Origin of the sequence: Paenibacillus sp. FSL E2-0178 (genome assembly GCF_038593005.1) — a bacterium.
In the GTDB taxonomy this organism is placed as follows: Bacteria; Bacillota; Bacilli; order Paenibacillales; family Paenibacillaceae; genus Paenibacillus_AQ; species Paenibacillus_AQ phytohabitans.
The window spans coordinates 3631174-3746516 of record NZ_CP151953.1 but is presented as its reverse complement, the minus strand read 5'-3'; the positions used below and the strand labels follow the sequence as shown (position 1 = coordinate 3746516).

General features: G+C 53.2%; 82 protein-coding genes, 14 tRNA genes and 3 rRNA genes (2 of these 99 only partly in view). 75 read left to right on the top strand and 24 right to left on the bottom strand.

The annotated features are described in order from the left end of the window. From MHI42_RS16355 to MHI42_RS16335, 5 genes are all read left to right on the top strand, one after another. On the top strand, positions 1–237 hold the final stretch of the coding sequence (locus MHI42_RS16355; RefSeq protein ID WP_342424465.1) for an MFS transporter. 1017 nt of this gene lie to the left of the window's left edge; only the last 237 of its 1254 coding nucleotides appear in the window; its start codon lies off the left edge, out of view; its stop codon occupies positions 235–237. A 135-nt stretch (positions 238–372) separates the two neighbouring features. Continuing rightward, the gene (locus MHI42_RS16350) at positions 373–813 is read left to right on the top strand and encodes a HEAT repeat domain-containing protein (RefSeq protein WP_042133669.1); all 441 of its coding nucleotides are present in this window, start codon (positions 373–375) and stop codon (positions 811–813) included. 76 nt (positions 814–889) lie between these two features. After that, complete coding sequence (locus MHI42_RS16345; protein WP_342424464.1) at positions 890–1849, top strand: DUF561 domain-containing protein; 960 nt, start codon at positions 890–892, stop codon at positions 1847–1849. A gap of 20 nt (positions 1850–1869) precedes the next feature. Then, positions 1870–2442, top strand: coding sequence for a hypothetical protein (locus MHI42_RS16340; RefSeq protein ID WP_342424463.1), 573 nt, complete (start codon positions 1870–1872; stop codon positions 2440–2442). 108 nt (positions 2443–2550) lie between these two features. Beyond that, the gene (locus MHI42_RS16335; RefSeq protein ID WP_342424462.1) at positions 2551–3441 is read left to right on the top strand and encodes a CPBP family intramembrane glutamic endopeptidase; all 891 of its coding nucleotides are present in this window, start codon (positions 2551–2553) and stop codon (positions 3439–3441) included. Positions 3442–3599: 158 nt separating this feature from the next. Here the strand turns inward: MHI42_RS16335 and MHI42_RS16330 are convergent, their stop codons facing one another. Continuing rightward, positions 3600–5135, bottom strand: a complete 1536-nt coding sequence (locus MHI42_RS16330) for an AMP-binding protein (protein WP_047013997.1) — start codon at positions 5133–5135, stop codon at positions 3600–3602. A gap of 295 nt (positions 5136–5430) precedes the next feature. Here MHI42_RS16330 and MHI42_RS16325 point away from each other — a divergent pair, with 295 nt between their 5' ends. From MHI42_RS16325 to MHI42_RS16315, 3 genes are all read left to right on the top strand, one after another. Beyond that, on the top strand, positions 5431–6258 hold the full coding sequence (locus tag MHI42_RS16325) for a methyl-accepting chemotaxis protein (RefSeq protein ID WP_076248004.1): 828 nt from the start codon (positions 5431–5433) through the stop codon (positions 6256–6258). A 188-nt stretch (positions 6259–6446) separates the two neighbouring features. Then, complete coding sequence (locus tag MHI42_RS16320) at positions 6447–6986, top strand: GNAT family N-acetyltransferase (RefSeq protein WP_342424461.1); 540 nt, start codon at positions 6447–6449, stop codon at positions 6984–6986. Between the two features lie 120 nt (positions 6987–7106). Next, positions 7107–7823, top strand: a complete 717-nt coding sequence (locus MHI42_RS16315) for a hypothetical protein (protein ID WP_342424460.1) — start codon at positions 7107–7109, stop codon at positions 7821–7823. A gap of 156 nt (positions 7824–7979) precedes the next feature. On the opposite strand, the gene MHI42_RS16310 is transcribed toward MHI42_RS16315, so the two are convergent. Beyond that, the gene (locus tag MHI42_RS16310) at positions 7980–8105 is read right to left on the bottom strand and encodes a DUF4023 family protein (RefSeq protein ID WP_076161612.1); all 126 of its coding nucleotides are present in this window, start codon (positions 8103–8105) and stop codon (positions 7980–7982) included. Between the two features lie 414 nt (positions 8106–8519). Here MHI42_RS16310 and MHI42_RS16305 point away from each other — a divergent pair. The 18 genes from MHI42_RS16305 to MHI42_RS16220 all read left to right on the top strand — a co-directional run bounded on the left by MHI42_RS16305 (position 8520) and on the right by MHI42_RS16220 (position 16440). Further along, positions 8520–10077 (top strand): 16S ribosomal RNA (locus tag MHI42_RS16305). 336 nt (positions 10078–10413) lie between these two features. Next, positions 10414–13343 (top strand): 23S ribosomal RNA (locus tag MHI42_RS16300). Between the two features lie 146 nt (positions 13344–13489). After that, positions 13490–13606, top strand: a 5S ribosomal RNA gene (gene rrf, locus MHI42_RS16295). The 16S, 23S and 5S rRNA genes sit together here with 14 tRNA genes alongside, the layout of an rRNA operon. Before the next feature lie 63 nt (positions 13607–13669). Then, positions 13670–13746: transfer RNA gene (locus tag MHI42_RS16290), tRNA-Ile, on the top strand. A 3-nt stretch (positions 13747–13749) separates the two neighbouring features. Beyond that, positions 13750–13825: transfer RNA gene (locus tag MHI42_RS16285), tRNA-Asn, on the top strand. 3 nt (positions 13826–13828) lie between these two features. Further along, a tRNA-Ser gene (locus MHI42_RS16280) sits at positions 13829–13918 on the top strand. Positions 13919–14064: 146 nt separating this feature from the next. After that, positions 14065–14136 (top strand) — tRNA-Glu (locus MHI42_RS16275). A 5-nt stretch (positions 14137–14141) separates the two neighbouring features. Beyond that, positions 14142–14217 (top strand) — tRNA-Val (locus MHI42_RS16270). Between the two features lie 33 nt (positions 14218–14250). Beyond that, positions 14251–14327: transfer RNA gene (locus tag MHI42_RS16265), tRNA-Met, on the top strand. Positions 14328–14331: 4 nt separating this feature from the next. Then, positions 14332–14409 (top strand) — tRNA-Asp (locus MHI42_RS16260). Positions 14410–14512: 103 nt separating this feature from the next. Next, a tRNA-Gln gene (locus MHI42_RS16255) sits at positions 14513–14587 on the top strand. Between the two features lie 27 nt (positions 14588–14614). Beyond that, positions 14615–14690, top strand: a tRNA-Lys gene (locus MHI42_RS16250). Positions 14691–14706: 16 nt separating this feature from the next. Next, positions 14707–14790: transfer RNA gene (locus tag MHI42_RS16245), tRNA-Leu, on the top strand. Positions 14791–14797: 7 nt separating this feature from the next. Then, positions 14798–14872, top strand: a tRNA-Gly gene (locus MHI42_RS16240). 10 nt (positions 14873–14882) lie between these two features. Beyond that, positions 14883–14959 (top strand) — tRNA-Arg (locus MHI42_RS16235). Between the two features lie 152 nt (positions 14960–15111). Beyond that, positions 15112–15185: transfer RNA gene (locus MHI42_RS16230), tRNA-Pro, on the top strand. A 12-nt stretch (positions 15186–15197) separates the two neighbouring features. Beyond that, a tRNA-Gly gene (locus MHI42_RS16225) sits at positions 15198–15268 on the top strand. A gap of 221 nt (positions 15269–15489) precedes the next feature. Continuing rightward, positions 15490–16440, top strand: a complete 951-nt coding sequence (locus tag MHI42_RS16220) for a WYL domain-containing protein (RefSeq protein ID WP_342424459.1) — start codon at positions 15490–15492, stop codon at positions 16438–16440. Between the two features lie 93 nt (positions 16441–16533). On the opposite strand, the gene katA is transcribed toward MHI42_RS16220, so the two are convergent. From katA to glgP, 3 genes are all read right to left on the bottom strand, one after another. Then, positions 16534–17985 carry a catalase KatA gene (gene katA / locus MHI42_RS16215; protein ID WP_342424458.1) on the bottom strand — a complete coding sequence of 484 codons (1452 nt, stop codon included), beginning with the start codon at positions 17983–17985 and terminating at the stop codon, positions 16534–16536. A 336-nt stretch (positions 17986–18321) separates the two neighbouring features. Beyond that, positions 18322–18846, bottom strand: a complete 525-nt coding sequence (locus MHI42_RS16210) for a discoidin domain-containing protein (RefSeq protein WP_342424457.1) — start codon at positions 18844–18846, stop codon at positions 18322–18324. 389 nt (positions 18847–19235) lie between these two features. Further along, complete coding sequence (glgP, locus tag MHI42_RS16205; RefSeq protein WP_342424456.1) at positions 19236–20852, bottom strand: alpha-glucan family phosphorylase; 1617 nt, start codon at positions 20850–20852, stop codon at positions 19236–19238. 320 nt (positions 20853–21172) lie between these two features. On the opposite strand from glgP, the gene rbsK reads away from it, so the two are divergent. From rbsK to MHI42_RS16175, 6 genes are all read left to right on the top strand, one after another. Further along, positions 21173–22114 (top strand): ribokinase, encoded by a 942-nt coding sequence (rbsK, locus tag MHI42_RS16200; RefSeq protein WP_342424455.1) that lies wholly within the window; start codon positions 21173–21175, stop codon positions 22112–22114. A gap of 190 nt (positions 22115–22304) precedes the next feature. After that, complete coding sequence (gene aroD, locus MHI42_RS16195) at positions 22305–23069, top strand: type I 3-dehydroquinate dehydratase (protein ID WP_342424454.1); 765 nt, start codon at positions 22305–22307, stop codon at positions 23067–23069. A 456-nt stretch (positions 23070–23525) separates the two neighbouring features. Continuing rightward, a complete protein-coding gene (locus MHI42_RS16190) occupies positions 23526–24218 on the top strand; it encodes a response regulator transcription factor (RefSeq protein WP_342424453.1) in 693 nt (230 codons plus the stop codon). Next, the gene (locus MHI42_RS16185; protein ID WP_342424452.1) at positions 24215–25579 is read left to right on the top strand and encodes a HAMP domain-containing sensor histidine kinase; all 1365 of its coding nucleotides are present in this window, start codon (positions 24215–24217) and stop codon (positions 25577–25579) included. The genes MHI42_RS16190 and MHI42_RS16185 overlap by 4 nt, the downstream gene beginning before the upstream one ends. Continuing rightward, positions 25576–26208, top strand: a complete 633-nt coding sequence (locus MHI42_RS16180; RefSeq protein WP_342424451.1) for a PepSY domain-containing protein — start codon at positions 25576–25578, stop codon at positions 26206–26208. The genes MHI42_RS16185 and MHI42_RS16180 overlap by 4 nt, the downstream gene beginning before the upstream one ends. A 192-nt stretch (positions 26209–26400) precedes the next feature. After that, positions 26401–26970 (top strand): PepSY domain-containing protein, encoded by a 570-nt coding sequence (locus MHI42_RS16175; protein ID WP_342424450.1) that lies wholly within the window; start codon positions 26401–26403, stop codon positions 26968–26970. Between the two features lie 73 nt (positions 26971–27043). Here MHI42_RS16175 and MHI42_RS16170 read toward each other — a convergent pair whose 3' ends face one another. Beyond that, on the bottom strand, positions 27044–27808 hold the full coding sequence (locus MHI42_RS16170) for a MerR family transcriptional regulator (RefSeq protein WP_340990759.1): 765 nt from the start codon (positions 27806–27808) through the stop codon (positions 27044–27046). 280 nt (positions 27809–28088) lie between these two features. Next, the gene (locus MHI42_RS16165; RefSeq protein ID WP_039310164.1) at positions 28089–28841 is read right to left on the bottom strand and encodes a 3'-5' exonuclease; all 753 of its coding nucleotides are present in this window, start codon (positions 28839–28841) and stop codon (positions 28089–28091) included. Between the two features lie 188 nt (positions 28842–29029). On the opposite strand from MHI42_RS16165, the gene MHI42_RS16160 reads away from it, so the two are divergent. The 3 genes from MHI42_RS16160 (at position 29030) to MHI42_RS16150 (ending at position 35268) form a co-directional block, all read left to right on the top strand. Then, entirely contained in the window at positions 29030–29680 is a 651-nt protein-coding gene (locus tag MHI42_RS16160; protein ID WP_342424449.1) for a hypothetical protein, read from the top strand. A gap of 157 nt (positions 29681–29837) precedes the next feature. Beyond that, positions 29838–30257, top strand: a complete 420-nt coding sequence (locus MHI42_RS16155; RefSeq protein ID WP_342424448.1) for a hypothetical protein — start codon at positions 29838–29840, stop codon at positions 30255–30257. Between the two features lie 28 nt (positions 30258–30285). Continuing rightward, complete coding sequence (locus MHI42_RS16150) at positions 30286–35268, top strand: DUF4132 domain-containing protein (RefSeq protein WP_342424447.1); 4983 nt, start codon at positions 30286–30288, stop codon at positions 35266–35268. 552 nt (positions 35269–35820) lie between these two features. Here MHI42_RS16150 and MHI42_RS16145 read toward each other — a convergent pair. From MHI42_RS16145 to MHI42_RS16130, 4 genes are all read right to left on the bottom strand, one after another. Further along, complete coding sequence (locus MHI42_RS16145; RefSeq protein ID WP_342424446.1) at positions 35821–37389, bottom strand: ABC transporter substrate-binding protein; 1569 nt, start codon at positions 37387–37389, stop codon at positions 35821–35823. A 31-nt stretch (positions 37390–37420) separates the two neighbouring features. Then, entirely contained in the window at positions 37421–38314 is an 894-nt protein-coding gene (locus tag MHI42_RS16140; protein WP_246354609.1) for a carbohydrate ABC transporter permease, read from the bottom strand. A 17-nt stretch (positions 38315–38331) separates the two neighbouring features. Continuing rightward, positions 38332–39321 (bottom strand): ABC transporter permease subunit, encoded by a 990-nt coding sequence (locus tag MHI42_RS16135; RefSeq protein ID WP_340990753.1) that lies wholly within the window; start codon positions 39319–39321, stop codon positions 38332–38334. Between the two features lie 138 nt (positions 39322–39459). Next, positions 39460–41787 (bottom strand): helix-turn-helix domain-containing protein, encoded by a 2328-nt coding sequence (locus tag MHI42_RS16130; RefSeq protein ID WP_342424445.1) that lies wholly within the window; start codon positions 41785–41787, stop codon positions 39460–39462. A gap of 314 nt (positions 41788–42101) precedes the next feature. Here MHI42_RS16130 and MHI42_RS16125 point away from each other — a divergent pair, with 314 nt between their 5' ends. From MHI42_RS16125 to MHI42_RS16100, 6 genes are all read left to right on the top strand, one after another. Then, positions 42102–45224, top strand: a complete 3123-nt coding sequence (locus MHI42_RS16125; protein WP_342424444.1) for a fibronectin type III domain-containing protein — start codon at positions 42102–42104, stop codon at positions 45222–45224. Positions 45225–45510: 286 nt separating this feature from the next. Next, entirely contained in the window at positions 45511–47679 is a 2169-nt protein-coding gene (locus MHI42_RS16120; protein WP_342424443.1) for a right-handed parallel beta-helix repeat-containing protein, read from the top strand. Then, a complete protein-coding gene (locus tag MHI42_RS16115) occupies positions 47657–49981 on the top strand; it encodes a hypothetical protein (protein ID WP_342424442.1) in 2325 nt (774 codons plus the stop codon). Before MHI42_RS16120 ends, MHI42_RS16115 begins: the two co-directional genes overlap by 23 nt. Positions 49982–50103: 122 nt before the next feature. Beyond that, complete coding sequence (locus MHI42_RS16110) at positions 50104–52518, top strand: helix-turn-helix domain-containing protein (protein WP_342424441.1); 2415 nt, start codon at positions 50104–50106, stop codon at positions 52516–52518. Positions 52519–52648: 130 nt separating this feature from the next. Further along, positions 52649–53008, top strand: a complete 360-nt coding sequence (locus tag MHI42_RS16105) for a DUF4440 domain-containing protein (RefSeq protein WP_342424440.1) — start codon at positions 52649–52651, stop codon at positions 53006–53008. 37 nt (positions 53009–53045) lie between these two features. After that, on the top strand, positions 53046–53243 hold the full coding sequence (locus MHI42_RS16100; protein ID WP_171720654.1) for a DUF4177 domain-containing protein: 198 nt from the start codon (positions 53046–53048) through the stop codon (positions 53241–53243). 439 nt (positions 53244–53682) lie between these two features. Here the strand turns inward: MHI42_RS16100 and MHI42_RS16095 are convergent, their stop codons facing one another. The 6 genes from MHI42_RS16095 to MHI42_RS16070 all read right to left on the bottom strand — a co-directional run bounded on the left by MHI42_RS16095 (position 53683) and on the right by MHI42_RS16070 (position 61158). Next, positions 53683–54426, bottom strand: a complete 744-nt coding sequence (locus MHI42_RS16095) for a fused MFS/spermidine synthase (RefSeq protein ID WP_256704001.1) — start codon at positions 54424–54426, stop codon at positions 53683–53685. A gap of 13 nt (positions 54427–54439) precedes the next feature. After that, positions 54440–55936, bottom strand: coding sequence for a response regulator (locus MHI42_RS16090; protein WP_342424439.1), 1497 nt, complete (start codon positions 55934–55936; stop codon positions 54440–54442). A 51-nt stretch (positions 55937–55987) separates the two neighbouring features. Beyond that, on the bottom strand, positions 55988–57799 hold the full coding sequence (locus tag MHI42_RS16085) for a histidine kinase (protein WP_171720651.1): 1812 nt from the start codon (positions 57797–57799) through the stop codon (positions 55988–55990). Positions 57800–57824: 25 nt separating this feature from the next. Next, positions 57825–58658, bottom strand: a complete 834-nt coding sequence (locus MHI42_RS16080; protein WP_042133722.1) for a carbohydrate ABC transporter permease — start codon at positions 58656–58658, stop codon at positions 57825–57827. A 2-nt stretch (positions 58659–58660) separates the two neighbouring features. Continuing rightward, positions 58661–59554, bottom strand: coding sequence for a sugar ABC transporter permease (locus MHI42_RS16075; RefSeq protein WP_042133723.1), 894 nt, complete (start codon positions 59552–59554; stop codon positions 58661–58663). A gap of 251 nt (positions 59555–59805) precedes the next feature. Next, complete coding sequence (locus tag MHI42_RS16070; RefSeq protein WP_039310194.1) at positions 59806–61158, bottom strand: extracellular solute-binding protein; 1353 nt, start codon at positions 61156–61158, stop codon at positions 59806–59808. 292 nt (positions 61159–61450) lie between these two features. On the opposite strand from MHI42_RS16070, the gene MHI42_RS16065 reads away from it, so the two are divergent. Both MHI42_RS16065 and MHI42_RS16060 read left to right on the top strand, forming a co-directional pair. Further along, entirely contained in the window at positions 61451–63988 is a 2538-nt protein-coding gene (locus MHI42_RS16065; RefSeq protein ID WP_342424438.1) for a glycoside hydrolase family 2 protein, read from the top strand. A gap of 677 nt (positions 63989–64665) precedes the next feature. Next, positions 64666–66816 (top strand): alpha-galactosidase, encoded by a 2151-nt coding sequence (locus MHI42_RS16060; protein WP_342424437.1) that lies wholly within the window; start codon positions 64666–64668, stop codon positions 66814–66816. Between the two features lie 547 nt (positions 66817–67363). Here the strand turns inward: MHI42_RS16060 and MHI42_RS16055 are convergent. Further along, entirely contained in the window at positions 67364–67582 is a 219-nt protein-coding gene (locus MHI42_RS16055; RefSeq protein WP_342424436.1) for a hypothetical protein, read from the bottom strand. A 693-nt stretch (positions 67583–68275) separates the two neighbouring features. Here MHI42_RS16055 and MHI42_RS16050 point away from each other — a divergent pair. The 11 genes from MHI42_RS16050 to thrC all read left to right on the top strand — a co-directional run bounded on the left by MHI42_RS16050 (position 68276) and on the right by thrC (position 79524). Continuing rightward, positions 68276–68620 (top strand): hypothetical protein, encoded by a 345-nt coding sequence (locus tag MHI42_RS16050; RefSeq protein ID WP_039310202.1) that lies wholly within the window; start codon positions 68276–68278, stop codon positions 68618–68620. Positions 68621–68935: 315 nt separating this feature from the next. Beyond that, positions 68936–70027, top strand: a complete 1092-nt coding sequence (locus tag MHI42_RS16045) for an ABC transporter substrate-binding protein (protein WP_171720647.1) — start codon at positions 68936–68938, stop codon at positions 70025–70027. A gap of 2 nt (positions 70028–70029) precedes the next feature. Next, entirely contained in the window at positions 70030–71010 is a 981-nt protein-coding gene (locus MHI42_RS16040; protein ID WP_342424435.1) for a nucleoside hydrolase, read from the top strand. Beyond that, on the top strand, positions 71003–71821 hold the full coding sequence (locus tag MHI42_RS16035; protein WP_342424434.1) for an ABC transporter permease: 819 nt from the start codon (positions 71003–71005) through the stop codon (positions 71819–71821). Before MHI42_RS16040 ends, MHI42_RS16035 begins: the two co-directional genes overlap by 8 nt. Before the next feature lie 4 nt (positions 71822–71825). Beyond that, positions 71826–72614, top strand: a complete 789-nt coding sequence (locus MHI42_RS16030; RefSeq protein ID WP_342424433.1) for an ABC transporter permease — start codon at positions 71826–71828, stop codon at positions 72612–72614. A gap of 30 nt (positions 72615–72644) precedes the next feature. Then, on the top strand, positions 72645–73715 hold the full coding sequence (locus tag MHI42_RS16025) for an ABC transporter ATP-binding protein (RefSeq protein WP_342424432.1): 1071 nt from the start codon (positions 72645–72647) through the stop codon (positions 73713–73715). 22 nt (positions 73716–73737) lie between these two features. Continuing rightward, positions 73738–75459 carry an adenine deaminase C-terminal domain-containing protein gene (locus MHI42_RS16020; protein WP_342424431.1) on the top strand — a complete coding sequence of 574 codons (1722 nt, stop codon included), beginning with the start codon at positions 73738–73740 and terminating at the stop codon, positions 75457–75459. 37 nt (positions 75460–75496) lie between these two features. Next, entirely contained in the window at positions 75497–75817 is a 321-nt protein-coding gene (locus tag MHI42_RS16015) for a hypothetical protein (protein WP_342424430.1), read from the top strand. Between the two features lie 954 nt (positions 75818–76771). Beyond that, positions 76772–77326 (top strand): hypothetical protein, encoded by a 555-nt coding sequence (locus MHI42_RS16010; protein ID WP_342424429.1) that lies wholly within the window; start codon positions 76772–76774, stop codon positions 77324–77326. Between the two features lie 94 nt (positions 77327–77420). Further along, the gene (locus MHI42_RS16005; RefSeq protein ID WP_342424428.1) at positions 77421–77915 is read left to right on the top strand and encodes a CYTH domain-containing protein; all 495 of its coding nucleotides are present in this window, start codon (positions 77421–77423) and stop codon (positions 77913–77915) included. A gap of 220 nt (positions 77916–78135) precedes the next feature. Then, positions 78136–79524, top strand: a complete 1389-nt coding sequence (gene thrC / locus MHI42_RS16000; RefSeq protein WP_342424427.1) for a threonine synthase — start codon at positions 78136–78138, stop codon at positions 79522–79524. 836 nt (positions 79525–80360) lie between these two features. On the opposite strand, the gene MHI42_RS15995 is transcribed toward thrC, so the two are convergent. Continuing rightward, positions 80361–81647, bottom strand: a complete 1287-nt coding sequence (locus MHI42_RS15995; RefSeq protein ID WP_342424426.1) for a helix-turn-helix domain-containing protein — start codon at positions 81645–81647, stop codon at positions 80361–80363. Positions 81648–81766: 119 nt separating this feature from the next. On the opposite strand from MHI42_RS15995, the gene MHI42_RS15990 reads away from it, so the two are divergent. The 7 genes from MHI42_RS15990 to MHI42_RS15960 all read left to right on the top strand — a co-directional run bounded on the left by MHI42_RS15990 (position 81767) and on the right by MHI42_RS15960 (position 89777). Continuing rightward, positions 81767–83707 (top strand): FAD-dependent oxidoreductase, encoded by a 1941-nt coding sequence (locus MHI42_RS15990; protein WP_342424425.1) that lies wholly within the window; start codon positions 81767–81769, stop codon positions 83705–83707. Positions 83708–83731: 24 nt separating this feature from the next. Then, the gene (locus MHI42_RS15985) at positions 83732–84553 is read left to right on the top strand and encodes an acetoacetate decarboxylase family protein (protein ID WP_342424424.1); all 822 of its coding nucleotides are present in this window, start codon (positions 83732–83734) and stop codon (positions 84551–84553) included. 76 nt (positions 84554–84629) lie between these two features. Next, on the top strand, positions 84630–85403 hold the full coding sequence (locus MHI42_RS15980) for an SDR family oxidoreductase (RefSeq protein ID WP_342424423.1): 774 nt from the start codon (positions 84630–84632) through the stop codon (positions 85401–85403). 314 nt (positions 85404–85717) lie between these two features. Further along, positions 85718–86704: a Gfo/Idh/MocA family oxidoreductase gene (locus tag MHI42_RS15975; RefSeq protein ID WP_342424422.1), complete on the top strand. Its 987-nt coding sequence runs from the start codon at positions 85718–85720 to the stop codon at positions 86702–86704. A 57-nt stretch (positions 86705–86761) separates the two neighbouring features. Further along, a complete protein-coding gene (locus MHI42_RS15970; RefSeq protein WP_342424421.1) occupies positions 86762–87637 on the top strand; it encodes a radical SAM/SPASM domain-containing protein in 876 nt (291 codons plus the stop codon). Positions 87638–87738: 101 nt separating this feature from the next. Further along, positions 87739–88413 (top strand): response regulator transcription factor, encoded by a 675-nt coding sequence (locus tag MHI42_RS15965; protein WP_171720634.1) that lies wholly within the window; start codon positions 87739–87741, stop codon positions 88411–88413. Continuing rightward, a complete protein-coding gene (locus tag MHI42_RS15960; RefSeq protein ID WP_342424420.1) occupies positions 88410–89777 on the top strand; it encodes a HAMP domain-containing sensor histidine kinase in 1368 nt (455 codons plus the stop codon). The genes MHI42_RS15965 and MHI42_RS15960 overlap by 4 nt, the downstream gene beginning before the upstream one ends. Here the strand turns inward: MHI42_RS15960 and MHI42_RS15955 are convergent. Beyond that, the gene (locus MHI42_RS15955; protein WP_342424419.1) at positions 89758–90762 is read right to left on the bottom strand and encodes a hypothetical protein; all 1005 of its coding nucleotides are present in this window, start codon (positions 90760–90762) and stop codon (positions 89758–89760) included. The two genes, MHI42_RS15960 and MHI42_RS15955, sit on opposite strands and share 20 nt — an antisense overlap. A 213-nt stretch (positions 90763–90975) precedes the next feature. Between MHI42_RS15955 and MHI42_RS15950 the strand changes: the two genes are divergently transcribed. Further along, positions 90976–91914: an alpha/beta hydrolase gene (locus MHI42_RS15950; RefSeq protein WP_342424418.1), complete on the top strand. Its 939-nt coding sequence runs from the start codon at positions 90976–90978 to the stop codon at positions 91912–91914. A 96-nt stretch (positions 91915–92010) separates the two neighbouring features. On the opposite strand, the gene MHI42_RS15945 is transcribed toward MHI42_RS15950, so the two are convergent. Together MHI42_RS15945 and MHI42_RS15940 are read right to left on the bottom strand one after the other, a co-directional pair. Beyond that, positions 92011–92514, bottom strand: coding sequence for a hypothetical protein (locus MHI42_RS15945; RefSeq protein WP_342424417.1), 504 nt, complete (start codon positions 92512–92514; stop codon positions 92011–92013). A gap of 347 nt (positions 92515–92861) precedes the next feature. Continuing rightward, a complete protein-coding gene (locus MHI42_RS15940) occupies positions 92862–93866 on the bottom strand; it encodes a LacI family DNA-binding transcriptional regulator (RefSeq protein WP_342424416.1) in 1005 nt (334 codons plus the stop codon). Between the two features lie 491 nt (positions 93867–94357). Between MHI42_RS15940 and MHI42_RS15935 the strand changes: the two genes are divergently transcribed. The 11 genes from MHI42_RS15935 (at position 94358) to MHI42_RS15885 (ending at position 110264) form a co-directional block, all read left to right on the top strand. After that, entirely contained in the window at positions 94358–95719 is a 1362-nt protein-coding gene (locus tag MHI42_RS15935) for an extracellular solute-binding protein (protein WP_171720630.1), read from the top strand. 138 nt (positions 95720–95857) lie between these two features. Next, complete coding sequence (locus MHI42_RS15930; RefSeq protein WP_342424756.1) at positions 95858–98743, top strand: extracellular solute-binding protein; 2886 nt, start codon at positions 95858–95860, stop codon at positions 98741–98743. A 54-nt stretch (positions 98744–98797) separates the two neighbouring features. Next, positions 98798–99670, top strand: a complete 873-nt coding sequence (locus MHI42_RS15925; RefSeq protein WP_081970408.1) for a sugar ABC transporter permease — start codon at positions 98798–98800, stop codon at positions 99668–99670. Positions 99671–99675: 5 nt separating this feature from the next. Next, on the top strand, positions 99676–100575 hold the full coding sequence (locus MHI42_RS15920) for a carbohydrate ABC transporter permease (protein ID WP_042133769.1): 900 nt from the start codon (positions 99676–99678) through the stop codon (positions 100573–100575). Positions 100576–100588: 13 nt separating this feature from the next. Beyond that, positions 100589–102097 carry an NHL repeat-containing protein gene (locus tag MHI42_RS15915; RefSeq protein ID WP_342424415.1) on the top strand — a complete coding sequence of 503 codons (1509 nt, stop codon included), beginning with the start codon at positions 100589–100591 and terminating at the stop codon, positions 102095–102097. Next, entirely contained in the window at positions 102078–102698 is a 621-nt protein-coding gene (locus MHI42_RS15910; protein ID WP_042133771.1) for a YIP1 family protein, read from the top strand. The genes MHI42_RS15915 and MHI42_RS15910 overlap by 20 nt, the downstream gene beginning before the upstream one ends. Before the next feature lie 14 nt (positions 102699–102712). Then, positions 102713–105292, top strand: a complete 2580-nt coding sequence (locus MHI42_RS15905) for a DUF5696 domain-containing protein (protein WP_342424414.1) — start codon at positions 102713–102715, stop codon at positions 105290–105292. Continuing rightward, positions 105289–106188, top strand: coding sequence for a sugar ABC transporter permease (locus MHI42_RS15900; protein ID WP_171720627.1), 900 nt, complete (start codon positions 105289–105291; stop codon positions 106186–106188). The genes MHI42_RS15905 and MHI42_RS15900 overlap by 4 nt, the downstream gene beginning before the upstream one ends. A gap of 24 nt (positions 106189–106212) precedes the next feature. Next, positions 106213–107223 carry a carbohydrate ABC transporter permease gene (locus tag MHI42_RS15895; protein ID WP_171720626.1) on the top strand — a complete coding sequence of 337 codons (1011 nt, stop codon included), beginning with the start codon at positions 106213–106215 and terminating at the stop codon, positions 107221–107223. Between the two features lie 26 nt (positions 107224–107249). Then, positions 107250–108290 carry a glycosyl hydrolase gene (locus MHI42_RS15890; RefSeq protein WP_342424413.1) on the top strand — a complete coding sequence of 347 codons (1041 nt, stop codon included), beginning with the start codon at positions 107250–107252 and terminating at the stop codon, positions 108288–108290. Between the two features lie 42 nt (positions 108291–108332). Further along, the gene (locus tag MHI42_RS15885) at positions 108333–110264 is read left to right on the top strand and encodes a cellulase family glycosylhydrolase (protein WP_342424412.1); all 1932 of its coding nucleotides are present in this window, start codon (positions 108333–108335) and stop codon (positions 110262–110264) included. Between the two features lie 89 nt (positions 110265–110353). Here MHI42_RS15885 and MHI42_RS15880 read toward each other — a convergent pair whose 3' ends face one another. Further along, positions 110354–111187, bottom strand: coding sequence for a helix-turn-helix transcriptional regulator (locus MHI42_RS15880; RefSeq protein ID WP_342424411.1), 834 nt, complete (start codon positions 111185–111187; stop codon positions 110354–110356). 117 nt (positions 111188–111304) lie between these two features. Here MHI42_RS15880 and MHI42_RS15875 point away from each other — a divergent pair, with 117 nt between their 5' ends. Both MHI42_RS15875 and MHI42_RS15870 read left to right on the top strand, forming a co-directional pair. Then, the gene (locus MHI42_RS15875; protein ID WP_342424410.1) at positions 111305–112147 is read left to right on the top strand and encodes an NAD(P)-dependent oxidoreductase; all 843 of its coding nucleotides are present in this window, start codon (positions 111305–111307) and stop codon (positions 112145–112147) included. Positions 112148–112537: 390 nt separating this feature from the next. Beyond that, positions 112538–114622, top strand: coding sequence for a class I SAM-dependent methyltransferase (locus tag MHI42_RS15870; protein WP_340989132.1), 2085 nt, complete (start codon positions 112538–112540; stop codon positions 114620–114622). An 86-nt stretch (positions 114623–114708) separates the two neighbouring features. Here the strand turns inward: MHI42_RS15870 and rarD are convergent, their stop codons facing one another. Then, positions 114709–115343: the 3' portion of an EamA family transporter RarD gene (rarD, locus tag MHI42_RS15865; RefSeq protein ID WP_340989131.1), read on the bottom strand. 244 nt of this gene lie beyond the right edge of the window; 635 of the gene's 879 nt are visible here — the last part of the coding sequence; its start codon lies beyond the right edge, outside the window; it ends in the stop codon at positions 114709–114711.

The following is a 115343-nucleotide window of genomic DNA, read 5'->3' as shown; positions in this document are numbered from 1 at the left end:
TACCTGGGCCGGGTCTTCGGGGTGCTGGGCATGATTTCGAGTTCGATGATGCCGCTGGGCATGCTGGTCTTCGGGCCGTTGGCCGATCTCATACAGATTGAATGGCTGCTGATCATTACGGGGATGCTGCTGTTTATCCAAGGCTTTTTCCTGCTGGGTAATAAGGTGCTGATCGAAGCAGGTAAGCCTGCTGCTGTGCCTGGTGCTGAAGCGGAGAATGCCGGAGGAAATGAGTAAGATCTGCCGGTTGCTCCGGAATCGCATGAATGTTTGTACAAAAGATTGAAATCAAGGAGTACAGTACTGTAGAATTGCACTATGTAAGATAAACGTTCTATATATCAGATTTAACCAAGAAGGGGATTGTATCGTTTGAATAATGAAGAAGTAATCCAAGAGCTGCCAGAGAATTATGAGGAACTGAAGAAAGCCGCCGGCCGCTCCGCGGATTGGAGAGCGCGTCTTGAAGCAGTGGAAGAGCTGGGCCGCTACAACCACAAACAAATTATTGATATCCTTAATCGTCTGATGATCAGCGATCCTGTATATACCGTTCAAGAAGCCGCGTACAACAAGCTGAGAGCCTTCGGCGAAGAGGTCAAGGTTCCGTCTAAGAACAAGGCCGAGCTGTTCAGAGGGGTGTCGAAGATTATTCTGCGGATTAAGAAGAGTCTTCCGAAAGACCATTCTTACGAAGAGTTCAAAGAGAAGCTGAAGAAGATGCGGGTTGACGTCTACGATGCCTATGAAGGCGAGAAGGGCGAGAATTTCGATGAATGGCTGGAGAAAATGTGGGTTTCGGCCACCAAATAGGTAGAGCGCAGCAAGCGGAGAGATGGGGGAGCCTTCCTTATCGATCCGCTTTTTGATGTGATAAGGGGGAAGGATCATGAGTATTGCAAGAATGCTGGGGATCACCTATCCGATAATCCAGGGGGCCATGGCGCAGATTGCCTACGCCGAACTGGCAGCAGCGGTGTCGAATGCGGGGGGACTGGGAGTCATTGCCTCCGGCGGGATGAGTGCGGACCGGCTGCGGGAAGAAATTCATAAGTGTAAAAGCCTGACGGCTAAGCCCTTCGGCGTCAACCTGATGCTGATGGCTCCCAACCGGGATGAACTGGCGCAACTGGTGATAGACGAAGGCGTTAAGGTCGTGACCACAGGAGCGGGTTCGCCCAAGAATTATGTGGCTATGTGGAAGACAGCGGGCATAGTAGTCATTCCTGTAGTTCCTTCTGTGCAGATTGCGCGGAAAATGGAGGCGCTGGGAGTCGACGCGATTGTGGCCGAAGGCACAGAGGCGGGCGGTCATGTGGGCGAGACTACAACCATGGTGCTTGTTCCACAGGTTGCCGATGCTGTAGCCATTCCCGTCATTGCTGCCGGCGGAATCGCCGATGGCCGGGGAGCGGCGGCGGCTTTTGCACTGGGAGCGCAAGGGGTGCAGGTGGGCACACGCTTCCTGGCGACAATCGAATGTCCGGCCCATGAGCAGTTTAAGCAGGCGGTTGTTGCCGCACAAGACGGCGATACGCTGGTAACCGGCCGTTCGCTTGGTGTTCCTGTGCGCAGCATTAAGAACCGTATGACACTGGAGTACATGAGGCTGGAGAATGGCGGGGCGGGTAAAGAGGAGCTGGAGGCACTGGCAATGGGCTCTCTGGGCCTTGCGGTCCGTGACGGGGATACAGAGAACGGTTCGGTAATGGCCGGCCAGATTGCAGGGCTGGTACGTGAGATTACCACCGTGCAGGAGGTCATCACCTCCATGTTCGCAGAGGCCAAGACCGTTGGCCGCAAAGTATATAAAATGACCGATGATGTTCATACAGGCGCACTATATTAATCCAAGAAAAGGATGATTTCATGCTTACCCATAAATTTCAGGAATTCCTGGAGCTGTCCGCGCAATTGCGGCCCGGCTACACCGCCAGTCTGGGCAAGGCCCCGGCAGGAGGCAGTGCCGCTATTTCAGAGTATGCCCCCGAGGTTCCTCCGCTTTTACAGGCAATCTATGACACGGTTCTGGGAACGGGCAGCAGCGAAGAGGACCCCAGCCTGGTTGAATTCATTCCGGGCTACCGGCTGATTCATATCAGGGAATACGGCCAGGAAGTAGCGCTACTGTCAGGCATCCTGCAGGAGAAGGGCTATGCCGGCGGCGGGGTCGTGCTGCCGCTGCTGACTAACTACGGCAGTGATTTTATCTGCTACTACCGGTCTGAGGATGGGGTCGAGCGGGTATGCGACCTGCTGCATGACTACGGCGATTTGGTGACCATGTATGATTCACCGGAGAAATTCCTGGAGACCCTGTGCGAATTCTATAAGCAGGAGGTATATTTCCTGGATGAAGAGGGCTACCTGGACTGTGATCTGGTAACGGAAGGCGAGGTAGGCGCGGCACTGAATCCGGATGCGAAGTACTGGTCGGAGTAAGCAGCTGCGGCTCTGGATTGTTTTGCATATATTCAATTGTTTTGCAGGGCCCTTCCCTTTCGGTCCGTCTAACGGATGAGAGGATGAGGAAGGGAAGGGTGACTGCACATGCAATTTCTATTCAGGAACCGGAACGGGCAGCTCAGAGCAGGCTGGGAGATTTTATGGGTCGGCGGGGCTATTGCGCTTCTGACGGTAATTGTCTCCTTTGGTCTATCGCTGCGCGTGGGTTCCACAGGACTATTCGATCCGGACGGCTGGGTGCGTGTCTTCAAATCTACAGCCATCTATTCGTTTATTGTCGTGTGTTATACGGTACGAATAATACATAAGCGTCCGCTGTCCAGCATTGGACTGTCCAGGCCTGACGGCAAGCGGTTCGCTGCCGGCTTCGCAGGCGGAGCACTGCTGCTATCCTCCGTTCTGCTGGTGCTATGGGGTCTGGGGAATGCTGTGGTTCAGGGAGAGTGGTCACAGCCCCGGTTCGGACAGCTCGATGCGGCGGATATTGTGATTACGGCACTGCTGGCCGGAATCTGCGAAGAGGTGATCTTCAGAGGATACCTTCAGCATCTGCTGTCCTCAAGGCTCGGTATTCCGGCCGCAGTGGGCCTGACCTCCATCTTATTCTCGCTTGCTCACATGGCGAATCCCGGATATAGCTGGATCAGTGGACTGAATATCGTGATTATCGCTTTAATCTTCTCTTGGGTGACTCTCCGGACAGGTAATTTGTACGCTGCGATGGCGCTGCATATTTCCTGGAATCTGTTCCAGGGCTACATATACGGCGTTGCGGTGAGCGGGAACACGCCCAAAGGTATCTATTCGGTATCCTTACAAGGAAATGATCTGCTGACCGGGGGCAAGTTCGGCCTGGAAGGGAGTCTGGTCACCACACTTATTCTTGTCATTCTGTATACAGCGTTGCTGCTTCTGTCCAGCCGCAAACGCGGTACAAGGATACAGAGACAGGAAGGTTCGATTCGTATTTGTTAGAGCTTAAGGCTGTCTTGAGGTAAAAGCACAAAAATCCCCGTTCCTACGTCACTGTAGGAACGGGGATTTTATTGTTTCTCCAGTTCATTAGGAACTGGCCTTATCGGCGTGCTTCCAGTCAACAGGAGCGAGCCTGCTGCTGCAGGCCAAGCTGCTGCCTACTCTTGCGCAGCCTTCTTCTCCTGCTCACGCAGCTCGATTCTGCGGATTTTGCCGGAGGTCGTCTTCGGCAGATCCGTAATGAATTCGATTTTGCGCGGGTACTTGTAAGGTGCAGTCTGTTCCTTGACATGGGACTGCAGCTCTTTGGCCAGCTCCGGTGTGCCGGCATGGCCGTCCTTGAGCACGACAAAAGCTTTGACGACCGAGCCGCGGATCTCGTCAGGACTGGCTACCACTGCGCATTCCTTGACCAGATTATGCTTCATTAATGCTTCTTCTACTTCAAACGGTCCGATGGTATAACCAGAGCTGATGATGATATCATCCCCGCGGCCCTCGAACCAGAAGTAGCCGTCCTCATCCTTGCGCGCCCGGTCGCCGGTTACGAAATACTCCCCGTGCGAGCAGTTTGCCTTGCGCTCCGGATCTTTGTAGTAATTCTGGAACAGGGCAGGCATGCTCAGGTGCACGGCGATATCACCTACGACCCCGGCAGGCAGCGGATGTCCTTCCTCGTCGATTACTTCAACAATACCGGGAGCAATCGATTTGCCCATGGAGCCGACACGGATCGGCTCATCCTTCAGCGCAGCGATGATCAGGGTGCTCTCTGTTTGTCCATAGCCGTCGCGGATCGTAATATCGAAGTGCTGCTGGAAGGTGTGAATGACTTCCTGATTCAGCGGCTCACCGGCGGATACCGCACAACGCAGATTCGACAGATCGTACTGGGCGAGGCCTTCAGTCTTGGCCATCAGACGGTACTCTGTAGGTGTGCAGCACAATACCCCGATCTTCTCATCCTGCAGCAGCTGAAGATAACGGTCCGGATGGAAAGGGCCATTATAGACGAAGCCGGTAGCCCCGTTGCCGAGTACAGTGAGGAATGGACTCCAGATCCACTTTTGCCAGCCCGGTGCGGCCGTTGCCCAGACGGTATCCGATTCACGGATATCCAGCCAGAGGGAGGAGGTGATCCGCAGATGCGCATATCCCCAGCCGTGGGTATGGACTACGGCCTTCGGGTTGCCGGTTGTACCGGAAGTATAGGCCAGGATGGCGATATCGTCCCGGCGGCTGGCAACCGCAGGGAAGGAGTCGGATTGTCCGTCCATCAGGCCTTCCAGGTCTACCCAGCCGTTGCCAAGCTCAGCTTCGCCGACAGACAGGCGATAGTCCAGTGCAGGCAGATCTTCGGCGATCTTGTTCACTTCGCCGGTAACCTCCGACCAGACAATGACGGCGCGGGCTTCGGAGTGGCGCAGCCGGTAGGACAGATCCTTGGCCCGCAGCATTTCAGAAGATGGAATAACGGCAAGTCCCAGCTTCAGGCAGGCCAGATAGATGACGTAGGCGATAATGCGGCGTGGTACCATAACCAGGACACGGTCCCCTTGCTTCAGACCGAGGCCTGACAGCCCCCCGGCCAGACGGTTAGCCTGAGCCATAAGCCGTCCATAGGTGATTTCTTCGAAATCCCCGTTCTCTTGTAACCATTTAAGGGCAATCTTATCTTCAGGATGCTGCTCCATTTCCGAAGTGAGATTGTAGAATTCAGGTGCGATCCAGCGTTGATTATCCAATTGAACCTCTCCTATGCAAACATGATGATGTATCTGATAAATATAGTATAGCACGTTCTCCTAGTACCAGATGCTAAATCACCGTAACGGTACAGAAGAATGTTCTGTGACAGCTTTTATTTTGAACGTTCTCCTCTTGAAGGGGAGAACCACATGATTTTCAGAGAAATTCAATTCCCCTTTTCATTAAGTGATATAATCAGACCTGAATATTTGAAAATTACGGAACAGGCGGTCGATAGTTATGCTGGAGGATAAACAGGAGGATAAGCTTGGGCAGCTGCAGAATGTGCTCAGTATGATTCAGAAAACGTATCCCGAGGATGCTGCCCTGGTGCTCGCGGATACGGACAAGGTGCTTGCTTATCTTCCCGGTGAGAAGATTGATCTTAAGGTTCCGGTAGGCGCACCTATTGAGAAGTTCAGAGGTACTGTGTCGTATGCAGCTCTGGAGACGGGCAAAGTGCAGCGCGAGGAACGCGGCCCAGAAGCTTTTGGCATATCCTATCTCTCAACGGCAGTCCCGGTCATGCGTGAGGGTGAAGTCATTGGTGTTATTGCAGCGATGGTATCCAACCACAAGGCGGCAAGGCTTCAGGAGGGGGCACAGGAATTGTCCTCCCTGGTGGAAGAAATGACGGCGACCTCCGAAGAAGTGACCCGTTCCTCCATGGGAATTACCCAAAGACTGGACGAGCTAATGAGCAGCTCGAATTCTATGGTTCAAGATATCGAGAGCAGCTTTGAGATTCTGTCCACCGTCAAACGGATCGCTGACCAGTCACATATGCTTGGGCTTAATGCGGCAATTGAAGCAGCGAGAGCCGGTGAACAGGGACGGGGATTCGGCGTGGTGGCGACTGAAATCCGCAAGCTGGCTAATGACAGCCACGCACTGGTGAAGAACATCCACAGCCAGCTGGCAGGGATGAAGCAGTCTATTCTGCAGATGGACCAGTCTATCCAGCACATCATGTCATTCTCACAGCATCAGGGACAATCGATGCAGGAGTTAAGCCGGGCGTTTGAGCATGTGGCCGGGACTGCGAATGATTTATCCAATATGGACTAAGCCCGGACGTATATTATAAACTGCAGCCGCAACAACCCTCAGATGATGCCTCCGGGCATCTTTTTTATATAAGCAGGTCCAGACATGTCTAATGTTGCTTCCCATGAAGTTATTCATACAGGAATTACGGGTAAAATAAAGACAAGACGCTTCACACAACAGAAACAGCAGAAAGCGGGCAGCAGAAAATGAGCAATCAATCGCCAATCAGCGGAACAACCTTTGATGAGATATTCGCAATTATGGAAGCTTCTTTTCCGGTAAGTGAGATCAGAACCTATAGCGGGCAGCGGGCCTTGCTGGCGAATCCGAATTATCACCTGTATACCGAAAAGGATGCAGAGGACCGGACGCTCGCTTTCATGGCCGTCTGGGAATTTCCTGAATTGCGGTTTGTTGAGCATATTGCCGTTAACCCGGATATCCGGGGCGGGGGAATCGGCAAGAAGCTGATGAACCGCTATATTAACCGATCGGACAAGCCGGTGGTGCTGGAGGTGGAGCCGCCTGAGGGGGAAATGGAACAGCGGAGAATCGGATTCTATGAGCGGCTGGGCTTTTATCTGAATCCGTACCCTTATGTGCAGCCGCCGCTGCGCGCGGGTCAAGCCGACCTCCCATTGCGCATCATGACCTATCCCCGGCCAGCTACCCTGAAGGAATTCCAGCGGTTTAGGGATATCCTCTACACCGAGGTGTACCAGATTACGGTCCCGAACAGCCGTTAACGCCTGGTGCAGATTCGGAATTACTTCTTTACAATCCGGATACAAGTTAGAAACAAGTTAATGGTTTAATGAATCTATAGCAAGGAACACTACAAACAACACACAAGGGAGACGATAATAATGAAGAGCAAAAAAATGATCATAGCAACCATGGTATTCGGAATGGCTATTACGGGTTCAGCAGGTGTATACGCAGGAACGAATATGCAGAAGATCAGTGCGTACCTGAACCACAGCATCGGCTTCAAAGTAAACGGAGCGGCTTACACGCCGGTAGACGGCAATGGCAAAACACTATCACCAATTACTTATAATGATACAACGTACCTTCCGGTCCGGGCACTGGCGGATGCACTGAAGGTGCCGGTAACATTCAATGCTTCTACTAACCAGGTCATTCTGGGCGGCGGAAAGGTAACTACAACACCGGATAACGGTTCAGCTATTGCTTTAGCGGCAGTACAATACAGTGCAGCACAAAAAGAAGAGATTACCAAGGCGTTCGCCGCCTACCAGGGCTTTGAAACAGCTTATGCTCCGGCCCAAATGATCAGCGGGGATGCATTCCAGAAGGTTGTGGGCGGAGATGACGGCGTAAGCTTCCTGTTCAATAAAATGCGGGTGAATGTATCACCGCGTGATTATTCCTACGATTATGACGGAACTACCGTGAAGCTATCCAACGGAACTGAAGCGAAATGGTACACACCTTCAGATACGGCTATGCTGACCTTTGCGCTGGCAGACCGTTTTGTGACTATCAGTTCGCCGGATAAATCGCTCAGCAAAGCACAAATGGAGAAAGTAGCCGTAAGCGTTGCGAAGTTGAATAAATAATCACTACTGCTTCTATAGAGATAGAACACACAGAGAAATCTTCAGAAGCATATTTATAGAATGTTCTTATAGTAAAAAGGGATGTCCGCAGAGCCAGCTGAACTGGTTCTTGCAGACATCCTTTTTTGGTATACAGCTCTTGTTGAATGCTGTAGCCTATTTATTGGAGCTGTGCTGCTTGTTCGCCAGGCGGGCTCCAGGTGTTCCTTTGCCCCGGTTTCTGTTCTTCAGCGCTTTCCGCTGATTCTCCTGGAATTTCTCCACGAATTCATGAGTGTCCATTGAGATCCTCCTACAAGTTTGGATAGCATGTGTGTTCTCTGAACTTACTTTATCCATCTCCGCCCATTCTCATGCACGCACATATTGCGCTTGCTGATTGGATGGAGAAGTGCCTAAGAATGAGTTCAGAAATAATGCTTGCAATCAGAATCCATACATGATATATTCTATTTCTGGCCGCGAAACATCAACGCCGAGCTCGAAAAGAAGTTGAAAAAAAGAGCTTGCATTGAACGGCTGGATGTGATATATTATAAGAGTTGCTGGTGACGCGGTAAGCGGCGCTGACAACGAGCTTGATCTTTGAAAACTGAACAACGAGTGAGTATCGGAAATCACGAAAGTGACTTCCAAAACAGAGAATGAAAATTCTCGTCAGATGTTTCAAAATGAGCAATCGCTCTTTCTAAAACCAATTTGGAGAGTTTGATCCTGGCTCAGGACGAACGCTGGCGGCATGCCTAATACATGCAAGTCGAGCGGAGTAAGAATGGAAGCTTGCTTCCATTCTTACTTAGCGGCGGACGGGTGAGTAACACGTAGGCAACCTGCCCTCAAGACTGGGATAACTACCGGAAACGGTAGCTAATACCGGATAATTTCTTTCCTCTCCTGAAGAGAGAATGAAAGGCGGAGCAATCTGCCGCTTGGGGATGGGCCTGCGGCGCATTAGCTAGTTGGTGGGGTAACGGCCCACCAAGGCGACGATGCGTAGCCGACCTGAGAGGGTGAACGGCCACACTGGGACTGAGACACGGCCCAGACTCCTACGGGAGGCAGCAGTAGGGAATCTTCCGCAATGGGCGAAAGCCTGACGGAGCAATGCCGCGTGAGTGATGAAGGTTTTCGGATCGTAAAGCTCTGTTGCCAGGGAAGAACGTCCGGTAGAGTAACTGCTACCGGAGTGACGGTACCTGAGAAGAAAGCCCCGGCTAACTACGTGCCAGCAGCCGCGGTAATACGTAGGGGGCAAGCGTTGTCCGGAATTATTGGGCGTAAAGCGCGCGCAGGCGGTCATTTAAGTCTGGTGTTTAAACCTTGGGCTCAACCTGGGGTCGCACTGGAAACTGGGTGACTTGAGTACAGAAGAGGAAAGTGGAATTCCACGTGTAGCGGTGAAATGCGTAGATATGTGGAGGAACACCAGTGGCGAAGGCGACTTTCTGGGCTGTAACTGACGCTGAGGCGCGAAAGCGTGGGGAGCAAACAGGATTAGATACCCTGGTAGTCCACGCCGTAAACGATGAGTGCTAGGTGTTAGGGGTTTCGATACCCTTGGTGCCGAAGTTAACACAGTAAGCACTCCGCCTGGGGAGTACGGTCGCAAGACTGAAACTCAAAGGAATTGACGGGGACCCGCACAAGCAGTGGAGTATGTGGTTTAATTCGAAGCAACGCGAAGAACCTTACCAGGTCTTGACATCCCGATGAAAGCATTAGAGATAGTGCCCCTCTTCGGAGCATCGGAGACAGGTGGTGCATGGTTGTCGTCAGCTCGTGTCGTGAGATGTTGGGTTAAGTCCCGCAACGAGCGCAACCCTTGACTTTAGTTGCCAGCAGGTTAAGCTGGGCACTCTAGAGTGACTGCCGGTGACAAACCGGAGGAAGGTGGGGATGACGTCAAATCATCATGCCCCTTATGACCTGGGCTACACACGTACTACAATGGCCGGTACAACGGGAAGCGAAACCGCGAGGTGGAGCCAATCCCAGCAAAGCCGGTCTCAGTTCGGATTGCAGGCTGCAACTCGCCTGCATGAAGTCGGAATTGCTAGTAATCGCGGATCAGCATGCCGCGGTGAATACGTTCCCGGGTCTTGTACACACCGCCCGTCACACCACGAGAGTTTACAACACCCGAAGTCGGTGGGGTAACCCGCAAGGGAGCCAGCCGCCGAAGGTGGGGTAGATGATTGGGGTGAAGTCGTAACAAGGTAGCCGTATCGGAAGGTGCGGCTGGATCACCTCCTTTCTATGGAGAATCGTTTCCTGCAACGGAAACATTCAAATCGGAAGCTAAAGCTTCCACAACGAACCTTAGGGTTCAAACACTCACTCGTTGGTCAGTTTTGAGAGTTTAAGCTCTCAAGTAAGACACTTGATCCTTGAAAACTGGATACCGAAACGAATTTGCGTTTTAGAACATCTTTTAGCTGAAACTTGTGTAAGCAAGTTGAAATAGTTATTAGTGCAGAACGAAGGTTTTCGATTGTGCAGCGACCTTTGGCTTTGAATGTGTTGGTGAATGGAGCAATCCATGAGCAGCATTCAAAACAAGAGGAGCAAGCAAGCGAAACACCGGAGTGACGGTTAAGCTAATAAGAGCACACGGAGGATGCCTAGGCGCCAGGAGCCGACGAAGGACGTGGCGAACAACGAAACTGCCTCGGGGAGCTGTAAGCAAGCTTTGATCCGGGGGTGTCCGAATGGGGAAACCCAGCTGTGGTAATTCGCAGTTACTCATTTCTGAATACATAGGAAATGTAGAGGCAGACCAGGGGAACTGAAACATCTAAGTACCCTGAGGAAGAGAAAACAATAGTGATTCCGTCAGTAGCGGCGAGCGAACGCGGAACAGCCTAAACCAAGGGGCTTGCCCCTTGGGGTTGTGGGACGTCTCACATGGAGTTACAAAGGAATATGGTAGGCGAAGAGGTCTGGAAAGGCCCGCGATAGAGGTAAAAGCCCTGTAGCCTAAACTGTGTTCTCTCCGAGACGGATCCCGAGTAGTGCGGGGCACGTGAAACCCCGTATGAATCCAGCAGGACCATCTGCTAAGGCTAAATACTACCTGGCGACCGATAGTGAAACAGTACCGTGAGGGAAAGGTGAAAAGCACCCCGGAAGGGGAGTGAAATAGAACCTGAAACCGTGTGCTTACAAAAAGTCAGAGCCCGATCTATGGGTGATGGCGTGCCTTTTGTAGAATGAACCGGCGAGTTACGTTTAACATGCAAGGTTAAGGTGAGAAGCCGGAGCCGCAGCGAAAGCGAGTCTGAATAGGGCGACTTAAGTATGTGGACGTAGACCCGAAACCGTGTGATCTACCCCTGTCCAGGGTGAAGGTGCGGTAACACGCACTGGAGGCCCGAACCCACGCATGTTGAAAAATGCGGGGATGAGGTGGGGGTAGCGGAGAAATTCCAATCGAACTCGGAGATAGCTGGTTCTCCCCGAAATAGCTTTAGGGCTAGCCTCGGTGAATGGAGTGGTGGAGGTAGAGCACTGATTGGGTGCGGGGCCCGCAAGGGTTACCAAGCTCAGTCAAACTCCGAATGCCATTAACTTCTTGCCGGGAGTCAGACAGTGAGTGCTAAGATCCATTGTCAAAAGGGAAACAGCCCAGACCATCAGCTAAGGTCCCCAAGTGTGTGTTAAGTGGGAAAGGATGTGGAGTTGCACAGACAACCAGGATGTTGGCTTAGAAGCAGCCACCATTGAAAGAGTGCGTAATAGCTCACTGGTCGAGTGACTCTGCGCCGAAAATGTAACGGGGCTAAACACACCACCGAAGCTATGGCTAGATGCTTTGCATCTGGGGTAGGGGAGCGTTGTATGTAGGTTGAAGGTGTACCGTAAGGAGCGCTGGACAGCATACAAGTGAGAATGCCGGTATGAGTAACGAAAAGATCAGTGAGAATCTGATCCGCCGAAAGCCCAAGGTTTCCTGAGGAAGGCTCGTCCGCTCAGGGTAAGTCGGGACCTAAGGCGAGGCCGAAAGGCGTAGTCGAAGGACAACAGTTTGAAATTACTGTACCACCGTAATCCGCTATGAGCGATGGGGTGACGCAGGAGGGTAGTGACGCGGACTGATGGAAGTGTCCGTCTAAGCAGTGAGGCTGATGTGTAGGCAAATCCGCACATCGATAAGGCTGGGCTGTGATGGGGAGCGAAAATTGTAGTAGCGAAGGTCATGATCTCACACTGCCAAGAAAAGCCTCTAGCCAGGAGAAGGTGCCCGTACCGCAAACCGACACAGGTAGGCGAGAAGAGAATTCTAAGGCGCGCGGAAGAACTCTCGTTAAGGAACTCGGCAAAATGACCTCGTAACTTCGGGAGAAGAGGTGCCTCGGTAGGGTGAATAGCCCGAGGGGGCCGCAGTGAAAAGGCCCAAGCGACTGTTTAGCAAAAACACAGGTCTGTGCGAAGCCGCAAGGCGAAGTATACGGGCTGACGCCTGCCCGGTGCTGGAAGGTTAAGGGGAGTGGTTAGGAGCAATCCGAAGCTGTGAACCGAAGCCCCAGTAAACGGCGGCCGTAACTATAACGGTCCTAAGGTAGCGAAATTCCTTGTCAGGTAAATTCTGACCCGCACGAATGGCGTAACGACTTGGGCGCTGTCTCAACGAGAGATCCGGTGAAATTTTAATACCTGTGAAGATGCAGGTTACCCGCGACAAGACGGAAAGACCCCATGGAGCTTTACTGCAGCTTGATATTGAATTTGGGTACGATCTGTACAGGATAGGTGGGAGCCGTAGAGGCAGGAGCGCAAGCTTCTGCGGAGGCGCCGTTGGGATACCACCCTGATCGTATCTAGGTTCTAACCTAGTACCCTAATCGGGTACGGGGACCGTGTCAGGCGGGCAGTTTGACTGGGGCGGTCGCCTCCTAAAGAGTAACGGAGGCGTTCAAAGGTTCCCTCAGAATGGTTGGAAATCATTCGAAGAGTGCAAAGGCATAAGGGAGCTTGACTGCGAGACCAACAAGTCGAGCAGGGACGAAAGTCGGACTTAGTGATCCGGTGGTACCGCATGGAAGGGCCATCGCTCAACGGATAAAAGCTACCCTGGGGATAACAGGCTTATCTCCCCCAAGAGTCCACATCGACGGGGAGGTTTGGCACCTCGATGTCGGCTCATCGCATCCTGGGGCTGAAGTAGGTCCCAAGGGTTGGGCTGTTCGCCCATTAAAGCGGTACGCGAGCTGGGTTCAGAACGTCGTGAGACAGTTCGGTCCCTATCTGTCGTGGGCGCAGGAAATTTGAGAGGAGCTGTCCTTAGTACGAGAGGACCGGGATGGACGTACCGCTGGTGCATCAGTTGTTCCGCCAGGAGCATGGCTGAGTAGCTACGTACGGACGGGATAAGCGCTGAAAGCATCTAAGCGTGAAGCCCCCCTCAAGATGAGATTTCCCAATTAGTAAGACCCCTTGAAGACGACGAGGTAGATAGGTTGGAGGTGGAAGTGCAGCAATGCATGGAGCTGACCAATACTAATCGGTCGAGGGCTTATCCAAAAGCTACCCCAAAAAGTGAAGATGAGGCTGACGAAGCCAATTCCGAATACTTTCCGGGGGCCCCGTAAGAAGGGCAAACGCAAATTTCGTTTCGGATTCAGTTTTCAGGAATCAAATTCCTGAAGCATTTACGCTGTAAATGCCCGTTTGGTGGCGATAGCGGAGGGGTTCCACGCGTACCCATCCCGAACACGACCGTTAAGCCCTCCAGCGCCGATGGTACTTGGACCGAAGGGTCCTGGGAGAGTAGGACGCCGCCAAGCGGACAATCCACACACACTGTGGTATTTTTTTTGCCCTTATTAGTTGCATAGTGGTATGAGAACGGGCCTTTAGCTCAGCTGGTTAGAGCGCACCTCTGATAAGGGTGAGGTCAGTGGTTCGAGTCCACTAAGGCCCACCATATTCCCTGATAGCTCAGTTGGTAGAGCACTCGACTGTTAATCGAGTTGTCACAGGTTCGAGTCCTGTTCGGGGAGCCATCTGGAGAGGTGTCCGAGTTTGGCCGAAGGAGCACGATTGGAAATCGTGTAGGCGCCACAAGCGTCTCGAGGGTTCGAATCCCTCTCTCTCCGTAGCAATACCTTCCCTGTAAAGGGATGAGAACCCTCAGTGGTTCGTTGGAGCATAGGCTTCGTTAGCACAGCTTCGCAATCTCGTAACGAAGTGAAGAGTATCCCTCTCTCTCCGTAGCATTACCTTACAAGTAATTAAACAGCATGGCTCGTTGGTCAAGGGGTTAAGACACCTCCCTTTCACGGAGGTAACATGGGTTCGAATCCCATACGAGTCATATATGGAGGCTTAGCTCAGCTGGGAGAGCATCTGCCTTACAAGCAGAGGGTCGGGGGTTCGAACCCCTCAGCCTCCACCATCTATCTTTAACAGAATAGATCTTTAACATTGACGCGGGGTGGAGCAGCCCGGTAGCTCGTCGGGCTCATAACCCGAAGGCCGCAGGTTCAAATCCTGCCCCCGCAACCAATTTGGAACCGTGGTGTAGTTGGCCTAACATGCCTGCCTGTCACGCAGGAGATCGCGGGTTCGAATCCCGTCGGTTCCGCCATTTTTTAAAGTGTTAAAGTATGAAGGTATCAGGGATTGAGCATCCTATATCTCGAAGTATAGAGTATCCACCCGATTCCGTAGTGTTTGCTAATTATTAATATTGGGGATTAGCCAAGCGGTAAGGCAACGGACTTTGACTCCGTCATTCATAGGTTCGATTCCTATATCCCCAGCCATTTCATTTATGAATGCTTCTCTTATGAGAGCCATTAGCTCAGTTGGTAGAGCACCTGACTTTTAATCAGGGTGTCGAAGGTTCGAGTCCTTCATGGCTCACCATTTTCTTATAAAGTGTGCGCGTGTGGCGGAATGGCAGACGCACCAGACTTAGGATCTGGCGTTTCACGACGTGGGGGTTCAAGTCCCTTCACGCGCACCATGTTTTTGCGGACGTGGCTCAGCGGTAGAGCATCGCCTTGCCAAGGCGAGGGTCGCGGGTTCGATTCCCGTCGTCCGCTCCATATAGATTTTGCGCCCTTAGCTCAGCTGGATAGAGCGTTTGACTACGAATCAAAAGGCCGGGAGTTCGAATCTCTCAGGGCGCGCCATTTATAACTTCATTGAATCATCAAAGTGTCCTCAGGATTCGAACGAGTTCGTTGGAGCATAAGCTTCGATAGCACAACTTCGCAATCGGATGCGTAGCATCTGTATCTCTCAGGGCGCGCATTATTACTTTGCAGTATAGCTTTTATATTAACGGGATGTAGCTCAGCTTGGTAGAGCACCTGGTTTGGGACCAGGGGGTCGCATGTTCAAATCGTGTCATCCCGATATTTCACCTTTGCGGGTGTAGTTCAATGGTAGAACTTCAGCCTTCCAAGCTGATAGCGTGGGTTCGATTCCCATCACCCGCTTAAATAATAGTTATAGAAACCCTTGTTATTCAAGGGTTTTTTTTGTTTTTTTCTACATGGGGCGGAAGTATTGGCTTATTAAAAATGCACAGTGTATGCTGGTGACCGCTCTATGCGCTGATAATGCTATATTATGCAGACAGCCATGTTTATATAGACCTGTTATATTAGAACTATGGAAGTACAGGCACTATTTACTTGGAAGTTGAGGAGCATTTATTATGACAGACAAAGTAATACGGATTTTCAAGATCATTAACGCCATCCAGTCGAATCCCGGGATTACGGCTGCGGATTTGGCATTCCGGTGCGAGGTGAATATTAGAACGATTTACAGGGACCTGGATGTAATCAGTCATTTTGCACCGGTGATGAACGAGGGGAGAGGAACGGGTTATAAGTTTATGGGGAAATTCTTCTTATACCCGCTGGATTTCTCCGAGCAGGAGGCAATGGCCTTCTCTCTGCTGCCCTCCGTGCTGGCACCCGGCAAAATCCCCCCAGGTTTTCTATCTGCCTTTGACAAAGTCATGGGCACACATCTGAAGGAGAAATCCAAACAGAATGGAATGCTTGAGAATATTTCAGATATTATCCAAATGGGCAAGCCTGCTTACCGCAAGGAGAGCCGGAATTTCCTGCAGCCGCTGATCGGGGCGATTATGGAGCAACGGCGGATTCGTACGGTATATCACTCGCAATTGCGCAACGAGACAACGCAGCGGGAGATTGATCCTTATTATTTGATTCCGCGTGACCAGAGATTCTATCTGATTGGCTATTGCCACCTGAAGAGGGCGATCCGGACGTTTCGTATCAGCCGTTTTCTGCAGGTAGAGGTGACGGATACCCCCTTCGACAAAGGGAATTTCAATATTAAACAGTATCTGAAAAATACCTGGTCGATCGACCGGGGCAATAAGAATACCACCTTCAAAGTGCGGTTTCATCCGGAGGTAGCGCGTTACATCAAAGAAGAGGAATTGTTCGTGCACCCGCGAATGACCGACGAGGAAGACGGAAGTCTGCTGTTTGAAGTCACCGTCAATAACGACAAGGAATTTATTAAGTGGATTCTGCAATATGGCCCTAACGCCGAGATTCTTGAGCCGGTATCCGCGAGACAGGGACTGAAGCAGCAGCTGGAGCAGTGGATGAATGTGTATCATTAGGCTAAATACATAGAAAATGCAAATACGATAATCCCAAGAAACCCCTGACTGATGAAGTCAGGGGTTTCTGTGCGCTGAAGGATGCAAGTGGAGTTACTCCGGTACCACCAGTCCCAGTCCGTCCGCGATACGCCGGCCAAATTCCGGATCGGCTTTGTAGAAATGGCCAATCTGGCGAAGCTTGATCTCATCCGACTCTACTGGAGTCATAGCTCCTACAATATTGCGTACGAGCCGGGCACGCTCCTCTTCACTCAGCAGACGATAGAGATCACCAGGCTGGGTGTAATGATCGTTGTGATCATAAGGGACACTGTCTGCTTGACCGGAGACTGCAAAAGCGGCCGGTTTATCCTGCGGAGACTCGGTTGCCCCGCCGAAGCTGTTAGGCTCGTAATACACGGAGCCTCCGCCGTTATTGGTGTGATTCAGCGCGCCGTCCCGCTGATTATTGTTCACCTCAGCGATGGGGCGGTTAATCGGCAGGTGGTTGTGATTCGCTCCTACCCGGTAGCGGTGGGCGTCGCCGTAGGCGAAGAGGCGGCCCTGGAGCATTTTATCAGGAGAGGCTTCTATCCCTGGCACAAATGATCCCGGAGAGAAGGTAGCCTGCTCTACTTCGGCGAAGTAGTTCTCCGGATTGCGGTCCAGCACCATGCGGCCCACCTCAATCAGCGGGTAATCCTTCTGGGACCATACCTTGGTGACATCAAACGGGTCGAAACGGTAGGTGTCAGCATCCTCTACAGGCATGATCTGCACATGCAGTCTCCAGGCGGGGAATTCCCCTTTGTCGATCGCATTGAACAAGTCCTCAGTATGATAATCCGGGTTATCACCGGCAATCTGCGCAGCCAGATTAACATCGAGATTCTTGACGCCCTGCTCTGTTTTGAAATGGTATTTCACCCATACTGCGGCGCCTTCTGCATTCACCCACTTGAACGTATGGCTGCCGAAGCCGTGCATATGACGGAGGGTGGCCGGTATGCCGCGGTCAGACATCAGAATGGTAACCTGGTGCAGGGATTCAGGGGAGAGCGACCAGAAATCCCACACAGCGTTCGGGTTCTTCAGATGTGTCTGCGGGTGGCGTTTCTGGGTATGGATAAAGTCCGGGAATTTGATCGCATCACGGATGAAAAAGACAGGTGTATTGTTGCCAACGAGGTCGTAGTTGCCTTCTTCGGTGTAGAATTTCACGGCAAAGCCACGCGGATCACGCACGGTATCAGCAGAACCCAGCTCCCCGGCTACGGTAGAGAAGCGGATGAACATTGGTGTGCGCTTACCGACTTCAGATAAGAAGGCAGCTTTTGTATATTGGGAGAGATCCTTGGTGACTTCAAAATAACCATGGGCACCGGCACCTTTGGCATGAACGACACGCTCAGGAACACGTTCCCGGTTAAAATGGGCTAATTTCTCCAGCAGGTGGACATCCTGCAGCAAAGTGGGTCCGCGGGAACCGGCTGTCATAGAATTCTGGTTGTCACCTACCGGGGCACCCCAGCTTGTCGTTAGTTTGTTATTGCGCTCACTCATGAATACAGTCACCTCGTATTAGGATTTGATTTTAGATTAAGTATAAGTTTTATAATAACAAAAAATTAAATAAAATCAATCCTTTTTTATAATCATTATAATTAACAATATGCGGAAGAAGGTAAAATCATGATAGGGTAGACTGCCTCTGGTGCGGAATATATCTGGCATTATTGGATGGCAAGGGCAAAGGCGAGTGAGAGGGAAAGGGAGGTATGAAGCTGAAGAAGTAGGGTGACAACGTCAAAAACCCTCTACGTTAGGCGTAAGAGGGTCTCTATTGCTGCTATCAGTCAGGAAGGCGGCCTGTATCTGATAAGCGGGTGTGCGCGTTAATTATTCGTACAGCTCCAGCTCGCCTACAGAAGTGGAATAAGCTCCGTTGTTGGCGGTAATGACCAGCCTGTAGCTGGTATAGTCACCTGTAGAAGAGAGGTTGAAGTAGTAAGAGGAACCCGGATAATAAAGGCCAGACTGGCTGCTCAGAACGACCCAGCTGCTGCCGTTACTGGAGCCCTGAAGGGTCCAGGTTTTTGGCACATTCGCCTGAGGCTGGGATGAGGTGGTAAGCCTATAGCTGCGGACCTTTTTGGAAGTGCCAAAGCTGTATTGCAGATATCCTGAGCTGCCGCTGGAAGTGGAGTAATAGGTGCTGTAATCATGGTCAAAAGCTTTGTAGGCTTCATGGAATGCCCATTCGCTGCTGGCGGAGGCGGTACCCGCCGGACTTGTGTTGGAGGTCATCACTGGAACAAGATTGCCGGCAGCACTGGCTCCGGTTAAACTGATTGCGGAAGCAATAAGCAGAGTCCCCAAGCCGATGCCTACTTTTTTGAAGCTGCCCATTCGTTGCAATTGCATTTGCCCATCTCCCTTTGTAGTGGTTTTACCTGCTTCACTTGTGCGTGTTTGGCCTAAATAAACTCCCGGGAACTTCTAGCCGCTCATCGCATATCTTATTGTGCAAACGTTTGTAGCACACTATCACTGTAACCTAAGTGAACTGAAAATAATGTCGGAATTGGACAAGCAGCCAAAAAAAATTGGTTGGGGAAACTGGTTTCACTAAAAGTAGGATATTTGCCCGGAATTCCGCTGGAAAGCAGACTAAATGAAGATGATTAACGTTATTAAAGATAAAGAATATGAACTGAAAACTCGTGGAACCTAAAAAATCCCGCCCGCTGAAGCGGGCAGGAGGGAACGAAGAAAGGGCATGTAGAAGGAAGCTGCAGAACTGCGGACGCCAATCAGCCTTTGATGTACATCCGGTTATAGTATTCATCCAGCATGCGTTTGGTGGCGAACTCGGTGCGGGTGGTCTCAATGCTGCGGTGCATCATCTGCACCCACTTGTCCTTGTTCTCATAGAAGGTCGGCAGAACACGGTTCAGGAGTGTATCATACAGGGCATCGCTGTCGTGCTGATCAAGCACCGCGAAGTCCGCAGTCTCAAAGCCGTCCCCGATCTGCCAGCCGTTCTCGCCGTCTATACAGGCTTCCGGCCACCAGCCGTCAAGGATGGAGCAGTTGAGGACGCCGTTCATGGCGGCCTTCATACCGGAGGTTCCGCTGGCTTCCAGCGGTCTGCGCGGATTGTTCAGCCAGATATCGGAGCCGCGGGTGAGCTGGGCACCGATGGTCATATCGTAGTTTTCCAGGAAAACTACGCTTTTTGGGTATTTTTTCATCATGGCTACGAGGTTGCTGACGATTCTCTTGCCGTTATCATCCAGCGGATGCGCTTTGCCGGAGAAGACAATCTGAATTCTGCCGCTCTCCAGGTAAGGCTCAATCACCTCGGGCTGGGAGAAGATCAGGTCGCTGCGTTTATAGGGAGCGGCGCGGCGGGAGAAGCCGATCAGCAGGTTGTCGGCATTCAGGGCAATCCCGGAGCGTTCCTCGATGAAGCCGATCAGCTCCTGCTTGATCTCCTTGTGTGTGGCCCACAGGTCGCCGCCTTCTTCAAAAGCACGCGTCATCCGTTCATCCACCCAGGTAGGCGTATGAATTGCATTAGTAATGCCGATGATCTCGGACCGGCCGGCGACCTCTTTCCACATTTTATTGGCGGTATCGGCATGGAGCTGGGCAACGGCGTTCGAGATACGGGACAGGCGCAGGCCGGCCACAGTCATGTTGAACGGCTCTCCGCCGATCCGCTCCATCTGAGCGCGGGTTAAGCCGTTGAACGCACCCATGTATTCCAGACGGTCGAGCGGATGGGTCTCATTACCTTCCTTGATCGGTGTATGTGTAGTGAACACAACCTCTTCCCGTGTAGCTTTCCAGGCTTCCTCAAAAGTACTGCCGCCGGACATCTTCTCACGGATCAGCTCAATTGCTGCAAGCGCGGCATGCCCCTCGTTGAAGTGGTAGACATCAATCGGAATTCCCAGGGCACGCATGGCCTTGACGCCGCCGATCCCCAGGACAATCTCCTGGGCAATGCGTTCTTCCCCGAACCAGCCATACAGCTGGCCTGTAATCCAGGCATCACTGTTCTCGGGAATATCGGTGTCCAGCAGATAAAGCGGGCTGTTGCCGAAATGCTCTGTTTTCCACACTTTGCAGACGACATCGGTTTTTCTGACTTTTACCGTAACCTTGACGCCTGTATCTTCAAGGAACTCATACACATAATTATGGTAGGAGTCGTACGGATTGCCGTTTGCATCAATTTTCTGGTCCGTGTAGCCTTGTTTCCATTTGAGTCCGATGGGGATGACGGGAGCGCCTATATCCTTGGCACCTTTGATGTAATCTCCGGCCAGAATGCCCAGGCCTCCGGCGTACATTTTGAAGTCTGAATGGAGCCCGTACTCCATGCTGAAATAAGCTACTGACGGCAGTTGGTTCTCGTTCACTTGATAAGCCTCCTAAATATGATTTAGATTATTATTGGCAAAACTGCAGGCTTTATCTAAGATGCAAACGTTTGCTCAAAAGAATGTGTTAGGTTCTGGAAGCGATTGCACACCTATTCTAGCATATTTGTCTTTAAAAAGCACAGCGAAGTTTTGATGAAAAAAAGCTGCCAAAGCTTCTATTCATAAAAATTTGATTAACCCGGCTCAAGGCCATAAGATAAGAGGATAACAACCAGTAACGCCGGTGCCGTCCCTTCCATGGAGAAGGTAGCCTTAATGGCGAAGAAACAATGGAAATAAACCAAGTGGTGGTGTTCATGTTGAGTATAGTCGTGATTGGAAGTCTGAATATGGATATGGTAGTACGCACGAAACGGGCTCCGGAAGCGGGCGAGACGCTGTTTGGTCAGGAATTTGCATTGTCCCCGGGCGGAAAAGGTGCCAATCAGGCCGTTGCTGCAGCCAGACTTGGCGCGGAGGTAACCATGATCGGCAGAGTGGGCCGGGACTCTTTTGGCAGCGGACTGCTGGAGGTTATGTCACAGGAGCAGGTTCATACCAGATATATCACGCAGAGTGAGTCACAGGCTACAGGAGTCGCCTCCATTGTGGTGGACGGAGAAGGCGAGAACCGGATTATTGTGGTCCCCGGTGCGAATGTTGAGATGAAGCCGGCCGATATTGAAGCACTTGAACCGGTTATCCGCCAAGCCGGAATTGTCGTCATGCAGCTGGAGACGGATCTGACTATGGTAGAGGCTGCGGCTGCCGTTGCTTCCCGCCATGGAATTCCGGTGATCCTCAACCCGGCACCGGCTCAGCCGCTCGGAGATGAATTGCTTCATCATGTGACTTACCTGACTCCGAATGAAACAGAGGCGGGCATTCTGGCCGGTATTTCGGTAGAGAGTGTGGATGATGCGGAGCGTGCGGCACGGATTTTGCTGCAAAAAGGGGTTCAGCACATTATTGTCACACTGGGCTCCAAAGGGGCGCTGATTGTGAATGCCGCCGGCAGCCTGCATGTTCCCGGGTTCCCGGTACAAGCTGTAGATACAGTGGCAGCGGGCGACTCCTTCAACGGGGCGCTGGCCTGGCAGCTTACCCGCGGGAAAACGCTGGATGAAGCGGTCAGATTCGCGAATGCGGTCGGTGCACTGGCGGTTGGCAAAGCGGGAGCGATTCCTTCGCTGCCAAGATTACAAGAGGTGAAGCAGTTCCTGCAGGAAGCTGCTGATGCCGAGCCGGGCGCACAGTAGATTTAGCGTAAGGATCGTGTAAACGGTCCTTTGAGATTCGTAAGTTCACTCTGTGTAAGGATTTTGGTTAATATAATGCGGGGATTGTTGTATTCTATGCAGGACTGTCTAACCAGATACAGAATGCTGCGGACAAGCGAGCCGGGCGGTTAATTCACAGGCTTAGCCTGATACATAAGGAGCTGAAACGATGAGCGGTACAGTAACCGTTAAGAATGTAACCCTTGGGGAGGGGATGCCCAAAATCTGTGTTCCGCTGGTCGGAACAACGTTATCCGAGCTTCGGGAAGAGGCGGAGGCCCTTAAGGCTCTGGCTCCGGATGTGGTGGAGTGGCGGAGCGATTTCTTCAGCCAAGTGGAGGATATCGCAGCAGTAACGGAGGTCCTGGAGGAAATCCAGCAGCTTCTGCCGGAGATTCCGCTGATCTTCACGTTCCGCAGCGCCAAAGAGGGCGGGGAGAAGGAAATCTCCACAGAGTATTACTTCCGGCTCAACAAAGCCGCTGTAGAGAGCGGATACGTTGATATTGTGGATGTGGAATTGTTTAACGAGGAACAGGAGGTCTGCGGGCTGATTGTCACAGCGCATGACAATGCGGTATTCGTGATTATATCGAATCATGATTTCCATGGCACGCCGTCACAGGATGAAATCGTCTCCCGGCTGCGCAGAGCACAGGAGCTAGGCGGAGATCTGCCGAAGATTGCTGTGATGCCGCAGAGTGCGGGGGATGTGCTGACCCTGCTGGCGGCAACAAACGTGATGCAGGAGCGGTATGCGGACCGTCCGATCATTACAATGTCGATGGCCGGAGAGGGTGTAATCAGCCGGCTTGCCGGTGAAATCTTCGGCTCAGCGCTGACCTTCGGGGCAGCGCATAAGCCTTCGGCTCCGGGACAGGTAGCGGTTGCCGAGCTGCGCAGTGTGCTGGAGCTGCTGCACCGCAGCTTATAATAGCTGCTGCTATTGCGTGTGCATACGGAGTAGAAGAGAATGGGGTGTTTCCGAGCCGCTTAAACGGCCTGGAGCACTCTTTTTTGTATAATCCGCAGAGAGTGGGCAATAGGCGGGAACGAGAGGGATATTGGATTTGGCGGTATCCGGGCAAAATGAGGAAATGAGAGGGATAATTTCCTCTGATTGAGCGAAAGGCGGACAGAATGAGGAAATGAAAGGGATAAATCCCTTTGGTTGAGCGAGGCGGGCATGTGGAGGAAGAGGGCAGGAGTCCTTAGTTAAGGGGATGTATAGTTCATACTATTAAGAATAAACTGGAGAATTACGAGGAGCGAGGGGACATTGGCCAGACGCAGAGTTTGAATCTGCGCCTGCCTATGCCCTACAATGGAGGCAGCCGGATTAAGAATAAGCATGTATACACGTGCATGCAGGCAGAAAGGCGGAACGCCAATGACAGAATCTATCCTGGTTGTTGAGGATGAGGTGAGAATAGCCCGTCTGCTGCAGATTGAGCTGGAGTGTGAGGGATACCGTGTATCCATTGCCGGCAGCGGCCATCAGGGACTTGAGCTGTATCAGGAGCAGCAGCCGGATCTGCTGCTGCTGGATGTAATGCTGCCCGGATTCAGCGGAATAGAGCTGCTGCGGCGTATCCGGGCGAATGATGCCGATACTCCTGTGCTGCTGCTTACGGCTAAAAGCTCGGTGGAGGACAAGGTATCGGGGCTGGATTTAGGGGCAAATGACTATATTACCAAGCCTTTTCAAATAGAGGAGCTGCTGGCGCGTGTCCGCGCTGCGCTGCGGCTGGCATCAGGACGTAAGACAGCGGAAACAGACTCCTGGCTGAGAGCGGATGATCTTGAGCTGAACGAAGCTACACGTGAGGTAATGCGGGCGGGCAGAAGGATTGAGCTGACTCCGCGGGAGTTCGATCTGCTGGTGTTCCTGCTGAAGAATAAACGCCAGGTGCTGAACAGGGATCAGATAATGACAGCCGTCTGGGGATACGATTATTACGGGGATACGAATGTCGTGGATGTCTATATCCGGTATGTCCGCAAAAAGCTTACGCAGGATAATCAGGAAGAACTGATCCATACGGTGCGGGGCATCGGTTATGTGCTGAAGGACTCCCTATGAAGCTGCGGAGCAAAATCTATCTGTACTCCAGTGTGCTGTTTGCCGTATTGCTTGTCATCATGAACCTGTTCATTTACCTGATGTTCAGCCGGTTGTCGACAGATAGCCAGCTGGAGCAGGCTGCTGCCGAGACAGCCAGGGTCGCTGCTGATATGAGAAGGGCGGGAAGCGGGGTAACAGCACCGGAGCTGCTCCGGGCCTATGTGCCGATTGAAGGGATGCTCCGGCTGCTCGCGCCGGACGGGAGCGGTCCTTCGCCTGTCACTTCAGCCTCCGAACAGGAGATCAGCCGGCTGAAGCCGGTCTATCATTCTGAGAAGCACACTGGAATTCTACAGGCGGGCGGGCGCTCCTATGCTTTCGTGAGTGCTCCGGTCATCTGGACGGACGGGAACGTCATGAATGTCCAGATGACCAAAAGTCTGGAGAGCACCATGAGTACACTGCGGGTGCTGCGGATTGTGCTTGCCGGGGCCACGCTTGTTGCGCTGCTGCCGCTGCTGCTCTCCAGCCGGTTGCTGTCGGGGCTGATTATGCGCCCCATCGTGCAAATGACAGTTACCATGCGGGAGATCAAAAACAGCGGGAAATTCCGCAGGCTTGCGCTGAAGGAGACCTCCGGGGATGAGCTGGTGGAGATGGGGCGTACGTTCAACGAGATGATTGCCCTCCTGGAGAGCAATCATGTGAAGCAGGAGAAATTCGTCTCCGATGCTTCACATGAACTGCGCACACCGCTGACGGTAATTGAGAGCTATGCCAGTCTGCTGAAGCGGAGAGGGCTGGATCATCCCGAATTGTTCAATGAATCGGTTGAAGCCATTCATTCTGAAGCTGTACGGATGAAGGAGCTGACTGAGCAGCTGCTGCTGCTGGCGAAACATCATGAGCATTGGGATCTTGAGATGAAGATGATCGATTTGGAAGAGCTGGCCCGCGCTTCGGCCAGGGTATTTCATAATGCATATGGGAGAGAAGTGACCGTCCAGTCCAAGGGTCCGGTTGAAGGCTACAGTGATGAAGCGAAGCTGAGGCAGCTGCTGTTCATCTTCCTGGACAATGCCCGCAAATACAGTGATGAGGCGATAACTGTCAGCCTTGAAGCTTCCGGGCAGGAGCGGGTTATAGTCATTACGGACCGGGGGATCGGGATTCCCCCGGAGGAGCTGCCTAAAATATTCGACCGTTTCTACAGAGTGGATGAGGCAAGGAGCCGTGAGGGCGGAGGTGCAGGCCTGGGGCTGTCGCTTGCGGCAGAGATTGCAGGAGCGATTGGTGCCAAGCTGTCCATGAATAGTGCAATAGGTCTGGGAACCTCGGTGATGATCCGGATTGCCGCTGAGAGCAGGGGAGGACAATGAACAAGCAGCGTGAGAATACGAAACGAGTGAATAATAAACGATCGACCAAGAGCCTTCTGTACAAGGCGGTCATTATTTTGGCTGTGCTCATCGTGCTGGTACTTGCTGCAATGTGGATATCCGGTAATGAATCCGAACAGCTGCTGTCCAGGGAACAGGCGGAACAGGCCGTGCTGAAGGAATATGCCGGAACGGTAGAGAGTCTGAGGCTGCAGTCCGGGAAATACGTGGCAGAGCTGGAGACTGCGCAGGGATTATATGAGCTGAAGCTGGATGGAGCCACGGGTGAGATCCTCTCCATAGTGTTGCTGAAGCGCGCAGCAGAGCCAGCTGTTCAGCCTACACCCGCAGCCTCTCAAGCCCCTGCGGGCGGAGCAACCGCTGCACCGTCACCAGCTCCGTCCCCGTCAGCGCAGCGTGTGGTCTCAGAAGATGAAGCGGTCCGGCTGGCATTGCAGGAAGTGGCGGGGGAACCGGATGATGTGGACACCGGAATCAATGACTCAGGCGCATTTTATCTGGTGGAGATTAAAACTTCAGACGGACGAGAGGCCGTAGTTCAGGTGAACGCCATCTCTGGCAGCATTATGTCAGTAACGTGGGAAGAACCGGATGGAGATAACTCCTGAGCCTTTTTCTAAGACCAGAATTTATATGTTTTGGGGCCTTCGCAAAGTACCTGAGTAAACATCGAAGCTATAGCTCCACTTTGTGAGGTTGATTTTCTCATCAAATTCTAATGTTCCTCCCGCTGTCCTCTCATGTTGGACCGTTATAGTTACTACATGAGCAGCACAGATTGAACTTAGGAGGCGGCAAAGATGAAGAAAAAAGTATGGAGCAGTATAGCGGCAGCAGCATTGATTCTGGGAGGTGCCTACGGCATCGGCGAGGTTAAGGGCGGTACTGCGGCAGCAGCCGCATCGGTGCAGAGTCAGAGCAAAACGCTGATCGGTGTAAGCAAAGCCGAAGAGATTGCTTTGAAGGCGGCACCGGGACAGGTAGAGAGCATTGATCTGGATAAGAAACTCAGCGGTACGTATTACGATGTCGAGATCCGGCAGGCCAAGCAGGAGATGGATGTCCGGGTAGATGCGTACACGGGTAAAGTGATAAGCGTGCGCAAAGAAACAGACGATGACGACGATGATAACTATGAAGTTGCTGCTACAGCACCAAGCGGAACGCTGATTACAGCGGCCAAAGCAGCCGAGGTGGCAGCAGCTTCAGTAAAGGGAAACGTAGCTGAAATTGACCTTGACCGGGACAATGGCGGAGCCGTGTATGAGGTGGAGATCAGAAACGGACGGGTCTCGACGGAAGTGGGAGTCGATGCGTATACAGCCAAGATTGTGTACACCGATGTAGACTCCGACGACGATGATGATTGAGCCATACAGCAGTATAAAAAAGAGGCAGCCGTGCAATCCGGCTGTCTCTCTTTTTTATAAGGGGACCCTCACACTACTGCTTCGCGCCCGTATACACATGTACAGCATCCCGCAGGAACCCGGCCAGTCCGGGACGGCGTTTGTCGTAATAGGCGGTGAAGCGTTCATCATCGACATACATCTGCGCTACCCCAGCGTGAGCTTCCTTGGTGTAGGTATCCCAGTAGAAGCTAAGCCACTGCCGGTGCAGATCAGCTGCCTTCTGCGCAAGCTCACCTGCCGAATCTCCGTCCTCCATCGCCTGCTCCAGCGAAGCGAACATGTCCGCTTCAAGCTGCTGGATGGCAGCATACTGCTCCTCGGTCATGTTCTTCAGCTTGCGGTTCGACTTCTCTACGGCATCTTCGCCGTACTTCTCCCGGATTTCCTGCCCGTACTTCTGCTCGTTATCGTCAATCAGCTTCTGCTTAAAGCCTGCGAATTTCTCATCATTGCTCATTGTAATTCTCCCTTCGGTGTGTGCAAGTGTCTGCTCGACGTTCGCGATCAGCCGGTCCAGCTGCTGTCTCCGCTGAAGCAGCTTGTCATGGTGCTCACGCAATGCGCGGGCTCCATCGAAGGAAGGTGATGTGACAATGTCCCTGATCCCTTCGAGGCTTAAGCCCAGCTCCCGGTAAAAGAGAATCTGCTGCAGCCGGTCTACCTCGGCCTGGCCGTAGATGCGGTATCCCGAGGAATTGATTCTGGCCGGCTTCAGAATCCCGAATTCATCGTAATACCGCAGTGTCCGCGTACTGATCCCCGCGAGCGCTCCCAGCTTCTGAACAGTGTACTCCATTGTCATTTCAGCCTCCAACTCTGTCTTGGCGTATACAGCTGGACGTGCTCTATCGTCCCCGCCGTGTAAGCTGCTGCTTACAAGAATTACTCTACACCTTCACGTAACGGCAATGTCAAATCCTGATTTTAGGATAACCCGAGGGCTGTACGGATAACCAGATAACCGGATAATATCTCAAACAGCAAACAGCAAACAGCAAACAGCAAACAGCAAACAGCGGCAGTCTCCGTAGCTGCTGCTAGGAAACTGCCGCTGCCAAGCGGAGCATGAGGGATGTCTATTTCTTGCCGACCTGGGCGGCGAAATACGCCTGCAGTTCCGCGAGCTTCCGGGGGTCGGCCAGAGCATCCTCAGCAGGGAAGTAATGCTCGGCTACAAGCTCCCACGTGGGAACGATCTTCTGGGAAGTCATGGCTTTGATGGCGATCTTGACGGTCTTGCGTTCTCTGGCGTTGGAGAAGGTGTCGATATAGTGCTGGGACCGCCCGAAATCCAGCTCGTTGAAGACCGCACGGAAAATATCAGCCGTCATCTTGGCATCATCCAGCGCGCGGTGTGCAGAGCCGGAAGGCTCAAGGCCGAACAGGGCCATAGCGCCTTCAACGCTGATGTCATTGCTTAGGCCGCGGGCGCGGAGTACGCCTTTGAGCAGATCGAAGTAGGTTGCTTCCATCCAGTAGGCGTCATCGATTTTGTGCATCCGCACGTCCTGGATGATCCGTTTCATATCCTCGCCGCCCCAGGTCAGCAGCAGCACGCCGTCCGTGCTCTGGTCAAGCCAGGCTCTGAAGGCGGCTATCACCTTCGGGAACCGGTCGGCGACATCGATATCCTCTTGGGGGATGCCGGTTTTTTTCTTGATGAAGGAATTGAGGGTGGAGAAGTATATGGGTTTGATTAAGGCAGAGAACTCGCCTTTATATTGCAATGAAGCGTCTAGACGGACAGCTCCGATCTCAATGACCTCCATAGGGTGCTCACTGGCAAATTTGCGGCCGTTGAATTCGATGTCCAGAATAATATAATCCACAGGTAATGCCTCCGTTTCAGTGACTGGCGCCGGATTGCCCGTAATTGCGCCGACATTTCTATTTTAACAAAAAAAGTGCTTGTGTGGGGAATTCGGCGGTGAAATGGCAGATTGATGCAGGAACGGCGGCAATCCGGTGTCGAATAGCTCAGTACAGGTAATGCCGGAGAACAAAGGAGCGGATGTACATGAACAGACAAATCTATTGGATCGGCGGTTCGGCCTGTGCCGGAAAAAGCACGCTCGCGGGGCGCTTCGCGGAGAAATATAATATGGCGCTCTACGCATGCGATGAGCATTATGAGGATCACCTGCAGAGAATTACAGGGAAGGCGCAGTCCGCAATGTACCGGGTATCGCAGATGACGATGAATGAAGTGTTCTTCACCAGGGATGTGTCGGAACAGCTGGATGTCTATACCGGGTGTCTGCGGGAGGACTTCAATTATGTGCTGAGCGATCTTGAGGGTTCGGGCGCTGGCCCCATTGTTGTGGAGGGGAATCAGCTGCTGCCGGCGCTGGTGGCGCCTCTTCTGAAGCCGATGGATAAGGCAATCTGGGTAATTCCGGCGGAACCGTTCCAGCGGGAACAATACAGCAAGCGGGAATGGATTCAGGGAATCCTGCAGGCAACAGAGAATCCGGAGGTTTCGTTCAACAATTGGATGAAGAGAGACGCGCTGTTCGCTGCGAGGATCAGGAGTGAGGCAGGGGAACGGAAGCTGAAGGTGCTGGAGGCAGATGGCAGCCGGACGCTGGAGCAGAATTTCGCTGAACTGGAGCGCTGGTTCGGATTGCAGGGGGATGGCGGGGCGGAATCGGCGGATGCGGCTGAGTAGGCAAATTAACGGGTTAGATGGTACCCGGGGTGAAGTCCATTCCGAATTTCATCGTGTGAAATCTAGCCGAAGCGCGGCAGAGGGGCCGGAATTGGGTATTAATCTAAGATGGCCTGTTTTCCGGTAAGGCTTGTCTGTAGAAACAGGAGGGATAGATGTGCGGCTGTATGTTACTGTCAAAAGCCTGGGCAAACGCAAACCGGTGCTTGCCCGGCAGGAATTAGTACTGCAAGGGACTCCTGCTACACTGCAGGAGCTGATTACTGAGATCGTAGTCCTGCAGGTACAGGGACTTGCGGACAAGCAGGGGCGGGGAGAGATCATTCCTTATCTTACAGGCAATGAAATCGAAGAACAGGGAGAGAACGGCAAGGTTGGCTTCACGACCATTTATAACGGTGAACCGCCGGATACCGGTGAAGCGGTTGCTGCTGCACTGCTTGCTTTTGAGGACGGATTATATAAGGTGTTCCTGCAGGAGCGGGAATGTGCCCTATTAGAGGAGCCGCTGCAGATCCAGGACGGGGATGAGCTGGTATTCATCCGGTTCACTATGCTGGCCGGAAGACTATGGTAGGAAGACTAGGTAGAAGGGGGAACAGGATATGGCGGTAAGTAAAACTGAGGATCTGGAAGCACAGTGGTATGCGGAGATGGAGAATAAGGCCAAAGGGCTGGATGAAGAAACATCGGGTCTTGCATCTGTCGTTATTGGACTCAGCCGTTTGAATTATTATGGCGGCCAGGAGGAGGAGAGCAAGGCGTGCATGGAACGGCTCAGGGAGTTGGCCGGAGGCGGTACAGATAACGGATTCTATGAACCGCTGCTGACGGCTGTCAGGAAGCTGTTCAGCCCGTATACCGCAGAAGTGATGACCTACATAGTGGAGCATTGTACGGAGTATCCATACAGCAGGGGATACGTGCGCAGACCGTACCGTACCCGTAATCCTGAGCTGCACAGCGCACAAATTCTGAGCAAACTGAGCTCCCTGATCTTCATGGAGCGGCAGGGTTTCGTCCTTGGAGAGTATCTGCGCAAAAAGGACAACGATACGGATTACAATGTGAGTTACCGCTTCAGGCTGGTCTTAAGCGATGTCATAGCCTATGAGCTGGACCGTGAGGACAGCAGCGGTATGCTGGACGACCTTAAGGAAATGGTCTACGGCGATAATCAGGCAGCGGTGCTGAGCTACGAGGTGATCAAGGGCGTATTCATGAGTCACCGGAAGGAAGCTGTGGTTATGCTGGGCGAGCTGCTGCTGGCTGCCAAGCTGCAGGAGGGTCTGCGCCAATCGCTGGTTGAGCGGATGGATGAAGGAACACTGGATAACAATCTGTACGTGCTGAAGCTGATTCTGGACAATGATTTCATCCGCTACAGCTCTGTCGTGCGCGCGCTGGGCGTGTGGACGGGCATGGGGCTGGAAGCCCAGAATCAACGGGTGGCCAAGAGCCTGATTGAAGGCGCATACCTGGTTCTGCAGGATGAAGCGGTGCGGGCAGCATGGCTGGAGGATGCGAACGCCCATCATGTCTACCTGAGCCTGTGGGCAACAGCTGTGCATGAGGAAGAGGATCTCTATGGACGGATTGGGGTTCTGATGGCCGGAGGGCAGCTCTATCAGAAGATTGTGGCCCAGTATGTGCTGGCGAACAGCCAGAACAGCGAGCTCCGGCTGGAGAGCGCTCGGCAATCTCTGGAGGAGCAGGACCTGGAGCTGCAATACTGGGTTCTAAGCAACTATAGCTACGGCTACAGCAGGCTGTGGAGACCGGACAAGAACGGGCCCAAGCTGGAGCTGCAGCGTTCACCGCAGCTGGAGGAGAAGGCGGCACGAGAGCGGGATTTCACTGCCCTCAAAGCGATGTTCCTGCGCACTCCCCATCGTGAATTAACCGGGGAATCCAAAGTGCTGGATTTCGTCCAGGTGAACTACACCCCGGAGCTTCCGGTGCGCAAAATGCTGTACCTGACCGCGTATGATATGGACAGCACCTGGATTGCCGAGCTGATTGCACTCAAGGATGAGTTCTCGCCGGATCTGCGCGGCGAACTGCTGGCCAGCTTCATTAGCGACCCGCTGAATCCGGTGCAGCGTGAATTCGTGTTCGCCAGCCTTGGCGATAAAAGCATGAAGAACCGTGAGCTGGCCCTGGAGCAGGCCAAGGAATGGACACTGGATGCTGAGGAACTGGTGCAGGCCGAGGCGCTGCTGAAGCTGAAGACCGGATCGCTGCGCCAGAACGTGACCCGGCTGCTGCTCAGCCAGCCGGATTCGGCGCTTGAAGGCAGCATCCAGCGGCTGCTGCAGGAGAAGAACAGCCTGCAGCGCCTGGCCGCGCTGGAGATGGTGACGGTGCTCTTCGAGGATGAGCAGCGCAGCAGTCTGTATGAGGCGGTGCGTCCACAGGTGGAGGCGATTGCCGAGCCTGCGGCGAAGGAACGGGAGCTGATCGCGAAGCTTAGCCGCAGGAATGAATATACGGCGGCGAGCGGGTTCGGGCTGTTCAACCCGGGGGAGACGGAAGCATGGCTGACCGGGGGGCCGCAGCCCGGAGAATTCAGCTGGGATAAGGTGTTCTCCCTGCCGCTGGAGGAGATCAGGACCTTCCTGCACGGGCTGGATGAGCAGGTTCATGGACAGCGGGACACGGAATATGTCAGCGAATATTATTCCGGCCAGAAGGAGACGCTGCTGGTCGGTGCGGTGCTGCGCACACTGAAATGGACTATGGCTAAGGACAGGGACAAATCGGCTTCTCAACTGGAGGAGTATCCGCTCCATGAACTCTGGTCCGCCTATCTCCAGCAGAGCGGCTGGAATCCAAAGATGCTGCTGGAGCTGAACTTTTACAACCAGCTGGATGATCTGGATGGAACGATGGAGAGCTATTACCGGTACTACAGAGGCTCTATGGATTATAGGGAGCTGAAAAAACATAAGCTGCTGGAGGGCTGGAGAGCGGAATTCACGGAGCAGGTATATCCGCTGCAGACCATCAGGGATGTAGCAGAGCTGTTTGAAGGGCTGCGGTACGGCAATCAGGTGAAGACTCTTATCGGGGCTTTCTATGCAGACAGTGACAAACTGGATAACTTCAGCCTGGCCGCCGGGGCGCTGAATGCGCTGATGGCAGCGATGCCGGAGGATAAGCTGGAAAGTGAGCCGGCGCTGCTGAATGTTCTGGCCCAGCCATGGCTGAGGATGATGCGGGACCGGGCGGACGGGCCGGAGGATTTCAAGGAGCTGTTCAGATCCTTCTATGTATTCGACCGGATGAACCCGGAGGATGCCGGCACCAGGCTGGAGCTGTACGATTATCTGAAGGCTTACGAAACGGGATTAATCGGTGAAGGTGAATTGTACAAGGAGCTGCTTACCGGCCATGACAACCGCCATCACATGCGCACCCTAACCGGCCGGAATGTGGAGTGGATTGACGACAGTGAGCGGGTTGCCGGAATCCGCACTGTATTGATTGACCGTCTGCTGGAAATCGAGCTGGCCCGCGGGGAGCTGCCGACCGAGGTAACCCCGCTGGTGATGGGGCTGCAGCGGATCCAGGGAATGGAGTATTTCATCCGTATTCTGGCGGGGCTCGACAAGGAGACCTTCATCCGGGGTTATGTATATGGCTATGGCGACAGTATCACGAAGAAGGAATCATTCAGCCATCTGCTTAAGGTCAGCCATCCCCGGGAGGGTGAAGACTCTGCACTCCTGCGGACGCTGCTGAAGGATTCCGGTATCACGGAGAAGCGGCTGCTGGAAGCCGCCATGTATGCGCCGCAGTGGATTGAGATTATCTCCGGCTATCTGGATTGGGAAGGCATCCGCAGTGCCGCGTGGTATTTCCACGCCCATATCAACGAGAGCTTCTCGGCGGAGAAGGAGACGGTGGTGGCGCATTACTCGCCGATTACCCCGCAGGACTTCAATGACGGCGCTTTTGATATGAACTGGTTCCAGTCGGCGTATCAGACGCTTGGACAGAAGCGGTTCGATCTGCTCTACGACTGTGCGAAGTATATCTCTGCGGGTGCGAACCACCGGCGCTCCCAGCTGTTCGCTGATGCCACCCTTGGCAAGCTGAAGCTGGAGGAAATGAAGCAGTCTGTGGAACAAAAGCGTAACAAAGACCATCTGCTCAGCTACAGCCTGATTCCGCTCCGTAAGGACCGGGAGCAGGATATCCGGGAGCGCTATGAGCTGATCCAGCGCTTCCTTGCGGAGAGCAAGAAGTTCGGCGCACAGCGGCGGGCGAGCGAGGGGCTGGCGGCACGGATTGCCCTTGGCAATCTGGCCCGCAATGCCGGATATGCCGATGTTACCCGGCTGATGTGGGATATCGAAGCCCGCAAGCTGGATGAGCTGAAGCCATACTTCGAGCCTCATGCGCTGGATACCGACACCTTCGCCCAGCTGGTCATTGATGAGCAGGGCCAGAGCGAGCTTGTCATTACCAGCAAAGGCAAGGTGCTTAAATCGGTGCCTGCCCGCCTGAAGAAGGATGCCTATATCGAGGCGCTGAAGGAAACGCGGAGCGAGCTGACGGCCCAGTTCCGCCGGGCGCGCCTGGAGCTGGAGCGCTCGATGGAATCAGGCAGCAGCTTCACGCTGCAGGAGATTACCGGGCTCAGCCGGAATCCTATTCTGGCGCCGCTGCTGCGCGGTCTTGTCCTGAAGAGCGGCAGCGCACTGGGCTACTTCGCGGCCGTTCCGCCTGCGCTGGAGAATCCTTCCGGAGCGCAAGCTGCTCTTACGGATAAGGATGAGCTATTCATCGCCCATCCGCTTGATCTGTATAACAGCGGGCAGTGGAGCCTGTACCAGAAGGATCTGTTCGACCGGCAGCTTAGCCAGCCGTTCAAGCAGATCTTCCGGGAGCTGTATCTGCCGAATGTGGATGAACTGGCGAATGGCGGCGTATCCCGCCGCTATGCCGGCCATCAGGTGCAGCCGCGCAAGACGGTCGCGCTGCTGAGAGAGCGGCAGTGGACGGTCAGCTATGAAGAAGGGCTGCAGAAGGTATTCTATGGCGAGAATCTGATTGCACGGCTCTACGCCATGGCGGACTGGTTCTCCCCGGCCGATACGGAGGCGCCAACGCTGGAGACGGTCGAGTTCTTCGACCGGACTACGTATAAGAACGTCATGCTGGATGCGGTGCCGCCCCGCCTGTTCTCCGAGGTGATGCGCGATGTGGATCTGGTAGTGAGCGTAGCGCATGTGGGAGGCGTCGATCCGGAGGCCAGCCTGACGACTATAGAGATGCGCCGGGTGATCGTCAGTGAGTCCCTGCGTCTGCTGAAGATCGGCAACGTCCGCGTGGACGGCAGCTATGCCCGGATTACCGGGACGCTGGGCGAATATGCAGTGCATCTGGGCAGCGGCATGAGCTATAAGCAGGCCAGCGGGGCGCTGCATATTATCCCGGTCCATTCGCAGCACCGCGGCCGGCTGTTCCTGCCGTTCCTGGACGAAGATCCGCGCACGGCGGAGATTCTCTCCAAGGTCGTGCTGCTGGCTGAGGATACGAAGATTAAGGACCCTGAGATTCTGGCGCAGCTGAAAGCTTAAGCAGCTGAGTCTGATCAGTAGGGGTGAGTCGTGCGGCTTAGCCTATGCTTCAGCCGCAGAGAACCTATAGCAGGTATGCAAAAAGCACCGGCGCTGAAACAGAGCGCCGGTGCTTTTTACTATAGTGTAAATTGAACAATACCAAAACGCGGATAACTCCGAAGAAGCGGCTAAAGAAGCCGGGAGCAGCATTGGCAAGGGATTGACTGCGGATGTGGCTGTGACTGCGGGTGTAGCCGGATATAGTTGGATATTGTCCACTTGCTTATGAACGGAGGGACCCTTGCCGGGCAACAGTTGGATAATCAGCACTTAATAGGCTGCAAATAGATCAGAGTAGGGGAAATGCATGAAATTAAATGACGTTTCTCCAACTAATACCTCAGACTCCGTCAAAACACCCAAATTAAGATACGTTTTTCCAATTAAAAATGCTGGATGGATGCTCCCTGTGGCCACCATTTTATAAAACTGCTAGTTTTAAGGGAAAGTAACAGGGAACGGTGTTAGCCCCCGGAGAAGGCCTATCGCCGTTCCCTGTACATTCGCAGCTTACTGTTTGTTTTTCAGAAACTCGGTCCACTGGGCAGTGATCTCAGCCTCTACCTTCTCGATGCCTGAGGCTTTGAGCTTGGCGATATAGTCGGGAAGCACTTTGTCCGGATCAACCGCTCCGGTCTCCAGGGCAGCTTCAAACTCATTTTTGACCGCGTTGATGTTGGCGGCTTCGGCCTTGATCTTATCCTCGCTGTACTGGAAGCCATTGCTGGCAGGCACGATTGCATTATTGTTCAGCTCGATGGTCTTCTCCCAGGTGTCTGCGGCCTGGCCCGGCTTCAGATAAGCATTGAACTGGTTACCGAACACCCAGTCTCCGTTAGGCGCATAACCGGAATTCTCAATCGGAGCGATGATCTGCTCGTCGACCTTGGTGTAGTGTGTGCCTTCGATACCGTTACAGATCAGGTTATAGAGATATTGGTCGGTGTTGAGCAGATTGATGAGCATCAGGGCACGTTCAGGATTCTTGGAGTTCTTGTTGATGACCTGAATGGCGCTGGCAATCCCGGTGAAATAGCTGTCAGAGATCGGAGCGTATACGACATCATTGCCGCCGTTAATCGCTTTCTCACCGATCTCTCCGCCCGGCTTCGAGGTGAATTCAATCGCTACAGCCACATTGCCTTTGCTCTTGAGATCATTGATATTCTGCAGCACAGGCGCATCCTGGTTGATGTACCCTGCCTTGTACCAGGCGTTCATCGTCTGGAAATATTCTTTCTTGTTCTCCAGCTGTGTAATCTTGGAGATGAACTTCATCTCCGGGTCGTCTTTCTTATAGAATACGGAAGAGCCGTCGGCGCCGACTTCAGTGCGGTCAATGTAGATGCCGTTGGAATTCTGGGCGAGACCGAGCGGTATGATTCCTTTTTCATTGTCCTTCAGTGTCTTGAGGAACGGCTCGATGTCTTTGTAGGATTGAATGGACGCGAGATCAAGATTGTATTTGTCGGCAAAACGTTTCTGGATCACCAGACTCTTCTGCTTGGCTGCGATCTGATAGATCGGGAAGCCGTAGACTTTGCCGTCGGCGGCTTTCATGTCCGGCCAGAATTTGTCGGGAATATTGGCACGGGCTTCGGGTGCATAGCTGCTGATCATTTCATCTGTTATTTCCAGATAAGCGCCCCGGTCAATATAAGGCTGATAATTGCCGAGCCAGCCCTTGGAGCTGAAGGCAATGTCGAAGTCTTCCTGGGCGGCGAGCATGGCATTCAGCTTCGGCTCATATTCGTCAAAGGTCAGCGGTTTGAGCTCGACGGTGGCGTTGATTTTGTCCTTGATGTATTTATTAATCTCATCATTCACCAGCTGCTGGTCTTTGCCCGGGTCAGCGGCTACCGGATAAATGAAGGTCAGCTTAACCTCAGGCAGCTCGGTGGCAGCAGGTGTGGCGGCGGGATCGGTGCCGTTTGTGGCGGCCGGCTCGGTTGTGGCGTTGCCTGCGGGGGCTGCGCCGTTGTTTCCATTATTATTGCTGTTGCCGCAAGCCGCGAGAACCGACATACAGAGCAGGAGTACACACAGCAGCACAGCGGTGGATTTCGTGTGTTTGATCATTCATGAACCCTCCATTATTTTGGAATAGAAGCTATTCTTTCAGGGAGCCTACCGTGATGCCTTTGACAAAGTACTTCTGGAAAAAAGGGAAGATCAGCAGCATCGGACCGCTGGCCACAATAGCCATCGCCATCCGCACTGACAAGGTCGGGAAGCTCGCATACTTCAGCTTATCCGAGACCTCCGCCATCGGCGAGTTGGCCAGGAAGTCGGCCTGGGACAGGATGCGCACGAGCAATAGCTGCAATGGGATGAACTTATCATTATCGATGAAGAGCAGCGCATTGAACCATTCATTCCAGTAGCCGAAGGAAATCAGCAGTCCGAGCGTAGCCAGGGCGGGCGTGGACAGCGGCAGGATAATCTGGAAGAAAATCCGGAACTCCCGGGCGCCGTCAACCTTCGCCGACTCGATGATTTCCTTGGAGATTTTGTCCAGAAAGCCTTTCATAATCATAATGTTGAAGGGGCTCAGCAGACCGGGAATGATCAGCGCAGCCAGTGTGTTCTTCAGATGCAGATACTGGGTCATCAGGATGTAGAACGGAATCAGTCCGCCGTTGAACAGCATGGTGAAGAAGACGAAGAAGGTCAGCTGGCGGTTGTAGCGGAAATCTCTGCGGCTGAGCGGATAAGCCATCATGGCCGTCAGCAGGAGCGAGAGCACGGTGCCGATTACAGTAATCAGTATCGTTACCCCGTAACCGCGCAGCAGGGTAGTGGGCTTCTCAAACACAATCCGGTAAGCCTCGAAGCTCCACGCCTTGGGCAGAAGGTTATATCCGAACTGGCTCAGCGCATCCTCCGATGTCAGCGAGATGGAGATGACGAGCAGGAACGGAAGAGCGATCATCAGGCAGACTATGATGAAAAATACATTGATGCCGAAGTTAGACGGTGCGGATTTGGCTGTGTTCATGTTCATGTGTGTGCTCCTCCTGTTCAGAAAAGTGCGCTGTCATCGTCGATTTTGCGGACGACATAGTTGGCAGTGACGACTGTGATCAGTCCGACTACCGATTGCAGGAAGCCGACAGCTGCCGCGGAGTTGATATCCCCCAGCTTGGTCAGTGCCCGGTAGACGTACGTATCAATAATGTCGGTGGTCGGGAAGTTCGGCCCTACGTTGTTCGGCAGGAAATAATGCAGGCCGAAATCGCCGCGGATAATATTACCGAGCCCCAGGATGAACAGAATAATGATCAGCGGCCTGATCAGGGGCAGCGTAATTCTGCGCATCATCTGTACACGGGTCGCCCCGTCCAGCGTGGCAGCTTCATAGTAATCCGGGTTAATGCCGGTCATGCCTGCATAATAGATCAGGGTAGAGAAGCCGATGCCTTTCCAGAGCGAGACCAGCGGGAGAATGAAGATCCAGGGGGTCGTCTCCAGATACCAGTTATGCGGGTCGATGCCCACATAGCCGAGCAGCGTGTTAAGATATCCGTTCTGGAAGTCGAAGAAAGCGTTACCAATATAACCGACGATAACCATCGAGATGAAAAAAGGCAGGAACATCGTGGTCTGGTAGACCTTGACCAGCCGGCCTGACAGCTCATTCAGCAGCAGTGCGAGCAGCAGAGCGGAGAGTGTCCCCAGGATAATATAAGAAAAATTGTACAGCAGCGTATTGCGGATAATGCGGAAGGCGTCCTGCGCCTTGAAGAGGAATTCGAAATTCTGCAATCCTACCCATTTACTTCCGAAGATCCCCTCGTCATATCTGAAAAACTTGAATGCCAGAATCAGACCCACCATTGGAAAGTAAGCGATCACCAGCTTGAATAGTATTCCGGGCAAGGCGAGCAGCAGCAGTTCGCGGTTCTTGCGCAGATGCCTGAATTCGCTTATCACCCATCGTAGAACAGCGGGCTGCCTGCGGCCTGTGTTCCCCGGAAGTGTGCTTAGTTCGGCCGGCTCAGGCTTTCCCATCTTCATCTCCTCCTCCGTTCTGTTATGAATCCATCATGCCATGGAGGGGAGGAGGGAGGATACAATGTCATGTTCGAAAAGCTGTGCAGCGGGAGTATACAATATGAGAATTCCTGTGTATTCTTGGAATCGGCACGTTCAGGACAGTGATTTCTTAAGCCGGTAATCCTTCGGAGTGGTGCCGAACCGGGTCTTGAACAGCCGGAAAAAGTAACTCTGATTGGCATAGCCGCATTTATCCATAATCTCTGAAATCGTATAATCGCTCTGCAGCAGCAGCTCCTGTGCATGCCGCAGCCGGATATCGTTGATATATTCGGTAATGGATACGCCGCAGCTGTCCTTGAAGAGCTTGCCGAGATAGGCGGAGGTCAGCTTGACGTTCGCCGCAATGGACTGCTGGCTCAGATTAAGGTCGTTGAACTTCTGTTCAATGACCTCTTTGACAGTGCCGATAATCAGCTCATTACGTTCAGGACTGGCCGGCCGCTGGCCTTCACAGATGGTGGCACACAGCGACAGAAGAGCTACGTAAATCTCCTCCAGCGTCTCATGCGCCTGGGGAATCCGGTGAATCTGATCGATGTCGAGGGGCAGGGAGCCTACCCGGTTGCCGGAAATTTCCGCCGCTGTATTCTGCACCACCCAAGCCAGGTCGGCAACGACACGCCGCATCTCTTCATACTGGAATGTGGCGAGGAGCGAGAAGGCTTTCTCCAGTTCGCTGCCTGCGGCCGTGAGCTGGCCTTTCTTCAGCGCCTCCGACAGCTTGCGTTCAATATCCGGCGGCAGGGTCTTGCGTTTATTTCCGAGATTCTCCCGGACATCCTCCGGCAGGATGATCGATTTGTATCCCGAAGCAAAGGTATACAGAGATAATTGATAGGCCTGGTAGTAAGCAGCGGAGAGCTGCGGAAGCTGGGAGATTACGCTGCTGATTCCTCCGGACAACGACAGGCCGTAATACTGGCCGATCGTATCCTGAATCTCCCGGATGAGCGGCTTCGTCCCGGCAAAATCAGATGTGGTGCCGGAAGCCGCCGATACAATCAGCACGATATGGTCGCCCTGAAGATCTACAGCTTCGCAGGGGTAAGCACGCGACATAATCTCCTGGGCGATGTTGACCAGAGCGAAGCTGTGCAGCTTCTTGGAAGAAGGCGGCGTCGCCAGGTCATAAGCGGCATAACGTTCGATGCGCAGCACACATACGAGCAGGGATTCCCGGGCGGAGATATGCAGCCCGTGCTTCTCAATCAGCAGCTGCATGTCATTATGGGAGAAGATCCGGCTGTCCGTCAGGAACTTGCGGATGTAATATTTGTTCACGATCTGCTCGGAGCTGATCTCCTGCAGCTTCTCCTGCATGCGCTGATAATGCCCGCTCATGAGATCCAGCTCGTTACCGTATGGTTCATCCGCCTGCTTCGGATCTGCGGACAGCGGGCGCATCCGCCGCAGCATATTCTCAATCGGGTCATAGAGCTTGTAGGAGAGCCAGACGGATACGGCAATCGACAGCAGCAGGAAGCCGCCGGTAATCAGCAGCGATTTCGTGCGGGCATCGGTCACATCCTTCATGACGGAGGCATACGGCTGGACATACAGGATCGTCCAGTCGCCGATGCCTTCCATATAGGTGATAATGCTTTTGCTGTTGCCGGTATTGCCGGTGACTGAACCGGAGCCTGCGCCGGTCATGGCCTTATCCTGCCGGATCAGTTCGGTAATACCGTCCAGGTCCGGTTGATTACTCTGCGCGAGGTTCTCGCCGGACAGCAGCTGTCCGCCGGAAGTCTGGATATAGATTTGGCCTTGGGCTCTTGTGCCTGCATCATTCAGTTTGGCGAGGCTGTCGAAGACCCAGCCGGATTTAATATAGAGAATGAGCGCAGAACGGTCGCCGGTAAAGGGGATATAGGCATCGGTTACGATGAAGGCGAAGGCATCGATTCCACCGTCCGTCCGCTCCAGGCTCACCGGGATCAGCCGTGAGGTCGGATGCGGCTGCGCCGGATGCAGCAGCCACTCTGTCATCCGTTCTTTGGTGACACCGCCGTCGACCAGGAAGTTGCTGGTCGAGCCGTACAGCTCGTTGCTTGAAGCGTTGTAGACGGCAATGGAGTGCAGGAACGATGAGCTTTTCATCAGATTGGCCATTTCACGGTAGCCGCGGATATAGTCCATTTGAGGCAGGGGTTTCGAGAACAGCAGCGGGATCAGCAGATTATCGTTATAAGCGAAGGTGGAGAGGTGGGTAATAATTTCATTCATGGAGGAGAGATTATATTGGGTCTGCGTCAGCACCTTAAGGTTGGAATTCTCCTGCACATTCTTGATCGAACGTTCCAGCACGTAGGTATTTACAACGGCTAAGCCGGTCAGAATCAGGGCCATGGCAAGCATGATGGAGAACATGACGGATTGGAAGTATTTTTTCGATTTATAAAATGAGAACGGTTTCATGAATCCAGCCCCTTCGGCGCAGACATTGGTGTGAGAGTAGGTATGATATAGTTTTAAACAAATTTGCCTAGAGGTGCAAGGCTTTTGTCAGATGCCTGGATGATATTCTGTAAAATTAAAGCTTTTGGCGTTTTATACAGTGCGTAAAACATGCTTTTTGATAAAATGAACAGTTTCTCCCCCTGTAGAAGGTATGGCAAGATAAGGAGGAGATGTCCCGGCTCACATTCAGTCTGCCCTGCCGGAAGCATCGGATCATGCGGGAAGCCGGAAGTCAGTCTTGCAGCCGATTCAGAATTGAAGGGGAGGGATTTATGAAGATGACAAGCAAGCTGAAACACGCCTCAAAACTGAAAGTGCGGATACTCTGTATTCTTGGTGCTGTATCGCTTCTCCTGCCAGCCGTGCCGACAACTCCAGCGTTTGCCGCAACGCTAAATGTAACCGCTTACGGTGCGAACGGCGGGGATACCGCAGACGACAAGGCGGCGCTCCAAAGTGCTGTAGATGCAGCGGTCAGCGGAGACACTGTGCTCATTCCGGCGGGAACCTACTATCTGTCAGGAACCGTCAACAGCAAAACCGGAGTCAAAATTGCCGGGGCCAGCCGGGATTCGGTAATTATCAAGTTCACTCCCGGCGCCACGGCCGCAACCTTCTTCTACCTGCATAATGCGCTGAATGCTGAAGTATCGGACATGACCCTCGACGGAGGCAACAACACCGCAGCCCAGTCTGCCGTTACTTCCGAAGACAGCAACGGCAACAAAATGCGTAATTTGCGGGTCAAGGATTTCGTCGCATCGAGCGGCTTCGGACCTTTTGCGCTATATGCTGTAAGATCGACCCATATTGAGATTTCGGGCAATACAATCACCAACACCGGTGTGAATTCCGACTGGGGAGGCGGGGTACGGGCCGGCTGGGGCTCCAGCTATGCGCTGATCGAGAATAATACGATTGCGGATACGGGCCGGGGCGGGATTTTTGTGAATGATGACAGTCCTTATGCCATTGTCCGCGGCAACACCATCACCGGCACCGGTAAAAAAATGGAGGGCCTCGGCATCGAGCTGCATACCAACGTCGACTATTCGCTGATTGAGAACAACAACGTCGATCACTGGATCAGCGCCGTACGCTCGAAGTATATTGCGGTGCGCAACAATGTAGTTAAGGCAACGGACGGCTCTGTCGGCCACATGGGGCTGGAGGTTATGGTTGACCATGGTGTCACCTCGGACAATCTCGTAGACGGGGGACAGCAGGTGGGCATGCAGCAGTCGCCGGGTACGGGCTATCAGCTGTGGAACTACAATACGGTGCAGAACATCGTGATGTGGGGCATGCAGCTGCAGGGTGCCGGTACCGGACAGACGGAGCAGTATCAGTACTTTTATAAGAATATCTGGAAAAATGGACCGGCCGGCAACCCCGCCGCCGCTTATCCGGGGTATGACGGCAATGCCGTGCGGATTCACGGGGATACGCGGAACATTACTTTTGACAGCAACCAGATTCTGAATAACGGCCGGAAAGCTATTGAGATTACGACAGCTTCCGGGGTGGACCGGATCAGCTTTGTTAATAACACCATTACTGGAAACAGTGGACCATCCATTGACCAGTATCCGTCAGCGGCTGCTGATCTGGAGTGGAGCGGCAATACCGTCAGCGGCAACGGTACGAATACGCAGCTTACCAGCCGGGGCTTCAGTGATCCGAAGCCGGTAGCCAATTTCACCGCACCGCTGACCGTTCAGTTGGGGCAACCCGTCACATTCACCAATACGTCCACAGACAATGGCAGTATTGTGGAGAATCTGTGGGATCTGGGTGAAGGCATTCCGGTTACCACGGTGAGTCCAACCTATACGTACCAGAAGGCAGGCACCTATAAGGTCATACTTGGTGTCTGGGATAATGGCGGCCGGGCCAGTGTGAAGGAGCAGACGGTGACCGTATACGCTGGTCCGCCGGATACTACGGCTCCTACCGCACCGGGCAGCTTAAGCACGCCTTCCAAAACAGATACCACAGTCAATCTGACCTGGTCGGCATCCACCGACAATGTGGGGGTATACGGCTATACGATCTATAAAAATGGTGTAAGCACGGGAACTACAGTAGGTGCAGGTGCAACCTCTTATACTGTAACTGGGCTTACAGCGAATACAGCCTACAGCTTCACGGTGAAGGCCAGTGATGCGGCGGGCAATCTGTCGGCGGCAAGCAATGCGCTGAGTGTAACGACGAATGGTCCGGATACGGTGGCCCCGAGTGCTCCGGCGAATCTCGCTTCACCGGCCAAGACGGACACCAGTGTCAGTCTTACCTGGAGCGGATCAACCGATAATATTGGAGTCACGGGCTACAATGTCTATAAGGGGGGCGTACTGACCGGGTCGACCACGGGAGCACTTAGCTTTGAGGTGACGGGTCTTGCGGCAAGCACAGCCTACAGCTTCACCGTCAAGGCGAAGGATGCAGCGGGCAACCTGTCGGCCGCGAGCAATACACTGAGCGTAACGACGCTGGTATCCTCGGCTAACTGGGTTCCTTGTGCCGGTGAGAACAATCCTTGTAACTTCACAGGCACCAAGCAGGTGCGCTTCGGGGCGAACAACAGCTACGCCTACGGCACCTACACCAATACCGTCATGTGCTCGACGAATGCCTTCGGCACCGATCCGGCCGTGGGTTTCTACAAGACCTGTGATGTGAACCAGGGTGGAGGCAGCAACCCGACACCGACACCAACACCAACACCAACACCAACACCAACGCCAACGCCGACACCAACACCGACGCCAACGCCGACACCAACACCGACACCGACGGCAACGCCAACGGTAGCACCGACACCAACGGCGACAGCGACGGCAACGGTAGCACCGACACCAACACCAACGGCGACGCCAACAGTAACACCAACACCGACGCCTGGTGGTTTGACTCAGGTCGGGACGATTACCCGTGAATACTGGACCAATGTTACGGGAGGCTCAGTTTCAGCCATCCCGGTAGGGACGACACCAACCGGGGTTACGGCCTTGACGAGTTTTACAAGTCCGTCGAACTGGGCCAACAGCTACGGGGAACGCGTAAGAGGATATATTGTGCCGACGGTTACAGGTGTTTATCAGTTTGCCATTGCCGGAGATAATGACTGTGAGCTCTGGCTCAGCACGACTAACAGTGCGGCCAATAAGGTCCTGATCGCCAACGTAGCCGGCTGGACGCCAGCGGGAAATTGGACCTACCAGCCTTCGCAGAAGTCCGGCCAGATTACATTGACCGCAGGACAGCGCTATTACGTAGAGGCGCTGCACAAGGAAGATCAGGGCGATGACTCCCTGTCCGTAGCCTGGACCGTTCCGGGTGGCGGATCAACGTTCACGGTCATTGACGGGGCGCATCTGGCTCCAATTCAGTAAGGTAAGCAGGATACAGTTATAAGTTACGGAGGCTTTCGCAGGGCTAAAGGCGGCCCCGCGAAAGCCTCTTTGCTGCGGAAATGAACAGTAAATCTCATAAAGTACAGTATGAATGCGGGCAATTGCCATATTGAACAGTAGATTTTGTAGTGTGATAGCCTGCATGCTGGAGACAGGAGCTGGTGACGCAGAAAGCTGTGAAGAAGGTTGTGAAGAAGGCTACGAAGAAGCCTATAATCGCGTGAATCAGGATGAGAAGGGATGAGGGGAAATGGGGGAAACAGGCGTGTCAGAAGAACGGGAAACGGATTGTGAATTGCAGCTTTATATCCACCCGGATATAGGGAATGATTCCGGCAGCGGAAGCCGGGAAGAACCGTACCGCACAATTCCCGCCGCGCAGAGTGCGGTGCGCGATGCCCTAGCCGGAGGGCACACAGGGCAGATAACAGTCTTCCTCGGGGGCGGTATCTACGAGCTTGGCGAGCCGCTGCGCTTCGGGTGCGGGGATGCAGCGGGTACCCGCTGCCGTGTACTCTACCGTAATGCTGAGGGAGAGAAGCCGGTCCTCGCGGGAGGCGCCGTGCTCTCCGGTTGGGAGCTGTGGCGGGACGGAATCTGGCGTACTCCGCTGCCGCAGGGAACCCGGTTCCAGACGCTATATGCAGGCGGGGAACGGGTAGCGAAAGCCCGCCTCCCGGCGGCGGGGTATTACGAATCCGCTGCCTCGGTTGAGGGAAGAGAGCATGACGGGATCATTGCCCGGAAAGGGGATGTGCCGGAGCAGCTGGATACGGCGGGACTGCAGATGTTTGTGTGGCCGGGAGAAGGGGAGTGGAACTGGGCCTCCGAGACGATTCCGGTGCGGCGGATCGATCACTCTTCCGGCTGGATTGAGCTTGCGCGGCCCACCATCTGGGGAATAGGTGCAGGCTCACGCTTTTTCCTGCAGGGCTCGCTGTCGTTCCTGCGTGAACCCGGCCAATTTCATCTGGATGAGGCAGAGGCTATGCTGTATTACCGGCCTAAGCGCGGCACTCCGCTGGAGGAGCAGGTTATCGCCCCTTCTGTCCTGCGGCTGCTTGAAATTCAAGGGGAAGATGATTCCCGGCGGGTATCCGGTCTGGCCTTCCAGGGTCTGACCCTGGCCTGCACTGATTTCTATGAAGACTATAGAATGATGCGCAGTGAGCCGGGAATGGATAATGTTGAACCGGATGAACAACGTAACGGAGTGGTCTATATCCGCAATGCGGAAGAGATTGAAATCTCGGATTGCCATATCCGTGAATCCGGCTCCTGCGGCATCTTCCTAGACCGCAGCGCCGAACGGATTGTGCTGGACGGAAACATTATACAGACCGTTGGACACACGGCCATTTACGCCTCAGGTTATGCTCCGGGGGAAGGTTGCTTCCGTGAAGTGGAGGATGCCAATCAGAATAAAGGACACCGGATCACGAACAACCGGATTAGCCATGGCGGAGAGCTCGTCGGCCATGGAAGCGGAATTGTCCTGTATCAGTGCGGGGACTGCGAGGTCGCGCATAACCGCATCTCACATATGCCCCGCTACGGGATATCCCTCAAAGGACAACGTCATCAGCAGTTGCCGGAATCTCTATGGGGTGTAGCCGTGACGCGGGAGAACCATTGGGATTTCCTCTTTACCCGGGCCAACCGGATCAGCTATAACGATATTTCGGAGGTGATGACCGATAGCCAGGACGGGGGACTGATCGAATCCTGGGGAATCGGCCGCCGGAACGTCATCCATGGCAACCGGCTGCATCACAGCGGTATCCATTTCTCCTTCGGCTTCGGCATCTATCTGGATGATGCCTCCGATGATGTGACTGTGTCGCATAACGTGCTTGACCATCTCTACAGCACCGGGGAGGGGAAGCTGTGGATGACGATTTTCTCCAAAGGCGTCGGCAATGTCATCCGCAACAATCTGATGGCGGATAATCCCCAGGCGGTCAACGCTATAGGCTCGCAGGAGATGGTAGGGGAAGCTAACCGGGACATTACAGTCGAAGGGAATATCATCTCTAATTCGGGTCATCTGTACTGCTTCGTCAACTGGAGTCCCAAGCGGTTCCGGGCTGCTGACCGCAACCTGTTCTGGAGCGGTGGAGCCGTCCCCCGGATCACCGGCGAGCTTCCGGCAGAGTCTGTAGGCCCCAATAGTGTATGGGGCGAAGAATACACATGGGAAGCCTGGCGCGCTGTACTGGACGGCAAATATGATGCCGCTACCGTCTTGGCTGATCCGGATTTCGTTGATGGTCCGGCAGGGGACTACCGGCTGCAGCCTTCTTCACCGGCGTATGCCTTAGGCTGGGAGGATATCGATTTCTCGCAGTTTGGCCCGCGTGACAGAGCTTCAGAAGCAGGGTTGGCGGAGAGAGAAGAGAGGGGGGCGACAGATGCAGATGCAGAAGAAGCTTGAGCTGCTGCTTGAAGAAGCCGGAGCGAAGCTGGCTTTCGCTTCGCACACCTTCGAGGAGGCCGAGCCGCTTATGGAATATCACATTGGCTGGGCGGCAGACGCAGGAGATGCAGGAGATGCAGGAGATGCCGGAGATGCCGGAGAAGCTGGGCAGACCCTTCTGCCTGCTGGAGAAGCAGCGGCTTGGGAGATTACGCTTGGCTGCACCGAGATAGGCGGCAGCAGTGATGGAGCCAGGCTCGAAGTGAACTGGCTCCACCGGGGACAGTCCAGCCAAACGGCAGCGGAGGTCCGCTTTGAATTTGCTGCCTGGGACCGCTCCAATTATGTGCTTGTTCCCGGCGCTGTATATAACGGCAACCGCTTCGATGTGCGCAGCTTCAGCTATCCGCCCTGCTGGAGCAAGCTGACGGAGCGCGGCCCGGATACTCCGGCGCTGATTACAGACGTGCCGCGGCTGTCCATAGGGCCCGGCCCTTCGGCCTTCCACCTGCTGGCCGGAGACGCGGCTACACCGGCGGTGGGGGTATATGATCCGGTCCGCAGACAGGGAATCCTGATTCTAACCTGTCAACGGACCGGTTGCGGGGAGACCTCGATTCATGTGCAGGAAGGGGAGGACAGAGGCTCTGCTGTTATATCCTTCCGTGCTCCGGGCGTACGGCCGAGGATCAAATACGACATGTGTACCACCGGAGCCCCTTCCCCTGATAGAGGGGCGGACTTCGGGGAAGGCGATAAGCTCAGCCTGAGCTTTGAGGTATACAGCTTCCCTTGCGGCAGTGTAGACGGATTGTTCGCCAGATTCGCCGGGGTGCGCAAGTCGCTGGCGGGAACTCCGGCGCTGTCCTCCAGCCTGCCGTTCTCGGCGGCGTGGGCCATTCAGGAGCAGAAATATAACGAACTGAACTGGAAGGAGCCGTACGGCTATTACGCCGTAGGCACCGTGGATATGAAGCATCAGGACTGGCAGCTGGGCTGGGTCGGCGGCGGCATGTCCAGCTATGCGCTGCTGCTTGCGGGTGGCGAAGAATCGGTCCGCAGAGCCCGCCGGACCCTTGATTTCATCTTCAGCGGACAGACGGAGGCCGGATTCTTCCCCGGTGTATTCTATAACGGCCGCTACTACGGCGATGAGTTCAATGAAGATCCGCAGCGCGATCATCCGGAGCAATGGCATATTGTGCGCAAGAGTGCGGATGCGTTGTACTTTCTGGGGAAGCAGCTCATGGCAATGAACACGCTGCACCCGAATGAACCTCTGCCGGAGCGCTGGCTTGAGGGCACGCGGCGGCTTGCCGATGGCTTCCTCCGCTTATGGGGCCGGTATGGCCAGTTCGGCCAATGGATACAGGCCGAAACCGGAGAGCTGCTGGTCGGCGGCTCTGCCGGAGGAGCGATGGCAATTGCCGGACTGGCGCTATACGGGCGGTATGTGGAGGAAGAGGTGTATCTGGCGGCGGCGCAGGCAGCCGGGGATTATTATTACCGCCAGTATACCCGGGAGGGTGTAACCACGGGCGGGCCCGGAGAGATTCTGCAGTGTCCGGACAGCGAGTCGGCCTTCGCCTTGCTGGAAGCGTTCATCGTCCTCCACGAAACGACAGGGGAGGAGAAGTGGCTGCAGCGGGCAGAGGAAGCGGCCCGGCAGGCGATCTCGTGGTGTGTGTCGTATAATTTTGTTTTTCCGCAAAGCTCGACCTTCGGACGGCTGGGGATTGAAACGGCAGGCTCGGTCATTGCCAATGTGCAGAATAAGCACAGCGCTCCGGGCATCTGCACCCTGTCAGGGGATTCGCTACTGAAGCTGTTCCGGGCCACCGGTAATCCACTTTATATGGAGCAGCTCAGGGATACTGCGCATCAGCTTCCGCAATATCTCTCCCGCCAGGACAGACCTGTCATGGGCTGGGACGGGAAGGAGCTGCTGCCCGGTTATATGAGCGAAAGGGTGAATATGAGCGACTGGGAGGGCACGGAGCTGATCGGGGAAGTGCTGCCGCTCTCCTGCTGGTGTGAGGTCTCGAATATGCTGACCTATGCCGAGGTTCCGGGAATTTATGTACAGCCCGACACAGGGCTGCTGTGGGTATTCGATCATGTGGAATGCTCGCTGCAGGAGGAGAACGGGAAGCAGGTCCTTACCGTTGCGAACAACACAGCTTATCCGGCCGAGGTGTCCATATTCGCCGAGCTGTCCACCGCAGCGGCAGTTGCGCTAGGGCAATATGCAGCTGCGGATTGGCCGCGCATCAACGTAGAGCCCGGCGCTGTCCGCAGGGTTCCGCTGGCTTTTCACTGAAACCAAATCGCAGTCTGAGATCGGAGAGCAATTCGCACATTGTACAGTAGATTGCCCCATCCGCTATATGTCATGCTGGTTACAGGCGGCATAATGCATCTTAGTAGAGGGGGGGACTGCCGATGTGGCAAGCTTACAGGTCCAAGAAGTACCTGCTGCGCATTATAGGCTCTGTAACACTGCTGATGGTGGCTGTGCTCGCCGGTTCTTCGCTGCTCCTGCAGTATAATGCGGAACGCAGCGCAATCCGGATGCAGCAGGAGGTCAGCCGCAAGGCTATGAAGCAGATTCAAATCAACCTGTCCTATATGTCAGGAGTAATGAATAATCTGGCTGTCTCCCTGTACATGGACCCTAATATTGTACCGCTGCTGAATTTGCGTGATCCTGACGAAATGCTGGTGATCCGTTCGATGAATTCGCTGAAGCAGGCCTACCTCTCCTCTTCGTTCCTGCATTCGATCCTTGTCTATAACGGTTATGACGACCGGACCTATACCGTAGGGGAGCTCAGTCTGAACAAACCGGATGCCCCGATGAGCGGGGAGATTGCCCTGCTGGTGAAGAATAAGCAGAAGCTTCCCCGGATGAAGCTGATTCCGATGAATTTCAGCGGAGCAGACCAGCCCGTTGATTTCTTTTCGCTGGTGATGTATCAGAATTTCACGGACACCGGCACCAGTAAGGAGAGTGCACTTGTCGTCAATATCAAGCCCGAATGGCTCTATGAGAATCTGCGCTCGTTCAATGACTTCGCTATTCCTGAGCAATCGGGTGTCTATCTGCTGGATGAGGCAGGCAAGCTGCTGCTCTCGGGTAACCCGGAGCTGCTGCCTAGTCAAGGGGAGCTGATCCGGGCGCTGGGCGGGCATACGCCGGGGGATGCCGAAGCATTCGGCACCTTGTCCGGCAGGTTCGGCGGCAGCACCAGACTGCTGGTCAACTATCTGAATATACAGGGGACGAACTGGAAGGTGGTCAGTGTGCAGCCGTATGAAATTATCCTTCAGCCTATACGGGAGCTGCGCGGCACCTTTCTGTCCGTCATTATTGCCGTTCTGCTGCTGGCTGTGGTTCTGGCTACCCTTGTAGCACACAAGCTCTATAAGCCTGTTGGACGTCTGATAGGCCAGCTGGGGATGCAGCCGGGAGGGAAAGCGGCGGCTGGTAAGGCCACGGGGCAGAATATGGAGAAGGGTAAGGAGAAGGGTAAGGAGAAAGATAAAGAAAAAGATAAAGATAAGGATGAATTATCGGCAGTGGCCAGCCTGTTCAGTACGATGGCCCAGCAGCTGCGAAGCGTCTCAGACGAGCAGGGCAAACAGCGGCATATTATTACAAGCTATTACCTCCGAACCCTTCTCTCCGGTGGCAAGGTGTTGTCCGCGAAGGAATTCGAGGATAATATCAGGCAGAACGGCCTGCAAATCAACCGCAGCGGCCCTTACCGGGTAATCCTGATTCAGGTGGACGGATATTCCGGGTTCATCAGCAGGACCAGCCATAATGAACGCAGCCTGTATTATTTTGCTATCCGCAATATTGCAGAAGAGATCCTGCGTCCCGGACGATATCTCTGTGAGCTGGCAGATATGCGCAGCAGTCATCTGGCCCTGCTGATCAGCCGGGCGGAAGGCAGCAATAGTGAAACCGAAGATGAGGAAGCGCTGCATGAGCTATTCCGTAACATCCAGCAGGTGGTCAGCAGTTATTACCAGCTGTCACTGACCCTCACGGCCAGTGAACCCTGCGGCAGCCATGAACAGATTCCGGACCGTTATGCGGCGGCTGTTCAATATTCGATGTATAAGCTGGTATACGGCCGGCAAAGCATCATTACGAAGGAGCGAGTGGACGGCAATCTCCGGCAGCAGGAGTATAGCTTCCCGGCGGAGCTGGAGAAGAGGCTGGGTGAGAGTATCCGTACCGGTCATCTGCCTGCCATGGAGCAGGCTATCGGGCATATGCTGGCTCCGCTGGGGCATTGCCATTATGATGCCATTGTTCACAGCCTGCTGCATATCACGGGCATTATCAAAACCTCCGTTAAGGAGATTAACCATAACCGTGTTGTTCCGCTGAATGTGGAGCTGAGCACACTCAGCCGCCAGGTGCTGGAGCAGGAGACGCTTCAGGAGACCGCTGAATTATTCGGCAGGGTATGCCGGGATATCCATGATCAGCTGGACCAGACGGGCAGCGGCAAGAATGCGGCTCTGATGGACGCGATTAAGGAAATCATCGAGATGAATTATAAAGAGCCGAACCTCAGTCTGCAGGGGATTGCCTCGATGCTGCATATGACTCCTGCCTACGTCGGCAGAATGTTCAAGCAGAGCGAAGAGGTATCGGTGAGCGAGTATCTGAACGATATCCGCCTTCAGCATGCCCAGACTTATCTGGAGACGAAGAATATCAGCATCAAGCAGATTATGGAGCTCGTCGGATACGTCAATGAGAGCACCTTTTTCAAATTGTTCAAAAAAGCCTTCGGCGTTACCCCCAAGGAATACCGCCTGAAGCGGTCGCTGGAGTAGGCATCATATTTCCCTTGCGGAATCCCGGTTAGCGCTGTGCCTCCTGCAGAACGGACCGGGCTTTTTGCTGCCACGAGAGGATATTCCGGTGCCCATCCAGAATAGTAAATGTAAAAAGGAGGGAATTGATGTGACAGCTAAAGAATTGCTGGCAGACCATATCTGCGATCTCGAGGAGCAGCTGCTGAGCAATCTGGTGCGCACCAATCCGGCGGCGGTATCGCTGCTGATCGCAGATGATTACACTGAATTCGGAAGTTCAGGCAGGGTATGGCGGAAGCAGGATCAGGTTGGCGAAGGGGGAGCAGGTGAGGTACGGATGACCTTGAGTAACTTCGAACTCCATACGTTGTCTGAGGAGGCTGTCCTTGCGACCTACCGGACCTTCAATGAAGATTCCGGCATTCACTGCCTGCGCAGCTCGGTCTGGAGGTTGCTTGAGGGACGCTGGCAGATGTTTTTTCATCAGGGGACGCCGGTGAAGGGTTAACATGCTTAAGTAGAAAATTACAACAGGAGGAAGATCAATGTTTGAATACAAATTTGTACAAATTAAAAAGAAGAATACTGGATTTCTCCAATTGCCAACGGAGAATTATCAGGAGATTATACATACGCATGCAGCAGAGGGCTGGCGGTTCGTTCAGTTTGTTATCATGCCCAGCGCCCAGGCTGTGGGATTTCCGGAATATTATGAGCTGATTTTTGAAAAGAAAACGGAGTAGGCCTATTCAGCGGCTGGTCGAGTGGTGCGCAGCGGAGCTGAGCGGACTCAAGGTGGAGTTCGGCCACAAGCGTATCTGTTAAATGGGCGGACAGCTCTCCCCCGGCAGCGCCTGCCTGCGCGTACCGAACGCGGAGTGCCTAGCATTTAGTTGTATTTCCTGCAGTTAAAAGACGGCGAAAACCCGGATTTGCCGGGTTAACTGTATTCTGTGCAATTAAAAATAGGGGTAAGCCTTCTTTTATGAAATATGAGGATTTTTAATTGTAGAAAATACAACTAAAACCTTCGCAGCGCAAAAATCGCTCGTTTTAGTTGTACAAAATACAGTTAGAGCTAGGGCGGCGTAAATCCGGTCCTATGAAGCGTGTTGTTCAACCAAGAAGCCCGGGCTAATCCGAAGGAAAGAGTCTATTTCCAGCTATATAGCTTCTAGCCAACTACCGCCGGTCCCGGATCACATGCCCAAGCTCCGGCGTAATTTCGCTGAATCCCGCCATGTGGCGGGACTGATAGGTGACTGGCCGGCTGCTGCCAACCATAATAATGTTGCGGAGATCGGCGTTGCCTTCTGCCGGGAGGGCGAAGGTCTTAGTGTGGGGATACACCTCGCTAAGCGTCGTGTGGATCGCACTAATCAGCCGGTCATTATCGCTGCGGCCCATCAGGTTCATGATAATCGCGCCGTGTCCGTGCAGCTTATCCCGGGTAAGCCCGAAGAACTCCAGCGAGGTGAAATGCGCCGGCGTTCCGGCAGCGGTGAAGGCATCCAGCAGAATGTAATCATAGCTCCGGTCTGCTTCATTCTCCAGCAGGCTGCGGCCGTCACCGATCAGGACATTGTCCTGATTGTAACCAAAGCGGGTTCGGCTGTATTCCACAACCTGCTCATTGACCTCAGCGACCTTAAAGCGCTTCTCCGCAAAATACCCGGCAATCGTTCCAATCCCGTGCCCGATCAGGAACACATCCTCGAAATAAGGATCGCCCGCCTCCATCAGATGGATCATCGCCCGCGGATATTCAAAGACGACCCGGCGGGGATGCTCCAGATCCAGCGCGCCTTGAATCGCTTCACCCGAGAACTGCAGCACACGGAACCGTCCGGTCTCGCCATACAACTCGGTTGTATCATATACCTCAATTTCCTGAGAGTCATGTGTAGTTCGGGACAGCGGATGCAAGTGATCAGACTCCTTATACAGATGAGATTCGTTTATATTCATTCGGCGTGACGCCGACAACTTTTTTGAACAGTTTATTGAAATAGGCGGGGTCGGGATAGCCGACTTCGGTGCCGATTTCATGGATTTTGAGGTCCGGGGCATTCTTCAGCAGCTGCTTGGCCTTGCGGATGCGGATTTCAATTATATAATCAGTCAGCGTGAGGCCGGTCTCCTGCTTAAACAGCTTGCTCAAATAGCTTGGCGTAAGATACACCATCCCCGCAAGGGTGTTCAGATCTGCGTGCTGGTTATAGTTGGCTGAGATCCAGCGCTTGATGGTCTCGACGGCGGTACCGGACAACTCCAGCCGGTGGGCACGGATACTGCTTAGGGCAGACGACAAGGAGGAAGCGAACAGCTTTTCCATATCTGCAAAAGCCAAACAGCTCTCCAGCTGTTCCTCCAGCGCCATAGTTAATCCGTTACGGTAGACCGCTTCGAATTCCTGCACTTCCTTACGGGCAAGCTCTTCCATCTCCCGGCACATGCGGAGAATCTGCTCGGGATAAGCACACTGCGATGCAAGCTCCGAGAACAGCTTATGAATTCCTGCAAGTACACCCTCGACATTGAGGATCTGTAAATCATGGACCAGCGGTTCACGATAAGGCGCAAAAAGCCCAGACCCTGCCTTATCCGGCTGGATGAGCTCTTCAATAGTAACATAATGCAGCGGCCGGGATTGGTATATTCCGCAGTCACAGGCATGTTTGGCTTCCAGATAAGCCGTTCTGAGCCTGGCTGCATCCGCGTAGGAGCGGCTTATGCCCACATGCAGAGTATGCCCTGCACTGGCAGCCTGCAGATATCTGCGGATCTCGCTTAATGCAGCAGATTCCAGCGGCTGCGCAGAATACCAGATCCAGACCTGCAGTCCCTGGCGGAGTTCCAGCACATCGAATCCGTTATCCTTCTCTTGCCGCAGACTGTCTGTACAGAAGCAGACGGTTTCAGGCGAGTCTCCTTTGAGGACAAACACCGAGAAATAAGGCTGGGGCAAAATAAGGCCGCCGATCAGCATAGCGGAGGGCTCTTCAATATGCAGCATGGAGAGCAGCATCCCGGAGCGGTGCCGTTCTTCCTTCTCAAGCAGCAGCGTGCGTTCCTGATCCAGGCTGTAGAGCACGTCGAACAGCTGCTCTTTATTGATCGGCTTCAGCAGATAATCTACCGCCGAGCTGCGGATGGCTTCCCGGGCATAATCAAATTCAACGAATCCGCTCATCAGCAGGGAACGGATATGGGGATGACTGGCTTTGAGCAGACGGATCAGCTCAAGGCCGCCAATCTGCGGCATGCGGATATCGGTAATCAGGACATCGAACTGGAGGGCAGGCAGCTCATCCAGCAGCTGTTTGCCGTCAGGATAAGTGCGGATGACGGCGAAATCGCTGCTCTCCTTGCTGATCATCCGGGCCAGACCTTCGCGGATCAGGACTTCATCATCTACGATCACAATACGCAGCAATCCGGATATCCCCTTTCAAAAGACATAATGTGCAGGTTGCCCTGTTTCCGGTTAATCTTCAATACGGTGGGAGAGATTCTCGATTCTTAGAATGACACGGGTGCCTTGGCCGGATTCGCTCTCTACACGCAGTCCATACGGGCTGCCGTAGTCCAGGCGGAGCCGTTCGTTCACATTGCGCAGGCCGATACCGAATTTCTCGCCGTCAGCTCCCCCCGTCAGGGTATGGTTCAGCGCGCGCAGCGTATCTTCATCCATGCCGACACCATCATCCTCCACGCAAAATACAGCTTTGCTCCCCTCTGCCCAGCCGGTGATGCTGATGGTGCCCGGGCCTTCCTTGGGCTCCAGGCCATGAAAGACGGCGTTCTCGACGATCGGCTGGAAGACCAGCTTAATGACCGGGAAGCTCAGCAGAGCATCCGGCACGTCAATCTTCAAGCTGAACTTGTCCGGGAAACGGATTTGCAGCATATCCAGATAATTACGGGTATGATCAAGCTCCTGCCCGATGGTCACCATCTCTTCGCTGCGGACAATCCCGTAACGCATCTGCATTCCCAGCAGGTACGTCAGCTTCGCGACCCGGGGATCATCACTGCCTTCAGCCAGCATGCGGATGGATTCAAGGGTGTTGTAGATGAAATGCGGATTGATCTGGTTCTGCAAGGCCCGCATATCGGCTTTTTGCTTGCGTTTCTCCGTCAGCTTCACTTCCTGCAGCAGGTCCTTCACGCGGATGATCATCCGGTTGAAGTGGCTGCCCAGCATTCCGATCTCATCATTGTACCGGGGATGCAGCCATACCTCCAGATTGCCATGCTGCACCTGCTTCATCAGGCGGACCATGGATTTCAGCGGCTTCGTCAGGGCATGGGAGATGAAGGTGGCTACGATCAGGGCGAAGGCGATTATCGCCAGCGTGGTCAGCACCTGCGCGTTACGGGTTTTCTCCACTGGTGACAGTATCCGCTCCAGCGGGATAGAAACCATTGTAGTCCAGCCGGTCTTGGCTGATACGGTATATACCGCGAGAAATTCCTTGCCGTCCAGAGTGATCTGGAAATGGCCATCGTGTCCGTTCACCTGCTGCAGGAACTTGTCCGTATGCTTCTCCAGCATGCCGGAGCCACCGCCTGAATCATCCGGGCTGGCGTACATCATTTCCCCCTTGTCATCAACAATCAGGGTACTCCCCTGGGTGACTGCATTGACCGGGTCCACGATGCCCTTGAACAGGCTGATATTGATATCGAACACAATAATGCCGATCTTCTGCAGCGAGCTGACCGAACTGACGGTACGCAGAATGCTGAATACCTCCCGGTGATCCCCCGCATTTACACGGATCATATGCCTGCCCTGAACTATGGAAGCTACGCCGGACTCGGTGAGACTCTGCCACTGTGCCAGACGTTCTTCCGGGAACAGCTCGCTGATGCCCGAGCTTTTGTCATAATAGACGGAGCCGTATTTATCCACCAGGTATACGGCAACAATCTCTTCTTTCGTATGGTTCAAATAGCTAAGGAACATGGACATGCCCGTATTTTTTTCCCAATCGGTCTGCTCCTGCTCCAGATAGAACTGGACATCGGTATTGTAGAGCGGGAGCGCAGTGTACCTCTTCAGGTCGGCTACATAACGGTCGATGGTATCCGAGGCGCTGTCTGCCATCTGTCCGGCGCTTGCTGTTGCATTAACCAGGACGGAATTGAAGGTGGAACGGGACGAGAGATAACTGACATAAGTGATCGGCATGGATATCAGAAAAATAAACACGACAATCAGCTTGCGCTCCATAGGCAGATTGGCCAGGAACAGCCAAAGGGTACGCGGAAATCTCCGGATATAGGATACCACTGTGTTGTTCCTTTCCGTACATCCCCTATTTCACCGCGCCGTTCGTTACGCCTTCAAAGATATAACGCTGCAGGAAGAAGTAGAGGATGACTGTCGGCAGCAGGATCAGCAGGATCGCCGCACAGATCAGGTTCCACTCGCCTGAATTGACCCCCTGGAAACGCATGAGGATCGTCGTTACAACACCCAGGCTCTGCTTGGGCATATAGAGGTAAGGGATGTACATGTCATTGTAAATGCTGATCGTCTTCAGGATGACCAGGGTGGCCGTCGCCGGTGTAAGCAGCGGGAAGATGATCGAGCGGTAGATTTTGAACAGGGAAGCGCCTTCAACCATGGCATTCTCGTCGAGATCAAACGGAATATTGCGGATGAACTGTAAATAGAGAATGATCTGGATCACATCGGCCCCGATATAGAGCACAATGGGAGCGCCAAGCGTGTTGTAGAGCCCCATATTTTTGATGATGCCGAAGGTTGCCACCTGGGTGGTGATGCTCGGAATGATGGTGGCCACGAGATATGCACCGAACACAACCGGCTTCAGCTTAAAAGAGAAGCGGCCCAGTACATATGCCACCATTGTGCCAAACAGAATGTTCAGGGTCAATGTAATTATAATAATGACGAGTACATTGCCGAAGCCGCTGAGCAGCCCGCCGCGCTGGAAGACAGCGATGAAGTTGTCGAAGTTAAGGAAGCTGTGCGGCAGAGCCATAGAGCTGCTGCTGTTGAACTCATCTGTGGATTTGAACGCATTGACGATCACGACATACGGCGGGAACAGCACTACGAATACGCCGATGAGCAGCGTGAAATATTTGAACAGGTCTTTGAAGCGCAATTTGGAATGTTCCATGGCTACTTATCTCCTCCCCGGCTAAGAACCAGCTGTTGAATCAGCAGTACAATGACTACAAAGAAGAGCAGGATAACGCTCATGGCCGAGGCCAGGCCGTAATTGTTGAAGGCAAATGCCGTATCCACCACGCGCTGGACATACGTCTGGCTGGCGCCCGCTGGGCCGCCTTTGGTGAGTACGAACGGAAGGTCGAAGACTTCGAGTGCGCCGGTCACGGTCAGGAACAGATTGAGCTGAATGACGGCCTTCATATTCGGCAGCGTAATTCTCCAGAGGGTCTGCATCGAGTTTGCACCGTCAATCTTCGCAGCTTCATAAATATCACGCGGAATGGCCTGCAGGGAAGCAATATAAATCACCATATTGTAGCCCATGAACCGCCAGAAGCCGGTGGAAGCGAGCGCGTAGTTCACCAGTCCTTCGGTGCCGAGCCAGCTGGTCTGTCCGAGGCCGGTCAGGCCGATGCTGTTCAGGAACAGATTCAGTGAACCGTTGGTAGTGTCGAAGACATAGCCGAACATGAAGGCAACGGCGACACCATTCATAATGTAAGGCAGGAAGAGCATGATGCGAAAAGCATTCCGGCCCCGCAGCTTGCTGTTCAGCACAACGGCGAAGTAGATGGCTACTATATTCTGAACGAGACCCATGACGAAGTAGGCGAAGTTATGGGTGAATACTTTGAAAATATCAGGGGTGTTAAACACCTCGCGGTAATTATCGAGGCCGACCCAAGGCTTCTCGGGGCTGTAGCCGTCCCAGTTGGTGAAGCTGTAATAGACCAGCTTCAGCGCCGGATAATAAGTGAACGTGGCGAGGAGGATCAGCGGGATCAGCAGAAAGGAGACTATGATAATAGTTTTCTGCTTGTTATAAGATAGTGTTCCGAACATCGCATACCCTTCTTTCGTGAAAGCTTAAGTGGGATTGACGACAAAAGGGATTATCCATGAAGGCGATAATCCCTTTTGCGCCGGAAGTTTAGTGCATCTGGCTGCTTAGTGCAGCAGGGCGAATCATTTTTATACGTTGAAGCTAAAGCTCCACTTCGTGGGGCTGTTTTAAAAGGATTTATATGTTTCGGGGTCCCCGCAAAGTACCTGAGTCATCACCCGAAGCCAAGCTCCACTTTGTGGGGTTATTTTTAATAGCCGAGGTCTTTCTTGGCTTTGGCCCAGGCTTTGTTCCATTTGTCGAAGACGGTTTGCGGATCTTTGGCAAGCACGAACTCTTGGACCATAGCAGGCAAGTCGAGCTGTGCTTTGTTGGTGATTTCGGTAACCTTGGCGTCATCTACGGTACCTTCCTGCAGGACTACACCCGTCGACTGGAATTCCTTAAGCTGAGTCAGCTTGGATTCTTTGCCTTTGAGCGGGGAGATGAAGCCGGCGAAGTCCTCGTATCCGGATTCTTCGATCATCCATTTCACGAAGGCCTTGGCAGCATCGACATTCTTGCTGTTCTTAGCCACGGCATAGAAGAAGTCCGGGCTGAGCGGAGCTGTCAAAGTGCCCGAGTTGTCATAAGGAAGCGGGAAGAAGCCTACGTTATCGGAAGTGGTACCCGCACCGATCACCTGATTGATGACCCAGTTACCCAGGAAGTACATGGCGAATTTACCCGATGCGATGTCTTTCTTGGATTGCTCCCAGTTGGTGGAGTTGATGTCTTTTTCCAGGTAGCCTTTTTCATTCAGCTCTCTGAGCAGACCGAGCGCTTTGCCGTATCCGTTGTCCATGGTGAACGGAGCATCCTGTGTCAGCTTCTCATTCGGGAAGTCAGGGTTGCCGGCAATCACGCGGGGAACAGCATATACCCAGTCATTAAGCGGCCATTTGTCTTTGAAGTTGGAAGCGAGCGGAACGACACCTTTAGCTTTGAGCTTCTCGCAGGCCGCGAGGAATTCATCCCATGTCTTCGGAACTTCGGTGATTCCGGCATCGGCGAAGGCTTTTTTGTTATAAACAATCCCCGAAGTGGAGTTACCGGTAGTGATCCCGTACAGCTGGCCGTCAAAGGATTTGAAATCTTTGAAGGTGAGCTGGTCATTCAGTCCGAGATCATCGAGTGAGGCGAAATATTTAGGCAGGTCGGAGTTCGGAATGTTAGGGACGAACATCACGTCAGGCAGCTCGCCGCTGGCCATTCTAACTTTTGCCTGCTGGTTGTAGTCGGTTTGGGAAGCTTCGAATTCTACCTTGATGTTCGGATATTTCTCATTAAAGCGCTTAACATATTCGTCATACTCTTTGCCGATCATGTCGGTTCTGTTGGTCAGGAAAATGATTTTGCCGCTGATGTCAGCGCCGCCTGCCGCTGCAGGTTCAGTAGCAGGTGCAGCTGTTGCCTCTCCGGCGGCAGTCTCAGGAGCGGTGGTTGCTGCCGGCTCATCTGTAGCCGTCGCTGCGTTGTTATTGTTGTTAGAACCGCAGCCTGTCAGGGATAAAGAGAAGATCATGATGATAACAAAACATAACGAAAATAACTTATTTCTCATTGTGTAGTCCCCTTTTCGTTTATTGTTAGCGTTTACATGATTATTATAGCGCTAAAGTATCCAATGAGAAATGTATTCATTTATTATTTATTGTCTTTATTTGTTCTGTTTATAAGATTATAATTAAGTTATTGCTAACAATAAAATAACAAAATACAATGAGGGTAATTAAAACGTAGGCTATTCAACTTAAAGCTTATGCTATTAAAACTTAAAGCGTATACTTCCGATGCGGGTTCTGTACGAAGCAATCTCAGGGAAGTGTACGCTCACAAAACTTTTAGGAGGACTTATGAAACAACTGCACATCAACCTGACGAACTGGGAATTTAGAGCCTGTGGAGATGAAGCCTGGCTTCCGGCGGCCGTACCGGGAACGGTACATACGGATCTGCTCCGGAATGGAGTTATAGATCAGCCCTTTTATGGAACCAATGAACATGACCTGCAATGGATCGACAAGAAGAACTGGGAATATAGAACTGTACTTACATTAGAAGAGAAATGGCAGACACTGGCGGTTACGGAGCTGGTATTCGCCGGACTGGACACGTATGCAGATGTATATGTGAACAATGTGCATGCCCTGTCCGCAAATAATATGTTCCGCTCCTGGACCGTGAATGTGAAGGGCCTTCTGCAGGCTGGGGAGAATGAGATCCGCATCGTATTCCGTTCGGTGGTGACCGAGGATCTGCCGAAGCTGGCACAGCTGGGCTATGATCTGCCTGCACCGAATGACCAGTCCGAGCTCGGCGGGCTTCAGGAGCAGCGGATCAGTGTGTTTGCCCGCAAAGCGCCGTACCACTATGGATGGGACTGGGGCCCGAGATTCCTGACCAGCGGCATCTGGCGTGAAGCCGTGCTGGAGGGCCGGGACATTGCGGTCATTAAGGATCTGTACATCCGCCAGAATGCGGTGAGTCCGAACGAAGCGCGGCTGACAGCTGTAGTTGAAGTGGATGCTCCGGAAGCTTGGAGCGGTATGCTGCGGGTAACAGCTGAAGGGCAGGAATGGATGAAGGCCGCTTCGCTGGTTCCGGGCAATCAGGTGGTGGAGCTGGAGCTGGTCATCGATACGCCGCGCCTGTGGTGGTGTAACGAGCTGGGTGCACCTGAGCTGTACAATTTCCGTGCAGAGCTGCTGGAGGGAGAAGAAGCGGTGGCCGTGTCGGAGGTTACGACCGGACTGCGGGAAATTAAGCTGGTCCGTAAGCCCGATGAGCGCGGGGCTTCGTTCCATTTTGAGCTGAATGGTGTGCCGGTCTTCGCTAAAGGATCGAATCATATTCCCAATGATAGCTTCATAACTGAGGTTACGGAAGAACGTTACCGCCATGAGATTGCTACGGCGGTGGAATCCAATATGAATATGCTGCGTGTGTGGGGCGGCGGATTCTATGAAGAGGAAGTTTTCTACCGGCTGTGTGATGAGTACGGCCTGCTGGTCTGGCAGGACTTCATGTTCGCGTGCAGCATGTACCCGGGGGACGAGCCGTTCCTGAACAATATCCGTGAGGAAGCGGTATATAATGTCCGCAGATTGCGGAATCACCCGTCTATTGCTGTATGGTGCGGGAACAATGAGATTGATTCGGCCTGGTCGCAATTCGAGGAGAATATGGGCTGGGGCTGGAAGGAGAAGCTGAGTGGTGAAATCCGTGAGACCTTATGGGCCGCGTATGAAGAAATCTTCCACAAGATTCTGCCTGAGGCTGTTGCCGCGAATCATCCGGGTGTGGATTATTGGCCTTCCTCACCGCTGCGTGAGCTTACCCGCGGTCAGGATCAGCATGCTACGCGGATTATGGGCGAAGGCGATATTCACTACTGGGGAGTATGGCACGGAATCGAGCCATTTGAGAACTATAACCTTAAGGTTGGCCGCTTCATGAGTGAATATGGCTTCCAGTCCTTCCCGGAGCTGAAGTCGGTGCTCAGCTACGCGGAAGAAGCGGATATGGAGCTGGAGTCCAAGGTGATGCTGGCCCATCAGAAGAACGGACGGGGTAATCAGCTGATCAAAGAGTACATGGATATGTACCTGCCGCAGCCTAAAGATTTCAGAGGCTTCCTGTACATGAGCCAGGTGCTTCAGGCGGAAGCGATCCGCATCGCAATTGAGAGCCACCGCAGAAACAAGCCTTACTGCATGGGCACGCTGTACTGGCAGATGAATGACTGCTGGCCGGTAGCTTCATGGGCGGGTATGGATTATTACGGACGCTGGAAGGCGCTGCAATATACCGTGCGCAAGTCCTTCAAGGATGTGCTGCTGTCCATTGACGGTACGGACGGGGATACGCTCAAGGTTCACGCTGTCTCCGACCGCCGTCAGGCGCTGGACGGTGAGCTGGTGATTCGGCTCCATGACTTCAGCGGCGCCCTGCTGCGGGAATGGTCGCAGCCGGTAACGCTGGCAGCGGATTCGGCAGAGGTGGTATTCACGCTGCCGGTTGCTGAGCTGCTGGAAGGCCGCGAGCTGGCTCAAGTGCTGCTGGTGGCTTCCCTGCTGGAAGGCGGACAGGTGCTGGAGCACAAGGAGCATTACTTCGCGGCAGCCAAGGATATTCCGCTGAGCAAGCCGGTGATTACGGTGACGGAAGTGCCGGGCAGCGCCGGGAAGAGCTTCACGCTCAGCAGCGATGTGCTGGCTAGAGGTGTGCATCTGACCGTAGAAGAAGAGGGCATCTTCTCCGACAACTTCTTCGATCTGCTTCCGGGCGAGCCGAAGACGATAGAGTTTGCGCTCAGCGGAAGCGGTGAGGCGGACTTCACGCCGGCGGCTCCAACGGGCCTGGTGGTCCGCTCGATGGCGGATTATATCTAAATATATAGCGGGTGCTACGCTATACTGCATTCTTCTATTAACCGCTGAAACGGATTCCGTCCTTTGATGGACGGGATTGCCGTTGCTACTTTAGGGAAGCAGGCAGGCTTGCGGACTGACAAGACCTTATTGTTTGAAATAAAGCATAATTTCGACTCTTGCGGACTCAGAAGACCTTAATTCCCGCTCAGAAGGCCATTTGGATGATGAAGCGGTGCAATAGGGGCTTCTGAGTCCGCGTGGAAGGAAAAAGTGGCATTTTCGGCGAAATAACGGCTCTCCAGTCCGCTTGGACTTGTTTCGTAGAAGCAGGCGGGTCTTGTGAAGAATAAAGAATGTTGGAGAACGTGGAAGTGGAAGTAGCAGAAGTAGCAGAAGTAGCAGAAGTAGCAGAAGTAGCAGAAGTAAGAGTGGCAGCAGTAGAAGTAGTAGCGGTAGTAGAAGTAGATCACCGCCGAAGACCGGCAAGACCACAGGAACTTCGGGTTACCGTTGGGTGACTGGGCGGAGTTCGGCTTATCGTTGGGTGACAAGGCGGAGGTTCGCGCGTGTTGTAGGCCGAAGCAAATAGTAAGTAGTAGATATTAGATATTAGATATTAGATAGTAAGCTGCAGGTTGTAGCTGTAAATTGCAGGATGCAGATAATTAATCCTTAGGAGAGAAGGAATCAGGGCCATGGCGATTTGGGTTCAGGAAGACAAGGGGATTTTCCACCTGCAGAGCACAGGGATGAGTTATGTGATCGGGCTGGTGAATGGTTATCCGGCGCATCTCTATTGGGGAGGGCGGCTGCGTGAGGGCAGCAATCTGGACGGTTTGCTCCTGCCGGTGGCCCATGGCTCGCTGGACCGGCTGCCGCAGGAATATCCGCAATATGGAACCGGGGATTTCCGCGTTCCTGCCTATCAGGCCAAACTTGAGGATGGAACACGGGTCACTGAGCTGCGTTACAGCGGGTACCGCGTGACGGAAGGCAAACCGGAGCTTGCCGGATTGCCTTCCGTGTATGTGGAATCGCTGGAGGAAGCAGATACGCTTGAGCTTATCCTGAAGGATGATTACGCCAAGCTGACCGTGAAGCTGCGATATACGGTATATAAGGAACGGAATGTCATAGCGCGTTCCGTGGAATTCGTCAATGACGGCCCGGATACGCTGCAGCTGCAGCGCGCCCTTAGTGCCTCTGTGGATTTCCCGGCGGCTGACATGGATATGATCTACCTGTCCGGTGCCTGGTCGCGTGAGGCCCAGATTACCCGCAGACGCCTGGAGCAGGGCAACTCTGCGATCCAGAGCCGCCGGGGGATGAGCAGCCATCAGCATAATCCGTTTGCTGCATTGGCCAAGGCCGGAGCCGATGAGAACCAAGGCGAGGTGTTCGGCTTCTCCCTGGTATACAGCGGTAACTTTGAAGCTGAGACAGAGGTAGATCCCTTCGGAACCACCCGGTTTGCCATCGGTCTGAATTCCTTCGATTTCTCCTGGAAGCTGGAGCCCGGCGGGCATTTCCAGACCCCGGAAGCGGTTATGGTCTACTCGGGACAGGGGATCGGAGAGATGTCTAGAACGTATCACCGTCTATACCGGACCCGTCTCTGCCGAGGACAGTACAGGAACAAAGAGCGTCCGATTCTGGTCAATAACTGGGAAGCCACTTATTTCGACTTCAACACCGACAAGCTGGAGGCGATTGCCGCCGAAGGGGCGAAGCTCGGCATTGAGCTGTTCGTGCTGGACGACGGCTGGTTCGGCAAACGGGATGCGGATAATTCCTCGCTGGGTGACTGGGTAGAGGATCTGCGCAAGCTGCCGGGCGGGTTGGCTGACCTGGCGCAGCGGGTGAACGGCCATGGACTCAAATTCGGCCTGTGGGTTGAGCCGGAGATGATCTCGCCTGATAGCGATCTGTACCGCAGCCATCCGGACTGGTGTCTGCATGTGCCGGGCCGCCGCCGCAGTGAAGCCCGCTGGCAGCTGGTACTGGATTATACCAGGGCTGAGGTACGGCAGTATATTTTCGAGTCGCTTAGCCGTATCTTCTCTTCAGTTCCGGTAACCTACATTAAATGGGATATGAACCGCTGTCTGACCGAGATCGGCTCGGCGCAGCTTCCGGCAGACCGGCAGGAAGAAACTGCGCACCGTTATGTACTCGGGCTGTACGAACTGCTTGAACGGTTGACATCGGCATTCCCCCATATATTGTTCGAGGGCTGCTGCAGCGGGGGCGGCCGTTTCGATCCCGGCATGCTCTACTATATGCCGCAGACCTGGACCAGCGATGACACCGATGCGGTAGAACGCCTGAAGATTCAGTATGGCACCAGTCTAGTCTATCCGGCCAGCTCGATGGGAGCACATGTCTCTGCGGTGCCGAATCATCAGGTGGGCCGGTTCACGCCGCTGTCCTTCCGGGGAGATGTAGCTATGTCCGGCAACTTCGGTTATGAGCTCGATCTGACGAAGTTCACTCCGGAGGAGAAGGAGCTGGCAAAGGCTCAAGTAGCGAATTATAAGGAAATCCGCAGCCTGGTGCAGCAGGGCAATCTGTACCGGCTGGAGAGCCCGTTCGAGGGCAATGATACGGCCTGGATGTTCGTCTCGGATGATCAGCGCGAAGCGCTGGTCTATTATTTCCGGGTACTTGCCATGCCGCACCCGCCGCGCCGGATGCTCCTGCTCGGGGGCCTGAACCCGGACCTCGACTACCGTATTGAAGGCAGCGGCGAAGTCTACGGCGGGGACTGTCTGATGCAGGCCGGTCTGCTGCTGCCGGAGGTCCAGCGGGACTTCGTGAGCGGTTGCTACCACCTGAAGGCTGAATAATAAACAGCAGGCAGATCATAAGGGAAAGGGGAAGCCGGGGAGACCTTGGCTTCCCCTATTTTGTATAGAAAGCTGTAGCATGTGAATAATTAGGGATGCGGCAAAGAGGAGCAGAAGTAGAAGATGAAGCAGATGAGATAGCATTAGCAGATGAGGCAGACGTAGCAGAAATTAGCAGCAATAGCAGTAGTAGCAGACGTAGCAGACGAGACAGAAATAGCAGTAGTAGCAGACGTAGCAGACGTAGCAGAAGTAGCAGATGTAGAAGAAGTAGTAGATGTAGCAGACGATGCAGTAGTTGACGATGCAGTAGCAGACGTAGCCAGAAGTAGCAGCAATAGCAGATGAGGCAGACGTAGCAGAAGTAGAAGACGTAGCAGATGTAGTAGATGTAGCAGATGTAGTAGATGTAGCAGATGAAGCAGACGTAGCAGCAGTAGCCAGATGAAGCAGATGAAGCAGCAATAGCAGACGTAGCCGGATGTAGCAGCATTGGCAGTCGTAGCCAGATGTAGCAAATATAGCAGCAGTAGCAGATGAAGTAGCATTAGCAGTCGTAGCCAGACGAAGTAGTATTAGCAGATGTAGCAGCAATACTCCCTTTGCCGTTATTTGATGGTTTTTGTAAGCTTCGGTTCATATCAGAATTAAGCAGGTTAACTGTAAACAGGCTGAACTTTATTTCCCGAGAACCGCGGCTGAGTCGGGCTAAATCCGCTGATAGATAAAACGCACTCAAGATTTGAACTTGAAGCTTAGCCGTCACTGCGGTGAACATTTGGATTTCCGGCCGCTGCCCGCCCCCAGATTTCTTGATTATTACGGCTGTTCGCGGTGGAAATCCGGTGACTGATTATGCTTCCGTAGCGAGCTTTCCTGCGGAAAGCTTTCAGGCAGGTGCTATCGCTCCTACAGTTCCAAATTTCCCCTCCGCTTCTTTCGCTTTTTGTCAGTCTGTTTGGAGAGTAACCCATGTGCAGCGTATAGCGGTTAATTGTATTTTCTGCAACTAAAGAGCGGAAATTGAACCGGATTCCCGGGTTAACTGTATTCTGTACACTTAAAAATAGCGTCAGCCCCTCTTTTGCGGAATATGGGGGTTTTTAACTGTACAAAATGCAATTAAAACGCCCGCAGCGTGATAAATGATCATTTTAGTTGTACGAAATACAGTTAGAACAGAGCTGGAGTTAAATTGGAACACTGGTCTAGCAGCGAACTGCTGCAATCCAATTCCAGTAAAGCATTTGGTGTGAGTCAGGTGTGATTCCGGTGGTAATGGGGTGTCTATCCGGAAGATTTCAGTTCATTCCACATAACTGTTAGCCAGGCATCGTTCGGGTTTGGCGTTACTTTCATGTTATATTCAGCTTTTTTCTTGCCGGAAAAGCTAGAATTATGTATAATAGCAATTATTATCGATGTGAATGTACGATATTCTGTTTTCGAAGGTGGTTTCATGGCAGAACTGGAAAACAGCGAGCAGAAGAAGAAGATGTGCCAGATCTACAATGAGATCTCCAAGGAATTGTTTGGTTTCGGGACGACCCTGCTCCGCGTTACTGTCGATCAGCGGGTCATTACCTTTCACGCCAAGCACCGCAGGTCTCCACGGTCGACCGCCCTAGAAGGGGAGGCGCCGGAGCTTAAGCAGGAAGTGGACTTCCGGATGTCGCTACTGTTTAAGAAGAGATTCAAAGAACGGCTCGAAGCAGAGATGGGCTTAACGATTGAGGTTCTGCTGAGGGATTATGATGCACCAACCGGATGGGCTTTTACCAATATGATATTGGCCGGTGAATGAAGCATTTCAGTCAATGAATTTTGAATATCATGGATTTTTGCTTTTGATCTATCTTAAGCGAAGACCGTCCTTCTATAACGGGGTAGCTCTTTCCTTTGTTTATACAAAGAAAAGTGTTCTTGTTCCTACAAGAATGCTTTTCTTTTTTTTGTGAAAAAATAAGGAAAACCAAGTTTTTATTACCAACAGGGGGTGCTGCTGATCCGTTGTCTGCTGCCGATTGCTTAATGGAAGACTGACAGAACATGCCGTATGTATAGGATGACCGCTGGAATTGTACCGCATATTTAATTACATTTGGGAGGTTATTTACTAATGAATAAATTAATGACTACAGGCCTTGCTCTGGCTTTGACTTCTCTGCTTGCCGCTTGCGGCAACAACAATACCGCTGCGACAAACGGCGCCGGTACGGACAATGCAGCTACACCGGAAGCAACATCTGCGGGTGCGCCAACGGAATTAGTGGTCTCAACCTGGGGATTCTCGGAGGATTTCTTCAAGGAAGCTGTCTACGCTCCTTTTGAGAAAGAGCATAATGTCAAAATCGTCGTCGAGATCGGCAACAACGCCGAGCGCCTGAACAAAATCCGCCAGGGCAGCTCCGATGTAGATGTAGTCTATCTGTCTGACTATTATGCGCAGCAGGCTATCAATGAAGGACTGTTCGAAACGATCGACCGCAGCAATATTCCGAACATCGACAAAATCTATGATATTGCCAAAGCACCGCTTGGCGAAGAATATGGTCCGGCGTACACCGTTGGCCGTCTGGGAATTGCCTATAACCCGGCACTTGTTGATGGAGAAGTGGGTTCATGGGCAGATATGTGGAGTAAGTTCGACAAGAACCTGGCGCTGCCGGCGATTACTGCCACAGCGGGTCCAATGATTGTGGATGCGGCATCGCTCGTGTCGGGCGGTACAGAGTTCAATGAAGACGGAGCCTTCACGAAGCTGAAGGAGCTGGACAGCAATGTGGTCAAATATTACTCCCAGACTTCGGAGTATGTAAATATGTTCGGCCAGGAGGAAATTGCCGGCGGTCCGATTATGGAAATGTACTTCAAGGATCTCCAGGCAGCCGTGCCGGATGCCAAGTTCGTAGCACCGTCTGAAGGTGCTTATGCTGTAATGAATACGGTCAACGTGGTCAAAGGCAGTGACAATAAAGAGCTTGCCGAAGAGTTCATCAACTGGCAGCTGAGCCAGGAAGTGCAGGAGAAATCGGCCAAAGCCAAAGTCGATTCCCCGGTGAATACAGAAGTTGTGCTGACGGATGAAGAAGCAGTAGGCGTAACATACGGTGCAGAGGTAATCAGCAAGCTGCGCAAGCTGGACATGTCCTTCGTGAACGAGCATATCTCCGTGTGGACAGACCGCTTCAACCGTGAGATTGGCGGCTAAGGATGACAGGGCGTAAAAAAGTCATTCTCGATGTAGATACAGGGGTGGATGACGCGCTGGCAATTATGCTGGCCGTCACGAGCGGACAGCTCGATATTCTGGGGATCACCACAGTCAGCGGCAACGTCTCGCTGGATCAGGCGACCCTGAATACCTGCAAAATTCTGGAGCTGCTCGGCGTATCCGGGCAGATTCCAGTCTATCGTGGAGCGGACAAACCGCTTGTCCGTGATACCGTGTTCGAGCACCGTGTGCACGGCTCGGACGGCATCGGCGGTGCACTGCGCGACATGACGGTAACGAAGCAGGCGGAAGCAGAGCGGGCGGAGGACTTCATCATCCGCCAGGTGCTGGCGCATTCCGGCGAGGTCACGCTGATTATGACCGCGCCGCTGACCAATCTGGCGCGCGCGCTGCACAAATGTCCGGAGCTTACGCAGCATGCCGCCGAAGTGATTGTGATGGGCGGTGTGGTGCAGGGCTTCGGCAACATTACGCCGACCGCGGAATACAACATGTATGTCGATCCGGAGGCGGCCAAGCTGGTGCTGGCTGCGGGCTTCCCGCAGCTGACGCTGGTCGGGCTGGATGTAACCCGCCGGGCGCTGCTCAGCGCGGAGGATATTGCGAAGCTGCGCATTCCGGCGGTTCGCGAATATGTGGAGCGGAGTACGGCAGACTACCGTACGCGTTATTTTGAACGTAACGGTGTGCAGGCCTGTGCGCTGCATGATCCGCTGGCGGTAGGTGTGGCGCTGAACCGGGAGTTTGTTAACGTGCAGAAGTATTATGTGGACGTGGAAACCCGCAGCGAGCTATGCGACGGGCAGACGGTCTGCGATTTCCAGAACAGGCTGAACAAGCCGGCCAATGCCGGCGTCTGTCTGGAGGTGGACGCGCCCGCTTTTCTGGAGTGCTTCATTAATAGCCTGAATAGCTTGAATCAAGAACCGAAGAAGGACGGGAGTCATGAGAATGAATAAAAGAGTGCTGCTTCTCCTGCTGCCGGGCCTCTTATTCCTGGCGGCCTTCATGCTGGTCCCGATCACGCTGACCATTGCCTCCACCTTTGTGCAGGACGGAAAGCTGACGCTGGAAGGGTATTTGTATTTTTTCCGCGACGGGTACTTTAACCGCATCCTGCTGACTACGCTCCGGGTAAGTGTAGTGACTACGCTGGTCTGTATGGTGCTCGGGTATCCGGCGGCTTATTATATCTCGCGGGCCAGCGCACGTAAGAAGAGCCTTCTGCTTGCGCTGTCGATTTTTCCGCTGCTGACCAGTCCCGTTGTGCGTTCGTTCAGCTGGATGATTATTCTCGGCAAAAAAGGGCTGATCAACTCGTTCCTGTTGAACACCGGATTGATCGCGAAGCCGCTCGACATTCTGTATACGCCGACCGCGATGATGATCGGGCTGGTGCATCTGTTCCTGCCGCTGATCATTATTACGCTGCTGGGCGTGATGGAGAATCTGGACCATGAGCTGGTCCGGGCGGCGCGCAGTCTGGGCGCTTCCCCGTTTGCCGCGTTCCGCAAAATCACCTTCCCGCTGACCGTGCCGGGGCTGATCATCGGCGGGATTCTGGTCTTCGTCGGCAGTCTCACGGCGTATACCACGCCGGCGCTGCTCGGCGGTAAGGAACGGGTGGTCTCCACCTTCCTGTATCAGAACGCGATGACGCTGAATGACTGGCAGGCGGCTTCGGTGATTGCGGTAATTATGATCGTTATTACATTTGTGGTGGTTGGGCTGATGAATGCCTGGGCCAACCGCCTGAATCCGAAGGGGTGAGAATATGAAGGAAGGTAACCGCATGCTGTCCCTGTACACGCTGCTGGTCTTTATTTTTCTGCTGGGTCCGCTCGTGATCATCTCCATTACTTCCTTTGAGCCGGGCACGGTCCTGAAATTCCCCCCGGAGGGCTTGTCGCTGAAGTGGTACAAGAACATCTTTGAGGTCAGCGCCTTCATGGAGACCTTCAGGACTTCCATTGTCATCTCGCTGCTCGGCAATCTGCTGGCGCTCCTGCTGGGTGTGCCTGCGGCTTACGCGCTGAGCCGTTACCGGTTCCGCGGGCGGGACACGCTGAATGCGGTATTCCTGTCGCCGGTGCTGATTCCCGGGATTGTGCTGGGCTTCACGCTGCTGCGTTATCTGATTGTGGTGTATAATCTGCCGATTGTGGCGGGGCTGCTGATCGGGCATACGGTGATTATGCTGCCTTTTATTATCCGGGTGATTGCTTCGAGTCTGGAGAATTTCGATTTCGCGGTGGAAGAGGCGGCGCAGAGCCTGGGGGCGACCCGAGTATACACTTTCTTCAAAGTCGTGCTGCCCAACATCCGGTCAGGCATTCTGGCGGCTATTCTGATCGCTTTCCTGGAGTCGTTCAACAATGTGGATATCTCCGTGTTCATGACGGGGCCGGGGATCAGTACCCTGCCGATTCAAATGCTGACCTATGTGCAAAATTACTTCGATCCCACGATTGCCGCGATTTCGGTCATTCTGATGGTGCTCACGGCAGCGCTGATGTTCATCATCGAGCGGCTGATGGGCTTCGCCTATTTCACCAAACGATAACCTATTCAAAGATAATGGGGGCCTAGAGCAATGTCACTACTCAGTCTTGAACATGTATCGGTTGCTTATGACAACCGTTTGATCTTAGAGGATTTCAACCTGTCGCTGCAAAAAGGCCAGCTGCTCTCCCTGCTCGGACCCAGCGGCTGCGGCAAAACAACCACCCTGCGGCTGATCGCCGGCTTCCTGAATGCCGAGACAGGGAATTTCATGTTCTCCGGCAAGGATTATACCAAGGTTCCGGTGGAGAAACGGAATTTCGGCTTCGTGTTCCAGAGCTATGCGCTGTTCCCGCATCTGTCGGTGTTTGACAATGTGGCGTTCGGCCTGCGGCTGCGCAAGCTGAAGGAAGCGGAGGTTAAGAAACGGGTGAACCGGATGCTGGAGACGGTCAGTCTCGGCGGTTTTGAGAAAAGACTGCCGGGCGCCCTGTCCGGCGGTCAGCGCCAGCGGGTAGCGATTGCCCGGGCGCTGGTCATCGAGCCGGATCTGCTGCTGTTCGATGAGCCGCTGAGCAATCTCGATGCCAACCTGCGGGTCAACATGCGGGTGGAGATCCGCCGCATCCAGCAGGAGCTGGGCATCACCACCGTCTACGTCTCCCATGACCAGGAGGAATGCTTCTCAATCTCCGATCAGGTCGCCGTTATGAATAACGGCAAGATCGAGCAGCTGGATCATCCGGCGAATATCTTCAAATATCCGGCCAGTGAATTTGTGGCCCGGTTTATCGGGTTCGGGAACTTTATTGCTTTTGACGGACGGAATGATGAGGGTTCGGATATTGAGCTGAGCCGTGGTGAGCTGAAATTCCAGGCGGCTAAGCGGACGGGCGGCGAGGGCAATACCGGACTGCTCGGAGCGATTCGTCCCGACGATCTGCAGCTGCTTGGCGGCGTGGCGGATACGGGCACAGGCATGGAGGGGAATGCTTTGACCGGCAAGGTGCAGGTCAGCACGTACCTCGGCCGCAGCTACCAGTATCAGGTAGAGACGGAGCTTGGGGTCTTCACGGTCAATCAGGAGATGGAGCAGCCGTTCATTCAGGGACAGCAGGTCACGGTTTATTTTCCAAAAGAGAAGCTGGTGCTGGTGCAGTAGCGCGTCATAAGGAGCATACACGATGAATACAGATCAACTTATACTGAACGCTAAGGTCTACAACAGTTACTATAAAAGATTCGAGACGGCGAATGTGGCCGTTAAGGAAGGTCGCTTTCTCTACGTAGGCCCTCTTGGCGCAGAGACGTTTATGGCTGGCGAGACCATTGATGCAGAGGGGCAGTACCTGGTGCCCGGCCTCATCGATATCCATCTGCATATTGAGAGCACGATGATTACACCGGAGACGTTCTCCTACGGCATTCTGCAGCACGGGGTAACCACGATTGTTCCCGAGCCGCATGAGATGGCCAATGTATTCGGGGTAGAGGGCGTCCATGAGATGATCCGGGCCAGCCGGGATTGCCGGGTGGATATGTTCTATGCGATTCCGAGCTCGGTGCCGGCGACTCCTCTGGAGACTACGGGCGGCTCTATTGAGATCTCCGATATCGACGAGCTCATGGAGACGCAGCGGATGATCTGCCTGGGCGAGGTCATGAACTTTGTGGATGTGATCCGTGACCCTGAGGGGAAAAGCAACCGCATCCTCCAGCATGTCCGCAGCCGCTATCCGGGCCTGGTCATTGAAGGGCATACGCCGAAGCTGCTGGACCTCGAACTGCACCGCCTGATCTATGCGGGGATTGATTCCGATCATACCCACCAGAGTATCGAAGGGCTGACCGCACGGATCGCGGCCGGGATGTTCATCGAGATCCAGGAGAAATCGATGACACCTGAAGTCGTGGATTATCTGATCGGTCATCCGGTCAGTGAGCATTTCTGCTTCGTGACGGATGATGTCATGACCGATTCGCTGGTGCAGACCGGCCACCTGGACCATCTGGTTCGTAAAGCCATCGCCATGGGCATGGCGCCGGAGGACGCAGTCTATGCGGCTACGTTCACCCCGGCCCGGCGGATGAAGCTGGATGACCGCGGCGTGGTCGCACCGAACAAAACCGCCGATTATCTGCTGCTGTCTGATCTCGACAGCTTCGCCATTGAGGCGGTGTACAAGCGGGGCTTGCAGGTCTATGACCGCAAGCATCCGCAGGCGCAGGCCGTGAGTGAGCCGCAGTTCCCGGCTCACTTCTATAAGAGTGTGCAGCTGGAGCCGCTGGCGGAGGCTGACTTCACGGTGCCTGCTGCGCTACCGGACGGCCGCTACGGCGCCCGCGTGATGATGGTCAACAACGTGTCCACGTTTACCGAGGAGAAGCATGTGGAGGCCGGGGTGAAGGACGGCCTGCTCCAGTGGCAGGAGACCGGCTGCGGTCTCATCGCGACCTTCGAGCGGTACGGCAAGAACGGCAACCGTGCCTATGGCCTGATCGGCGGAGACACGATCAAGCGCGGCGCGGTCGCGACTACGTATTCGCACGACAACCACAATCTGCTGGTTGTCGGACATAATGCGGCGGACATGGTGCTGGCCGCCAATACGGTCATCGCCGCGCAGGGCGGCTTCTGCGTCGTTGAGGGCGGCGAGGTGCTGGCGCTGCTGGCGCTGCCCGTCGGCGGCATTCTGACCGAAGCGCCGCTGGTCGAGACTGCGGAGCAGGTGCTGGCGCTGCGCACGGCGATGGAATCGCTGGGCTATAATCACTACAACCCGATTATGTCCATCAGCACCCATTCGCTGCCGGTCAGCCCGGCGCTGAAGATTACGGACCACGGCCTGATTGATGTTGGTGCCGGTAAGGTAGTACCGCTGCTGTTCCCGCTCGGGGAAGCGTAAGGTGAGCCGGGGATTGCAGCGGGATTAGGCTGAAGAGTTGGCAGAGGGGCTAGCAGGGAAGCTGGCGGAAGAGCTGGCGGAGGGGCTGGCAGGGAAGCTGGCGGAAGAGCTGGCAGAGGGGCTGGCAGGGAAGCTGGCGGAAGAGCTGGCAGAGAAGCTGGAAGAAAAGCTAGCTGAAAGGCTTGTAGAGAAGCTGGATGCAGAGTTAGCAGAAGCACTGGCGGAAGAGCTGGAAGTAGAGTTAGCAGAAGCATTGGCAGAAGAGCTGGCAGAGAAGGGTGTCCCGGTGGGATGCCCTTCTTTGTTATTAGCAGTACCTTTGAATTCACCGCCAGAAGTGGGCTGGGTGGAGGGATAGAGGGGATAAATCCCTCTGGATCCGACGAAAGTGAACGGCAGACAGGGATGAGGGGCAAAAGTGCCCCTGAATCCGCCAAAAGTGGGCGTCAGGCGGGAACGAGGTGCATTAGTGCCCCTGAATCGGCCGAAAGTGGGCGTCAGGCGGGAATGAGGTGCAAAAGTGCCCCTGAATCCGCCAAAAGTGGGCGTTCGGCGGGAACGAGGTGCATTAGTGCCCCTGAATCGGCCGAAAGTGGGCGTCAGGCGGGAACGAGGTGCATTAGTACCCCTGAATCTACCGAAATTGGGCAGCAGGCAGGACTGAGGAGCAAAAATGCCCCTGAATCCGCCAAAAGTGGGCGTTCGGCGAGAATGAGGTGCATTAGTGCCCCTGAATCCGCCGAAAGTGGGCAGCCGGCGGGACTGAGGAGCGTTAGTGCCCCTGAATCGGCCAAAAGTGGGCCTTAGTGGGATCATCGGTAGAGTGCAGCGGACTGAGATGCTCCTATTTCTCGAAAAAGCCTAGTTTTGAGGCTGAAGCGGACTGAGATTCCGTTATCTTGTGACTTCGGGCTTAAAATGAGGCATTTCGGAACACATAGCGGAATCTCAGTCCGATTGGCCAGCGATTTCGCCTGATCTGACCAAATAACGGAATCTCAGTCCTCTTGCTAGTCGAGGGGAGGTAAAGCCTTCGCAAGTCCCGCCAAGCCCCGCTCTCGCAAGTCGCAAGTCCCGCCAAGCCGCAGCTCTCGCAAGCTGCAAGCCCCGCCAATCCCGCCAATCCCGCCAATCCCTCACCCATACTTTATGCTCCCGCTAACCTCCACCCTCATTTGCCCAACGAGCGGTTTTGTGCCTGAACACCCGGGCAGGAGCGGGTTTTAGTATACATAGCTGGCGAGCGAGGTTTTTACTGTAACCTATATTGTATATAATGGAAGAAATATCGGATTTCGGAGGAGGTACTTGGGTGACGGAGACAGAGCGGTTGAACGGGCCGGAGAATATGGAGCAGCCGGGAGAGCAGGGAGAGCCAGGAAGGCGGGGGAAGCCGGGAAAGCCGGGAAAGCGGAAGAAGCTTACGCTGGGCCGGGTCTTCCTGATTATTTTCCTGTTGGGAATTGCGGTTTATCACGTAGGCACGATCGTACAGATGTTCACCTCCTTTGAGGCAAGGGTGTCCAGCCGTATCAGCCTGGAGGATATCACCTCCATAGAAATTACCCGATCATTGCCGGAAACGGCAGATGACGTCGTGGTTACGGTGACCGATCCGGCAGAAATCGCGGGGATCATGAATGCTTTTGCCGGCGTGAAGTTAAGAAGCTCCTATGCTTCGCATGATTTCACCAGAAGCTACTGGATTCATATCGATGTGAACAAATACTACCGATTCTCGATTAGAGTGGATGACGCCAAGTATATCTCGATCGGTGATTCCTCCCGGCGAGACAAGTACAGCAGCGGATCTTTTAAAATCATCAACGATTATGACATCGGGTCGATCGACCGCCTGTTTCCCTAAGAATCCGCCGCTTCCGGTTGACTTGCGTAGGACCCGCCCCTATGATGATAAATAATATGTAACATTAGGCTCGTACACAGAGGAGAGAAACAGCATGGCTATGGAGATTGAACGCAAATTCCTGCTGCCGGAATACCCGGAGCGGCTTATTGAAGAAGGACAGCTGAAGGTGCTCACCCGGCACAGTATTGACCAGACGTATTTAGCGATTGAGGACGGGCAGGAGCTGCGGGTACGCAAAATTACCGACCTGGATACGGGCGAAGTTACTTACACACATACGTTCAAGGATGGCAAAGGCATCAGCCGCCAGGAGATCGAATATTCCATTTCGGCTGGTTTATATAATCAGATGATCGAGGCTGTGAAAGCTGTAGCCCTGGTCAAAACCCGCATCACAGGCGTATGGAACGGCACAACGGTGGAGATTGATCTCTATACTCAGCTGGAGCTTACGGTGCTGGAGGTTGAATTCGATTCGCTGGAGGAAGCGGAGAGCTTCATCGCCCCGGAATGGTTCGGCCAGGATGTCAGCACAGAGAAGAAGTACAGCAACAAAACCGTCTGGAAGCAGCTGCAGAACAAATAGTGTCCATAGGCATAATGCGGTGAATAGGATGCGGGCGAAACTTCGCTTTATTTTAAAAATAACGCCAATAATTAACGGACTTTAACGCGTAAACGTGTTACTATGTAAAGTAAAATTAAGCACCATATAAGCTGAACTTAAGAATGATGGCGAGTATTGTTATATGGTCAGTTAATATCAGCTGGTTAAATAAAGAGGGGTTCAGGAGGATGAGACGGGTATGGAGTATGTAAGCACAAGAGGCAAGGTGGAAGCAAGAGGCTTTATTGACACGGTTCTGATGGGACTGGCGGATGATGGCGGGTTGATGGTGCCTTTTCAGATTCCTACGGTTTCCCCTGAAAAGCTTGAAGAATGGAGAAGCCTCAGCTTCCAGGAGCTGTTCCTTGAGATTTTCTCCTACTATACCAATGATGAAATTCCCTATGATGACTTAAAAGAAATGGTCTACACCAGCTACGGCAATTTCCGCGCTCCGGAAGTAACACCGCTGCACAAAGTAAACGACTCCCTGTATGTGCTGGAGCTGTTCCACGGGCCTACGTTTGCCTTCAAGGATGTGGCGCTGCAGTTCATGGGTGAGCTATATTCCTATATTGCCAAGGTACGGGGCGAAATTATTCATATTCTCGGCGCAACCTCGGGCGATACCGGTGCGGCTGCAATCCAGGGCGTTCGCGGCAAGGAAGGCATCAAAATCTGTATTCTTCATCCGCACGGCAAGGTCAGCAAGGTGCAGGAGCTGCAAATGACGACCGTAGATGACAGCAACGTGCTGAACCTGTCCGTGGAGGGTAACTTCGACGATTGCCAGAAGATCATCAAGGAGCTGTTCGCCGACCTCGACTTCAAGGGACGGTATCACCTGCGGGCGATCAACTCGATCAACTTCGTGCGTATTCTGGCGCAGACGGTCTATTATTTCTATGCCTATCTGCAGCTTCCGGAGAGTGACAAGAAGAAGGTGAATATCAGCGTGCCTTCGGGCAACTTCGGCAATATTTTCTCAGGCTTCCTGGCGCAGAAAATGGGGCTGCCGATCCACAAGCTGATCATCGCCACCAATGAGAACAACATTCTCGAACGGTTCGTATTAACCGGCGAATACAAACCGGGCAGCTTCACGGGCACCTATAGCCCGTCGATGGATATCCAGGTAGCAAGCAACTTCGAGCGTTATCTGTATTATTTGCTCGGTGAGGATACAGTGAAGCTGTCCGAATATATGGCTGCGTTGCAGAGTGAGGGCGCCATCACGGTTGACGGCGAACTGTTTGCCCGGGTGCAGGCCGACTTTTCCGCACTGGGCGTTAAGAACGCACAGTGCCTCGAGATCATTGCCAAATATGAGCAGGAATCCGGCTATCTGCTGGACCCTCATACGGCATGCGGGGTTGCGGCTTACGAGAAATTCAGCGCCCCGGGTGAGACAAGCATCGCCTTCGCGACAGCGCATCCGGCCAAGTTCGACGAGGCGATTGCCCTGACCGGCATCAAGCAGGAATTTCCGGCGCAGATTGCTGCCCTGTTCGAGCTACCGCAGCATCAGGTTGTGGTCGATCATGATAAGGCGGAGATTGTGCGCCAGCTGCAGGCTTTTTACGGTTAAAAAGGTTCGGGGGTCTATACAGGTCCCGCTCCCTGAATAGGGATAAACAGCCCCCGCTCTTCTGGAGCGGGGGCTGTTTATGTTCTGTGCTTAGTGTCTTGTAACGAATAGTGCTATAGCCGCCGTGCTGCATCAATGCTGCGGCTAGTCTCAGGGAGACTCAATATAGTTATGAAATCCGGCTAAGCAGCTTCCTAGTGGAGTAAGAGTGTGGGTGAGGGTATGAGTAAGAGTGTGCGTGTGTATGAGTAAGGGGAGGGGAGTAAGTAAGAGTCTGCGTGTGTATGAGTAAGGGGATGGGAAGGAGTAAGAGTGTGGGTGTGGATGAGTAAGAGTGTGCGTGGGTAAGGGAGTGAGTATGAGTATGATATGAGTATGAGCGGGCTCTATATAGTCGTGATTGCACTATGTGCAATAGAAATCCCTAAAAACACTCCTGAAATGGGTTCTATTGTATTTGATACAGTAGAACTGCGTGGGTATGCCTAATTTGGGCAGAAATCCGGGATTCTACTGTACAAAATGCAACAGAACGGCAAAATGGGAGATTTACACCTAATTCTATTGTACAAAGTGCAATAGGCAACTGCCTATGCCAAATTACGCACCAACCGTCATTCCGGCTGGTAGAACAAGAGCCGATTGGCTCTTCACCGCGCCCCAATCCAGCATTGGCAGCACCTCGCCGCGCGTCAAGCCATCGTTAGCCGCAGCGCCCCGCCCAGCAAACTTGCTTGGCAGCCTTCGCCGCCTGTCAAGCCAGCATTAGCAGCACCTCACCGCCCACCAAGCCAGAGGTAGCTCCTCGCCGCCCGGCAAATTTACCGGGCTTCCCCTTACCGCAAAGGCAGCGCCTCCTGCTGCGTTTGCTGCTCCCTGGCCTTGTCGCAGAAATCGGCGATTTTGTAGGAAACGTAGTAGGCGAGCATCTTCTCGGAATCGGTGAAGCCGGTCTCCAGCAGTCTGCTGATCTGGTCGAGCTTGTACCGGAGGGTATTCCGGTGAATGTACAGCTCTTCGGAAGCAAGCTGCATATTGCGGTTATGCTTGAGATAGATGTAGAAGGTGTGGTACAGGCTGGACTGATGGGCGGCATCGTATTCCTGCAGCTTCCGGAGCTCCGGATGGCGGTAGCACTGCTCGCCGCCTGACAGTACCTCTGCAGGCAGCAGCTCGTAGAGCTGGACATCGGCATAATAGGTCAATTGGCGTTCCGGGCAGAGAATCCGGCCGATCCGGATGGCGCTCAGCGCCTGAAGATAGTGCAGTCTGCACTGATTGAGGCTGGAGAACATGCTGCTGATTCCCAGACTGACTCCGGTCTGGCCGAGGAATTCCTGCAGCGGCCCGAAGGCGAGCTCCCGGGAGAGGCTGCCGTTATGGATCAGCACAATCCGTCCCTCATAATAGGCGCAGGGACTGCCGGGAAATAAAAATTGCAAGCGCTCTCTTAAATAGTCATCATAACGCCCCGGATCGACGTATCCGGTCAGATCGAACAGCAGCACAAGCAGGTCCTTCCCGAGTCTTAGGTCAGCTGACTGCAGCCGCTCCTGAAGGGTATTGCTGTCCTGCAGCTGCTGCTCCAGCAGCCCGCAGATGATATCTTCTACTTTTATATTCTTGGCGTTCCGGTAGTAGCTGCTCTTGCCCATTTCTTCGGCAAGCACGGTGGCGGTGAGGGTCAGCAGTTCACTGTCTATCGGCCGGAAGGAATGCTTGCAGCCCAGGAGCAGCACATTGCCGATTGGTTTGCCGCCTACTTTTATTTTGGAGATCAGCTTGGTGTTAGAGGTTTCTTCACAGGCCACTTCGTAGGAAGCATCGCTCTGCTTGCCCCGCCGGACACTGTCCATCCTGTTCACAGCCGCAATGAAATCATAAGAGCAGTACCCTTTGCGGATGTTCTCGCTCCAGATGTAATCATCGATATCCTCACGCCCGGAATGGGCCACAATTCTGAAGCTTGCGTCAAAAACAATCACGGGATTGCGCAGCAGTCCTGCAGCCGTCTGCACGATGCCGGCAAGGCCGGCCCCTGAGATGAATGCCGTGAACAAGGCTGCGGTGAAATGCTCGGTTTCGAGTCTGTCGTGCTGCGGTTCATTTAAGGAAATATCCATTGGTATCGCCCCCTTATTATCATAGTGCACTGTGCACTATAAAGAAGTGATTTTTGGCGCTTGTAAATATATTCACAAAGTCTCGGCGGACTTACACTAAGGGTGGAGGTGCTGAGCAGATGAAATACGAGAAACTGTTTGCAGCAGGAAGAATAGGACGCCTTGAGCTTAGAAACCGGATTGTGATGCCTGCTATGGGCACATCACTGGCTGCGGCCAGCGGCGAAGCCTCGGATGAGATGATTGCTTACTATGAAGAACGTGCTGCAGGGGGCTGCGGTCTGATTATTACGGAGATTACCCGTGTAGACAATGAGACAGGAGTGGGCACACCCAATCAGCTGAACGCAAGTGATCTGCTGTATGTTCCCCGCCTGGAAAAGCTGGCCCGGGCTGTACACCGCCATGACAGCCGGATATTCCTACAACTCCAGCATCCGGGCCGGCAGAATCATGGCCGACTAATCGGCGGCAAGCAGATTGTCGCACCGAGTGCAGTCATGTCCTCAGCCATCGGTGAAATGCCCCGGGAGCTGACGACAGAGGAAGTGGAAGCGCTGGTGGGCAAATTCGTCTTCGGGGCGTACATTGCCCAGCTGGCAGGAATCGACGGGGTTGAAATTCACGGCGCCCACGGCTATCTGATTGGTCAATTTCTCAGCCCGCTGACCAATCTGCGGACCGACAAATACGGCGGATCACTGGAAGGCCGGATGCGGTTCCTGTGCGAGATTGTGCAGGGGATCAAGAAGACCTGCGGAGCAGGCTTCCCGGTCTCTGTGCGGATTGACGGGGATGAATTCGTGCCGGGCGGGATTACGCTCGAAGAAGCGCTGCTTACCGCGCAGCAGCTGGAGAAGCTCGGTGTGGACTGCATTAATGTAAGTGCTGGTACTTATGAGTCGTCGAATACGATTATCGAGCCGATCTCCTATCCGCAGGGCTGGAAGAAGCATCTTGCCGCCGCAATGAAGCAGGCCGTGCAGATTCCGGTCATCGCCTGTGATGTGATCCGCAAACCGGATTTTGCCGAAAGTCTCCTGGAAGAAGGCAATACCGATTTCGTGGCGCTTGGCAGAGCATTGCTGGCTGATCCGCAGTGGGGCAACAAGGCAGCGGAAGGCCGGGAGGCAGAGATTAGAACCTGTATCTCCTGCCTGCACTGCATCCAGGAAGTGATGGAGTGCAAGGTGATCAAATGTGCGGTCAATGCCAGAGTTGGCCGTGAGCTGGAATTCCCTGAGCCGCAGCAGAACGGAGACGGCAGAGTCGTGGCTGTGGTCGGCGGCGGACCGGCAGGCATGGAGGCAGCGCGGGTTCTGGCGCAGCGGAAATTCAAGCCTGTGCTGTTCGAGGCGCGCGATGTGCTGGGCGGCAGTGTGGAGCTGGGCAGCCGTCCGCCGCTGAAGGAGAAGCTGAACTGGTTCCTGGACAGCATGGAGCATCAGCTGGAACAGCTGCATGTGGATGTGCGGCTGTCAGAGAAGCCGACACTGGAGCAACTGCGGGAGCTTGACCCGTACGCGGTATTCGTAGCCGCCGGGGCACAGCCGATTATTCCGGCATTCCCGGGAGTGACCGGGGACAATGTCTGCACAGTGGTGGATGTGCTTAGCGGGGCGGCAGTGATCAGGGATAAGCGGGTCGTGGTGATCGGCTCCGGGATGACAGGGCTGGAGACGGCTGAATATCTGGCTGAACAGGGGAATCAGGTCACTGTGGTGGAAATGCAGTCGAGGATTGGCCCGGATGCCTATCTGCCGAATCTGATCGATATCGTCACCCGGCTGAAGAAGAACGGTGTGCAGCTGCTGGCTTCAACGAAGCTGGTGGAGGTGCGGGAGGGTACTGTAGTGCTGGAGAATGTCTCAACGGGTGATATTTCCGTTCAGGATACCGATGCCGTAGTGCTGTCCATCGGTGTTAAGCCGGAACGCGGTTTCGTGAATGAGCTTAAGCGGGTGATGCCGCAGGTGAAGGTGCTTGGCGACGCCGCGAAGCCGGGCAGAATCGGCCAGGCCATCCAGTCCGGCTTCGAGACGGCTTATGTGCTGAAGTAATACCAATTTAAGGAGGGTTCATGTATGGGGAGTTTTGTGAAAAGCCTGGCCGATATCCGGCAGTACGGCGGCAGACCGACGACCTTTTATGATGCGGAGATGCTGACAGTCTACTGGGAGACGAAGCCCGAGATTATTGAACGGCTGCTGCCGAAGCCGCTGAAGCCTGCGGGCCGGCCGCTGGTGAATGCCTTTATAGCCGATTACCCGGCCACGAATTTCTGTCCGCCTTACCGTGAAGCCGGATTGTTCGTGCTGGCCGATTACAACGGGGAGCTGGGCAACTATTGTCTGTCGATGCCGATCACCAGCGACATTGGCATGGCGATGGGCCGTGAGGTGTGCGGGCTGCCGAAGAAGATGGCGGATGTCCGCATGCAGGTAGAAGGTGACTCCATCAGCGGCTCGATCGGCCGGCAAGGGATTGATTTTTTCAGCATACACGCTCAAATGGCTGAAGTCTTCAATGATCCTGAAGCTGAAGGGATTCTGGAGCAATTCTACGGCAAGGACATCCCGCTCTACAATATCAAATATTCCAATGCGGTGGACGGCAGCGGGTTCGACCTGATGCCAATCCTGGTGACCCAGCGTCTGGTCAGCGACGTCAAGGTGTACAAAGCAGCGGAAGCATCGGTGATGTTCCAGGAATCCCCGCATGATCCGTGGAGCGAGCTCGAAGTCGTCAAGATGCTGGGAGCCGTCTATACTGTCAGCACTAATGTGCTGGAGAAGGGCAGGGTGCTGGAGCCGCTCCATCCGATGGAGTTCCTGCCTTACTGCTATCTCCGCTGGGACTGGTGGGAGAACAAGCTGCAGCCTGAGACTGCGGAGAGCTCCGTATAACGGGGACTCCGGTGCGGGATCAGAGCTGATGCATTCATTGTTATAGCCTAATCTGACAAATTTGAGGAGGATTACGATGATTAATCTTTTTGATTTAACAGGCAAGACAGCCATTATTGCCGGTGCTTCCAGCGGAATCGGTGTGCAGTTCGCCGACATGCTGGCTGATCAGGGTGCGGATGTGGCCATTCTGGCCAGACGATTCGACAAGCTGGCAGTAGTGGCTGAGGAACTTCGTGCCAAATATCCGGAGCGGCGGATTATCCCTATTGAATGTGATGTGAGAAAAGAAGATGAGATTATCGCCGCAGTCTCTAAGGTGATGGAGGCTTTTGGCCAAATTGATATTCTGATTAATAACGCCGGTGTGGTGGACTCTGTGCCGATTGATGCGCTGGAGGAAGAAGCCTGGGACCGTGTCCTCGATACGGATCTGAAGGGTGTCTTCCTGATGTCGAAGCATGTCATCCGCCACATGAAGGATCGCAAATACGGCAAAATCATCAATACCGCCTCCATGCTGGGCCTCACGGCATCGGCTTCGATTCCAACCCATTCCTACAATGCGGCCAAAGGAGGAGTGATCCACCTGACCCGGGGTGTGGCGGCTACGTATGCCAAGCACGGCATTACCGTCAATGCGATCGGCCCCAGCCTGTTCCATAGCGAGATGACGGAGAACACTTTGTTCACCGAGCAGGCGCTGCGGATGTACAACGCGGTCTGTCCGATGGGCCGGCCCGGCAATCCGGGGGAGCTGAACGGGGCGGTGCTGTATTTTGCCTCGGATGCCTCCAGCTATACTACCGGCCAGACTCTGTTTGTAGACGGCGGCTGGACGATCGTATAGAAGCTGCATCGTATAGAAGTTGTATATAAGATTGCATAAACACTGCATAAACATTGCATATTAGACGAAGCGCCTGCATTTATGCAGGTGCTTTTTTTCACAAGCAGAATCTAGCGGAATTTGTCGGAAATTACGGCTGAAAAGTGGACATACCTACCACGGAATGAGAAAATAGCAGTTATAGATCAGTATGACATGCTGGAGCTCTTCTGCTGTCCTGAGTAAGGATGGGATAGGCTCAGCGGTAAATAGAAGGATACTTAATTGTGTTCGGATATATAGTCTTATATTTATAAAAAAGGACGGGATCATTCATGACAATTCGTTTCGGGGTCGTAGGCACTAACTGGATTACTGACCGCTTCGTTCAAGCCGGACTGGAGAATGAGGAATTTATCCTCACAGCCGTGTATTCCCGCACAGAGGAGAAGGGACGGGCTTTTGCCGCAAAATATGCAGGAGCTTCGATCTATACGGACCTGGAGGAGATGGTATCCGGCGCAGAGGTGGACGCGGTCTATATCGCCAGCCCCAATTCGATGCATGCGGAGCAGTCCTTAATCTGTCTGAACCATGGCAAGCATGTCATTTGCGAGAAGCCGGCTGCCTCTAACAGCACAGAGCTGAAGGCAATGATTAACGCGGCGCGCAGCAATGATGTGCTGCTGATGGAAGCGATGAAATCAACCTTTATGCCGAATTTTGGCGTAATCCGGGATAATTTATATAAGCTGGGTCAAGTGCGGCGATATTTCGCCGGTTATTGTCAATACTCATCGAGATACGATGCTTACCGCCAGGGCAGGGTGCTGAACGCCTTCAATCCGGAATATTCGAACGGCTCGCTGATGGACCTGGGCATCTATTGCCTGTATCCCATGGTGGCGTTATTCGGCAAGCCGGACTCGGTCAAGGCAGTGGGTATGATGCTCTCCTCCGGAGTGGACGGCGAAGGCAGTATGGTAATGCGTTATCCGGATATGGATGCCGTGGTCATGCATTCCAAGATCGCCGACTCTTATCTGCCGGCTGAGATTCAGGGTGAGAACGGGACGATGGTCATCGACAAGATCAACCAGCCCTATCAGGTCAAAATCCATTACCGTGACGGCACCATCGAAGAGCTTACGCTGCCGCAGGTGTTCGAGCCGATGTATTATGAGATTCAGGAGTTCATTCATCTCTTGAAGAGCGGCCAGCGGGAGAGCGGAACTAACAGTCATGCCAATTCTCTGGCGGTTGCCGAGCTGATGGAGGAAGCAAGAAGCCAGATCGGCCTGCGCTACGCCTCGGATCTATAGCTGTACGGGCATGTACGGCCTGAATTAGGATGTACGACTGGAAAAGGGGAGCGGAACTTGAAGACTTTCAAAAAGGTATACATCGAGATTACAAGCGTCTGCAACCTGGCCTGCAGCTTCTGTCCGCCAACCGAGCGGCAGAAGAATTTCATGAAGCTGGAGACGTTCAATACCATACTCGATGAGATTAAACCGCATAGCAATCATATCTACCTGCATGTCAAAGGCGAGCCGCTGCTCCATCCGAAGCTCGGCGAGCTGCTGGATGCAGCGCATGCCAAAGGCTTCAAGGTCAACATCACGACCAACGGCACGCTGATCCATAAGGCGGGGCCGAAGCTGCTGGGCAAGCCGGCATTGCGGCAGATGAACTTCTCGCTGCACAGCTTCGACGGCCATGCGGGCTCCGAGAACCGCGAAGGTTATGTGTCGGAGATTATCCATTTCGTCCGGGAGATCTCTGCCCAGGGCGTCATTGTCTCGTTCCGGCTGTGGAACCTGACGGAGGACAACCGGACGAATCTGGAGAAAAGCCGCAACCGCGAGACGCTCGCTCTGCTGGAGGAGGCCTTCGGGCTCGACTTCCGGATCGAAGAGAAGGTTGTCCCCGGCAGCGGGGTGAAGATTGCCCCGCGTGTCTATCTGAACCAGGACCACGAGTTCAGATGGCCGGCTCTGCACGAGCCGGAGGACGACGGCAAGGGCTTCTGCCATGCGCTGCGCAGCCAGGCGGCGGTGCTGGTGGACGGCACGGTTGTGCCGTGCTGCCTCGATGGCGAAGGCATGATCAAGCTCGGCAATATTCACGAGACACCTTTCTCCGAGATTGTCGAGGGCGAGCGGGCGAATAACCTGTTCTATGGCTTCTCCCGGCGGGAAGCTGTCGAGGAGCTGTGCCGCAAATGCGGGTACCGGCAGCGGTTCGGAACTTAGCGGGATAGCGGTGCTGGTGAATACAGGAAGCTGCCGCAGGGGAAGTTAAGCTTATATCTGAAATATCAGTACAGGCCGGACAATGCGAAAAGAGGGAACGGATGCCTACTATACTTGTTGCAGACGACGATGCGAACATCCGCGAACTCGTCTGCCTATTTCTGCGTAATGATGGATACACAACAGCTGAAGCTGCGGACGGTAAGGAAGCACTGGAGGTCTATGCCAGGGAGCATGTTGATCTCGTCGTGCTCGATATTATGATGCCGGTGATGGACGGCTGGACGTTATGCAAGGAGCTTAGAAAAGCCGATCCTGATCTTCCGCTGCTGATGCTGACGGCCAGAGGCGAGACCTGGGAGAAGGTGAAGGGGTTCGAGCTGGGCACGGATGATTACCTGACCAAGCCGTTCGATCCGCTGGAGCTGACGGTCCGCGTCAGGGCGCTGCTGAAACGGTACCGCATTGGCAGCGCGCAGATGATCCGGTTCGGCAGCACTACCCTTGACCGGCAGACTTACAAGGTGATCAGCGGGACAGAATCGCTGTCGCTGCCGCTCAAGGAGTTCGAACTGCTGTACAAGCTTGCCGGGACACCCGGACAAGTCTATACGCGTGAGCAGCTGATCGATCAGATCTGGGGAATTGATTATCCCGGGGATGACCGGACGGTAGATGTGCATATCAAGCGGCTGCGGGAACGGTTTGCGGCTACACCTGATTTTCGCATAGAGACTGTGCGCGGGCTGGGCTACCGGCTTGAGGTTACGGAATGATCAAATCCTTATACACCCGCGTAGTCCTGACTTTCCTGGTCTCTGTAATCGGGGGGACGGTTATTTCTTTTTTTGTGGCTACATGGCTGTTCAGAGATAAATTAAACGAGAATCTGCAGCTCCCCCTGCTGCGCTTCGGACAGGATATTGTGCGGATCTATGACGCCTTCCCGCTGAGTGAGGCAGATGCGTTCGTACATGGAATGCAACAACTTGAATCCTACCATATCCGGATTTATGAACAGACGGGCCAGTTTCAGTCTTTCGGTGAGCTGCATGAGAATAAGCCGGTTAACGTGACCACGGAACAAGTGAAGCAAGTCTTGTCCGGGAAAATTGTTCAGCTTAATCCAACGGGAATTTCCACTACGCTCTTAGGGCTGCCGCTCACAACTGAAGCGGGGACGAAAGCGATGTTTGTAGAGCCCATCGGTCCTCCTTCCACCTCTTTTGTCCTGACATGGATTCTGAACTTCTCGATCTATTCGCTGGTAGCAGGAAGTCTCGTAATTCTGGTTGCTGCCATGTTTCTGGTCCGGCCGATCAAAAAGCTGACCAACGCGACCCGGCGGATCGCAGCCGGAGATTTCAATGTGAAGCTGAATATTAAGCAGAAGGGTGAGCTTGGTACTTTGGCACGGAGCTTCGAAGAGATGATGCATGATCTGCAGCAGCTGGAGCAGATGCGCAGGGAATTCGTCACCAATGTGTCGCATGAGGTTCAGTCACCGCTGACCTCCATATCCGGGTATGCACTGGCGCTTAAGCAGATGAATATCCCGGAGGGCGAGCGGAACCGATATCTGGATATTATCATCAGCGAAGCGGAGCGGATGTCCAAGATGAGCGACAGTCTGCTGAAGCTGAGTCTGCTGGAATCGCAGTCCCGGCAGCTGCAGCTCACCACATTCAGCCTGGATGAACAGATCAGACGGGTAATCGTTGCACTCCAGCCGCAATGGTCGGCCCGCAGCATCAGCTTCGAGCTTCATCTGAAGGCCGTCCGGCTGACGGCTGACCATGATCAATTCAATCAGGTGTGGACGAATCTGCTGGGGAACAGCATCAAATTCTCCAGGGATGGCGGCGTGATCAGCGTCAGTATCAAGCAAGATTATAAGAACGTGACCGTGCGGATATCCGACACGGGCATCGGGATCTCACCTGAGGACCAGAAGCGGATCTTCGAACGGTTCTTCAAGGCCGACCGTTCCCACAGCCGCCAGTATAACGGAAGCGGTATGGGACTGGCTATTGTTAAGCAAATCGTCTTGCTCCATCAAGGCGATATCCGGGTGGAGAGTGAGCCGGGACGGGGCGCGAGCTTCATTGTCACCCTGCCGGTCACTGCACCGGCGGATTAGTCTGTTCTGCTGCGGCAACCTGCTCAAGCTTAGGCTTGTGCAGGTTGCCGCAGCTTTTTTTCATTGACTGGAAAATAATGCTACTCGCCGATTGTGGATAATATGTGCATAATATTGTGGATAAGTCACATTGGAATTTGGAGCAGGAACCTTCTATAGAGGACGAATTAGTGCTTGTGACCGGAATCCCACTGATTCCGCCGAAAGTGAGCGGCATGGGTAAATTAAAGGGATAAATCCCTCTGAATCCGCCGAAAGTGGGCGGCACGGGGAAATTAAAGGGATAAATCCCTCTGAATCCGCCGAAAGTGGGCGGCACGGGGAAATTAAAGGGATAAATCCCTCTAAATCCGCCGAAAGTGAGCGGCATGGGGAAATTAAAGGGATAAATCCCTCTGATTCCGCCGAAAGTGGGCAGTGAGAGGAAATCAAAGGGATAAATCCCTCTAAATCCGCCGAAAGTGGGCAGTATGGGGAAATCAAAGGGATAAATCCCTCTAAATCTACTGATAGTGGGCAGTGAGAGGAAATCAAAGGGATAAATCCCTCTAAATCCGCCGAAAGTGGGCAGTGAGAGGAAATCAAAGGGATAAATCCCTCTAAATTCGCCGAAAGTAGGCGACATGGGGAAATTAAAGGGATAAATCCCTCTGATTCCGCCGAAAGTGGGCGACATGGGGAAATTAAAGGGATAAATCCCTCTGAATCTGCCGAAAGTGAGCGGCATGGGGAAATTAAAGGGATAAATCCCTCTGAATCCGCCGAAAGTGGGCGGCACGGGGAAATTAAAGGGATAAATCCCTCTGAATCCGCCGAAAGTGAGCGGCATGGGAAATGAGGGGCAGAAGTGCCCCTGAATTCGCCGAAAGCGAGCAGCAAGAGGAAATGAGGGGCAGAAGTGCCTCTGAATCCGCCGAAAGTGAGCGGCAAACGGAATGAGGAGCAAAAGTGCACTTGATTCACCCGTAAAGGTGATTTTGTTCAAATATAAGAATTTATATGTTTCGCACGGTAACTTATCCTTCTATTGATCGCTGAAACACCCCGTCCTTATAGGACGGCGTAGCCGTTTCCACTTGTATGCAGCTGTTCATATTCAGTTCATATTGCCGTCACGGGGAGTACATCTTCATTGTGTAAGCTTACCTTATTGGTTCGTAAGGATCTTAATCAAACGATGAGGACAGGTGCATGTATAATGAAAAAATGGCTTAGGGTTACGCTTAAATCTATTGCGGCCATAATGATCGCCATAGTGCTTTTTTTAGCTGTTGTGTTTGTAGTGAATATTATCAGCAGCAAATCGGAGCAGGGGGAAATTGAGTCTTACGGCCAGTTGGTGCCTGTAGACGGCAAAAAGATGAATGTACTGATTCAAGGGACGGGCGAGGAAACTGTGGTGCTGCTGCCTGGTTATGGCACGGGCGCTCCGGCACTGGATTTCAAACCTCTGATCGATGAGCTGTCTCCGCATTACACGGTAGTAGCGGTTGAGCCGTTCGGCTATGGATTAAGTGATGGAACCGATAAGGAACGGACTAACGATAATATTGCAAGTGAAATTCATGAGGCATTGCAGCAGCTGGGTATTAACCGTTACACGCTGATGGGGCATTCCATTGCCGGCATATACGGACTGGATTATGTGAACAAGTACACAGACGAAGTGACTGCTTTTGTCGGAATCGACAGCAGTGTGCCGACACAAGGCGGGATGGATGCTGAAATGCCCATCGGACTGTTTAAGTTTCTGGACAAATCAGGTCTGATGAGAATGCTCAAGAAGCTGAGCGGTGACCCGTATGCCGGACTGCCATATGATGATCAGATCAAGCAGCAGATGAAAATGATCTCGAATAAAAACTCCAGCAACGATACTACTATGAATGAAATGAAACATTTCAATGATAACTTTACAGCGGCTCAGGCTTTGGCATTCCCTAAGGAGCTCCCGCTGCTCCTCTTCATACAGGCTAATAATACAGATGTTGAGGGCTGGCAGACGCTGCATGAAGGGCAAGTGAAGGATTCTGTGCACGGCAAACTGATCCCGCTTGAAGGGGAGCATTACCTACACCACACCCTGTCTAAAGAGATCGTCCAGGATTATAAGGCGTTCATGGAACAGGTTAAATAATAGAAGCTTTGCGCTATATTCTGGTAAACAGAAACAGCGGCAGCCCGGGACAGTAACAAGTCTTGGATTGCCGCTGTTTTGTGATGATAATTGTAATTAGCTTAGTTGATTATTTACGGGATTAAGAAACCTGGCAAGCTTCTCTTTATAGGCTTCAATGTCATGAAAAGTCTGAAGCTCATGCTCCTGTAACAATTGGTGTAATTCCACCAGCTTATTAATCAATCCCTCCGCAACACATACGATATTGTCCCTTGTGAAAATGTACTTGGTGAAAGTAGCTTGTTCTGTACCCCAAATGACTGTTTCTTTCTTATACAGAACATCAATATAAAATCCTCCACAACCAAAAATACCACAAGAGCAGGTATACATCGGGATTCTCCCTTGACGGGTAAGGGATTCGAAGAACTCAGTGACTACAAATACTTCTCCCTCGTCTTCATTTAGCCTAAGCCCATTTACATATAGAGATATAGTGGAAGTAACTACCGGAGCTAATACCCGTTTATGCTTAGAGATATTCGTGTATTTCTTGGATATATCAACCAACATTTCAAAAGTCAGGGTGTCTAAGCTGTTATCTTCAGAAGCAGCCATATATCATTACCACCTTTAGTTGGAGGTCTGAGCGGACTGAGATTCCCTTATTTCTCCAAAAAACCTCATAATAAGGCTGAAACGGACTGAGATTCCGTTATGTTGTTCTTTTGAGCTTAAAATGAGGATGATTAGGAGACTTAACGGAATCTCAGTCCGAATCCCCCGCAATATCCCCAGATCGTGCAGGATAGAGGAATCTCAGTCCGCTTCACAGCTGGATGAGTCATGAGGACCCGCCGAAGTTCCGGTGGTAGAATGGCTCGCTCCATGCGCATCCGCTAAGCTCCCTCTTGATTCACCCGTAGTATAATTATGTTCGGCAACATACGCCCGGCTTACCTACATCAGTCCCTGACAATAAGATCAGCCTGAATTAGGATTTTCTCATAGCTAGTGCCCGGATTCAGGATTCTCCACAGCATATGATCTACAGCTCTTGTACCGAGCAGCTGCTTGTTAACATTAACGGTTGCCAGGAACGGCAGGTTGGGGTGCGTATTATCGAAACCGGTAAACACTAGATTGTCAGGAACGGGCATACCCATAATCTCCATCGTCTCCAGGGCGAACAAAGCGTAAATATCATTAGCGCATACAAAAACCTCGGGCAGGCCGTGTTCGGTAACAGCCGCAGTGAAGGTTTCCCGGAAATTATCTATCTCCGGCCCGTTAAGGGAAGGGTTCTGCTTAAGTTCGATCTCGTTATCCTCAAGTGCGGCCCGGAAGACCAGGAACCGTTCATAGAAGCTCTGGGCATCACGGATGTTGCCGAGGAACTGGTAGTTGCGGTAGCCCTTTTTGATGACGAGGTTCATCAGTTCTCTCATGCAGGACAGATTATCGGTAAAAATAGAATCGCACGGAAAGCTGGGATCGTAGTGATCCACCATCATGACCGGAATGCCGAGACTCCTGATCTCTGCCAGAATAGGTGTGGAAATGGAGCCGACTGTAATGACCCCCATGATGGCCTCGGGATTGAGGAGCGAGAACATTGAATCATCTTTGGGCTCTGTCAGCGTTAGCACATTAATGCCCCGCTGATCCAGCCGGGTAGAGATGCCGTTGAACAGCGGGCCCCAATATAAGGAGTCCGGATTCTGATAGCGGATGTTGGGAAATAAGATCAGAATGGTTCCCGACCATTTGCGGGCATCCAGATCGATAAGCTTACCCGGAGGCTGCGCAGTGGTTGAGTCTTTAAAGTATCCGAGCTGCCCTGCGGCTTTGAAAATCATATCTCTGGTCTGTGAGCTGACACCGGGTTTGCCGGATAATGCCCGTGACACTGCAAATTTAGATAGCCCCGTAAAATCTGCTATGGATTGGATCGTTACTTTACGCCGCATGAAATCATCCTACTTTAGTCAGTTTATTTAGTCTCTTCAGAAGAACTACATTCCAATTTTACATGAAGAAGAGTAGACTAACACTTGTTTTTTTAGTTTTCTGAAAATGGTTTTGCCTATGAATCTGTCTGTTATTATGATTATAGTTTTATATTATCTTTTTGTTTTTATATAATGTTATTTTGTTATTCTAAAGATAACACTGTTATACGCCTTCAACAAGAGATAAGCGATTTTCCCCCGTAAACAAGCCTTTTTTATGTTAAAATAAGGATTTTTAATAAAATATTATTGACCATCTTCCTGCTCGGTGGTAATATTTGTTATGCTAAGAAAAACAAAATAACAATAACAAACAGGGGCGGTGTGAAAAACAAACAAAGATAAATGGGCTTTTGTTATTTTTTTAACCAGCATTGTAAGCGCTTTATCCGAGATGTGGCAGCACTGACTTATTCATCATTTATCAATTATCATGGGAGGTTTGACGGATGAGAAAGATAAAGGGGTATTCAGTTTTATTATTGTGTTTTGTTTTTTTACTTACAGCCTGCAGCGGCGGCAACAATGCAGCCAATAATACCAAGGCCAATGCGACGGCAGAGCCTGCTGCTACAGAGGCAGTGGCAGAAGCAACAGCGGAACCGACGGCAGCACCTGTTGATATGGGCGGACGTGTAATTAAGGTAGCGGCCTGGTGGGATCTGAAGCCTGCGGGCAATTCCGCATCCGAGAAGGAACGTCTGGCCAAGATTACTGAAGTGGAGCAGAAGTACAACTGCAAGTTCGAATTTGTAAACGTTCCCTTCGAAGAATTCATGCCTAAATTCACAGCTACCGCTCTTACCGGCGAACCCTTTGCCGATATCGTAATTATGGAGTACAACTCGGCCTGGCCGGCAATCCTCAAGGGACAGCTGATGAAAGTAAGCGAATATACAACAGCGGCTTCCAATATCAACAACGAAGCTAATCTGCTGGTGAAGGCGCCAAAAATTGCTAATGAGGACTACGCCTTTGCTGAACCCGGTGTGGGTGGAGCCGGTATTCACTACAATCGTGACTTGTTTAAGAAGCTGGGGCTTCCTGACCTTCAGGAGCTGTATGCCAGCGGACAATGGAATTGGGAGAAGTTCGTTGAAGTTGCCAAGCAGGCAACCAAGGACACAGATAATGACGGCAAAATCGATACTTACGGCTTCTCAGGCTGGGCGATCGATATGCTGCGTAACTTCTCCGCTGCCAACGGCGGCAAGCTGGTGGATGAAGCAACAAGCACTCAGGGTCTGACTGATCCGAAGGTTATTGAGGCGGCTGAATTCATTAACCGTCTGTACAACGTAGAGAATGTAGTCAAAGTCAAAGGCGCAGACAAAGTCGGCTATGACGAATTCAATACCTTCAAGGATGGCGATGTAGCGATGTTCCCGGCTCCGATCTGGAACCTGGGCGATTTGACCTTCGATTTCGGTGTGGTTCCTTTCCCGAACGGACCTTCCGGATCGCCTGAAGTTACCTATGCCGATAACGGCAAGAATGCATTCTTCGTTCCCAAAGGTGTGAAAGATCCGCAGGCGGTCTATCAGGCTTTTGAAGATACCTATGATATTACACAAACTGGTGATTTCCCTAGCCAGGAATGGCTGGAAAGTATCTACGCACATGAAGAAGATGTCGCTATGATGCATGAGCATATCAATAACACAGGCCAGATTCTGCTTGAAACCGCTTACCCGGAATATCCGACCTCCGGTTATATGAAGGACATCATTGTAGACAATCAATCGGTTACTGCAACTGCCGAGAAGTATAAGCCGGAAGCAGAAGCTTCCATTGCTAAGCTAGGCAAGTAATAGGAGGGTTCCGGATCGTCATAACAACGGGGGGATGTCTTGGTGACTCCCCCTATTGTATGGATATAAGATTTCCGCTTGTAAGGAGGACTTCTGGTGACAGATAAAAAGCGTCAATCCAAAATAGCCAAGAATATAATGCTTGCTGCTGTAGCATTGCTGATCATGCTTCCGGCAGGCTTGAATGTACAGGCGGAGACTGGCACGAAGAAGGCTGTCTCTGCAGAAGAGCAGGTTCCCGGCGTTACCTCCGGGATTGCGGCGAATACCGGGAATAAATACGTTGCCTATCTGGCTGAACATAAGGATGCTCCCAGACCTGATCAGGAAATTATTCTGGAGGCGGCTGACTATAGTCATGTAGAAGGCGGCGGCTTCGAGAAGTGGTCCGATTACGAAGGTATGGCCGGTGAAGCGCTGTTAACCGGTGAAACCGGCAAGGCCGAGTGGACTGTTCAAATTAAGGAGGCCGGCTTCTATAACCTGTCGATGCTGTACTATCCCGTCGAAGGGAAAAGTTCGGCTATTGAGCGCGCCTTCTATATTGACGGGAAGCTTCCTTTCAAGGAGGCGGCGTTCCTGCAGTTTGACCGGATTTGGGATAATCAGTCGGATCAGCTGGTCCAGGACAACCAGGGCAACGACCTGCGGCCAAGGCAGGTGGAGCGGCCGGTCTGGAGCGAGAAGGCGTTTCAGGACTCCGACGGTTATGAGAATGAGCCGTTTTTATTTTATTTCAGCGCCGGCACACATACGCTAACGCTGGAATCTTCAAGAGAACCTGTACTGATTAAGCAGCTGAAGCTGTTCAGGCAGAGTGCGCCGCTGCCGTACGAAGAAGCGAAGAAAGCGTGGGACTCCGAAGGCATGCAGGCCGTAAGCAGCCAGCTCCTGACCGTTCAGGCAGAAGACGCAACGGCGAAATCCTCCCCGACGTTGTACCCGCTGAATGAGCGTTCGAGCCCGGCAGTGACTCCGTACAGTTCTTCTGTAATCAAAATTAACACGATTGGCGGGCTGAACTGGCGGATACCGGGTCAGTGGATTGAATGGGAAGTGGATGTGCCTGAGACCGGATTCTATAAGCTGGCCTTCAAGACGCAGCAGAATTATGTGCGGGGAATCTATTCAACCCGGAAGCTGACCATTGATGGTACCGTCCCGTTTGCGGAAATGGCCAAGGTTCCTTTCCGGTATAAAAGCTCTTATCGGCTGGACATTATGGGCGGCAATGAGCCCTATCTATATAAGCTCGGTAAAGGCAAACATACCATACGGCTGGAGGTAAGCCTGGGCGAGTTCGCCCCGCTCATCCGCGAGGTAGAGAACAGCCTGTACAATCTCAACTCCATGTACCGCAAGATCCTGATGATTACGGGTACAAAGCCGGATGAGTACCGGGATTACCAGCTGGACCGGAAGATTCCGGGCCTCCTGGAGGTATTCGCTGTGGAGCGCGACCGCCTGAAGGGGATTGCGAAGGAACTGGTCCGTTTATCCGGACAATCCAGTGATCAGGAAGCGCTGCTCAAGACGATGGCCGAGCAGCTGGACGAGATGATTGAGGACCCGGATACGGTCCCCAAAAGACTTACCGCCTACAAGACGAATACCGGCGGACTCGGCACCTGGGTCCAGACGGCAAGAGAGCAGCCGCTTGAAGTGGACGCACTCTACATAGCTTCACCTGATCAGAAGCTCTCGAAGAAAGGGATGGGCTTCGGCGCGAAGCTGAAGCATGAGACGGCGGCCTTCTTCACTTCTTTCTTCACCGACTACAACCAGATCGGCAATGTGTCGGATGAGGATGAGCAGAAATCGGTTACCGTATGGATCGGCAGCGGACGGGATCAGGCCAATACGATGAAGGCGATGATCGATGAGACGTTCACCGCAGCCACCGGGATTAATGTCAATCTGAAGCTGGTCAACATGACCACGCTGCTTCCGGCGACCCTGGCCGGACAAGGGCCGGATGTGGCAATGCAGATCGGCAATGATCTGCCGGTTAACTTTGCAATGCGCAATGCGGCGGCAGATCTGACGCAGTTTGCGGATTTCGGGGAAGTGAGCACACGTTTCCGCGAGAGTGCGGTGCTGCCTTACCGGTATGACAGCGGGGTCTATGCCCTGCCTGAGACCCAGACCTTCAATATGCTCTTCTACCGCAAGGACATTCTGGAGGAGCTGGAGCTTGAGGTTCCGCAGACCTGGGATGAGGTATCCACACTGCTCGCGGTGCTCAGCAAGAATCATATGCAGTTTGGCCTGCCTGTAGTGGTCCAATCGGCAGTGCAGGGACAGAACATCCCGCCGAACTCGATGTTTGCCGCGCTGCTGTTCCAGAATGGCGGGCAATTCTACCGCGATGGCGGCAAAGCGTCAGATCTGGATTCGCGTACCGGAATCGAGACCTTCAAGCAATGGAGCGAATTCTATACCGATTACAAGCTGGAACGCGAATATGACTTCGCCAACCGCTTCCGCACAGGTGAGATGCCGATCGGCATCGCGGATTATACGTTATACAACCAGCTTTCTGTATTTGCACCGGAGATCAGGGGCATGTGGGGTTTCGTGCCGATCCCCGGAACTGTGAAGGAAGACGGTACGCTGGACCGGACAGTCTCCAGTGGCGGCAGTGCAGTCGTAATGCTGGATAAAGCGAAGGACAAGGATGCTTCCTGGGAATTCATGAAGTGGTGGACGAGTGAACAGACCCAGACGGTGTTCGGGCGTGAGATGGAAGGCTTGATGGGCGCTGCCGCACGTTATCCGACAGCGAATATCAAAGCGCTGGACAGCTTGCCTTGGCCGATCGCCGATTACGAGAATCTGAAAGCCCAGTTCGAATGGGCAGAAGGGGTTCCTGAGGTTCCGGGCGGATATTTCACGGGCAGACATTTGTTTAATGCTTTTTACAAAACAGTAGTCGGCGGTGTGGAAGCCAGGGAATCCATCATGGATTATGTCCAGTATATTCAGGACGAAATCACCACCAAACGCAAAGAGTTTGGTCTATAGCGGTAAGGGGGAGAGTCAAGCGTGCAAACTTGGTGGAGCCTGAAATGGCAGCAGATGAGAGCGAATAAGCATTCGTACATTCTGATGGCGCCGTATATGCTGTTGTTCGCCGTATTTACGGTGCTGCCGGTATTGGTCTCGGTTGTGCTTAGCTTCACATACTTCAATATGCTGGAATTTCCGAAGTTCATTGGGTGGCAGAACTACACGCGTCTTTTTTTGGAGGATGATGTATTCCTGATTGCCCTGAAGAACACACTGCTGTTCGCAGTAATTACAGGTCCGATAAGCTATATCGCCTGTTTCGTGTTTGCCTGGATCATCAATGAGCTGTCTCCGAAGCTGAGAGCGGTAATGACGCTAGTGTTCTATGCCCCGTCCATCTCGGGGAACGTGTACTTCATCTGGCTGATGATCTTCTCCGGGGACCGGTACGGGATCATGAACGGGCTGCTGCTGAAGTTCGGCTTCATCCTGGAACCGATCCAGTGGCTGAAGACAGAAGGCTATATTATGCCGATCATTATCCTGGTCCAGTTATGGCTTAGTCTGGGAACGGGCTTCCTGACCTTCATTGCCGGACTGCAGACCGTGGATGGAACCTTATACGAAGCGGGAGCCGTGGACGGAATCAAGAACCGCTGGCAGGAGCTCTGGTATATCACCTTGCCTTCCATGCGCCCGCAGCTGATGTTCGGTGCTGTCATCCAGATTACGACCGCGTTCGCCGTAGCTGATGTTTCGATTGCCCTGGCCGGGTTCCCGAGCGTGAACTATGCAGCGGAGACCATCGTGACGCATCTGATCGACTTCGGCACCACAAGGTTCGAGATGGGCTATGCTTCAGCGATTGCTACTGTATTGTTCTTCATCATGGTAGGCACCAACCTGGTGGTGCAGAAGCTTCTTAGAAAGGTGGGTGAATAGAAGACATGAATACCCCCTTTCAAATAGGTTCCAAACGGTTAAACCGGCCTTTGCGGATGCCCAAGAAGCGGGTGAACCGCTCTGCCTGGGGCACCTTCTCTTTATTTGCCCTGCTTACTGTATTCGGGGCGTTTATGATTTTGCCGCTGGTGTATGCGATTAATAATGCGTTCAAGCCGCTGGACGAAATCTTCATCTTCCCGCCGACGCTGTTTGTCCGGCACCCGACGATGAACAACTTTATCGATCTGTTCAACCTGCTGGGGAATTCATGGGTGCCGTTTTCCCGGTATATTTTCAACACGGTGTTCATTACCGGTGCAGGGATTATCGGGCATGTCCTGCTGGCTTCGGCGGCAGCGTACCCTCTGGCCAAACATCATTTTCCGGGCAAAAAAGCACTGTTCAGCATCGTTGTCCTCTCGCTGATGTTCACACCGGCGGTGACGGCTATGCCAAACTATATGATCATGTCCTGGCTGGGCCTCATTGATACGTACTGGGCGGTTATTATACCGGCCTTCGCTTATTCGCTTGGCCTCTATCTGATGAAGCAATTTATGGAGCAGATTCCCGATGTGCTGCTGGAAGCGGCTAAGATTGACGGGGCCAGCGAATACCGTATTTTCTGGTCGATCGTGATGCCGAATGTTAAGCCAGCCTGGCTGACACTCATCATTCTGTTATTCCAGATTCTCTGGGGCAGCGACGGCAACGGGTTCATCTACAGCGAGCAGCTGAAATCACTGCACTTTGCAGCGGGCCAGGTGGTTGCAGGAGGGATTGCCCGTTCCGGTCCGGCGGCAGCGGTGGCCCTCATTCTGATGAGCGTGCCGATCACGCTGTTTGTGTTCTCGCAGAGCCGGATTATAGAGACCATGGCAACTTCGGGAATGAAGGATTAAGGGGGGAACGCAGTTGATCGCAAAAAAATGGCTGCTGTCACTTATGGCGGCATCCCTGCTGATTGTGTATGCAGCTCCCGCGCCGGCGCATGCAGATTCTGCGCCTTATGAGAGCTACAACTATAACTATTGGGAAGAAGCGGTGCCCGCTCCTGCGGCGTATATCCCTGACCGGACCCTGTCCGGCAAGGATCTCGGGGTAGGCGATTTCCGGGAACCCGCCGACATGGTCGTGGCGGCAAGCGGACTGATCTATATAGCCGACAGCGGAAACGGGCGGATTATTTGCCTGGACCCGGACTGGAAGGTCGTTAAGGTCATTAATAGCTTCGATAATCAGGGCGCGGAGGATACATTCAAGAATCCATCCGGATTGTACATTACGGAAGACGGCAATTTGTATGTTGCCGATACGGATAACGGGCGTGTGGTGATCCTGTCCCCGGAAGGGGAGCTGCTCGGCATGGTGGAGAAGCCGGCGTCTGATATTTTGCCGGCAGACTTCAAGTTTATTCCCGTGAAAGTGACTGTAGATCAGGCTGAACGTGTCTATGTCATCGCTAAAGGGATCTTCGAAGGGATCATGCAGTTTGATAAGAATGGCGAGTTTATCGGCTACGTCGGCACGAACAAAGTGCAGCGTGATTATGCCGAATATTTGTGGCGGCTGGTCTCGACCAAAGCGCAGAAAGCCCAGATGGCTCTGTTCGTGCCAACAGAATTCTCCAATATCGATGTGGATGCCAAGGGTTTCCTCTATGCCACCAATATAGATCCAGGCTCCAAGGAGCCGGTCAAACGGCTGAATCCCTCCGGGGAGGATGTCCTGAAGCGGTTCGGATATTTCGATATTAAGGGGGACATCAGATACCGCACGGCAGTTGGACCCTCCAAGTTCACGGACATTAAAGTGCTGGCAAACGGGATGTACAGTGCGCTTGATGCCAATCAGGGCAAGGTGTTCACGTATAACGACGAAGGCGATCTTCTCTATGTCTACGGAGGGAAGGGCAACCAGACTGGGACCTTCAAAATACCGGTAGCGGTAGAGTTCTCTCAGGGGAATCAGCTCGTACTGGACCGTGGAAAAGGCAACATTGTCATCTTCAAGCCGACCCGGTTCGGCACAAGCGTCAATGAAGCGGTGGGGTATCACTACAATGGTGAAGATACGCTCGCTGTGCCGGTATGGAGGGAAGTGCTGAAGCTGAACTCCAACTACGATATCGCGTATATCGGCATTGGCAAATCCCTGCTGATGGACAAAAAAAACAAAGAGGCGCTTAAATATTTCAAGCTCGGAATGGACCGTGACGGGTATTCGGTAGCCTTCAAACGGTACCGGAGGGAAGTCATGCAGGAGCATTTCGGAACCTTTCTGACAGCGGTAATGATCCTGGTGCTGGCTTGGCTGTCTTATAAGCTCTTCAGCTTCTGGAGAAGGAAGCGGCGGTTAACCGCGTCCAGGCAGGCTTCGCCAAACCTTAAGGAGGGGAACGCCCATGAGGCAGGATTTCATTAAATTCCCGCTGCACCTCATTGTGCATCCGTTTGACAGCTTTTGGGATATGAAGTACGAAGGCAAAGGGAAGGTCCGGGTCGCGTTGACGATTCTGCTGCTGGTCGTGATTTCGATGATCCTGAAGGATCAGTTTGCGGGTTTCCTGGTGAATTATAACGACCCCCGGCATCTGAACAGCATCACGCAATTGTTCACGATTATCTTTCCCTTCTTCCTGTGGTGCCTCTCCAACTGGGCGATCACCACACTCATGGACGGGGAAGGCAAATTCAAAGAAATTATGATGGCTACAGCCTATGCGCTAGTTCCGATTGTAATCATTTATGTGCCGATGATCCTGGCCAGCCGGTTTATGGCGGAGGAAGAAACAGCCTTCTATTATCTGATGATGACGATATCCTCCATATGGTTCGTCGCGTTATTATTCGTCGGTATTATGACCGTTCATCAATATACCGTGCTAAAAACCATAGTCACGATGCTGCTCACGGTTATTGTCATGGGAATTGTCGTGTTTCTGGGGACGCTCGTATTAAGCATGCTTCAGCAGATTATAGAATTCTTCGTTAACATTTACCGGGAATTAATTTTCCGTACGTAAAGGAGGCCGCACCTGTGAAAAATCGTAAAATGCTGGTCGCGGTGCTCGCCTGTGCCGCAGTCATGCTTATTCTTGCCGGTTCTGCCGTATTCTTCTCCTCGCGCGGAGTGAAGGCGGTTGAAGCCTCTTCTTATATGGAAGTAACGGCTGAGCTGGAAGCTGGGACCGGGTTCACCGCACTGCCGGATTCGTCCGGGGGTATACCGGGCATGCAGCTTGCAGCAGATGAATCTGAGCTGTCCTTATACTTCAATCCTGAGACAACGGAAATTGCCGTGAAGGATAAAAGCCATGGTCAGATCTGGTACAGCAATCCGGCGGGCCGCGGGCAGGATACCCTGGCTTCGGGATTCGAGAAGGAGCTGCTGTCCTCGCAGCTGAATGTACTGTTCCGTGACTCTATAGGGACGCTTGAATCGTATACGAACTTCGCCCAGAGTATCAGCAGCAAACAATTCACTGCCGAGAGTATCAAGAACGGGCTGCGGATTGTATATACGATTGGAGATACTTCCATCGGGATTGATGCGCTGCCTAAGTTCATCAGCAAGACAAGAATGGAAGAGAAGGTCCAGGCTAATCTGGATGCGTCCAGCGCCAAATATGTAGGGCAGCGTTATTATCCGAAAGACGGTGACCCGGAAGTTCTGGAGCGCATTGATGCCCAGGTCTCGAAGCCGCTGGTGCTGAGCAAAATGACCGCAGCCTTCAATAAATCCGGTTATTCTGCAGAGGATCTGGCCTTCGATAATGAGGAGAACGGAGTGGAGGGCGGCTCGGGAACAAGCAAGCCAAACTTCATCATTCCGCTGGAATACCGGCTGGATGCAGGGTCACTCGTAGTAACCGTCCCGATGAACCAGGTCAAGGAGAGCGGTGAATACCAGATCCGCAGCCTGGAGCTGCTGAATATGTTCGGAGCTGCCGGTCAGCAGAGCGACGGCTACATGTTCGTTCCGGACGGCTCCGGCAGCCTGATCTATCTGAATAACGGAAAAGTGAAGGAAGAGCAGTATGTTCAGCGTGTATACGGCCCGGACCCGAATGATAACAGCTATAGACGCGGGCAGGTCAGCGAGAGTGCCAGAATGCCGGTCTTTGGCCTGAAAACAGAGGATGCCGCATGGTTTGCCGTGATCGAGAAAGGCGATGCCATAGCCAGCATAGCCGCAGATATCAGCGGCAAGAAGAACTCCTACAACTTCATCCACAGCAGCTACACCCTGCGGGGGGAAGATGAGCTTGAGCTGTATACGGGGTCTACCATTCAGGAAATCCAGCTGTTAAATGAAGAGATTTACAAAGGCGATATTGAGGTCCGCTACAGCTTCCTCGGCAAAGATAAAGCCAATTATTCAGGAATGGCTGAGCTGTACCGGAATAAGCTGGCGGCGGAGCAGGTGCTGCAGCCCCTGGAAGCCGGGCAGGATATTCCTTTGTATCTCGATATGCTGGGTGCGGTCGACAAGCAGAAGTCGTTCCTCGGCGTCCCTTACCGGTCCGAGATTGCCATGACTACCTTCGGGCAGGCGGCGCAGATTGCAGAGCAATTGAAGCAGGATGGCGTTGACCGGCTGCTTATGCGCTATACCGGCTGGTCTGCCAAAGGGGTGAATCACGCTTCACCGGATAAGCTGAAGACGGAAAGTGTGCTGGGCAGTAAAAAGGAGCTTCTTAAATTATCAGAGCAGCTGGAACAGGCGGGAGGTATGTTATTCCCGGATGTGGCCTTCCAGAAGATCTATCATGATGATGGCGGCTTCACGCCTTCCTCCGATGCCTCCCGGTTCGTGACCCGGGAAGAAGCGGAGCTCTATCCGTATAACCGGGCTTTGAACCGGATGGATATGACGCTCGGAAGCTACTATCTGTTGTCCCCGGCCAAGCTGCCCTATTATGTGGACAATTTCATGAGCAAGTATGAAGCTTATGGGTTCAACGGCGTATCCCTGCGGGATCTCGGCAGTGTGCTCAGCTCGGATTTCCGGGTCAGTCGGGTCATTCAGCGGGAGACGGCCAAACAAATCGTAGAGGAGCAGCTGGGCAAGCTGGATCAGAGCATCGGCCAGACGATGGTCGCAGGCGGCAATGCTTATGCATGGCCTTACTCCGATCATCTGATCAATGTGCCAATAGCCTCCAGCGGCTTCGTGCTGACGGATGAAGAAATCCCGTTCTATGAAATGGTTGTGCATGGTTACATCAGCTATACGGGGACGCCGGTGAATCTGAACGATGAGCAGGATCTCAAGGTGCAGCTGCTCCGCTCTATTGAGCTTGGTGCCGCGCCGCATTTCTCCTGGTCGTATGAGCCGTCCTCCAAGCTGAAATACACTCATTTTGACGATATGTATGCCACAAGTTATCAGGATTGGTACGGTCAGGCGGTTTCGCTGTACAAGGAAGTCAGTAAAGTGCTCTCTCCGGTACAGAACGCGCAGATTGTGAACCATATACGCCATCAGGAGGGTGTTGTGGAGGTGCAGTACAGCAATGGTATTTCAATCTATGTGAATTACACAGACATGCAGGTTTCCGTACACGGCTTCACTGTCGGAGCCGGACAATATGGGATAGAAGGTGGGCAGTCATGAGGGGGAGCAAGCTCAGCTTAAATCACAAGCGCTCTTGGCTGGGAGTTGCCTTTATTACGCCGTGGCTGCTTGGATTCGTGTTCATGTTCGCGGCTCCGCTCATCCAGTCGGTTAAGTTCAGCTTCAGCAAATTAAACGTTGATCCGTCAGGCTTCACACTGGAATGGGTAGGCTGGTCTAATTTCAATAATGCATTGTTTGTAGATGCCACCTTTAACCGCGTACTCACCGAATCCGTCAGGGATATGGTGCTTAACGTTCCAATGATCCTGTTCTTCAGCCTGTTCTCGGCAACGCTGCTGAATCAGAAATTCCGGGGGAGAGTTCTGGCCCGTGCGATATTCTTTCTGCCTGTTATTCTGGCTTCGAATGCGATCTCGGCGGCAGAAGCGTCCGGACTGATCAACCTGGTGGGGGATGCCACGGCTGTGAATGAACTCGGTCAATCCGGCTCACAGTACAATGTCATGTCTATGGTGATGATTCTGAGTGATATCGGTCTGCCGCTCTCGTTCGTGGATTACATTGTGGATGCTATCCTGCGGATCTATGAGATTATTACGAGCTCGGGTGTACAGATTCTAATCTTCCTGGCCGCGCTGCAGTCGGTTCCGGGGGCGATGTACGAGGTAGCGAAGATTGAAGGGGCGACCGCTTATGAATCCTTTTGGAAAATCACCTTCCCGCTGGTAAGCCCGCTCATCCTGACCAATGTGATCTACACCATTATCGACTCTTTCACGGGTAGCAAAGTAACGCAAATGATCTTCACCACCGCGTTCACCACCCAGAACTTTGGTCTCAGTGCGGCCATGTCGTGGATCTATACGCTGATTATCAGCATCGTCCTGATTATTGTAGGATACTTCCTGTCCAAAAGAGTGCATTACAATTGATTAATCGCAAAGGAGGGTACGGCTATGCAAGCTCCTCAATCTGTTCAGCCTGCTCATAGGGAGGCGAATCACCATAGAGTCCATAAGCTAAAAGGCAAAGCAGTGGATCTTCTATACGCACTGTTCCGCTATGCGCTGGTCATCGGGATCTCCTTCATCATTATTTACCCGCTGCTTATGAAGTTCTCGATTGCCTTCAAGGATAAAGCGGATATTTACAATCCGACGATTTATATGATTCCGGTCCACTACACTATGGATAACATCAGAATGGCGATGCAGATTCTGGACTACTTCCCGCTGCTGGGGAATACGCTGCTCTTCGTCGTAGTGACTACGGTGCTGACCACGGCTTCCTGCGCTTTGGCCGGTTACGGCTTCGCCCGGTTCAGCTTTCCGGGGAGCAATATCCTGTTCGCGCTCGTCATTCTTACCCTGCTTGTCCCTACCAGCACGCTGATGGTGCCGATGTACCTGCATTTCAGAAGCTTTGACATTATGGGGATTATTCATTTGTTTACAGGGAGAAGCGGCATTAATCTGCTCAATACGTATTGGCCATCGATGATTACATCCGCGACTGCCATCGGACTTAAGGCGGGGTTGTTCATTTATATTTTCCGCCAGTTCTTCAAGGGGATGCCGAAGGAGATTGAGGAAGCGGCGCTGATCGACGGTGCAGGGGGCGTGAAGACGTTCCTGCGGATTATGCTGCCCAATGCGGTCTCGCCGATGATTACGGTCATCCTGTTCTGCTTCGTCTGGCAGTATAACGATACCTTCTTCACCTCGCTGTTCATGAGTGAAATTGCACTTATGCCTACGAAGGTCAGCTCGCTGGCCGCGCAGGCCAATGCCCTGCTGCCGGGATTGCTTGGGGTAGGCGGGGGATCGGGTGTTAAGGCGGACCCCAATCACGTAGCGATGATTATCGATACCGGTATCCTGCTGGCGATTCTCCCGCTGATTACCTTATATATGGTGGTGCAGCGTTACTTCGTAGAGAGCGTGGAACGCAGCGGAATTATCGGTTGATCTTCATTTAGAGAGGAATTTAGAACATGCATAAAGAGAAGGCATCCCAATATATAGTGGAGCCTAAGCTGGTGAACCCGCATGCGGATGCGGGTGCGCTTAGGCTAATGACCTATCTGTGCAGCATCTACGGGTCCCGTGTATTAACGGGACAGCAGATCGGTGTCGAATCGGCGCCCGAGCTTGAGATTCTGTACGAAGTGACAGGCAAGTACCCGGCTGTCTATGGTTTCGACTTCATGAATTATTCGCCTTCCCGGACGGAGCGGGGGGCGGAATGCAGTGACACCGATATTGCCATCGGCTGGTGGCGGAGCGGCGGGATTGTCACCTTCTGCTGGCACTGGAACGCGCCCAAGGATCTGATCGATCTGCCGCCCGACAAGACCTGGGGAAGCGGCTTCTATACCAAGGCCACGACCTTTGATCTTGCACAGGCGTTGGATCATCCGGAATCGGAGGAGTATCAATTGCTGCTGCGGGATATGGATGCCATCGCCCTGCAGCTGAAGCGGCTTCAGGCTGCCGGAGTCCCCGTACTGTGGAGACCGCTGCACGAGGCATCTGGCGGCTGGTTCTGGTGGGGCGCGCGCGGCGCTGATCCGTATATCCGGCTGTGGAAGCTGATGTATGACCGGATGACGAATCTGCATAAGCTGAATAACCTGATCTGGGTATGGAACGGCCAGCATGGTGACTGGTATCCGGGTGATGAATACGTTGATATCATCGGGGAGGATTTGTATCCTTCGGCCAGAGACTATAGCTCGCAGAAGGGGCATTTCCAGCGTGCCCGAAGCTATACCGGGCAGAACAAAATCATTGCCTTATCGGAGAATGGAGTGCTTCCGGACCCGGATTCCATGCTGAAGGATCAGGCCCTGTGGGCCTGGAACTGCACCTGGTACGGCACATTTGTGTATATGACTGAAGAGGATGGCCGGAGAGCCTACAGCAGCGGATATACGGAGCGCAAGCATCTGATCAAGTATTATGATCATCCGCTCACGGTAACGAAGGATGAGCTTCCAAATCTGAGGGACGAGGACGAATTAAGCAGCAGTTGAATGAGCATGTGTATTTAGAAATGATTAGGAAGGCGGCCTGAGATGAAGCTGAAACGCTCGTTCGTCATTACCTGTATACTGCTGCTGGCCGTCCTGGTGACGGCAGTTCCTGCGCAGGCGGAAACCCGGGCGAAGAAGAATGCCCTGCAGGCTTATGTTGAATCGCTCGGACCGGGCTGGAACCTGGGGAATACCTTCGAGGCTTCCGGGGATGAAACTTCATGGGGGAACCCGGCCGTGACCCAGGCCTTCATCGGGCAGCTTGCGGAGGAGGGCTATAAGAGCATCCGTATCCCGGTTACCTGGAAGCACAGGATGGGCGATGCTCCTGATTATGCAATCCGGCAGGACTTCATGGCCCGGATTCAGGAGGTTGTTGACTGGTCGCTGGCTGCGAACCTTCATGTGATTATTAATCTTCATCATGACAGTAACTGGGTGATGAACATGGCAGCGGAGCATGATGAGGTGCTGGACAGATTCAATGCCGCCTGGACGCAGATTGCCGGGCATTTCAAGAATTATCCGGATAGCCTGATGTTCGAGAGTCTGAATGAGCCGCGTTTCTCCGACGACTGGAGTAAGGACAGCCCGGAATATTTCACTATGCTGGATGAACTGAATGTGTCCTTTCATACTATTGTCCGGCATTCCGGAGGGAACAACAAGCAGCGGCCGCTGGTACTTTCTACGCTCACTGCTGCCCCTACCCAGGCCAGACTGGATGCATTAGCCGCAACCATCAAGAAATTAAATGATGATAGACTGATAGCAACGTTCCATTACTATGGTTATTATGCGTTCAGTGTGAACCTTGGGGGCTCGACCACGTTCGATAACACGGCCAGGGAGGATCTAATTCAGGCGTTCGACCGGGCTTATGATACCTTCACGGCCAAGGGCATTCCCGTAATTGTCGGGGAATTCGGCCTGCTCGGGTTCGATAAATCGCTGAGTACTGTCCAGCATGGCGAGATTCTGAAGTTTTTTGAATACGTTACCTACTATGCCCATGAGAAAAAAATGCCGCTGATGTTATGGGACAACGGGCAGCATTTCGACCGGCGCACGCTCAAGTGGGTAGACGAGGAGCTTCATCAGGTGATGAAGCAGGGCTGGAAAGGCCGTTCCTCCAATGCGGAGACGGATTCGGTCTATATTCTAAAGGATGCGGAAATGAAGGATACCGCCATTCCCCTGAATTTGAACGGCAATACGTTCACGGCGCTGCTTAATCAGGAACAAGTGCTTGTAAAAGGAACGGATTATGAGCTTGAGGGAGAGAACCTTATCCTCAAATCCGCGCTGCTGCAGAAGCTTGTTACGCAGAAGTACGGAATTAATGCAGCTCTAACTGCCAAATTCAGCGCGGGTGCTGACTGGAGAATGAATATCATTTATTATGATATGCCCAGCTTCATTAGTGCGCAAAGTCCTGAAGGGATCTTCACGATCCCGGCCTGGTTCAACGGCGATAGTCTGGCAACACTGGAGGCTGTCTATACATCTGGCGGCAATGCCGGACCTAATGACTGGACGCCCTTCAAGGAGTACTACAAAGCCTTCTATCCGGACTATACGACCGGAGAGATCAAATTCACGGATGAATTCTGGAAAGAAGTCAAGGATGGGGAAGTGCAGCTGAGGATGCATTTCCGCAGCGGTGCAGTCATCCCGTATACGATTACCAAGACAGGCACTCAAATTGCCGGGGTCTCCGCAGAGGATGCAGAAAAGGCGGCAGCGCTGGCTGCGGAAGAAGCGGACGGGCAGGCTGTAGAGGTGCTGGCGGAATCTGCTGATCCGGCATCGGCAGATACTGCAGCAGCAAATTCAGTGGAGAATTCTGCTGAAGCTGTCCAGCCAGAGGAAGCCAGCCAAGGCAGCGATACCTTAATGATCCTGCTCGCTGGATCGGCGTTGATCGTTGTAGCGGCAGCGGTCATGTACCGGCGGAGAGCGGGTAGAAGATAGGCTTAGCGGATAACGAAACAGCAGCAACCGTGGACGGGAGAATCATGTCCTGGTTTGCTGCTGTTATTTTTGAACCCATAAACGCATGATTAATGTTCGCTGGTGTTCATTAGACTTTGCAGACGTGCAGCTGTTTCGGCAGTAGCTGTATAAATCATGATCTTCAGATCTGGATGGCCCTGGGGCTGTAGGGTCATATGTTCGAACTCCAGCTCCCCGATGCCCGGCGCATTCCACTGTTTGTGGCAGTCCGTTACAACCTGAACATCATGCAGCGGCCATTTCTCGCGGAACAGCGGGCTGCTCTGCATAAATTCCCCGATAAGCTCCTTGAACCTCGGGTCATTAGGAAAATGTGCGTAATCCGCACGAAAGCGTGCAACGATTACTTCTGCTTTACTCTCCCAGTCCTCTGGATTCATTCTTCGTTTCCCGCCCGTCAATAACAGCCGCATCCAGTTGGGACGCTCCTGCTCACCCTCTGAGAATGAAGGAAAGCCGAAAACCAGCTCCGCTGCCTGATTCCATAACAGCAAATCCCAGCTTCTCCCGATTACGAAGGCCGGATTCGGCTCCATGGCCTTAATCATCCGTTCCAGGCCTGTATTCAGTTGCTGATCTTCTACGGCCTGCTGCTGCACAGGTCTGGCAAGAAGATGAAGATGGTGACGTTCGTCTTCAGTCAGCCGCAGCGCCTCTGCTATGTTATTCAGTACATCCTCTGAAGGATTGATACTTCTTCCCTGCTCCAGAGAGGTGTACCATGAGGTTCCGATGTGGGCAAGCTGGGCCACTTCTTCCCGGCGGAGTCCCGGAGTCCGCCGTCTTCCATAAGAGACTAACCCGGCTTCTTCAAGAGTCAGACGTTCCCGGCGCGAACGCAGAAATTCTCCTAACGGCATTCTGGAAGAAACCTCTTCCATGTTGAACTCCTCCTTATCCTGACACTGACAGTCCTACGATAAACGCAGGAAGGATGCCAGTTACACATTCTATTATACTGCCAGTATAGCATCTATAAACTTAGGAGGATTTGAACTATGAATATATTTGTAACTGGAGCCACCGGTAAAGTAGGCAGCCGTTTCGTTCCGCGTCTGCTGCAGCGCGGTCATCACGTTAAGCTGTTGATCAGGGATGCCGCCAAGGCGGATGGGCTCCGGGAGCAGGGGGCAGAAATTGTAGAAGGCGAGCTTCTGCAGCCGGAGCATTATGTGGAGGCTCTCAGGGGGATTGATGTTGTGTTTCATCTGGCAGCTCAGTTCCGCGGGGTAGACGAGAATACTACCTGGATATCCAATTTCGATGGCAGCATCGCTCTGGCCAAGGCAGTGCTGGAGGCGGGGGTGCCAAGGTTTGTTTTTGCGAGCACCAATAATGTCTACGGCTCCGGAAGTAACGCGGGACCCAGTCAGGAGGATGACGAGCTGAAGCCTGCGTTTGCTTATCCGCAGTCCAAAGCCAAGGCTGAGGCAGCGCTGCTGCAGCTTCATCATGAACAGGGATTAGGCCTGCGCATTGTAAGGCTGCCCTTTGTCTACGGTGAGCGGGATCCGCATATCACAGAATTTCTGCCGCTCGCAGGCAATTGGAATCCGGCAAAACGAATGCATATGGCGCACCATGCCGATGTGGGTCAGGCCCTGCTGCTCGCTGCTTCCGCAGACGGGATAGATGGCCGGATCTACAACGTCGGTGACGATGCACCGATCTCCATTGCGGAGCTGCAGAAGCTGCATCATTTTGAAACCTCCCCGGAAGCGCAGCAGCAGGAATTCAATCCATGGGAGGGTGTCATTGATACCACCCGGATCAGGGATGAATTACATTACCGGCCGATTTTCCCGTCATTCTATACGGCTAGGGATGCAGGTGCACTTTAAATTGGATTTATCTTCTCCCGGCAATCTGGTATACAATATACAATAGTAGTGCATTTTCTTGACCGCAGGCTTCTCTTCAGAAGCTTGCGGTTTGTTGTATGAACAGTTTGAATAAGATGAACTAAAGAACTACACATAAAGGCAAAAGGTAACGGAGGGGAATTTTGGAATGGAGGAGCGGTAGCGTCCGCCTTTGTGTCCGGATTTCATCCGCAAAAGGCGGGTTAAATCAAGAAATCTGGACACAACAGCTGCTGGAAGGCCAAATATTCACCGCAGTTACGTCCTCGCCCAGCTGGGGGGGCTTAAGTTGATCTATAGAGATCATGATTCAACCGCAGCCAGCAGGGCTATTGTATAGAGATCGTTATTACATAGGGAGGCAGGCAAATGCTGAAATCATTGCAGGCTATTGAAACATACCGCGAAGAAGGAAGACTCCCCGGTGAAGGCTGTCTGTGGCTGGGATATATCGTTCAGGCCGAGCAGACGATTGTGAACCTCGAACGGGTGGAGTCACTGGGGGAACTGGAGCAGCAGAGTCCGGTGCTGGATTACGTAGAGCGGAGCCTGCGCGTATTGGACAGTCTGCCGCTATCCTACTGGATCAGGGAATTGGCTGAAGAGACGCTGATCTGGTCGGAGACTGCCAAGGGCGGTACGATCCGGCAGCGCAGAAGCTGGCAGGAGGACGGCATTAATATATTTGTGCATAATATCGGTTCGGCACAGCTGTACTGGCGTTATGCAGAGGATGACCGGGAGGACGCTGCCTCTGCGGATAAGCGGCTGATCGTGCACCGGCTGATCGAAACCCATGGGCTGATCGGGCAGCAGATCCGCGGCGAGGTTCCGCCTTCGGTCAATCTTCCGTTATCCGGACTGGTGGAGCAGGGGCTGCTGACTGCAGATGAGCTGGAGCGGCTGCTGTTCGCCCTGAATCACTGCATTATCTCTGCCGTAGCCCCGGAGCTGTGGCAGGAGGTTCGCCCTCAGGTGATGGAGCTGATTGCCGTAATCTCCTCAGGGAATCTGCATGATGAAGTCCCCATGAAGGAGCGTCTGCGGAGAATGCGCTCCGGGTCTATCGCGCAGGGCGAGGATTATGAGACGGAGTGGAGCAGTCTTGTGCAGGAGGGCTTCAATCCTGCTGTACTGGAGCCGCTGCAGCCTGTCACCTTCTGGTATGTGGAATCAGCACTGCAGACCTTCTCGCTGGAGCAGTTTCTCAAAGTAGTAAGCCTCTCCGCTAGCAGTGATTTGTCCGCTCTGAACCATATCAGCTTCGAAGCGGTGATGAATAGCATTTATTATGACTACAAGGGCAGCAAGAAGATCAACGTGTACAAGAAACGGATCATTGAGAAATACTTGTCTGAGCTGGACTGGACAGAGATCTACAGCGGGGAGCAGCCTTCTGGCAATCCGCATCTGTTGCACCGGCTGCTGCGGAAGGAGCATTTGCCCGACACGCTGTTCTTCAACTTCGAATTCTCCCCGGCGGCTGAGAAGCTGATTGAATTCTGTATAGAAGCCGAGAAGTCGGCGCTGTATGAACGGGCGGTGCTGCTGCTGTTCGATCTGTTCGATCTGCGCCGGGATGCGTTCGACCGCTTCCATAACGAGGATACGTATTTAAGCCAGATGAATGATACGGCAGATTATAAGGCGGTTATTCTGGATTACGTCACCGGCCGCAAGGTGCTGGACATCGGGCCGGGCGGCGGGGTGCTGCTGGATCTGATCGAGCAGCGGATGCCGGACGTGATTCCGGTGGGCATCGATATCTCCAGCAATGTCATTGAAGCATTGCGGCAGCGCAAGCAGCGGGAAGACCACCGCTGGGAGGTGCTCCAGGGCGATGCGCTGAACCTGAAGGATTACGTGGAGGCGGGGACGGTCGACACAGTGATTTTCTCCTCCATCCTGCATGAGCTGTATTCCTATGTCCCGCTGGACGGGAAGAAGTTCAATCACGGGACGGTTGCGGCAGCGCTAACCAGCGCCTTCGGGGTGCTGGCGGACGGCGGAGTCATTATTATCCGCGACGGTATTATGAGTGAGCCGGAGGATCAGCAGCGGAGAGTACGGTTCCTGGAGGATGATGGAATGGCGTGGCTGGAGCGGTATGCTAAGGATTTTGCCGGCCGGAGTATCCGGTATGAGCAGCTTAGCGCCCGGGAGGTCCTCATGCCGGTGAATGATGCGATGGAGTTTCTGTACACGTATACGTGGGGCGAGGAAGCCTATATCCATGAGGTACAGGAGCAGTTCGGATATTTCACTCCGGCGCAATATGCCGCGTTCATTGAGCAGACGCTTGGTGATCAGGCGAAGATTGAAGTCTTCCGCCATTACCTGCAGGAAGGGTATACGGAGGCGCTGCAGGATCGGGTCGTGGTGATGGATGAGAGCGGGCAGGCGGTCGCACTGCCGGACAGCACCTGCTTCATTGTAATCCGTAAGGCAGGCTGAAGCCGGGCGCTTGAGTGGAACATAAAAGGGGCATTACCACAGCCGTGTCCGGGTCTGGTAATGCCCTTTTTCGATAAACTGACCGATCAGTTGGTAGCCGGCAGCCTGGATTTCCTGAAGCCGGCCACACTGTAGACAATCAGGGCAACCCAGATGAAGGAGAAGCTGACCAGTCTCCCTTGTGAGAAGGGCTCACCAAGCAGGAATACTGCCAGCAGCATACTCGTCGTCGGCGAGATGTACTGGATGAAGCCGACCATGGAGAGCGGGAGCAGCTGCATAGACTTGGCGAACCAGAACAACGGCATCGCCGTAGCGGCTCCGGACAGCAGCAGGACGATCATCAGCAGGGGAGACAGCGAAGCGAACGTTCCTGTGCCCTGCGACTGAATGTAGATCAGATAGCCCAGCGCAACTGGCATGGCCATCAGTGTTTCCCCGGTCAGGCCGAGCAGAACATCGAGCCCTGCAAGCTTTTTGGCCAGACCATACAGGGAGAACGTGACCGCCAGCGCAATTGCCACCCATGGAACCTGCCCGTACTGGACCGCCATAATCCCCACACCGGTGCCTGCCAGAAGAATAGACGCCCATTGCCACGCTGACAGCTTTTCCTTGAGGAAGATGACCGCAAACAGAACGCTGATGAGCGGATTCATATAGTAGCCGAGGCTGGTCTCCAGCACGTGATTATTGTTCACAGCCCAGATGAACAGGAACC

Excerpts from the sequence above, each read along its gene's own strand:
- katA (WP_342424458.1), bottom strand. The coding sequence starts at position 17,985 with ATGAGTGAGCGCAATAACAAACTAACGACAAGCTGGGGTGCCCCGGTA.
- MHI42_RS15985 (WP_342424424.1), top strand. The coding sequence starts at position 83,732 with ATGGGGAGTTTTGTGAAAAGCCTGGCCGATATCCGGCAGTACGGCGGC.
- MHI42_RS16190 (WP_342424453.1), top strand. The coding sequence starts at position 23,526 with ATGACAGAATCTATCCTGGTTGTTGAGGATGAGGTGAGAATAGCCCGT.
- MHI42_RS16070 (WP_039310194.1), bottom strand. The coding sequence starts at position 61,158 with ATGAGAAATAAGTTATTTTCGTTATGTTTTGTTATCATCATGATCTTC.
- MHI42_RS16065 (WP_342424438.1), top strand. The coding sequence starts at position 61,451 with ATGAAACAACTGCACATCAACCTGACGAACTGGGAATTTAGAGCCTGT.
- MHI42_RS16170 (WP_340990759.1), bottom strand. The coding sequence starts at position 27,808 with ATGGAGTACACTGTTCAGAAGCTGGGAGCGCTCGCGGGGATCAGTACG.
- MHI42_RS15900 (WP_171720627.1), top strand. The coding sequence starts at position 105,289 with ATGAGGGGGAGCAAGCTCAGCTTAAATCACAAGCGCTCTTGGCTGGGA.
- MHI42_RS15925 (WP_081970408.1), top strand. The coding sequence starts at position 98,798 with ATGAGAGCGAATAAGCATTCGTACATTCTGATGGCGCCGTATATGCTG.
- MHI42_RS16340 (WP_342424463.1), top strand. The coding sequence starts at position 1,870 with ATGCTTACCCATAAATTTCAGGAATTCCTGGAGCTGTCCGCGCAATTG.
- MHI42_RS16135 (WP_340990753.1), bottom strand. The coding sequence starts at position 39,321 with ATGGGAAAGCCTGAGCCGGCCGAACTAAGCACACTTCCGGGGAACACA.
- MHI42_RS16060 (WP_342424437.1), top strand. The coding sequence starts at position 64,666 with ATGGCGATTTGGGTTCAGGAAGACAAGGGGATTTTCCACCTGCAGAGC.
- MHI42_RS16110 (WP_342424441.1), top strand. The coding sequence starts at position 50,104 with ATGTGGCAAGCTTACAGGTCCAAGAAGTACCTGCTGCGCATTATAGGC.
- MHI42_RS15940 (WP_342424416.1), bottom strand. The coding sequence starts at position 93,866 with ATGCGGCGTAAAGTAACGATCCAATCCATAGCAGATTTTACGGGGCTA.
- MHI42_RS15935 (WP_171720630.1), top strand. The coding sequence starts at position 94,358 with ATGAGAAAGATAAAGGGGTATTCAGTTTTATTATTGTGTTTTGTTTTT.
- MHI42_RS15960 (WP_342424420.1), top strand. The coding sequence starts at position 88,410 with ATGATCAAATCCTTATACACCCGCGTAGTCCTGACTTTCCTGGTCTCT.
- MHI42_RS16140 (WP_246354609.1), bottom strand. The coding sequence starts at position 38,314 with ATGAACATGAACACAGCCAAATCCGCACCGTCTAACTTCGGCATCAAT.
- MHI42_RS16045 (WP_171720647.1), top strand. The coding sequence starts at position 68,936 with ATGAATAAATTAATGACTACAGGCCTTGCTCTGGCTTTGACTTCTCTG.
- MHI42_RS16335 (WP_342424462.1), top strand. The coding sequence starts at position 2,551 with ATGCAATTTCTATTCAGGAACCGGAACGGGCAGCTCAGAGCAGGCTGG.
- MHI42_RS15920 (WP_042133769.1), top strand. The coding sequence starts at position 99,676 with ATGAATACCCCCTTTCAAATAGGTTCCAAACGGTTAAACCGGCCTTTG.
- MHI42_RS15950 (WP_342424418.1), top strand. The coding sequence starts at position 90,976 with ATGAAAAAATGGCTTAGGGTTACGCTTAAATCTATTGCGGCCATAATG.
- MHI42_RS16075 (WP_042133723.1), bottom strand. The coding sequence starts at position 59,554 with ATGTTCGGAACACTATCTTATAACAAGCAGAAAACTATTATCATAGTC.
- MHI42_RS16185 (WP_342424452.1), top strand. The coding sequence starts at position 24,215 with ATGAAGCTGCGGAGCAAAATCTATCTGTACTCCAGTGTGCTGTTTGCC.
- MHI42_RS16220 (WP_342424459.1), top strand. The coding sequence starts at position 15,490 with ATGACAGACAAAGTAATACGGATTTTCAAGATCATTAACGCCATCCAG.
- MHI42_RS16130 (WP_342424445.1), bottom strand. The coding sequence starts at position 41,787 with ATGAAACCGTTCTCATTTTATAAATCGAAAAAATACTTCCAATCCGTC.
- MHI42_RS16330 (WP_047013997.1), bottom strand. The coding sequence starts at position 5,135 with ATGGAGCAGCATCCTGAAGATAAGATTGCCCTTAAATGGTTACAAGAG.
- MHI42_RS15875 (WP_342424410.1), top strand. The coding sequence starts at position 111,305 with ATGAATATATTTGTAACTGGAGCCACCGGTAAAGTAGGCAGCCGTTTC.
- MHI42_RS15965 (WP_171720634.1), top strand. The coding sequence starts at position 87,739 with ATGCCTACTATACTTGTTGCAGACGACGATGCGAACATCCGCGAACTC.
- MHI42_RS16320 (WP_342424461.1), top strand. The coding sequence starts at position 6,447 with ATGAGCAATCAATCGCCAATCAGCGGAACAACCTTTGATGAGATATTC.
- MHI42_RS15880 (WP_342424411.1), bottom strand. The coding sequence starts at position 111,187 with ATGGAAGAGGTTTCTTCCAGAATGCCGTTAGGAGAATTTCTGCGTTCG.
- MHI42_RS16030 (WP_342424433.1), top strand. The coding sequence starts at position 71,826 with ATGAAGGAAGGTAACCGCATGCTGTCCCTGTACACGCTGCTGGTCTTT.
- MHI42_RS16035 (WP_342424434.1), top strand. The coding sequence starts at position 71,003 with ATGAATAAAAGAGTGCTGCTTCTCCTGCTGCCGGGCCTCTTATTCCTG.
- MHI42_RS15990 (WP_342424425.1), top strand. The coding sequence starts at position 81,767 with ATGAAATACGAGAAACTGTTTGCAGCAGGAAGAATAGGACGCCTTGAG.
- MHI42_RS16050 (WP_039310202.1), top strand. The coding sequence starts at position 68,276 with ATGGCAGAACTGGAAAACAGCGAGCAGAAGAAGAAGATGTGCCAGATC.
- MHI42_RS15890 (WP_342424413.1), top strand. The coding sequence starts at position 107,250 with ATGCATAAAGAGAAGGCATCCCAATATATAGTGGAGCCTAAGCTGGTG.
- MHI42_RS15980 (WP_342424423.1), top strand. The coding sequence starts at position 84,630 with ATGATTAATCTTTTTGATTTAACAGGCAAGACAGCCATTATTGCCGGT.
- MHI42_RS16325 (WP_076248004.1), top strand. The coding sequence starts at position 5,431 with ATGCTGGAGGATAAACAGGAGGATAAGCTTGGGCAGCTGCAGAATGTG.
- MHI42_RS16145 (WP_342424446.1), bottom strand. The coding sequence starts at position 37,389 with ATGATCAAACACACGAAATCCACCGCTGTGCTGCTGTGTGTACTCCTG.
- MHI42_RS15870 (WP_340989132.1), top strand. The coding sequence starts at position 112,538 with ATGCTGAAATCATTGCAGGCTATTGAAACATACCGCGAAGAAGGAAGA.
- MHI42_RS15910 (WP_042133771.1), top strand. The coding sequence starts at position 102,078 with ATGAGGCAGGATTTCATTAAATTCCCGCTGCACCTCATTGTGCATCCG.
- thrC (WP_342424427.1), top strand. The coding sequence starts at position 78,136 with ATGGAGTATGTAAGCACAAGAGGCAAGGTGGAAGCAAGAGGCTTTATT.
- MHI42_RS16040 (WP_342424435.1), top strand. The coding sequence starts at position 70,030 with ATGACAGGGCGTAAAAAAGTCATTCTCGATGTAGATACAGGGGTGGAT.
- MHI42_RS16210 (WP_342424457.1), bottom strand. The coding sequence starts at position 18,846 with ATGCAATTGCAACGAATGGGCAGCTTCAAAAAAGTAGGCATCGGCTTG.
- MHI42_RS15930 (WP_342424756.1), top strand. The coding sequence starts at position 95,858 with ATGCTTGCTGCTGTAGCATTGCTGATCATGCTTCCGGCAGGCTTGAAT.
- MHI42_RS15885 (WP_342424412.1), top strand. The coding sequence starts at position 108,333 with ATGAAGCTGAAACGCTCGTTCGTCATTACCTGTATACTGCTGCTGGCC.
- rbsK (WP_342424455.1), top strand. The coding sequence starts at position 21,173 with ATGTTGAGTATAGTCGTGATTGGAAGTCTGAATATGGATATGGTAGTA.
- MHI42_RS16310 (WP_076161612.1), bottom strand. The coding sequence starts at position 8,105 with ATGGACACTCATGAATTCGTGGAGAAATTCCAGGAGAATCAGCGGAAA.
- MHI42_RS16345 (WP_342424464.1), top strand. The coding sequence starts at position 890 with ATGAGTATTGCAAGAATGCTGGGGATCACCTATCCGATAATCCAGGGG.
- MHI42_RS16100 (WP_171720654.1), top strand. The coding sequence starts at position 53,046 with ATGTTTGAATACAAATTTGTACAAATTAAAAAGAAGAATACTGGATTT.
- MHI42_RS16020 (WP_342424431.1), top strand. The coding sequence starts at position 73,738 with ATGAATACAGATCAACTTATACTGAACGCTAAGGTCTACAACAGTTAC.
- MHI42_RS16160 (WP_342424449.1), top strand. The coding sequence starts at position 29,030 with ATGAACAGACAAATCTATTGGATCGGCGGTTCGGCCTGTGCCGGAAAA.
- MHI42_RS16125 (WP_342424444.1), top strand. The coding sequence starts at position 42,102 with ATGAAGATGACAAGCAAGCTGAAACACGCCTCAAAACTGAAAGTGCGG.
- MHI42_RS16115 (WP_342424442.1), top strand. The coding sequence starts at position 47,657 with ATGCAGATGCAGAAGAAGCTTGAGCTGCTGCTTGAAGAAGCCGGAGCG.
- MHI42_RS16315 (WP_342424460.1), top strand. The coding sequence starts at position 7,107 with ATGAAGAGCAAAAAAATGATCATAGCAACCATGGTATTCGGAATGGCT.
- MHI42_RS16175 (WP_342424450.1), top strand. The coding sequence starts at position 26,401 with ATGAAGAAAAAAGTATGGAGCAGTATAGCGGCAGCAGCATTGATTCTG.
- MHI42_RS15995 (WP_342424426.1), bottom strand. The coding sequence starts at position 81,647 with ATGGATATTTCCTTAAATGAACCGCAGCACGACAGACTCGAAACCGAG.
- MHI42_RS16080 (WP_042133722.1), bottom strand. The coding sequence starts at position 58,658 with ATGGAACATTCCAAATTGCGCTTCAAAGACCTGTTCAAATATTTCACG.
- aroD (WP_342424454.1), top strand. The coding sequence starts at position 22,305 with ATGAGCGGTACAGTAACCGTTAAGAATGTAACCCTTGGGGAGGGGATG.
- MHI42_RS15975 (WP_342424422.1), top strand. The coding sequence starts at position 85,718 with ATGACAATTCGTTTCGGGGTCGTAGGCACTAACTGGATTACTGACCGC.
- MHI42_RS16005 (WP_342424428.1), top strand. The coding sequence starts at position 77,421 with ATGGCTATGGAGATTGAACGCAAATTCCTGCTGCCGGAATACCCGGAG.
- MHI42_RS15945 (WP_342424417.1), bottom strand. The coding sequence starts at position 92,514 with ATGGCTGCTTCTGAAGATAACAGCTTAGACACCCTGACTTTTGAAATG.
- MHI42_RS16150 (WP_342424447.1), top strand. The coding sequence starts at position 30,286 with ATGGCGGTAAGTAAAACTGAGGATCTGGAAGCACAGTGGTATGCGGAG.
- MHI42_RS16180 (WP_342424451.1), top strand. The coding sequence starts at position 25,576 with ATGAACAAGCAGCGTGAGAATACGAAACGAGTGAATAATAAACGATCG.
- MHI42_RS16025 (WP_342424432.1), top strand. The coding sequence starts at position 72,645 with ATGTCACTACTCAGTCTTGAACATGTATCGGTTGCTTATGACAACCGT.
- MHI42_RS15895 (WP_171720626.1), top strand. The coding sequence starts at position 106,213 with ATGCAAGCTCCTCAATCTGTTCAGCCTGCTCATAGGGAGGCGAATCAC.